This window comes from Myxococcus sp. MxC21-1 (assembly GCF_032612255.1).
Lineage (GTDB): Bacteria > Myxococcota > Myxococcia > Myxococcales > Myxococcaceae > Myxococcus > Myxococcus virescens.
The window spans coordinates 4696959-4812301 of record NZ_CP123278.1 but is presented as its reverse complement, the minus strand read 5'-3'; the positions used below and the strand labels follow the sequence as shown (position 1 = coordinate 4812301).

Annotated in this window: 86 protein-coding genes and 15 pseudogenes (2 of these 101 cut by a window edge); 58 read left to right on the top strand and 43 right to left on the bottom strand. The window is 68.8% G+C overall.

Annotated features, from left to right (window positions below):
* Both QEG98_RS21535 and QEG98_RS21530 read right to left on the bottom strand, forming a co-directional pair.
* A protein-coding gene (locus QEG98_RS21535) for an acyltransferase domain-containing protein (protein ID WP_316562640.1) crosses the window boundary here: on the bottom strand, positions 1–1338 show its start. 2103 nt of this gene lie to the left of the window's left edge; 1338 of the gene's 3441 nt are visible here — the first part of the coding sequence; its start codon is at positions 1336–1338; the stop codon falls past the left edge of the window.
* A complete protein-coding gene (locus QEG98_RS21530) occupies positions 1221–2759 on the bottom strand; it encodes a polyketide synthase (RefSeq protein ID WP_316562639.1) in 1539 nt (512 codons plus the stop codon). Before QEG98_RS21530 ends, QEG98_RS21535 begins: the two co-directional genes overlap by 118 nt.
* A 299-nt stretch (positions 2760–3058) precedes the next feature.
* Between QEG98_RS21530 and QEG98_RS21525 the strand changes: the two genes are divergently transcribed.
* Positions 3059–3211 (top strand): hypothetical protein, encoded by a 153-nt coding sequence (locus tag QEG98_RS21525; protein ID WP_316562638.1) that lies wholly within the window; start codon positions 3059–3061, stop codon positions 3209–3211.
* Positions 3212–3391: 180 nt separating this feature from the next.
* Positions 3392–3928, top strand: coding sequence for a DUF2378 family protein (locus tag QEG98_RS21520; RefSeq protein ID WP_316562637.1), 537 nt, complete (start codon positions 3392–3394; stop codon positions 3926–3928).
* 4 nt (positions 3929–3932) lie between these two features.
* Here the strand turns inward: QEG98_RS21520 and QEG98_RS21515 are convergent, their stop codons facing one another.
* The gene (locus tag QEG98_RS21515; protein ID WP_316562636.1) at positions 3933–7535 is read right to left on the bottom strand and encodes an ABC transporter permease/M1 family aminopeptidase; all 3603 of its coding nucleotides are present in this window, start codon (positions 7533–7535) and stop codon (positions 3933–3935) included.
* Between the two features lie 9 nt (positions 7536–7544).
* A complete protein-coding gene (locus QEG98_RS21510) occupies positions 7545–8426 on the bottom strand; it encodes an ABC transporter ATP-binding protein (protein WP_011554081.1) in 882 nt (293 codons plus the stop codon).
* Positions 8427–8716: 290 nt separating this feature from the next.
* Between QEG98_RS21510 and QEG98_RS21505 the strand changes: the two genes are divergently transcribed.
* Entirely contained in the window at positions 8717–9763 is a 1047-nt protein-coding gene (locus QEG98_RS21505) for a glycoside hydrolase 5 family protein (RefSeq protein ID WP_316562635.1), read from the top strand.
* A gap of 16 nt (positions 9764–9779) precedes the next feature.
* On the opposite strand, the gene QEG98_RS21500 is transcribed toward QEG98_RS21505, so the two are convergent.
* The 3 genes from QEG98_RS21500 to QEG98_RS21490 form a co-directional block, all read right to left on the bottom strand.
* Positions 9780–10520, bottom strand: coding sequence for a response regulator (locus QEG98_RS21500; RefSeq protein ID WP_090490528.1), 741 nt, complete (start codon positions 10518–10520; stop codon positions 9780–9782).
* Positions 10517–11800, bottom strand: coding sequence for a sensor histidine kinase (locus QEG98_RS21495; RefSeq protein WP_090490527.1), 1284 nt, complete (start codon positions 11798–11800; stop codon positions 10517–10519). Before QEG98_RS21495 ends, QEG98_RS21500 begins: the two co-directional genes overlap by 4 nt.
* A gap of 109 nt (positions 11801–11909) precedes the next feature.
* Positions 11910–12092 (bottom strand): hypothetical protein, encoded by a 183-nt coding sequence (locus QEG98_RS21490; protein WP_316562634.1) that lies wholly within the window; start codon positions 12090–12092, stop codon positions 11910–11912.
* On the opposite strand from QEG98_RS21490, the pseudogene QEG98_RS42035 reads away from it, so the two are divergent.
* From QEG98_RS42035 to larE, 7 genes and pseudogenes are all read left to right on the top strand, one after another.
* Positions 12034–13184, top strand: a pseudogene (locus QEG98_RS42035) (HesA/MoeB/ThiF family protein). The gene QEG98_RS21490 and the pseudogene QEG98_RS42035 sit on opposite strands and share 59 nt — an antisense overlap.
* Complete coding sequence (locus QEG98_RS21475; RefSeq protein ID WP_090490525.1) at positions 13172–13411, top strand: sulfurtransferase TusA family protein; 240 nt, start codon at positions 13172–13174, stop codon at positions 13409–13411. Before QEG98_RS42035 ends, QEG98_RS21475 begins: the two are co-directional and overlap by 13 nt.
* Before the next feature lie 7 nt (positions 13412–13418).
* Positions 13419–13691 carry a ubiquitin-like small modifier protein 1 gene (locus QEG98_RS21470; protein WP_141619364.1) on the top strand — a complete coding sequence of 91 codons (273 nt, stop codon included), beginning with the start codon at positions 13419–13421 and terminating at the stop codon, positions 13689–13691.
* 5 nt (positions 13692–13696) lie between these two features.
* A pseudogene (locus QEG98_RS21465) lies at positions 13697–14336 on the top strand (ThiF family adenylyltransferase).
* Positions 14333–14746: a M67 family metallopeptidase gene (locus QEG98_RS21460; RefSeq protein WP_316562631.1), complete on the top strand. Its 414-nt coding sequence runs from the start codon at positions 14333–14335 to the stop codon at positions 14744–14746. Before QEG98_RS21465 ends, QEG98_RS21460 begins: the two are co-directional and overlap by 4 nt.
* A 192-nt stretch (positions 14747–14938) precedes the next feature.
* A complete protein-coding gene (gene cysC / locus QEG98_RS21455; RefSeq protein ID WP_316562630.1) occupies positions 14939–15712 on the top strand; it encodes an adenylyl-sulfate kinase in 774 nt (257 codons plus the stop codon).
* A 97-nt stretch (positions 15713–15809) separates the two neighbouring features.
* The gene (gene larE / locus QEG98_RS21450) at positions 15810–16706 is read left to right on the top strand and encodes an ATP-dependent sacrificial sulfur transferase LarE (protein WP_316562629.1); all 897 of its coding nucleotides are present in this window, start codon (positions 15810–15812) and stop codon (positions 16704–16706) included.
* Positions 16707–16747: 41 nt separating this feature from the next.
* Here larE and QEG98_RS21445 read toward each other — a convergent pair whose 3' ends face one another.
* Both QEG98_RS21445 and QEG98_RS21440 read right to left on the bottom strand, forming a co-directional pair.
* The gene (locus QEG98_RS21445; RefSeq protein ID WP_316562628.1) at positions 16748–18475 is read right to left on the bottom strand and encodes a hypothetical protein; all 1728 of its coding nucleotides are present in this window, start codon (positions 18473–18475) and stop codon (positions 16748–16750) included.
* A 209-nt stretch (positions 18476–18684) separates the two neighbouring features.
* A complete protein-coding gene (locus QEG98_RS21440) occupies positions 18685–19473 on the bottom strand; it encodes an AraC family transcriptional regulator (protein WP_316562627.1) in 789 nt (262 codons plus the stop codon).
* Between the two features lie 77 nt (positions 19474–19550).
* Between QEG98_RS21440 and QEG98_RS21435 the strand changes: the two genes are divergently transcribed.
* The 3 genes from QEG98_RS21435 to QEG98_RS21425 all read left to right on the top strand — a co-directional run bounded on the left by QEG98_RS21435 (position 19551) and on the right by QEG98_RS21425 (position 20955).
* A complete protein-coding gene (locus tag QEG98_RS21435) occupies positions 19551–20042 on the top strand; it encodes a DUF1772 domain-containing protein (protein ID WP_316562626.1) in 492 nt (163 codons plus the stop codon).
* Between the two features lie 113 nt (positions 20043–20155).
* Positions 20156–20731, top strand: coding sequence for a hypothetical protein (locus tag QEG98_RS21430; RefSeq protein ID WP_316562625.1), 576 nt, complete (start codon positions 20156–20158; stop codon positions 20729–20731).
* Positions 20732–20790: 59 nt separating this feature from the next.
* Positions 20791–20955, top strand: a complete 165-nt coding sequence (locus QEG98_RS21425; protein ID WP_011554065.1) for a ribbon-helix-helix domain-containing protein — start codon at positions 20791–20793, stop codon at positions 20953–20955.
* A gap of 27 nt (positions 20956–20982) precedes the next feature.
* On the opposite strand, the gene QEG98_RS21420 is transcribed toward QEG98_RS21425, so the two are convergent.
* The gene (locus tag QEG98_RS21420; RefSeq protein ID WP_316562624.1) at positions 20983–21828 is read right to left on the bottom strand and encodes a tRNA pseudouridine(38-40) synthase TruA; all 846 of its coding nucleotides are present in this window, start codon (positions 21826–21828) and stop codon (positions 20983–20985) included.
* Between the two features lie 74 nt (positions 21829–21902).
* On the opposite strand from QEG98_RS21420, the gene QEG98_RS21415 reads away from it, so the two are divergent.
* The 4 genes from QEG98_RS21415 to clpX all read left to right on the top strand — a co-directional run bounded on the left by QEG98_RS21415 (position 21903) and on the right by clpX (position 24987).
* On the top strand, positions 21903–22382 hold the full coding sequence (locus QEG98_RS21415; RefSeq protein ID WP_316562623.1) for a GYF domain-containing protein: 480 nt from the start codon (positions 21903–21905) through the stop codon (positions 22380–22382).
* Positions 22379–22801, top strand: coding sequence for an AgmX/PglI C-terminal domain-containing protein (locus tag QEG98_RS21410; protein WP_316562622.1), 423 nt, complete (start codon positions 22379–22381; stop codon positions 22799–22801). Before QEG98_RS21415 ends, QEG98_RS21410 begins: the two co-directional genes overlap by 4 nt.
* A gap of 27 nt (positions 22802–22828) precedes the next feature.
* On the top strand, positions 22829–23485 hold the full coding sequence (locus tag QEG98_RS21405; RefSeq protein ID WP_011554062.1) for a hypothetical protein: 657 nt from the start codon (positions 22829–22831) through the stop codon (positions 23483–23485).
* Positions 23486–23709: 224 nt separating this feature from the next.
* Entirely contained in the window at positions 23710–24987 is a 1278-nt protein-coding gene (gene clpX / locus QEG98_RS21400; RefSeq protein WP_090490877.1) for an ATP-dependent Clp protease ATP-binding subunit ClpX, read from the top strand.
* Positions 24988–25052: 65 nt separating this feature from the next.
* Here clpX and QEG98_RS21395 read toward each other — a convergent pair whose 3' ends face one another.
* The 3 genes and pseudogenes from QEG98_RS21395 to QEG98_RS21385 form a co-directional block, all read right to left on the bottom strand.
* Positions 25053–26381, bottom strand: coding sequence for an ATP-binding protein (locus tag QEG98_RS21395; RefSeq protein ID WP_316567934.1), 1329 nt, complete (start codon positions 26379–26381; stop codon positions 25053–25055).
* A complete protein-coding gene (locus tag QEG98_RS21390; RefSeq protein ID WP_316562621.1) occupies positions 26381–29791 on the bottom strand; it encodes an ATP-binding protein in 3411 nt (1136 codons plus the stop codon). The genes QEG98_RS21395 and QEG98_RS21390 overlap by 1 nt, the downstream gene beginning before the upstream one ends.
* An 83-nt stretch (positions 29792–29874) precedes the next feature.
* Positions 29875–30342, bottom strand: a pseudogene (locus QEG98_RS21385) (protein kinase domain-containing protein); the annotation flags it as partial.
* A 222-nt stretch (positions 30343–30564) separates the two neighbouring features.
* Here QEG98_RS21385 and crtI point away from each other — a divergent pair.
* From crtI to QEG98_RS21360, 5 genes are all read left to right on the top strand, one after another.
* On the top strand, positions 30565–32022 hold the full coding sequence (gene crtI, locus QEG98_RS21380) for a phytoene desaturase family protein (protein WP_316562620.1): 1458 nt from the start codon (positions 30565–30567) through the stop codon (positions 32020–32022).
* A gap of 226 nt (positions 32023–32248) precedes the next feature.
* Positions 32249–33313, top strand: coding sequence for a 4-hydroxyphenylpyruvate dioxygenase (gene hppD, locus QEG98_RS21375; RefSeq protein ID WP_316562619.1), 1065 nt, complete (start codon positions 32249–32251; stop codon positions 33311–33313).
* Between the two features lie 44 nt (positions 33314–33357).
* Positions 33358–34506: an alpha-hydroxy acid oxidase gene (locus QEG98_RS21370; protein WP_316562618.1), complete on the top strand. Its 1149-nt coding sequence runs from the start codon at positions 33358–33360 to the stop codon at positions 34504–34506.
* 74 nt (positions 34507–34580) lie between these two features.
* A complete protein-coding gene (locus QEG98_RS21365) occupies positions 34581–35459 on the top strand; it encodes a hypothetical protein (RefSeq protein ID WP_316562617.1) in 879 nt (292 codons plus the stop codon).
* A gap of 55 nt (positions 35460–35514) precedes the next feature.
* Positions 35515–36723, top strand: a complete 1209-nt coding sequence (locus QEG98_RS21360; RefSeq protein ID WP_090490509.1) for an aminotransferase class I/II-fold pyridoxal phosphate-dependent enzyme — start codon at positions 35515–35517, stop codon at positions 36721–36723.
* Between the two features lie 52 nt (positions 36724–36775).
* On the opposite strand, the gene QEG98_RS21355 is transcribed toward QEG98_RS21360, so the two are convergent.
* From QEG98_RS21355 to QEG98_RS21325, 7 genes are all read right to left on the bottom strand, one after another.
* A complete protein-coding gene (locus QEG98_RS21355; RefSeq protein WP_090490508.1) occupies positions 36776–37285 on the bottom strand; it encodes a MaoC family dehydratase in 510 nt (169 codons plus the stop codon).
* A gap of 25 nt (positions 37286–37310) precedes the next feature.
* Positions 37311–38204, bottom strand: coding sequence for an HpcH/HpaI aldolase/citrate lyase family protein (locus QEG98_RS21350; protein WP_316562616.1), 894 nt, complete (start codon positions 38202–38204; stop codon positions 37311–37313).
* Between the two features lie 17 nt (positions 38205–38221).
* Positions 38222–38989, bottom strand: coding sequence for an SDR family NAD(P)-dependent oxidoreductase (locus QEG98_RS21345; protein ID WP_316562615.1), 768 nt, complete (start codon positions 38987–38989; stop codon positions 38222–38224).
* Between the two features lie 61 nt (positions 38990–39050).
* The gene (locus tag QEG98_RS21340) at positions 39051–40313 is read right to left on the bottom strand and encodes a hypothetical protein (RefSeq protein WP_316562614.1); all 1263 of its coding nucleotides are present in this window, start codon (positions 40311–40313) and stop codon (positions 39051–39053) included.
* Positions 40314–40384: 71 nt separating this feature from the next.
* The gene (locus tag QEG98_RS21335) at positions 40385–41578 is read right to left on the bottom strand and encodes a hypothetical protein (protein WP_316562613.1); all 1194 of its coding nucleotides are present in this window, start codon (positions 41576–41578) and stop codon (positions 40385–40387) included.
* Positions 41579–41726: 148 nt separating this feature from the next.
* Positions 41727–42248, bottom strand: coding sequence for a 3-phenylpropionate/cinnamic acid dioxygenase subunit beta (locus QEG98_RS21330; protein ID WP_316562612.1), 522 nt, complete (start codon positions 42246–42248; stop codon positions 41727–41729).
* Positions 42248–43528: an aromatic ring-hydroxylating oxygenase subunit alpha gene (locus QEG98_RS21325; protein WP_316562611.1), complete on the bottom strand. Its 1281-nt coding sequence runs from the start codon at positions 43526–43528 to the stop codon at positions 42248–42250. The genes QEG98_RS21330 and QEG98_RS21325 overlap by 1 nt, the downstream gene beginning before the upstream one ends.
* A 434-nt stretch (positions 43529–43962) precedes the next feature.
* Between QEG98_RS21325 and leuS the strand changes: the two genes are divergently transcribed.
* From leuS to QEG98_RS21310, 3 genes are all read left to right on the top strand, one after another.
* The gene (gene leuS, locus QEG98_RS21320; protein WP_316562610.1) at positions 43963–46449 is read left to right on the top strand and encodes a leucine--tRNA ligase; all 2487 of its coding nucleotides are present in this window, start codon (positions 43963–43965) and stop codon (positions 46447–46449) included.
* Positions 46450–46585: 136 nt separating this feature from the next.
* Positions 46586–48604, top strand: coding sequence for an asparagine synthase (glutamine-hydrolyzing) (asnB, locus tag QEG98_RS21315; RefSeq protein WP_316562609.1), 2019 nt, complete (start codon positions 46586–46588; stop codon positions 48602–48604).
* Positions 48605–48676: 72 nt separating this feature from the next.
* Complete coding sequence (locus tag QEG98_RS21310; RefSeq protein ID WP_316562608.1) at positions 48677–49549, top strand: aspartate dehydrogenase domain-containing protein; 873 nt, start codon at positions 48677–48679, stop codon at positions 49547–49549.
* A gap of 68 nt (positions 49550–49617) precedes the next feature.
* Here QEG98_RS21310 and QEG98_RS21305 read toward each other — a convergent pair whose 3' ends face one another.
* Entirely contained in the window at positions 49618–51630 is a 2013-nt protein-coding gene (locus QEG98_RS21305) for a carotenoid oxygenase family protein (RefSeq protein WP_316562607.1), read from the bottom strand.
* A gap of 196 nt (positions 51631–51826) precedes the next feature.
* On the opposite strand from QEG98_RS21305, the pseudogene QEG98_RS21300 reads away from it, so the two are divergent.
* Positions 51827–52606 (top strand): annotated as a pseudogene (locus tag QEG98_RS21300) (serine/threonine-protein kinase); the annotation flags it as partial.
* 2 nt (positions 52607–52608) lie between these two features.
* Positions 52609–53898: a response regulator gene (locus QEG98_RS21295; protein ID WP_316562606.1), complete on the top strand. Its 1290-nt coding sequence runs from the start codon at positions 52609–52611 to the stop codon at positions 53896–53898.
* A 91-nt stretch (positions 53899–53989) separates the two neighbouring features.
* On the opposite strand, the gene QEG98_RS21290 is transcribed toward QEG98_RS21295, so the two are convergent.
* A complete protein-coding gene (locus QEG98_RS21290) occupies positions 53990–55510 on the bottom strand; it encodes an Hsp70 family protein (protein WP_090490497.1) in 1521 nt (506 codons plus the stop codon).
* Between the two features lie 273 nt (positions 55511–55783).
* Between QEG98_RS21290 and QEG98_RS21285 the strand changes: the two genes are divergently transcribed.
* The 6 genes and pseudogenes from QEG98_RS21285 to QEG98_RS21260 all read left to right on the top strand — a co-directional run bounded on the left by QEG98_RS21285 (position 55784) and on the right by QEG98_RS21260 (position 64256).
* Positions 55784–58030, top strand: coding sequence for a serine protein kinase PrkA (locus QEG98_RS21285; protein ID WP_316562605.1), 2247 nt, complete (start codon positions 55784–55786; stop codon positions 58028–58030).
* A 122-nt stretch (positions 58031–58152) separates the two neighbouring features.
* The gene (locus QEG98_RS21280; protein ID WP_316562604.1) at positions 58153–59031 is read left to right on the top strand and encodes a serine protease; all 879 of its coding nucleotides are present in this window, start codon (positions 58153–58155) and stop codon (positions 59029–59031) included.
* Between the two features lie 94 nt (positions 59032–59125).
* Positions 59126–59578, top strand: a complete 453-nt coding sequence (locus tag QEG98_RS21275; RefSeq protein WP_090490494.1) for a deoxycytidylate deaminase — start codon at positions 59126–59128, stop codon at positions 59576–59578.
* Between the two features lie 176 nt (positions 59579–59754).
* The gene (locus QEG98_RS21270; protein WP_141590089.1) at positions 59755–60492 is read left to right on the top strand and encodes a histidine kinase dimerization/phospho-acceptor domain-containing protein; all 738 of its coding nucleotides are present in this window, start codon (positions 59755–59757) and stop codon (positions 60490–60492) included.
* Between the two features lie 79 nt (positions 60493–60571).
* Positions 60572–62023, top strand: coding sequence for an enhancer binding protein Nla6 (nla6, locus tag QEG98_RS21265; RefSeq protein ID WP_090490492.1), 1452 nt, complete (start codon positions 60572–60574; stop codon positions 62021–62023).
* Between the two features lie 269 nt (positions 62024–62292).
* Positions 62293–64256 (top strand): annotated as a pseudogene (locus tag QEG98_RS21260) (ArsA family ATPase).
* 278 nt (positions 64257–64534) lie between these two features.
* On the opposite strand, the gene QEG98_RS21255 reads toward QEG98_RS21260, so the two are convergent.
* Positions 64535–65221: a hypothetical protein gene (locus QEG98_RS21255; protein WP_316562603.1), complete on the bottom strand. Its 687-nt coding sequence runs from the start codon at positions 65219–65221 to the stop codon at positions 64535–64537.
* Between the two features lie 72 nt (positions 65222–65293).
* Here QEG98_RS21255 and QEG98_RS21250 point away from each other — a divergent pair, with 72 nt between their 5' ends.
* The 3 genes from QEG98_RS21250 to cmk are packed head-to-tail and all read left to right on the top strand — an operon-like array spanning position 65294 to position 68069.
* Positions 65294–66262: an acetyl-CoA carboxylase carboxyltransferase subunit alpha gene (locus tag QEG98_RS21250; RefSeq protein ID WP_011554047.1), complete on the top strand. Its 969-nt coding sequence runs from the start codon at positions 65294–65296 to the stop codon at positions 66260–66262.
* 26 nt (positions 66263–66288) lie between these two features.
* On the top strand, positions 66289–67380 hold the full coding sequence (hisC, locus tag QEG98_RS21245; RefSeq protein WP_316562602.1) for a histidinol-phosphate transaminase: 1092 nt from the start codon (positions 66289–66291) through the stop codon (positions 67378–67380).
* Entirely contained in the window at positions 67377–68069 is a 693-nt protein-coding gene (gene cmk / locus QEG98_RS21240) for a (d)CMP kinase (RefSeq protein ID WP_140863311.1), read from the top strand. The genes hisC and cmk overlap by 4 nt, the downstream gene beginning before the upstream one ends.
* A 47-nt stretch (positions 68070–68116) precedes the next feature.
* Here the strand turns inward: cmk and QEG98_RS21235 are convergent, their stop codons facing one another.
* The gene (locus QEG98_RS21235) at positions 68117–68617 is read right to left on the bottom strand and encodes a helix-turn-helix domain-containing protein (protein ID WP_316562601.1); all 501 of its coding nucleotides are present in this window, start codon (positions 68615–68617) and stop codon (positions 68117–68119) included.
* Between the two features lie 92 nt (positions 68618–68709).
* Here QEG98_RS21235 and QEG98_RS21230 point away from each other — a divergent pair, with 92 nt between their 5' ends.
* Positions 68710–69372, top strand: coding sequence for a glutathione S-transferase family protein (locus QEG98_RS21230; RefSeq protein ID WP_316562600.1), 663 nt, complete (start codon positions 68710–68712; stop codon positions 69370–69372).
* Positions 69373–69423: 51 nt separating this feature from the next.
* Here QEG98_RS21230 and QEG98_RS21225 read toward each other — a convergent pair whose 3' ends face one another.
* Complete coding sequence (locus QEG98_RS21225) at positions 69424–71559, bottom strand: transglycosylase SLT domain-containing protein (protein ID WP_316562599.1); 2136 nt, start codon at positions 71557–71559, stop codon at positions 69424–69426.
* 359 nt (positions 71560–71918) lie between these two features.
* Between QEG98_RS21225 and QEG98_RS21220 the strand changes: the two genes are divergently transcribed.
* On the top strand, positions 71919–72152 hold the full coding sequence (locus QEG98_RS21220; protein WP_002636478.1) for a hypothetical protein: 234 nt from the start codon (positions 71919–71921) through the stop codon (positions 72150–72152).
* Between the two features lie 76 nt (positions 72153–72228).
* On the opposite strand, the pseudogene QEG98_RS21215 reads toward QEG98_RS21220, so the two are convergent.
* Positions 72229–73739 (bottom strand): annotated as a pseudogene (locus QEG98_RS21215) (CAP domain-containing protein).
* Positions 73740–73830: 91 nt separating this feature from the next.
* Positions 73831–74040, bottom strand: a pseudogene (locus QEG98_RS21210) (DUF721 domain-containing protein); the annotation flags it as partial.
* Between the two features lie 200 nt (positions 74041–74240).
* On the opposite strand from QEG98_RS21210, the gene QEG98_RS21205 reads away from it, so the two are divergent.
* Genes QEG98_RS21205 through QEG98_RS21195 form a run of 3 tightly spaced genes read left to right on the top strand, consistent with a single transcriptional unit; the run spans position 74241 to position 77795 of the window.
* Complete coding sequence (locus tag QEG98_RS21205) at positions 74241–75362, top strand: carboxypeptidase-like regulatory domain-containing protein (RefSeq protein WP_316562598.1); 1122 nt, start codon at positions 74241–74243, stop codon at positions 75360–75362.
* On the top strand, positions 75296–76882 hold the full coding sequence (locus QEG98_RS21200) for a hypothetical protein (RefSeq protein WP_316562597.1): 1587 nt from the start codon (positions 75296–75298) through the stop codon (positions 76880–76882). The genes QEG98_RS21205 and QEG98_RS21200 overlap by 67 nt, the downstream gene beginning before the upstream one ends.
* A 37-nt stretch (positions 76883–76919) precedes the next feature.
* The gene (locus QEG98_RS21195; protein WP_090490875.1) at positions 76920–77795 is read left to right on the top strand and encodes a GGDEF domain-containing protein; all 876 of its coding nucleotides are present in this window, start codon (positions 76920–76922) and stop codon (positions 77793–77795) included.
* Between the two features lie 368 nt (positions 77796–78163).
* Here the strand turns inward: QEG98_RS21195 and QEG98_RS21190 are convergent.
* The 3 genes and pseudogenes from QEG98_RS21190 to QEG98_RS21180 all read right to left on the bottom strand — a co-directional run.
* Positions 78164–78613, bottom strand: a pseudogene (locus QEG98_RS21190) (1-acyl-sn-glycerol-3-phosphate acyltransferase); the annotation flags it as partial.
* Between the two features lie 5 nt (positions 78614–78618).
* A complete protein-coding gene (locus QEG98_RS21185; protein WP_316562596.1) occupies positions 78619–79479 on the bottom strand; it encodes a hypothetical protein in 861 nt (286 codons plus the stop codon).
* Positions 79480–79876: 397 nt separating this feature from the next.
* Positions 79877–80837, bottom strand: a pseudogene (locus tag QEG98_RS21180) (SDR family oxidoreductase).
* Between the two features lie 102 nt (positions 80838–80939).
* Between QEG98_RS21180 and mutL the strand changes: the two are divergent.
* From mutL to QEG98_RS21155, 5 genes and pseudogenes are all read left to right on the top strand, one after another.
* Positions 80940–82796 (top strand): annotated as a pseudogene (gene mutL, locus QEG98_RS21175) (DNA mismatch repair endonuclease MutL).
* 95 nt (positions 82797–82891) lie between these two features.
* Positions 82892–83047, top strand: a complete 156-nt coding sequence (locus tag QEG98_RS21170; RefSeq protein ID WP_163884409.1) for a hypothetical protein — start codon at positions 82892–82894, stop codon at positions 83045–83047.
* A 98-nt stretch (positions 83048–83145) separates the two neighbouring features.
* Complete coding sequence (locus tag QEG98_RS21165) at positions 83146–83787, top strand: hypothetical protein (RefSeq protein ID WP_316562595.1); 642 nt, start codon at positions 83146–83148, stop codon at positions 83785–83787.
* 117 nt (positions 83788–83904) lie between these two features.
* Positions 83905–84891 (top strand): hypothetical protein, encoded by a 987-nt coding sequence (locus QEG98_RS21160; RefSeq protein ID WP_316562594.1) that lies wholly within the window; start codon positions 83905–83907, stop codon positions 84889–84891.
* A gap of 91 nt (positions 84892–84982) precedes the next feature.
* Positions 84983–85495: a hypothetical protein gene (locus QEG98_RS21155; RefSeq protein WP_186817793.1), complete on the top strand. Its 513-nt coding sequence runs from the start codon at positions 84983–84985 to the stop codon at positions 85493–85495.
* A 1-nt stretch (position 85496) separates the two neighbouring features.
* On the opposite strand, the gene QEG98_RS21150 is transcribed toward QEG98_RS21155, so the two are convergent.
* The 9 genes and pseudogenes from QEG98_RS21150 to QEG98_RS21110 all read right to left on the bottom strand — a co-directional run bounded on the left by QEG98_RS21150 (position 85497) and on the right by QEG98_RS21110 (position 95810).
* The gene (locus tag QEG98_RS21150; RefSeq protein ID WP_316562593.1) at positions 85497–86420 is read right to left on the bottom strand and encodes a hypothetical protein; all 924 of its coding nucleotides are present in this window, start codon (positions 86418–86420) and stop codon (positions 85497–85499) included.
* Complete coding sequence (locus QEG98_RS21145) at positions 86336–87091, bottom strand: hypothetical protein (protein WP_316562592.1); 756 nt, start codon at positions 87089–87091, stop codon at positions 86336–86338. The genes QEG98_RS21150 and QEG98_RS21145 overlap by 85 nt, the downstream gene beginning before the upstream one ends.
* A gap of 5 nt (positions 87092–87096) precedes the next feature.
* Positions 87097–87669 (bottom strand): hypothetical protein, encoded by a 573-nt coding sequence (locus QEG98_RS21140; RefSeq protein WP_090490476.1) that lies wholly within the window; start codon positions 87667–87669, stop codon positions 87097–87099.
* Positions 87670–87686: 17 nt separating this feature from the next.
* The gene (locus QEG98_RS21135; protein ID WP_316562591.1) at positions 87687–89579 is read right to left on the bottom strand and encodes a sigma 54-interacting transcriptional regulator; all 1893 of its coding nucleotides are present in this window, start codon (positions 89577–89579) and stop codon (positions 87687–87689) included.
* Positions 89580–89607: 28 nt separating this feature from the next.
* Complete coding sequence (locus QEG98_RS21130) at positions 89608–90615, bottom strand: hypothetical protein (RefSeq protein ID WP_316562590.1); 1008 nt, start codon at positions 90613–90615, stop codon at positions 89608–89610.
* Positions 90612–92542: pseudogene (locus tag QEG98_RS21125) on the bottom strand (protein kinase domain-containing protein). The gene QEG98_RS21130 and the pseudogene QEG98_RS21125 overlap by 4 nt, the downstream one beginning before the upstream one ends.
* A gap of 18 nt (positions 92543–92560) precedes the next feature.
* Positions 92561–93646 (bottom strand): 6-phosphofructokinase, encoded by a 1086-nt coding sequence (locus QEG98_RS21120; RefSeq protein WP_186817794.1) that lies wholly within the window; start codon positions 93644–93646, stop codon positions 92561–92563.
* Between the two features lie 152 nt (positions 93647–93798).
* Entirely contained in the window at positions 93799–94281 is a 483-nt protein-coding gene (locus QEG98_RS21115) for a tetratricopeptide repeat protein (RefSeq protein WP_316562589.1), read from the bottom strand.
* 230 nt (positions 94282–94511) lie between these two features.
* Positions 94512–95810, bottom strand: a complete 1299-nt coding sequence (locus tag QEG98_RS21110) for a sialidase family protein (RefSeq protein WP_316562588.1) — start codon at positions 95808–95810, stop codon at positions 94512–94514.
* 254 nt (positions 95811–96064) lie between these two features.
* On the opposite strand from QEG98_RS21110, the gene QEG98_RS21105 reads away from it, so the two are divergent.
* The 4 genes from QEG98_RS21105 to QEG98_RS21090 all read left to right on the top strand — a co-directional run bounded on the left by QEG98_RS21105 (position 96065) and on the right by QEG98_RS21090 (position 98767).
* Positions 96065–96448 carry a VOC family protein gene (locus QEG98_RS21105; RefSeq protein WP_316562587.1) on the top strand — a complete coding sequence of 128 codons (384 nt, stop codon included), beginning with the start codon at positions 96065–96067 and terminating at the stop codon, positions 96446–96448.
* A gap of 336 nt (positions 96449–96784) precedes the next feature.
* On the top strand, positions 96785–97741 hold the full coding sequence (locus tag QEG98_RS21100; RefSeq protein WP_316562586.1) for a M4 family metallopeptidase: 957 nt from the start codon (positions 96785–96787) through the stop codon (positions 97739–97741).
* Between the two features lie 19 nt (positions 97742–97760).
* Positions 97761–98102, top strand: coding sequence for a protealysin inhibitor emfourin (locus tag QEG98_RS21095; protein WP_141590116.1), 342 nt, complete (start codon positions 97761–97763; stop codon positions 98100–98102).
* A complete protein-coding gene (locus tag QEG98_RS21090) occupies positions 98099–98767 on the top strand; it encodes a hypothetical protein (protein WP_316562585.1) in 669 nt (222 codons plus the stop codon). The genes QEG98_RS21095 and QEG98_RS21090 overlap by 4 nt, the downstream gene beginning before the upstream one ends.
* 15 nt (positions 98768–98782) lie before the next feature.
* Here the strand turns inward: QEG98_RS21090 and QEG98_RS21085 are convergent, their stop codons facing one another.
* Positions 98783–99235 carry an SRPBCC family protein gene (locus tag QEG98_RS21085; RefSeq protein WP_090490466.1) on the bottom strand — a complete coding sequence of 151 codons (453 nt, stop codon included), beginning with the start codon at positions 99233–99235 and terminating at the stop codon, positions 98783–98785.
* Entirely contained in the window at positions 99232–99579 is a 348-nt protein-coding gene (locus QEG98_RS21080; RefSeq protein ID WP_316562584.1) for a metalloregulator ArsR/SmtB family transcription factor, read from the bottom strand. The genes QEG98_RS21085 and QEG98_RS21080 overlap by 4 nt, the downstream gene beginning before the upstream one ends.
* Before the next feature lie 837 nt (positions 99580–100416).
* Between QEG98_RS21080 and QEG98_RS21075 the strand changes: the two are divergent.
* Positions 100417–101093: pseudogene (locus QEG98_RS21075) on the top strand (hypothetical protein).
* A gap of 14 nt (positions 101094–101107) precedes the next feature.
* Here QEG98_RS21075 and QEG98_RS21070 read toward each other — a convergent pair.
* Positions 101108–102508: a DUF3943 domain-containing protein gene (locus QEG98_RS21070; protein ID WP_316562583.1), complete on the bottom strand. Its 1401-nt coding sequence runs from the start codon at positions 102506–102508 to the stop codon at positions 101108–101110.
* A 264-nt stretch (positions 102509–102772) separates the two neighbouring features.
* On the opposite strand from QEG98_RS21070, the gene QEG98_RS21065 reads away from it, so the two are divergent.
* The 4 genes and pseudogenes from QEG98_RS21065 (at position 102773) to QEG98_RS21050 (ending at position 106276) form a co-directional block, all read left to right on the top strand.
* Positions 102773–104002 carry a S1C family serine protease gene (locus tag QEG98_RS21065; RefSeq protein ID WP_410477823.1) on the top strand — a complete coding sequence of 410 codons (1230 nt, stop codon included), beginning with the start codon at positions 102773–102775 and terminating at the stop codon, positions 104000–104002.
* Positions 103990–104956: pseudogene (locus QEG98_RS21060) on the top strand (FHA domain-containing protein). Before QEG98_RS21065 ends, QEG98_RS21060 begins: the two are co-directional and overlap by 13 nt.
* A 70-nt stretch (positions 104957–105026) precedes the next feature.
* Positions 105027–106013, top strand: coding sequence for a DUF4130 domain-containing protein (locus QEG98_RS21055; RefSeq protein ID WP_316562582.1), 987 nt, complete (start codon positions 105027–105029; stop codon positions 106011–106013).
* Positions 105986–106276, top strand: coding sequence for a hypothetical protein (locus tag QEG98_RS21050; protein ID WP_316562581.1), 291 nt, complete (start codon positions 105986–105988; stop codon positions 106274–106276). The genes QEG98_RS21055 and QEG98_RS21050 overlap by 28 nt, the downstream gene beginning before the upstream one ends.
* A gap of 30 nt (positions 106277–106306) precedes the next feature.
* Here QEG98_RS21050 and QEG98_RS21045 read toward each other — a convergent pair whose 3' ends face one another.
* Positions 106307–107254 carry an aldo/keto reductase gene (locus tag QEG98_RS21045; RefSeq protein ID WP_316562580.1) on the bottom strand — a complete coding sequence of 316 codons (948 nt, stop codon included), beginning with the start codon at positions 107252–107254 and terminating at the stop codon, positions 106307–106309.
* Between the two features lie 316 nt (positions 107255–107570).
* On the opposite strand from QEG98_RS21045, the pseudogene QEG98_RS42030 reads away from it, so the two are divergent.
* The 3 genes and pseudogenes from QEG98_RS42030 to QEG98_RS42020 all read left to right on the top strand — a co-directional run.
* Positions 107571–112319, top strand: a pseudogene (locus QEG98_RS42030) (amino acid adenylation domain-containing protein); the annotation flags it as partial.
* An 8-nt stretch (positions 112320–112327) separates the two neighbouring features.
* A complete protein-coding gene (locus QEG98_RS42025; protein ID WP_410478078.1) occupies positions 112328–112906 on the top strand; it encodes a phosphopantetheine-binding protein in 579 nt (192 codons plus the stop codon).
* Positions 112907–112916: 10 nt separating this feature from the next.
* Positions 112917–115343, top strand: a pseudogene (locus tag QEG98_RS42020) (MupA/Atu3671 family FMN-dependent luciferase-like monooxygenase) (it continues 8909 nt past the right edge of the window).

The window sequence follows — 115343 nt, the reverse complement described above, 5'->3', positions numbered from 1 at the left end:
GCGCTCCCAGGTGGGCAGCGGCGCGGAGACGCGGGGGCCGAGCAGCGAATGCTCGTCCGAACCCCGACGGTCCGTGAGGGCCTCCTCCGACTCGTGCCAGTGCTTCTCTCGCTGCCAGGGGTAGGTGGGGAGCGGGGTGTAGCGCGAGCCCTGCGGATAGAGGCCGCTCCAGTCGATGGGAATGCCCGCGACGTAGAGCTCGGCCACGGCCTTGGTGAACGTCTTGTGCTCGGGCTCCTGTCGCCGGAGGGAGGTGAGGACCCGGCCCTCGACGCGGGCCTCCGCGCAGCACTCCTTGATGGACGCCAGCAGCACGGGGTGGGGCCCCAGCTCGATGAAGAGCCGGTAGCCGTCCTTCAGCATCTGCCCCGCGGCCTTCGCGAAGAGCGTGGGCTCGCGGATGTTGTCGCACCAGTATTCCGCGTCGTAGGCAATGCCTTCGATGCGCCCGCCCGTGACGGTGGAGTAGGTGGGCAGGTGCCCGGCGGAGGGCTTCAGCGCGGCCAGGCAGCGGCGCAGCTCTGGCTTCAGGCCCTCCATGGCGGGGCTGTGGTACGGCACCTCGACCTTCAGGATGCGCTGGAACACGCCGCGCGCCTCCAGCTCCGCGGCGATCTCCTCGATGGCCTTCGCGTCACCCGACAGCGTCACCGCGTTGGGGCCGTTGATGGCGGCGATGGACACCCGGTCCTCACGCCCCCGGATGGCGGCGCGCGCGCCTTCCTCGGAGAGGCCCACGGCGGCCATCTTTCCCTGGCCCGCGGCCTTGGCCTGGATGCGGCTGCGCTCGTAGATGACGAGCATGGCCTGCTCCAGCGTGAAGCGGCCGGCGGCATAGGCCGACGCGACCTCGCCCGCGCTGTGGCCAATCACCGCCGCGGGCGTGATGCCCGCGCGCCGCCACATCTCCAGCAAGCCAATCTGGAGGAACGTGTTCGCGGGCTGCGCGATGTCCGTCCGCGCCATGTTGGAGGACTTCTCGTCCGCGAGCATCTGCTCCAGCAGCGACCAGCCCGCCAGCCGCTGGAAGAGGGCGTCGCAGCGGTCCAGGGTGGCGCGGAACAGCGCGTCCTGCGCGTAGAGCTCCCGGCCCATGGCCCACCACTGGGGCCCCATGCCGGTGAACACGAAGACGGGCCGGGCATCCGCGGCCTGGAGCGTCCGGCCAGAAGCGCCCAGCTCGGCGGGGTTGCCCGACGCGAAGGACTCCAGCCGCGCCGTCAGGTCGGCCACGTCCTCCGTCGCCAGCAGCGCCAGCCGGTGCTCATGGTGGGCGCGCCGCGTGGCCGCGGAGAAGCAGATGTCCGGCAGCGAGGCCGACGCCGGCGCGGCGAGCATCTCCGCGTAGGACCGAGCCAGGGCGCGCAGCGCCTCGGGGCTGCGGGCGGAGAGGGGAGGAGCAGCGGCGCCGGGGGCGCGTCGGCGCGGGCCTGCGATACGGCGGACGGGGCCTGCTCGATGACGCAGTGGGCGTTGGTGCCGCCGTAGCCGAAGGAGTTGACGCCCATCCGCAGCGGCTCGTCCTTCCGGGGCGCGAGCGCTTCGAGCGCGCGCGGGATGCGGATGCCCAGCGTGTCGAAGGGGATGGCGGGGTTGAGGTTGCGCAGGTTGGCCTGCGGGGGCAACTGCCGGTGCTGCAGGCACAGGCTCGCCTTGATGAGGCCGGCCACACCGGCCGCGGCCTCCAGGTGCCCGATGTTGGCCTTGAGCGAGCCGACCCACGGTCCCTGACCGTCCTCGCGCTTGGAGACGGCGCCCAGGCCTCCCAGCTCCGCCGGGTCACCGACGGCGGTGCCCGTGCCATGGGCCTCGAAGGCATGGATTTCGGTGGGGTCCAACGCGGCGCTGGCGCAGACGCGGCGAATCAGCGCTTCCTGCGCGCGAGAGCTCGGCGCCGTCATGGACTCGCTGTGGCCGTCCTGGTTGACTCCCGTTCCTCGAATGACGGCGTAGACGCGGTCCTGGTCTCGGACCGCGTCGGAGAGCCGCTTGAGCACCACGATGCCGGCGCCCTCGCCACGGCCGTAGCCGTCCGCGCGGGTATCAAAGCTCTTGGAGTACCCGTCCGCCGACAGGAACTTGCCCTTGCTCATGGCCACGAAGATCTCGGGCCGGAACATGACGTTGACGCCACCCGCCAGCGCCAGGGAGGTGGTGCCGCTGCGCAGGTCCTGGCACGCCAGGTGGACGGCGACCATCGACGAGGAGCACGCCGTGTCCAGGGAGATGCTCGGCCCCTGGAAGTCGAACATGTACGACAGGCGGTTGGAGAGCACCGTCATCGTGGAGCCCACCGCCGTGTGCGGTCCGATGAGCTCGCGGTTCATCGGCCCCATGTGCGTGAGCATGCTGTCGAGCATGAACCCGCCGACGTAGACCCCCGTGGGGCTGCCCGCGAGCTTGTCCGCCGGAAGGCCCGCGTCCTCCAGGCTCTCCCATGCCACCTCTGCGAGCAGGCGCTGCTGCGGATCGAGCGTCGCCGCCTCCCGGGGCGAAATGGAGAAGAAGGCCGCGTCGAACGTGTCGATGGCCTCCTGCAGGAAGCCTCCCGCCCGCACGTACGTCTTGCCTGGCTTGTCTGGGTCCGGGTCGTAGTACCGGCGGTGGTCCCATCGCTCCTTCGGGACTTCTACGATGGCGCAGCGGCCCTGGGTGAGCAGCTCCCAGAGGTGGCGTGGTGACTTCGCGCCCCCTGGAAAGCGGCAGCCGATGCCAATGATTGCAATGGGGTCGTGCTCAATATTGGACACTGCGCTCATGTCTAAAACCTACGCCAATAGCGGATTGCTCGTAAAGCCAAGGTTGTATTCTTAACTCTCGAGATTGGTTGTGTATGAATGGGTTACAACATGTGTCACAGCCGTGTGCCCTCTGGGACACGACGTCTCAAGTTGGTGAGAAACGGCCGAGGCCAGATTTCTTCACTCAATTCCTGTTACGGATGTCGCGCGGGGCTCCCCCTCTGGCATTGGCGCCTGGGGACATCCTCTCAGGACTGTCTGACACTTGTGAGGCTCCGCCGTGTCCCTTGCTCCTGGGCCAGTGCGCGTCTTTCGTCATGAATCGGAAGACGGCCGCTGGGAGCGACTTCGGGCTGTTGTTCTGGATTCTCGACGCGCGAGACGTTTGTGTCGCCGCATGTCACAAGGACCGCTTCGTCGCCGGATTGGATGATTCATTCTCACTCACTGAGACGCCGGGAGTGATGTGAGGCATCCATGTCTACTTCATGCCCGTGGAGCTGGGGATGCCGCCCACGTTGCTGGCCCGGCCCCAACCGCCTGACCCCGGTGGCCTTCGCGGCGACTGAGCGCGGACGTTGACGAGTCAAACACCGCCGGTGCATCCGCTTTCCCGCACCGCTTGACTCCCCTAGGGTGCCGCGCCACCGATGCCAGCCGAAGTCACTGTTCAATCAACGTTGTTCGAATCCCTGGTCCGCCTGGCGCAACCCGACGCGAAGCTCCAGGCCGAGTTCCTGGCCGCGGGCTTCGACATGGACAAGCCCCGCGCCACCTATCCGGCGGCCGTGTTCGTGGGTTGTCAGGAAGCGACGGTGCGCTACCGCTACCAGGGCATGGACCGTCAGCTGGCCTACCGGACCCTGGGGCGGGAGCTGGTGCGCAGCTACTTCGACACCCTGGTGGGCAAGGTGGTGGGCATTGCCCTCAAGGTGGCCGGGCCCGAGCGTGCCATGAAGCGCGTGTCGCTGAGCTTCAGCTCCGTCTTCTCCCCGGTGGACATCCAGGTGGAATCCTTGGGGCCGGCGGATTGGCGTGTCCGCTTCCGGGGCTACCCGTTCCCGGCGGAGGCCGCCGCGGGCACCTGTGAAGGTGCGCTGCGGCAGGCCGGTGCCACCGAGCCCCAGGCGAACGTGGAGCGCTACGAGCCGCCCGACGGCTTCGACCTGCGCATTCGCTGGCGCTGACTCGTCAGGGCGTGGACGGGCGCCCCAGCGCTACCGCGGACGCGACGGAGGGCTCCGTCACGTTGTCGGTGGACGTGCGGTCGATGAGCACGTTGAGCGGGTCGATACCCACCTGGACGGGCTTCACGGGAACGGTGAAGGTGAACTCCGATTCGCCCTTTGTCACCCGGCGCTTCTCCAGGAAGATGGCCTCGCCGCGCTCGTCGAGCGCGCCTACGTCCATCCAGTCGTTGAAGTCCACCTCCGTCTGTTCGCCCTTCTCATCGGCGCGGTACTTCTTCGACGTCACCTTGAGGGTGACGTCCCAGGTGCCCTGGTCGTTCTGCCGCACCTGCGCGGAGACGGCGCGGTTGTCGTAGAGGGTGATGTTCTCGAACAGGTCCTCGATGAGGTACTGGTACTCCGGCGGCGTCTCTTCCCGGAGGAAGCCCAGCAGCTCGGAGGAGCCGGTGTACGGCGGGCCCTGGAAGCGGACCTTCTCCACGTAGCGGCGCAGGGCGCGGTTCACCCGATCCTCGCCGATGAAGTCCTGCAGCGCGTACATGACGAGGCTGCCCTTCTGGTAGTGGATGTACATCTGCTGTTCCACCCGTGCCAGCGGCACCTCCTTCTTCGATTCGAACGCGCGGCCAGCGAGGTAGCGGTCCAGCTCGAACTTGAGGAAGCGCTTCATCTTCTTCGGCCCGAAGCGGTGCTTCATCACCATCAGCGCGGCGTACTGCGACATCGTCTCCGACGTCATCGTGGCGCCCTGCGCGCGCGCGCCCACCACCTGGTGCGCCCACCACTGGTGGGCAATCTCGTGCGCGGTGACGTAGTACGGGTAGTCCACGTCGTCGGCGCGTCCGTCCTCCACGCGGGCGATGAAGCCCAGCGCCTCCGAATACGGAATCGTATTGGGGAAGGACTGGGCGAAGCTCGCGTAGCGGGGGAACTCCAGGATGCGGGCCTGCCGGTGCTGATATGGCCCGAAGTTCTCGCTGCAGTACTCCAGCGTGTCCTTCATGCCGCGCATCATCCGGTCCAGCGCGAAGGTGTGCGTGGGGTGGTGGTAGATCTCCAGCTTCACGTCGCGCCACGTGTCGCGCATCACCTCGTAGCGCGCGGACAGGACGGAGAAGAAGTTGAGGATGGGTTTGTCCATCCGGTAGTGGAAGAAGCGGCGGTTGCCCTCGGTCCACTCCTTCTCCAGGTAGCCCGGGGCAATGGCAATCTGGTCCTTCGCCGTGCTCACCGTGGCCTCGAAGGTGATGAAGTCCGAGTCCTGGCGGATGTAGTTGTCCTGCTTCGCCTTCGGGTCGTCGCGGTCCGGCAGGCGCTCGCGAGGCGGCAGGCCGTAGTCCTTGCGGTCCCGGTCGTCCTCCAGCTCCGCGTCCTTCAGGTAGCCCAGCACCGGCAGGCTCATGTTGTTGAAGAAGGTGCCGTTGCCCACGATGTCCGTGCGCGCCCCGCCGTGTTTGAAGCCCTTCGTCCCGAACTCCAGGTCGAACACGATGGCGGAGTCGGCGCCGGGCGCCAGCGGCGTGGGCAGCTCGTAGATGAAGATGCCGAGCTCGGCGTCATGCCTCGCGGGCTTCGTCACCCCGGCCAGGGACAGGCCGCGCACCCGGGCGTCGTCCGGCAGGCTGAGCATCACCTTGGAGATGGGCGCGTCGGTCTTGTTGCGGATGCGGTAGCTGCCCAGGGCCTCCAGGCGCAGCGCTTCCGGGTGGATGTGGAAGGTGACCTTCGCGGCGGTGATGCGTGGGTGAGGCAGGGCGGCGTAGGACGCGTACTCTTTTTCGTAGCGTGCCTGCTGCCGCTCCCGGTCCTTCCGTGTGATGTACGGGTTGAGGATGTGGGTGTTGTAATAGATGAACGCGCCCGCCCCGATGAAGACGCAGAGCGACAGCGCCGCGGCTGCCGTCCACGCGCGCGTGCGCCGAGCCTTGGCGGCCGCCCAGCGCTGCTTCCAGCGCGCCTCCAGGCCTCGGACCGTGAGCAGATAGCCCACCGCCACGAGCAGCGCCGCCAGCCCGTACCAGTAGACGCGGTGCCACACGAGCGCGGGGATGATGCTGCCGAAGCGGTTCAGGTCAGAGTAGCGGAGCGTGGGCTCGGAGCCGTAGCGGACCAGCAGGTCTTCCACGCCCATCAGGCCCAGCGCGGCCTGGAGGACGAAGTAGAGCACCATCACCAGGTACGCCAGGTACTTCTGATGGATGAGCACCTGCGCGAAGAAGGCCAGCACGCACAACAGCGCGTCATGCGGGAAGTCCAGCAGGAAGAGCTGTGTGGCGTAGAGGTTCCACTCGATGTCGACGTAGCCGCGAAGCACCTGGGAGAGCAGCGCGGACAGCAGCGCCACGACTTTCAGCGAGAAGGCCACGAGCAGCAGCGCCCCCAGCTTCGCGCCATAGGTGACCCAGGACGGCACGCGCGTGGCATCCACGATGTCGGCCAGCCCCGCGTCGCGCTCCTTCCACACCAGCTCACCCGCGTAGAAGGTGATGGTGATGAGCAGGAAGGGCTGGAACGTTCGCGTGGCCGTCTCCAGCACCTGCCACGTCACCGGCCAGGTGGCGGTGCCGTATATCTGCTTCGAGATGGAGATGCCCATGGTGCCCATGGCCAGCCCCGCCACGACGAAGGACCAGAACACCGGGGAGCGGAGGATGTCGCGGTATGCCAGCCAGGAGGTGGCGAAGGCCGTGCGCAGCCAACTGCCCGTCGTGGGCGCCGCCAGGGTGGTGGGGATGGCGACCGGGGCGGGGGCCTCCTTCTCCTGGCGCGTGCCGCGTCCCCGCTGCTCCTCCACGGTGGTGCGGAAGCGCAGGACGGCCAGCCCCAGGAGCGCGGCGCCCACGACGCTCCACAGCAACCGGTTGGCGAGCAGCAGCCCGGCGAAGGGGACGTGGTCCTGGTTGCGCTCGGCCGCCGTCCAGTAGCGGGTCGCGTTCTCGAAGGTGAGGAAGCCGAACGGGTCCAGCAGGGACGCCAGGTCCTGGTGCTGCACGTCGGACATGGCGGCGCTGAGCGTCAGGTACCCCATCACCAGCACCACGACGCCCACGTACACGGGGGCCATGCGCCGCGTCAGGGCGGCCAGCGCGAAGAAGACGGCGCCGGCGAAGAAGAGCGTGGGCCAGACGCCGATGACGTAGGGCCAGAGGTAGGACGTGAGCTGGAACGGAGCGAGCCGCTCGGCATCCACCAGCCACACGCCCGCGGCGCCCACCATCAGCCCGGGGATGATGGCCAGCATCAGCACCGCGCTGAAGAGGTACGCGCCCAGGAACCGGCCGAGCAGGTACGGGCCCTTCTTCACGTTCTTTGTGAAGATGAGCATCCACGTGTTGTGGCCGAAGTCCTGGTAGGCGGCCTGGCCGAAGACGGCGGCCACCATGAAGAGGCCGAAGTAGGCCAGGCTGATGGTGAAGCTGAAGACGGTGTGCGGGCTGTTGACGCGGACCAGCTCCGGGCCCGACGCCACCGAGAACCCCTTGAACACGGCGCCAATCGCCAGCGTCATCAGCGCGGCGGCGGCGGCCAGCACCAGGGCGTAGACCCAGGTGGAGATCATCTTCACCCGGCGCCGCAATTCGAAGGTCAGGAGGGCGGTGAACATGGCGGGCCCTCAGGGCTGCTTGGATGCCCGGGCGAGCGCGTGGAAGTACACGTCCTCCAGGTCGGGGCTGGCGGGCTCGAAGCCCTCTGGCGGGGACTCCGCGTAGACGTGGACCAGTCGCTGCCCGGCCACGCGCCGCACGGCGATGACCTCCAACTGCTTCATGAGCGCGTCCAGCTCCTCCTGGTGGGTGACGAAGCGCTTCCACACGCGCTGGTGCAGGGACTCCACCAGCTTCAGCGGGTGGCCGCTGGCCACGACGTTCCCCTGGGCGAGGATGGCCATGTTCTGACAGAGGTCCGCCACGTCGGAGACGATGTGCGTGGACAGCAGCACCACCACGTCGGTGCTGATCTCCGCCAGCAGGTTGTGGAAGCGGAAGCGCTCGGCAGGGTCGAGCCCGGCGGTGGGCTCGTCCACGATGAGCAGCTTGGGATTGCCGAGCAGGGCCTGGGCGATGCCGAAGCGCTGCTTCATGCCGCCGGAGAATCCACCGAGCCGCCGGTCGCGATGCTCCCAGAGGTTCGTCTTCTGGAGGAGCGCCTTCACCGTGTCATGGCGCGGGCCGCGCTGGGCCAGGCCCTTGAGCTGGGCCAGATGGTCCAGCATGTCCCAGGCCGTCACCTTGGGGTACACGCCGAAGTCCTGTGGGAGGTAACCCAGCACCTCGCGCAGCCGGTCCTTGTCCCGGCGCAGGTCGATGCCGTCGAAGGTCATGGTGCCCGCGTCCACGTCCTGCAGCGTGGCGATGCTGCGCATCAGCGTGGACTTGCCGGCGCCGTTGGGCCCGAGCAGCCCGAACATCCCGCGTGGAATCGTGAGGTTGACACCCTGCAACGCACGGGTGCCGTTGGGGTACGTCTTCGACACGCCTTCCAGTCTGAGCTCCATGGCGGCGAACCTAGCCCAGTCCTCGGGACCGATGCGTGGAGCGCGTGGCGTCGTTACCATGTCGGCATGCCCCTTTCTCGCCGGACCTCCACCGCCTCCGCGGCCGTCGCCTTCCTCCTGGGGGCCTGCGGAGAGGGGGACCCGGTCATGCTGGAGGCGGTGGCCGCAAGCTGCTCGGGCGGTCCGGCGCAACACCTGGACCGGTTGCCGTCCGGCGCCATGGTGCTCAATGCCTACTTCCTGCAGGAAGAGGCCACCCGGGACGCGCGGCGGGGGCGGCGGAGTCCCCGGTGCTGGAAGAGGTGCTCGCCAAGGCCTCCGCGCTGGGCGTGCGCGCGCTGCGCACCAACGGACACAACGACGCGCTGTCGAAGGTGGGGGACACCGCCATCCAGGTGGCGCCGCTGGAGTACGACGAGGTGGCCCTGGTCGGCCTGGATCGGGTGCTCACCCGCGCCCGCTTCCATGGCGTTCGCCTGGTGCTGACGCTGGGGAACTACTGGGATGCATACGGGGGCGCGCGCCAGTACGTGGCGTGGGCGGGGCTCCCCCAGCCCGTGGAAGGGGATGCTCGGTTCTTCACCGACCCGGTGGTGGTGGCGCACTTCAAGGCGCACGTGGCGCGGTTGCTCAACCGGGTGAACACGGTGGACGGCATCCGCTATGGCGACCACCCGGCCGTCCTGGCCTGGGAGCTGCTCAACGAGCCGCGGGGACGGGGGCTGGACAAGGAAGGGGCGCGGCTGCGCGCGTGGATTGATGACGTGGCGCGCGAGGTGAAGACGCACGCGCCCGGTCACCTGGTGGGGACGGGGGAGGAGGGCTTCGAGCCGTCTCCCGACGGGTACGACCCTGGCTTCTGGTCCCGCTCCGGGTCGCCGGTGCTTCGCACGCCGGGGGCCAGCTTCACGCGCAACACGGCGTCCCCGTACATCGACTTCGCGTCGGTGCACTTCTATCCGGAGTCCTGGGGCCTGGGCGGCATCGACACGGCCGAGGCCGGCGCCCGGTGGATTCGGGAGCACGCCGCCATCGCCCGGAACCTGGGCAAGCCCTTGTTCGTGGGCGAACTGGGACTGCGCAACGAAGGCACGTTCGACGTGTCGCAGCGGCGCGCGCTCTATCGAGGCTGGCTGGAGTGCATGCGGAAGGCAGGCGTCGGCGCGGGGGCGCTGTGGATGTTCTCCAACGACGCCCGGCCGGAGGCCTGGGACGACTACACCTTCTATTACCGGGACGGCACGCAGCCGGGGGATCCGGTCAACCGGTACGCGGACCTGGTCATGGAGGCCGCCGCCGCGGAGCGTCCGGGGGCGGCGGTCTCCAGGGGGCGCTGAGCGCGGGCGCTCCGGCTCAAACGGAGATGAGGCCCTTGCGGATGCCTTCGGTGACGGCCTCCACGCGGTTGGTGACCTCCAGCTTCCGGTAGATGTGCTCCAGGTGCGTGCGGATGGTGGCCTTGCTGAGGTCGAGCAGGCGCGCCGCCTCGCTGTTGGACACGCCCTTGGCGATGAGCTGGAGGATTTCGCGCTCGCGGTCCGACAGCGGCTTGAGCAGGGGCTCCTGGGGCAGGTCGCTGGCCGACGGCTCCGGCGCGGTGGGCGGGGAGATCAGGGGGCTGGCGTCGGGCTCCACGCGGAAGTGACGGAGCAGCCGGCGGGCAAGGTTGGGCTGGATGACGGTGCCGCCCGCGCGGACCTCCTTGATGGCCTCGATGATCTTGTCCACCGGGGCGCCCTTGAGCAGGTAGCCGGAGGCGCCCGCCTTCACGGCCTCCAGCACTTTGTCCTCCTCGTCGAAGATGGTGAAGATGAGGATTTCAATCTTCGGGAAGCGCGCCTTCACCTCGCGCGTCACGTCGATGCCGCTCATGCGGGGCAGGCCCAGGTCGAGCAGCAGCACGTCCGGCATCAGCTTGGGCACTTCCTCCAGCGCGGCTTCACCGGAGAGCGCGGTGCCGATGATGTCCATCTCCGGGTGGTTCTCGAAGAGGCGGAGCTGGTTCTTGAGGATCTTCGTTTGATCCTCGACCACGAAGACGCGAATGGGCGGCGAATCAGGAGGCTGCGGGGCGTCCACGGGAGCTCCGGTCATGATGGGCGACAGGGAAGGGAGAATGCCACCTGGGCGCCAGCGCCGGGTGACGAGTCCACGATGAGCTGGCCACCGAGCTTCATGGCGCGCTCACGCATGTTCAAGAGGCCGTAGTGGCCGCGCGGCGTCCGGGAAGGGTCGAAGCCCTTGCCGTCGTCGCGTACGACGAGGTTGACGCGGTCCTCGCTGAAGTCGAGCCGCACCTGGACGCCCTTGGCCTCCGCGTGCTTCACCGCGTTGGACAGCGACTCCTGGAGGATGCGGAACAGCGCCAGTTGCGCGTCCGGGTCCAGCTTGCGCTGGAGCCCGGTGCGCTCGAAGCGGATGTCCAGGCCCGTGCGCTCGCGGAACGTCTTCGCGTAGTCCTCCAGGCCCTGCGCCAGCTCGAAGTCCTCGCGCATCATCCGCAGGCTGCGCCGCAGCTCCTCGATGGACTCCTCCGCGGTGAGCTTCAGCTCGCGGATCTCCTCGCGCAGGGCCTCCTCGCGCGCGAGGTTCAGGATGTATTCGGATTGGATGATCATCGACGACAGGGACGCGCCCAGGCCGTCGTGGATCTCCCGGGCCATCCGGTTGCGCTCCTCCACCACCGCCAGTTCCTTGAGGTCTCCCTGGAGCGACACGACCTCGCGGTGCGCGGCGGCCTCGCGCTCGTTCAGGTACACGAGCACGTAGACGATGATGAAGTTGAGCGCCAGGTACCAGAGCAGGGTCAGCAGCTCCACCGCCGTCACGGAGCGGTTGAGGAGCAGGTCCAGCCGGGTGGTGATGGGCAGCGCCAGCAGCGGCGGCAGGATCGCCAGCGGCTTGGGGAAGAGGATGGCGAAGAGCGTGGTGAAGAGCAGCTGCGTGGCCAGCAGCGGGCTCTGGAGACCGCCGCCGACGTGCGGCTTGGCGATGAGCACCACGCTGATGGTCACGTCCAGGCAGAGGGTGATGTACGTCACCCAGCGGCCGGCCTTGGGGTGGTCGATGACCAGGAGGTTGGCGACGCTGTAGAGCAGCATCGCGAAGTAGCCCACGAAGGAGAAGGGCCCGGTGAGGCCGAAGTAGCCGCTCCAGGCCGGAACCGCGAGGATGAGCAGGCCCAGCGTGAGGAACATCATCCGCGCGTAGAAGAGCGCGCGGGCCCTGGCCACGAAGCGGTCCTGCTCCCACGAGGCGGCGGCCTGCTCCGCCGACACGCTGTCCGTCAGCTTGCGGCGCTCCAGGACCTTCCGCACCCGGGCGCGGAGGTCGTTGGCAGGCGTTTCCTCGCTCAATGCGAGTTGGGAATCCATTCGTCCGGCAGTCTACGGGAGCAACCGGGGGGCCGGGAATCCCGGAGGTGGCCCGCCCCGCTTTCTGGGGGGCGAGGGGGCAGGCCCCACGCCGGGCGGAAGCACCGCGTTACTCCGCGGAAGCATCACTCGCGCACGCCTGGCGGACCTCGGGCTTGTTCTTGAAGATGAAGTCCAGCCGGTCGATCTGCTCGCCCGTGCGCTCGTTGAAGAGCGGCGTGCCGCCCGCGTACATGCTGCCCTCCGGGTTTCCGTACGCGTCCAGCCCCTGCTTCTGGAGCCACGAGTCCACGCAGGCCTCCTGGGCCGCGCGCGCCGTGCTGCCGGAGCCCGCGTCCTCGGCGCGCAGGGCCCCTTGCTGGCGCCGGTTCGCGCGGCTTCGTCGGTGGCGGCGGAGGCATCGGTGGGCCCCGGGGCCTCGCCCGACTTGCGGGTGCAGCCAGGCGCCAGGAAGAGGACAGCGGAAAAGACGAGCACGCCGGTCAGGTTTTTCATATGTCCTGGCAGGTGGGGGCCGCGCGGACGCGGGACGGTGGAGAGACACCTGCGCCCTTCTGCATGGTGGTACGCAGGCGGCCCCACCATATTCGTTTCCGACCGCGTGGAGCAGTCATCCGATGCATGGCCACGGTACAGACCATCACCCCCGAATCCCCCATGCGTCCCGGCTGGAGCGCGCGCGCGTACTGCTGGTGGGGGCTGGCGGGCTCGGATGCCCGGCGTCGTTGGCGCTGGCCCAGGCCGGTGTCGGGCACCTGACGCTGGCGGATCCGGACTGCGTGGACGTGACGAACCTGCCGCGCCAGCTCTGGCACCGGGGCGAAGACGTGGGCCGGAACAAGGCGGAGTCCGCGACGGCGGGCCTGGCGCGGGCCTTTCCCGGCCTGAGCACGGAGGCCATCCCCGAGCGCGTGGACGCGAGCAACGCGGAGGGGCTCTTCCGCGCGCACGACGCCGTCATCGACGCCACGGACGGCGTGGCCACCAAGTTCTTCCTGTCGGACGTGGCGGTGCTGACGGGCGTGCCGCTCATCTATGGCGGTGTGCTGCGCATGCAGGGCCAGGCGATGCGCGTGGACCCGGGGGGCCGTGTCTGCGCTGCCTCTATGAAGCGCCGCCTCCGCCGGACGCCGTACCCACGTGTGCCCAGGCGGGGGTGCTCGGCTCGCTGGCGGGGCTGGTGGGCGCGGTGCAGGCCCTGCTGGCGCTGGAGCTGCTGTCGGGCGCCGCGCGAGGTGGGCAGGGCGAGGCCACGCTGCACGTGCTGGATGCGGTGTCGATCCTGGGCCGGCGGACACGCGTGGCGCGGGCCCCGGACTGCGAGGGCTGTCGCGTCACGGCCATCCCCGCGTACCCTGAGTCTCCGGAGGCGTGCGCGACATGACGGCGAGGCTGGACATCACCCGCGAGGTCTGTCCGATGACCTACGTGCGGACGAAGCTGAAGTTGGAATCACTGGAGCCGGGCACGTTGCTGGAGGTGCTCCTTCGGGGCGCCGAGCCGCTGAAGAACGTGCCTCGCAACGCGCGCGACGAGGGCCACGAGGTCGTGTCCCTGGACGCGCTCCCGGACGGGACGCACCGGCTGGTGCTCCGCAAGCAAGGCAGGTGAGTGAGTCATGGCGACCCTTCGTATTCCCACTCCGATGCGGGGCTTCACCGGCAACCAGGCGGAAGTCGCAGCCCCCGGCGCCACCGTGCGTGAGGTGCTGAAGAACCTGGACGCGCGCCACCCGGGCATTGGCGGTCGGGTGTTCGACGAACGCGGCGCGGTGCGGCGCTACGTCAACGTGTTCCTCAACGACGAGGACATCCGCGCGCTGAACGGGCTGGACACGCCGGTGAAGGACGCTGACCGCATCACCCTCATCCCCGCCATGGCGGGGGGCTGACGGCCATGGCGCTGCGCGAAGATCAGATCCTGCGCTACTCCCGGCAGATCCTCCTGCGCGAGGTGGGCGGACGTGGCCAGGAATCCCTGCTCGCGGGCACGGCGCGGCTGGATGGCATTGGCGCGTCAGGGCTGACGGCGGCGGCGTACCTGGCGGGAGGTGGCACGCCGGTGACGGGCGCGGGCTCGCTGACGCTGGGGCCCTGGGCGCCGGGCTTCCTGATGGGGCCTGCCGACGTGGGCCTGCCCGTGACGGAGGCGCTGGCCCGCGAGGTGCCCGCGCTGAACCCGGACGCGGGCGCGGTGGGGCAGGGGGCGGGCTGGTGGCGGAGCTGCCCGCGGCGTGGAGTGGCGAGGCGCCCTGGGTGGCGCTGGGGGCGATGGCATGCGGGCCGCCGTTGTCTTCCGAAGCGCGGAGGGGTGCCTCTGGTGCTTCGGTGAGACGGTGCGGCACCTGGGCTCGCCCCCGGATGGGGCGCTGGGCGTGGCCGTGGGGACGCTGGGAGCGCTCGTGTTTCAGCGGCTGCGGCTGGGCCTGGGCCCCGCGCTGGGCGGCAGGTGGTTGGTGGCACCTGGAACCGTGGAGGAGATGGAATTGCGCAGGTGCTCGCGCTGCGCGGGCCGTGAGCCGCCCGCCGAGCCGTGAGCCACTGGCCCGAGCACATCCTCGACGAGGTGGGGCGTCACCTGGAGGCCGCGTATCCGTTCGAGGGCTGTGGGGTGATCCTCCGCGCGGAGGGGTCGGGCGCCCTGCGGATCCGCCCCCTGCGCAACGCCGCCGACAACCCACGCGTGGCGTACGCCTTCGCGCCCGAGGAGTGGCTGGCCGTCTGCATCGACGCGGATGTACGGTCAGAGCGAGTGGTGTGCGTGTTCCACTCGCATGTAGATGCACCGGCCACCTTCTCCCAGGAGGACCTGCTGCGGGCGGCTCCGGAGGGGCATCCGTTGCTCTCGGATGTTTCCTATCTCATCGGATCCGTACATCGCGGCTGTGTTCACTACGTGTCGGAGTATGAGTGGCTTGAGGGAAACTTCGTGTTACGAACGGGCTGAAAGTGCATTGCAGAAACGAAAAAGCCTTGTCTGAGCAGGCACTTGAATGCCCGTCACCCCCACCTGCGGAAAGGTGGGCGCGAATTGTCAAGTGGCCGGGTTTTCGTCTATAACCGCGTCCATCTTCTGGATCTGCGGCGTCCATACGCAGCTTGCAAGAAGTGCTCCGGACGCAGGGAGTAGACGACCCATATGGCCTCCAACACTGGTTTCACCCTCTGGCTGACCGGCATGTCCGGTACCGGGAAGAGCACCACCGCCGCCTACATCGCCGCGCGCTTGCGGCAGGTGGGTCGCAACGTCGAGATCCTCGACGAGGGTGAACTTGGCGAGGCGCTGTGGGCGGGGCTGGGGGATGGCAAGGAGGACCGTATCACCGTCGTGAAGCGGCTGGGCTTCGTGGCGAACCTGCTGACGCGAAACGGCGTGGCGGCGCTGGTACCCTGCGTGAGCCCGTACAAGCCGGGCCGTGAGGAGAACCGCCGGTCGATTGGTCGCTACGTGGAAGTCTACGTCGACTGCCCGACGGAGAAGCTCATCGAGCGCGACACCACGGGCCGCTACAAGAAGGCGCTCAACGGGGAGATCCCCAACTTCATCGGCATCACCGAGCCGTATGAGCCGCCCAACTCGCCGGAGGTCACCATCCACTCCAACGTGGAGTCGGTGGAGGACGGCGCGGCGAAGATCTTCCAGTCGCTTCTGGACCTCGGCTACATGAGCACCGAGGAGCTGAAGGTCATCACCGGCAAGAAGATGAAGGCCAACCCGCTCCCCGCGAAGGGCGAGAAGGCGGAGAAGGCCGAGAAGGGTGGCGCCAAGGCCCGCCGCGCGGAGGAGTCCAAGCCCGCGGCGAAGGCGCCGAAGGCGGACAAGGGCGCCAAGGCCCGTCCGGCCACGCGCGCGGCCCGGGTGGCGAAGCCGGCCTCGGCGGCGAAGAAGGCCGCGAAGCGGAAGGCCCGCTAGGCGGCTGGGCTTCCGGGCCCGGTGTCATTTCCAAGGGGCTCCAGGTTGCCGCGCGGCGCGCGTGCAATCCGGGGCCCCTCCGTTTTAGGAGAGCCTCATGTTGAGCCCCGAGCGGATCAAGTCCCTGTGTGAGTCGTCGCGCCCCAAGCTGGAGTTGATGCGTGCCGCGCTGCGGGCCCATGGCAGCGCGTTGGTGGCGTTCTCCGGCGGTGTGGATTCGACCTTCGTGCTGAAGGTGGCGGTGGAGGAGCTGGGCGACCGGGCGCTCGCGCTCACCGCGCTGTCCGCGTCCGTGGCGCCGGAGGAGGCCGACGAGGCGCGCGAGCTGGCGAAGCGGCTGGGCGCCCGGCACGTGGTGCTGGGCAGCAACGAGCTGGCGAACCCGCAGTACGCGGCCAACCCGACGAACCGCTGCTACTTCTGCAAGACGGAGCTGTACGACATCTGCGAGGCGCAGCGGAAGTCGCTGGGGTTGGCGGTGGTGTTGGACGGCTTCAACGCGGACGACTTCAAGGACCACCGGCCCGGCCATAAGGCGGCGCAGGAGCACCAGGTGGTGTCGCCGCTGGCGCAGGCGGGGCTGACGAAGGAGGAGATCCGGGCGTGGAGCCAGTCGCTCGGGCTGCCGACGTGGGACAAGCCGCAGATGGCGTGCCTGGCGTCGCGGATTCCGTACGGGACGGCGGTGACGCGGGATCGGCTGCTGCAGGTCGCCGCCGCCGAGTCGGAGCTGCGCAAGCTGGGCTTCCGACAGTTCCGTGTGCGGTACCACCAGGACGTGGCGCGGCTGGAGGTGGCGGCGGAGGAGTACGAGCGCTTCCTCGCGGCGGACGTGCGGCAGAAGATCAACACCGCGTTCCTGGCGCTGGGGTTCAAGTTCGTGGCGCTGGACCTGGAGCCGTTCCGCTCGGGCCGCATGAATGACGCGGCGGGTGTGGCGCGGCCGGGGGACACAGGCAAGCCGGAGGGCTTTTCGCTGCCCGTGGTGAGCTGAGCCGCGTCTCCTTGGTGGTGGCCGCGAGGCTCGGGAGCGGCTCACATCCCGGTGATGAGGTGGATGCCGCGTTCCCGTGCCAGGGCGCTCCGGGCCTCTGTGGAAACCGCGGTTCCGCGCAGGTCGAGTTCCCGCAGGTGTGGCAGCTTGTGCAACGACGGGAGGCCCGCGTCGGTGACTTTCGTGCGCGTCAGGTAGAGGGTTCGGAGCGAACTGGGGAGGTGGCCGAGCATCTCGTCGCCGGTGCGGACTCCGGCGACGCTCAGCCAGACGAGGTTCGTGAAGCCCTGGAGCGCTTTCTGGCCCTCTGCGTCCAACCTCGTCGCGCCGAGGTCGAGCGTCGTGAGTCGGGCAAGGGTGTGCAGGCTCGTCAGGCCCGAACCATTGATGAGGGTCCCCGCGACATGGATTGCCTCCAGCTCTGTCCATTCGGCGAACTGGCCCAGCCCCACGTCCGTGAGGAGGGTGCGTTCGGCTTTCAATGAATGGAGGCCGGGAAAGGCCTGCCGTATGGAGGGCACCCATTCGTCGGTGAACCCGGTCTTGCTCAAGTCCAGGTGTCGCAGGAGTGGGCGGGAACCCAGGTTGTTCAGCCCCTCCGGGCCAATCGGCGTGTGGCTGAGCGCGAGCCGCGTCAGTTGGCTGAGGGGAGCGAGTGCCGCGAGGGAATCGTCCGTCAACGCGAGCCCCGAGAGCCAGAGTGATTCGAGCGCCACCAAGGTGCTCAGTTCTTGAAGTCCCGTGCCCGTGATGGCGGTGCGCGAGAGGTCGAGCTCCCTCAACTCGTTGAGTCCTCGAAGATGGCGCAGCGCTGAGTCGCCCACTCGTGTGTCGTCGAGGTGAAGCGCTTCCAGTCGAGAGAGGCCCGCGAGGTGGCGAAGCCCTGCGCCTCGGATTCGTGCCTTGCTGAGAACCAGCGCGCGAAGCGCGGGCAGTTTCGCGAGGTGGAGCAACCCGGCGTCCGTCACCTGCGTGCTGCCCAGGTGGAGGGCTTCCAGTTCACGGAGTCCCGCGACGTGCGCGAGGCTGGCGTCTGAGGCAGCGGTACGCGCAAGGCCCAGCCGCCGAAGGGTGGGCATGGCGCTGAGGCCGCGGAGGCCGGCATCCGTGACTTTCGTTCCACTGAGGTTGAGCGTGTGCAACGGAGCGCCCGGCAGCACTGCGAGGAGGGTGTCGTCCACCGCGGTATCCGACAGGTCGAGTTCCTCCAGCCCCGGTTGCCTCGCGAGGAATCCAAGCCCCTGGGATGTTACGGCAGTTCCGGCGAGGGTTACTCGACGCAGGGTGGTGTGCTCTGACAGCGGCGCAAGGCCTGCGTCGGAGACCGGCGTTTCGTCCAGCCGCAGCACTGCCAGTTGTTGCATGCGTTTGAGAGGAGCCAGCCCCGCGTCGGTGACCCGGGTGGCATTGAGGTGCAGGGCCTCGAGTTGGGTCGCGTTTTCCAGCGAGGCGAGGTGCGCGTTGCCGAAGTCCGTGCCAGACAACTGAAGCGCGACGACACCGGACTCCTGGAGCAGGGCTGCGAGGAGCCCAGGGGCTGGGACACTGGCAACGCCAAACGACAATTCGCGCACGCGATGCTCGCGCAACACGGCAGCGACCTCGCGAGCCTCCGCTTCGGTACGCACGGGGCGCAAGGGTTCTGCGTACCAGTTGCCCGTGTCAGGAGGAGTGAAGCCTTCGGGCCCTGGTGGCAGATGCCCGAGCTCTGCGCTTGTCCCATCCGGTTCGAGGCGGAACACCGTGAGGAGCGGCTTGGGCTCCGTCACTACGACGGGGATCGAGGACGGAGCGGGAATGACGGGCGTGGGACGGGTGGCGCAAGCCGTCACGACGAGCATCAGTCCCGCGAGCCATGGAGTTCCCGTGTGCATGGTGGGAGATCAACCCCTCCAAGGACTCAGGTCAATGCGTAACCTGTATGTGTTGCGATGCCATGTGGGCGGGCGAATGGGGGCCCACCTTGCACCTGGTTCCTTCAGCGCTGTTCGCGGCGGATGACGGCGGGAGTCAGTCCGGTGAGCCGGCGGAACACCGTGGTGAAATGGCTCTGTGAGCTGAAGCCCACCGCGAGCGCGATGTCTCCCAGCGGCAGCGACGCGTTGCTCAGCAATTCGCGCGCCCGTTCCACGCGTCGTTGCTGCACCCAGGCGTGCGGTGTCATGCCGGTGGACTGACGGAAGGCACGGGTGAAATGAAAGACGCTCAAGCCGGAGCGCGTGGCCAGCTCACCCACGCGGATTGGCTCGGCAAGGTGCGCCTCCACGTAAAGCTGCACGCGGCGAAGTGCGGCGGGGGAGAGCCTGCCTCGATGGCGCGCCGCCCGTGAGGTACTCGGTTCCTGAAGCAGTTTGGCCACCCGGGCCACGTGTCGGTCCTGGATGGCTCTCGCCGCCTTCAGGAACCCCGCGACGATTCGCAGGTGTTCCTCCGGCAGCCCCGCCATGAGCTGGTGGCCGTCCGCCTGGAGGGGACCCCAGAGGGTGTCGATCCACTCCCGTGCATGCGAGGTGAGTACCAGCCGCTGGCCACCACCGGCCGCTTCCCGCTGGACGTAGCCCGCAAGCTCCAGCCGCGCCACATCGGCTTCGCGGGCGACGGCGCCCAGGGGCGTCGGGCCACCGAAGTGAATCTGCGTCAGGCACGCGAGGTCCGCGCGCCCGAGCGCGAGGACCTTCCCGACGGTGGCATCGAACTCCGCGGACGCGTCCTGGAACTGCACGACGTCCGAGCCAATCTGTTCGAGCAGGGCGGGCCGGGGGCTCATCGGGAACTCCGCAGGAAGGCGAAAAACGGCGCAAGGGCACGAAAGACGCTCGCGTGCCGGGAACGCATCCTGGCGCCATGATCAACCTGAAGCATTCCGTCGGGGCAATCGTCCTGTGGCTTTTCGTCGTCGTCCTGGGCATCGCCTTCGGCGCGGGACTCTACGAGCACCGCGTCACGTTGCCCCGATGGCTCGACACCCTGGGCGGACACTGGTCCGCGGAGGCCGCGCGGGAGGACAACGTGGGACTCCGCTTCTGGGCCTTCGTCACCACGGGGCCGCTGACGCTGCTCACCCTGGCGAGCCTCTACTTCGCATCCCAGGCCACCGGCGCGCTGCGCGTCTGGTGGCTCGGGGCCGCGTTGGCGGCGTTGGCCGACCGGCTCCTGACCTTCTCGTACTTCATCCCGACGATGCTGAGGCTGCTGGAGGCGCCCGACAACGCCGCCGCCGTGGAGACCGCGGTGACGTGGGCGCGGATGAACCACCTGCGTCATGTGCTCAGCGCGGGGGCCTGGTTCTCGGCGCTCCAGGCCCTGTCCTGGCTCCGATGGAAGGGCGGTTCGTGATCAGAACGTCCGATTCCGTGCGCGCATCGTGCCCCTGGCCGCCTCGCCAGGGGAGGGGCGCACGGACTGGCACATCCTCGGGCGCGGACCCTGATAGAAACGTGATCCGCGCCATGGCCCGCGATCACTCCACGTCTCCCAGGGCGGGTTCCCGCCTGACACACCGCGTCCACACCCTGATCAGCGCCTGTTCCGTGCTCCTGCCCGCGGCAGCCGGAGCGGCGGAGTACGTGGACGCGCCGTACGCGGAACGACGGGCCTTCTCGCTGATCCTCGGCCCCGGCGCCTCCTACACCGAGTCCATTGATCGCTCGGAGTCCGACGCGAAGCATGGCGGGGACGCGCACCTGGACCTCGGGGGCAGCCGGACCGTGGGCTACGACGGGGACGAGGTCTTCGTGGTGATCCGCGGCAGCCTGCGCGGCCCGGATCTATCGGTGGCCGGCGGCTTCCGGAACTTCTACGGAGATGGGTCCTGGCAGACCTTCTATGATCTGGGCCTGCTGATCAGGCCGTTTTCTGGGCCGTGGCTGGGGCCTCGCGTAGCGTTGGGCATGCGACACACCTTCTCCGAGCGGCTCGCGGTGTTCGGGGGACTCGGGCTTTCGCTCGGGTTCGGCGCGGGTCTGCGCGGAGACGCGGAAGCCTTCACCGGGGTTCAGTGGATCTTCCCGGTCGGATCGAAGTGAATTTCTTGCGATCAGACCGACTTGTGAGAATGTGTGCGCATCTGTAGGAGGTCGCGCACATGGACATGAATCCCCGCCTTACCTCAGTGGTCTTCCGGCTCAACCGCGAGAAGCTCGACGCCCTCAAGGACCTGTCGCGCACCACGCGCATCCGTCAGAGCGAGTACCTCCGCGAGGCCATCTCCGATCTGCTCGCGAAGTACGAAGAGCGGCTCGTCGACTGAAGATGGCCGTCCGGGCCCCACCGCGCGTCACCCGATGTGGAAGGGTGGCTCCAGCGGAAGCCCCGGGGGATGGAGACGCTCCCCGGCGGTGAAGGGGTCCACTTGGGGAGGGTAGCGAACCTCCCAGAGCACGAGGCCGTGAGCGGGCGCCTTGAAGCCCTCCATGGCCTGACCCGTCTCGAGCGCCGCGAGCCACGCCTCTTCTGGCAGCAGCCCCGCGGCCACCTTCAACGCGCTCCCCATCAAATAGCGGATCTGGTAGCGCGCGAAGCCGTCCCCGCGCAGCCGAGCCTCGTAGAGCCCACCGCCCAGCGCGTGCAGGGTGGCGGACTCCAGCGTGCGCGGCTTGCGTGGACTGGACTTCTCATGGAACGCGATGAAGTCCCGCGTCCCTTCCGCTGAACGCAGCAGCGCCGCCAGCCGCTCCGGCGTCACCGCCGTGGCCTGGAGCAGCGGCTCCGCGGACACGTCCAGCGCATAGGGCGCCCATTCGGGCGTCACGGCCCCGCCCAACTGGAACCGGTAGCGGTACTCCTTGCCGCATGCGCTCCACTGCGCATGAAAGGACGTGGGGCGGCGTACCCCGCACAGGCCCAGGCCCGGTGGCAATCGGGGTGGGAGCCGCTTCTCCAGGGACTCCGCCGAGTCGCCCGCTTCCAGCCGGACGCTCACCACCTGCATCCGGGCGTGGACGCCCCGGTCTGTGCGCCCCGAAGGCATCAAGGTCGCCGGCACCCCCACGGACCGCAGCGCCTCTTCCAGGGCTGACTGGACGGTGGGGCCCTCGGGTTGGCGCTGGAAGCCGCGGAAGATTCCGCCGCAGTACCAGATCCACAGTGCGACGGGAATCCGCTTGGAGGTGGAGGGGAGCACGCCGTTGCTTGGGTGTGGGGAACCACGGGATACTCGCGCGCAAAATGGCAGCTGGACAAGACCTTGCGGCGGACGTGGACGGACTCTGGCTCTTCAAGCACGGGGACCTCGTCCTGGGGCCCGTCAGTGGTGCCCAACTCGTGGAGAAGCTCACCTCGGGTGAGCTGACGCTGGACACCCTGGTGGCGCCCGCAGGAGAGCGGGACTTCCACCGCATGTCCGAGGTGGACGCCTTCCGCGTGCATGTGGCCCGGGCGGAGGCGCGCGCCCGCGTGGACGCCGCGGTCGTCGTGGAGCGGGCGAAGTCCGCGAAGCGCTTGAAGATTCTCGGCGGAGCCGCGGTGGTGGGCGTGGTGGTGCTGGGCATCGTCGGCATCCAGTTGGCGCGCAACGCCGCCGTCCACGGGTGGTTCGGCGGCGGCGAGGTCCAGACGGACGACTTCGAGATGGGCGAAATCACCATCCGCGTGGCCCAGGCCCGGGTGGATGACGAGGAGCTCTTCGAGTACCCCGGACATGGCGCGCGCCGTCCGGGCTCGGGCGAGCCGGGGTGAAGCCCGCCACTGGCAGCAGTGGTCCGGGCAAGGTGGCCATGGCCTCCACCACCCGAGCGCCGGCGGACCGGAGGCCCCGCCCCGGGGGCAGCGTGACCACCGACCCGGAAGGCATGGAGATGACGCAGCAGTTCGACCAGTCCGCCATCAACCAGGTGGTGGCCAGCAACAAGTCCACGCTCTTCCGCTGCTTCAAGGAAGAGGCGGAGCGCACCCCCGGCCTCTACGCCAAGGTCCCCATGGAGTTCGTCATCGGGAACGATGGCCGGGTCAGCAAGCTGTGGGTGGACAACCATCAGTTCAAGAAGGGTCCACTCTACGAGTGCCTGCTGTCGGAGATGCGGAAGTGGCCGTTCCGCGCCTACGAAGGCGAGCAGGCGACGGTGGGCCTGTCGTTCACCATCGGCAAGCGGGGGTAGGGTCACTTTCTTGCCGGCACCCCGGGCATGCCCGATACCGTGGGCATGTCCGCCGCATCTGTTGCTGAGACCGAAATTGCGAAGAAGGCGCTGAGCGTCCCGCCGGGAACCTTCCGTCACACCGTGCTGACGGCCGCCAAGCGCTTCAAGTCCACCTGGGCCGAGCTGGGGAAGCTCCTGGTCCAGGTCCGGGACGAGGCCAAGTTCGAGGAGTGGGGCTACCCCTCCTTCGAGACCTATTGCCTCAAGGAACTGCACATCAAGAAGCAGACCGCCTTGAAGCTCACCCGCTCGTTCAGCTTCCTGACCAAGCACGAGCCCGAGGAGGAGCTCACCGCACAGGAGTTCCCCCAGCGCGCACCCGCGTTCGAGGTCATCGAAGTCCTCGCGGACGCGGAGGAGCGGGGCCAGCTGTCGCCCACTGAATACAAGTCCCTGCGCGACAGCATCTGGAGCCCGGAGAAGAACCCGGCCGAGCTGAAGAAGGAGTTCGCCGAGCGCTTCCCCCGTCCCCCGCCGGAGCCGCCCCCGGAGAGCGCCCAGGTGCGGAAACTGGCGCAGATGGCCCGCAAGCTCGCGAGCGAGCTGTCGGGGAGCCGTCGGATTCCGAACGCCGTCGCCGAGCGGGCAGCCGCCCTGGCGGAAGACCTCGAGGACATCGCCTCGGGCGTGACGGACGCCTGAGCCGCTGTTACTGAACGCTGACCCGTTGGCGGGGGCTGTACGCTCGGCAACGGGCCTGTACCGCCGGGCTTCCTGCCCGAAGGGGAGGGCCCTATAGTGGTTCAGGGCCGCGTGGAAGGTGGGCCTGACGGCTGTTCGAGACGTGGGCAGGCCGTGCGGGTAGGGGAGCGGTGGACGGCGAAGGAGGCTCCGGGTGTCCGGAGCCGGCGAACTCGGAGGCGGCAGTGAAGAAGGAGCACCACGTCAACCTGTCTTGTTCGTTCTGCGGCAAGTCGCAGCGCGAGGTCCGCAAGCTCATCGCGGGCCCGACGGTCTACATCTGCGACGAATGCATCAAGCTGTGTAACGACATCATCGCGGACGAGAACGAGCGCGAGGAGGGCAAGCCCCAGGTCAGCTTGCCGACGCCGGCGGAGATCAAGGCGTTCCTCGACGACTACGTCATCGGACAGGACCAGGCGAAGAAGGTCCTCGCGGTGGCGGTGTACAACCACTACAAGCGCATCTATCAAAAGAAGCCGAACTCCCGGCCGCGTCCTGGCGTGAAGGGCCCCACCGGCGAGGAAGTGGAGCTGAGCAAGAGCAACATCCTGCTCATCGGTCCCACGGGAAGTGGCAAGACGCTGCTGGCCCAGTCGCTGGCGCGCTTCCTCAACGTGCCCTTCACCATCGCTGACGCCACCAGCCTCACCGAGGCCGGCTACGTGGGCGAGGACGTGGAGAACATCATCCAGAACCTCCTCCACAACGCCGACTACGACGTGGAGAAGGCCTCGCGCGGCATCGTCTACATCGACGAGATCGACAAGATCGCCCGCAAGGGTGACATGCCCAGCGCCACCCGCGACGTGGGCGGCGAGGGTGTGCAGCAGGCCTTGCTGAAGATCATCGAAGGCACCCGGGCCAACGTCACGCCGCGCGGCGGGAAGAAGTACAACCAGCAGGAGTACGTCCAGGTCGACACGACGAACATCCTGTTCATCTGCGGCGGCGCCTTCCACGGCATCGACGGCGTCATCAAGCGCCGCGTGGGCGAGAAGGGCCTCGGCTTCGGCGCGAAGATCACCCACCGCGAGGAGCGCAGCGTGGGTGAGCTGCTGGCGCTGACCGAGCCGGAAGACCTCATGCGCTTCGGCATGATTCCGGAGTTCATCGGCCGCCTGCCGATGATCGCCACGCTGAACGACCTGAAGGAAGAGGACCTGGTCATCATCCTCTCGCAGCCGAAGAACGCCCTGGTGAAGCAGTACCAGAAGCTCTTCGAGATGGAGAAGGTGAAGCTGACCTTCACGAGGGAGGCGCTGCGCGCCATCGCCCGTGAGGCGATGCGCCGTCACTCCGGAGCGCGCGGCCTTCGCGCCATCCTGGAGGATGCCATGCTGGAGATCATGTACGACGTGCCGTTCCGCGAGGGTGTCAAGGAGTGCAAGATCACCGAGCAGGTCATCACCAAGCACGAGGCGCCCCAGCTCGTCATGGAGAAGGAGAAGAAGACGGCCTAGCGGCGTCTTGCTTCTCCCGGTGTCCCAAGGCCCTGCTTCCCTCACGGGAGGCGGGGCCTTCGCTTTCAGGGCGCGGGCAGGGTGACGATGAACTCGGCCCCGGCGCCGGGCGCGCTCTCCACGCGGAGGTCACCCTGGTGCTCCTGGACGATGTCGTGGCACAGGGAGAGCCCCAGCCCCGTGCCCACGCCCGCGGGCTTGGTGGTGAAGAAGGGGTGGAAGAGCTTCTCGCGGAGGTCCTCGGGGATGCCCGGCCCGTTGTCGCGGATGCGCAGCTCCACCTTGCTTCCGACGCGGCGGGTGCTCAGGTGCACCTGGGGCGTGAAGCCCGCGCCGGCCTGCTGTTGATGTTGCGCCGCGGCGTAGAACGCGTTGTCGAGGATGTTGGTGAGCATCCGGCTGATGTCGCTGGCCACCAGCTCCACGATGCCCACGGTGGGGTCCAACGTGGTCTCCATCTTCACGCTGGCCCCGCCGGGACGGCTGCGCAGGCCCTGCACCGCCAGGTTCACACTTTCGCGCACCAGCAGGTTGAGGTCCGACTTGGAGCGGGTGCCCTCCGACTTGCGCGAGTGCCGGAGCATCGTCTTGATGATGTCCGAGGCACGCGTGCCGTGGCTGTGGATGCGCTGGGCGTTCTGCTTCAAGTCCTGGAGCGTCTCCAGCACGTCCTCGCGGGCCTCGCTGTCGAGCCGGTCCGCCATGCCCTTCAGCGTCTCCTCCAGCTCGCCGGCCAGCCGTGAGGACAGGTTCGAGAAGTTGTTCACGAAGTTGAGCGGATTCTGGAGCTCATGGGCGATGCCCGCGGTGAGCGCGCCCAGGGACGCGAGCTTCTCCTGCGCCACGAGCTGGCGCTGCATCTCCTGAAGCCGGGTGAGCGTCTCCGCCAGCTCGGCGTTCTTGTGCTGGATTTCGGCGGTGCGCTCCTCCACGCGGCGCTCCAGCGTCCGGCTGTACTCCTCCAGGCTGGCGTAGAGGTCGGCGTTCTCCAGGGAGATGGCCGCCTGGAACGACAGCAGGCGCAGCACCTCCAGCCGCTCCGGGGTGAAGGCGCCCCGCGTGGCGTCGTTCTCCAGGTAGAGCACGCCCGTGAGCGAGCCCTGCTTCAAGAGTGGGCTGCACAGCAGGGACTTGGGCTGGGCGCTGCGGACGTAGGGGTCCTCGGAGAACGGCTCTTCCGCTGAGGCGTCGTGGAGGAGCACCGTCTCTCCGGTGCGCACCACGTAGTGGATGATGGAGGTCGGCAGCGACGCGGAGGACTCCATGGGGATGGGCGCCTCGAGCACCACGCCATCGCCGTCCACGGAGCCTTCCGCCGCGATGACCAGGCCCTCGGTCCGTTTCAGCAGCAGCAGGCCCCGGCGCGCGCCCGCGTTCTCGATGACCAGCGTCATCAGCTTGCGCAGCAGCTTGCCCAGGACGATTTCGCCGGACAGCGCGCGCGCCGTCTTGATGACGGACGCCAGGTCCAACGCGGCCAGGGACGCTTCGGTGGGGGCATCCGTGCGCGTGGGCGCGGGGGCGGACGGCAAGAGCCGGGGATGCTCCCGCTCCAGCCGAGCCGCGACGGCGCGGGCCCCCAGCGCAGGTAGGCGGCGCGGGCTTCCTCCAGGTAGGTGCGGGCCACGCGCTCGCGGGCTTGCGTCAGGTGGAACCGTGCCGCGGCCTCGCAGGCCACGCCCTCGTCGAGCGACAGGCCGTACTGGCGCGCCAGCCGGATGGCCCGGTCATACGCATCCGCGGCCGAGTCCCCCTGGCCGTCCAGGCGGGCCCGCTCCGCGTCCAGCAGCTCCGCGCGGGCGCCATAGTTCATGGGGGCGATGCGGGCCCAGCCGCGCATGGACTTGCGGATGGCGTCGATGGCTCGTGACGAGCGAATCCGGTCCAGCGGCCCCAACGTCGGGTGGACCGCCATGAGCGCCAGGCCTTGGAAGAACTTGTACCAGGGCAGGTAGATCTGCCCGGCGATGAGCTCCACCTGGGCGTCCACCGCCGCGGCGCTCTCCAGCGCTCCGCGCGCATCGCCCCACAGCCAGCGGCGCAGGGTGCGTAGCACGTCGCAGGTGGCAATGCCGTTGCCGTAGTCGAGCTGCCGGTACGGCGCGACCAGCTCCTCCTCGCGGGCCTCCACGTCGCCGGTGAAGGCACCCGTGAGGGAGTCGAGCGTGTGCCGCATGTACTCGGTGAAGAGCACGTTCTTGTGGCGGTGGGTGGCCAGGATGTCCCGGTACCGGTCCATGCGCGGGCCACCGTCGGCCAGGCCGTCCCGGGCGATGAGGGCGGTGGCGCAGCCCGCGCTGGACGCATAGCCGAAATACTCGATGTCGCCCGTCTCCTGGCCCTTCTGCGCGGCGGCGAGGAAGTCGCCGACGCAGGCGGACAGCGGCTCCTTCCAGTGCCGGATGAAGAGGTTGAAGACGAAGGTCACCATGGCTCGCAGGCTCTCCGCCTGGAAGCGGTCCAGCGTCTTCAGCGCCAGCCGGCCGTAGCGGAAGCCTTCCTCGGGGTTGCCCAGGTGCACGCTCAACATCAGCCCGTAGCCCACGTAGCCGAACGCGGCCACGCCCGTGGCGCCGTGGCGGATGGTGAGCTGGAGCACGCGGAGCACCACCAGCGGAAAGAGCAGCGGGCGGGCCATGAAGGCCAGCGAGGACAGCTTCACCAGCAGCCGCAGCGTGGCGAGCAGGAGCGGGTCGGTGCACTCGGGGAGGGCCGCCAGGTCCTCGGGCTTGCGCAGGCCCAGGCGCAGCTTCGTCTTCGCCACCGCGGCCAGCACGTGGGGTTGCTTCGGATTCGCGGGCAGGGGCTGGCCCAGCTTGCGCAACACCTCCAGGCCCAGGTCCACGCCGCGCGAGTGCTCGCCCCGGTGTGCGAGGCATTGGAGCCGGACCTCCTGCACGCGGACTTCCTCCGCGCTGTCCACCGCATGGGCCAACGCCGCCGCTGCCAACCGTTCCATCAGCTCGAAGTCCGCGTCGAGGTACGCCGCTTCGGCCGCGTCGACGTGAAGGTCGAAGGCGAGCCGCCGGTCCTTCCGCCAGCCGTCGTCGCCGAGCAGGGACAGGCCCGTGTTCAACAGGCGCAGGGCCGCGGACCAGGCGCCTCGGGACTTGGCGCTGCGGCCGGCGCGCAGGTCCAGCTCCGCCACGCGGTGGCGCTCCTGCTCGTCGTGGAGCACGGGCAACGCCAGGTGGAAGTGGCTGACGAGCTCCGGGAGTCCTTCGTCGAGCCGCTCCGGGGGCGTGTGCCGCAGGAGCAGCCGGCCGATGCGGGCATGGAGCTCCGGATGCACGTCCGCGGGAATCAGCTCCAGCGCGGCCTGCTGCACGCGGTCATGGGTGAACTGATACGTGCCCCCGCTGTCGAGGTCGGCGTCGTCAATGGGCGCGACCAGGCCCGCCTGGAGCACTTCGACGAGCCCCTTCTCGGCCTCCTCGTTCGTACACTCCAGGACGATGGCCAGACTGCGCAGGTCGAACGTATGGCCCAGTGCCGCGGCGATGGGCAGCAGGGCCTGCGCGGCGGAGCTCAGCTCGCGGATGCGAGAGGTGAGCAGCGCCACCACGCCGTCACTGAAATCCTGTCCACGCAGCGCGCTGGCATCCCACCGGAAGCCACCGCCGTCCGCGTCGAAGCGCACCAGCCCGCGCTCGTAGAAGGTGCGCAGCAGCTGCACCGCGTGGAACGGGTTGCCTTCCGTCAGCGACAGCACCAGGTCGTCGAGCTGCGCGTCGGGTTGGCCCTCGGCGGGAGGGAACACGTCCGCGACCAGCCTCGTCACGTCCTCGGGAGACAGCGGCGCCAGGTCGATGCGGTGGACCGGCGTGCCGTGGTCCTGGAGTGCGTGGGCAAGGGACTCCACGGGATGGTCGGAGCTCAGCTCTTCGGAGCGGCACCCCGCGACCACGAGCAGGTGTTCGATGTCCCGGTCCGTCAGGAGCAGCCGCAACAGCTGGAGGCTGGTGCTGTCCGCCCAGTGCAGGTCGTCCAGGACGAGCACCAGGGGATGTTCCCGCGTGGCGAGCGCGGCCACCAGTTTGCGCAGGACCAGTTGGAAGCGCAGCTCCGACTCCGCGGGCCCCAGCTCCGGGACGGGAGGCTGGTCGCCAAGCACCAGCGCCATGCGAGGCACCGCGTCCACCACCAGCCGGCCCATGCCGCCCACGGCTTCGAGGAGGTGCTGACGCCAGGTCTCCAGCTCCTGCTCCTGCCCTCCGAGGAGCGCGCGAGCCACCTCGCGGAAGGCCTCGAAGATGCCGCTGTAGGGCGTGTCGCGGAGGAGCTGGTCGTACTTTCCTCGGGCGAAGTGGCCCTGGCGCTCCGCGACGGGCCGCTTGAGCATCCCAGTGAGGGCCGATTTGCCCATGCCCGCCGCGCCAGAGACGAGCACGAAGGCGGAGCGGCCTGAGGCGGCGCGCTCGAAGGCGTCGCGCAGGGCCGCCTGTTGGGGCTCGCGGCCGTAGAGCTTCTCGGGGACGGCGAAGCGCTCGGGGACGTCCTTGGCGCCCAGCACGAAGGCGGCGACGGGGCCGGGGCCCTCCAGGGCACCCAGGCAGCGCTGGAGGTCCGCCACGAGCCCGTAGGCGCTCTGGTAGCGGTCCTCGGGGGACTTGGCGAGCAGCTTGAGCGCGATGTCGGACAGGGGCTGGGGCAGCTCGGGGTCGACACTGACGGGCGGAGGCGGGGGCAGGGCGACGTGTGCGTGGATGAGGCCCAGCGCATCCGTGTCCGCGAAGGGGCGGCGCCCGGTGAGCAGCTCGTAGAGCACCACGCCCATGGAATAGAAATCTGCCCGCGAGTCCACGCTGCGGTGGGTGCGCCCGGTGCCCTCGGGGAGAGGTATTCGAGGCTGCCCTCCAACCGCTCGGGCGCGAGCGGCGCGACCTCGGCGCGGGGTCTGCGCGTGGCGAGGGTGAAGCCGGTGAGCTTCACGGACTCGCCATCCGTGCCCACGAGGATGCTGCTGGGGTTCAGGTCCCGGTGGAGGATGCCTTGCTCGTGGATGGCACCCAGGGCGCGCGCCAACGACAGCGCGATACGGCATGCGGCGCGCGGCTCCACGCGCCCGTGTGACAGGCGTTGGGTCAGCGTCGCATCACCGAAGCCTTCCAGGATGAGCACGGGCGCGCCGTCCCGCGCTTCGGCCCACGCCAGGGGCCGCAGGACGCCGTCGAGACTCAGGGCGTTCGTCAGCTCCCACTCATGGCGAAGCCGCGTGGTGGCGGCGGGGAGCCGCGCCGCGTCGGGAATCTTGAGGATGACCGAGGCGCCGTCCTCCTCGCGTGTGGCGCGCAAGAGCTGGAAGGCCCCTGCGGTGGTGACCTCTCTGCCGATGCGGTAGCCGGGAACATCCATCATTGCTTCCACCCGTGCGCGAAGGAGCGCACTCCCCGTTGAGGCGGGGAGGGTAGCCCTGGCACTGGGGGCTCGCAACAGAGCGCGGGCGATGTGAGGACGGATGCCTGCCCGCGGGTGAAGTGGAGTGGGCCTCGCGGGTGTGCGATGGATCGAGTCACCGTGCTGAGACCCCCTGGGATGGCTGGCCTGGCCGCACGAAGCGGTGGACGACACGCAATCGTGATTGGCAGTGGTTTCGGTGGATTGGCCGCGGCCATCCGGCTGGCGGCGCGTGGGTGGCGCGTCACGGTGCTCGAGCGGATGGACAGCCCGGGCGGGCGCGCGAACGCCTTCCAGCAGGACGGCTTCACGTTCGACGCGGGCCCCACGGTGATCACGTGTCCGCACCTGCTGGAAGAGCTGTGGGCGCTGGCGGGGCAACGCATGGCGGACCACGTGGAGCTCCGGCCCGTGGCGCCGCTGTACCGGATGCGGTTCCCGGATGGCTCCACGTTCGATTACCACACGGACCGCGAGGCGATGCGCCAGTCCGTGCGGCGACTGTCTCCGCGGGATGAGGCGGGATTCCTGTCGCTGTGCGCCCGCGTGGAGCGGATGTACGAGGCGGGCATTGGGCCCCTGATGAGCACGCCGGTGCCGGACGTGCTGAGCCTGGCGCCCTTCACCCCCGCGCTGGTGCGTGACGAGGCGTTCCGGTCCATGTTCGGCCTGGTGTCGAAGCACATCCGGGACGAGCGATTGCAGCAGGCGTTGAGCTTCCATCCGCTGCTGATTGGCGGCAGTCCCTTCGCGACAGCGAGCGCGGTGTACACCTCGATTCAATTCGTGGAGCGGCGCTGGGGGGCGTTCTTTCCGGTGGGCGGAACTGGCGCGCTGGTGCGCGGCCTGGTGGCGCTATTGGAGTCCCTGGGCGGCGAGGTCCGTTACGGCAGCGAGGTGACTGAGATTGCATTGGAGGGGCGGAAGGCGACGGGCGTGAGGCTCGGGGACGGTACGGGGCTGGCGGCGGACGTGGTGGTGTCGAACGCGGACGCGGCGTGGACGTACCGGTACCTGGTGCCGGGGCATGTCCGGAAGCACTGGACGGACGAGCGCATCAACCGGGCTCGGTACTCGATGAGCGCGTTCCTCTGGTACTTCGGGACGCGGCGCAAGTACCCGGAGGTCGCGCACCACACGCTGCTGTTCGGCAAGGACTTCCGGGGGATGTTCTCTGGACTGGAAGGCCCTGGACAGCCGTCAGCGGACCCCTTGCTCTATCTACACAGGCCCACAGCGACAGACGCGGCGCTGGCTCCGTCAGGCCATGATGCTTTCTATGTCCTGGCGCCGGTGCCGCACCTGGGGAGCGGGGCGGAATGGAAGCAGCGGGCCGAGGCTTTCCGACGAGAGTTGGAGGATCGGCTGTCGCGGACCGTCTTGCCAGGGCTGGGTTCGGAATTGATGACGTCTCGGATGGCGACGCCGGAGTATTTCCGAGACGAACTGCGATCCTTTAAAGGGGCCGCGTTCAGCTTCGCGCCGACGCTTTGGCAGACCACGTTCCTTCGGGCACAGGCCCGGAGCGAGGACGTTGACCGCCTCTACATGGTTGGCGCAGGAACGCACCCTGGAGCGGGGCTCCCCGCCGTGCTGTGCTCTGCCAAGATCGTGGACACAGTCATTCCGCTGGCGTAGCGCCTTTTGCAAGGATCGCGGAACCCAGAGGTGATGTCAGAATTGCCTCAAGAGGTTCAGCCAATAGCGGCTCAATCCGCCGCCACTGTGCGGCTTTCCATCTGCTTTTGATGAGTGCTATGGACGAACAAAACTGCGAATGCTAGAAGCTCGCGAATTCAGGGGGACGGGTGTCAACCCAGTCGTCGTTTGAGCACAGGACGAACTTTCCGAGGCCATACATCTTATGCGATCACTGCTTCACGACATCGCTCATATCGAATTCTGGGTAGAGGACGCGCGGGTGGTCGCTGAATGCTATCAGCGAGTTTTCGGGTTTGATGCCATCGCGGAGGCGGGACCGGAAACGGGCCTTGCCGGGCATCGCTCCATCGTGCTGGCGCAAGGCGATGCCACGTTCGTTGTCACCTCGTCTGTGGATGGCAGCGGCCCCGTCGCGGAGTTCACGCGGCAGCATGGCGATGGCGTCCGCGATGTCGCATTCGCTGTCGATGATGCAACGCAGGCGTTCAACGAAGCGGTTGCGCTGGGGGCCACGCCCGTCGAAGCGTCCGCCGTAGCGGGACTCACCAAGGCTGGACGTACGATTCGTGGCTTCGGGGACGTCGTTCACTCCTTTGTCGAGAGCCGGTCGCTCCCCAGTTTCTTCCGGCCGCTTTCGGCGACCTCGCGTGCCACGTCAGACGTCGGTATTCGATCGCTGGATCACGTCGCCGTGTGCCTGCCCACCGGAGAGCTCGATACCGTTGCTGAGTTCTACAAGCGCGTGCTTGGCTTCGAAGATGGACACGCGGAGTACGTCGAGACCGAGCTGAGCGGGATGAACGCCCGGGTTGTTCAGCGAGGCCCTATCAGGTTCCCGCTGCAGGAGCCGCTGGCGCAGAACCCGACTGGACCCATCGCTGAGTTCCTCACGCTCAACCGCGGGGCCGGTGTCTATCATCTCGGCCTCCTCACTGACGATATCTGCCGCACCCTCCATGGCTTGAGAGGCAAGGTGAAGGCGCTCGACGTGCCAGACACGTATTATGAGCAGCTGCCCACCCGCGTCGCTGCCCTCGACGTGCCCATGGCGGACCTGCGCGAGTTCAAGGTTCTCGTCGATCCAGGGCCGGGTGGAATCCTGCTGCAGACGTTTACGCGCTCGCTGCATCCGCGGCAGACGTTCTTCATCGAGATCATCCAGCGCAAGGGCGCCGTGACCGGCTTCGGCAGTGGCAACATCCGCGCGCTCTTCGACGCCGTGGAGGCAGACCGTATCGCGCTCGCCGCGAACACCGCGAGAGGGTAGGGGGCGCCGCGCTTCCAGCGGGCGCGTCAAGGGAGGGACGAGGCATGTTCGAGCACAACGCGGGTGCTGAATCCAATCCGGTCAATCTGGCGGAATACGCCCGTCTCGCCAGGAAACGCGCTGAACCCTCCGCCTGGGACTTCATCGCCGGTGGCAGTGACGACGAGCGCACCCTGGCAGCGAATCGCGCTGCCTTCGAGCGTTGGACGCTTCGACCGCGAATCCTCTCTGGGCGCGATACGGTAGACGTCTCCGTGCCTCTCTTCGGCAGGACGCTCGCGTCTCCGCTCCTCGTGGCGCCCATTGGCTATCAGGGCCTCGCTCATCCCGCGGCCGAGGTCGCTACTGTGCAAGGGGCTGGCGCGGCACACACCGCGATGGTCGTCAGCACCATGTCCAACCGCACCCTCGAGGACCTCGCGAGGGCGGCGAGCGCGCCCCTCTGGTTTCAGCTCTACTGTCTGAAGGATCCGGAGCTGACCTTGTCACTGGTTCGCCGTGCGGAGTCCGCTGGATACGAGGCGCTGGTGATTACCGTTGACATGCCGCGCATGGGCCGCCGCGAGCGCGACCTGCGCAACGGCTTCGCGCTGCCCGCGCATCTGCGGCCCAGCAACCTGCTCATGGAGGCCTCGCCAGAGCTGCACCGCTCCCAGCAGGGCACCTCCGGCGTCGCGCTGCACGTCGGCCAGCTCTTCGACGCTGCATTGAGCTGGAGCACCGTGGCGCGCCTGAAGCAGCAGACGGCATTGCCCGTTCTGCTGAAAGGCGTCCTCACGCGAGAGGATGCTCAACGAGCCGCCTCCGTGGGAATCGATGGGATCATCGTTTCGAACCACGGTGGCCGGCAGCTCGACGGTGCACCCGCCAGCCTGGATGTCCTTCCAGAGGTCGTCGAAGGTGCGGGGGGCCGTTGCCGCATCCTGCTGGATGGTGGCATCCGCCGCGGTACGGATGTGCTGAAGGCTCGCGCGCTCGGCGCCGATGCCGTCCTCATCGGTCGGCCCATCATGTGGGGTTTGATCGCGCGCGGTGCCGAAGGGGTAACCGACGTGCTGCGCCTGCTCCGCGCCGAGCTTGAACAGGCGTTGGCACTCTGTGGTCAGTCGCGCTGGACAGAGATTGACCGCTCGCTGGTCGCCTTGGCACCGCCTTGCGGCGGCGGGTGGAGCGCGCCCGAGGAGGGCTTGTGACCGGGCTCCAAGAGGCGGGCTTGCGGTATGTGACGCAGCAGGAGGTCGCGCGAGTCTCCGACCTGCGGACCTTCGTGGCCGAGCTCCGCGCCGCCTACGCCGAACCCCAGGACCTCGAGACCCCCCCGCGCTCGCTCATCCTGCGCGAGGACCCGTTCCGTGCGTTCGTCGCGATGCCGATCTACAGCGGAAAGCACCAGCTGTTCATCACCAAGGTCGGGGCCGTGGTGCCGCAGGCGCTCTCGCAGCATCCGAGCGTTCATGCGCTCGTGGTGGTGTTCTCGGCACACACCGGGGCGCCGCTGGCCATTCTGGACGGCATGGCCATTACGAATCTCAAGTGCGCCGCGGTGTCGGCCCTGGTGACGGACATCTGCGCCCACGAGCAGGCGGAGGTGCTCGCCATCATCGGCAGCGGCGTGCAGGCACGTGAGCAACTCCGCGGTGTTGGCGCCGTGCGGAAGCTCGGTGAGGTTCGCGTGTACTCACGCAACCCGAACAATGTCCGTGAGTTCATCCGCCGCAACGAAGCGCTCGCGGGCGGTGCCCGGTGGGTCGCCTGCAATTCAGCGGACGAGGCGGTGGCGCCGGCGGACATCGTGAGCACCACGACGACCTCGACCGCTCCGGTGGTTTCGAGCGCAGCGCTGCGGCGAGAGCGCCTCCACATCAATTGCATGGGAGCGCATACCCCTCGCTCGCGTGAGCTCCCGGTGGATGTCCTGGAGACATCCAGGCTCATCGTGGAGGACGTGGAGATGGCGGTGGCTGAGGCAGGAGAGGTCCACCGCCACGCGACGCCGCTCGCCAGGCTGGTGCACCTCGACGCCAGCGAATTGCGCGAGGTTCGAACCGCGTTCTGCTCCACTGGACATGCATTTCTGGATCTTCTCGCCTCAATGCATGTGCTCGAACGCTCAGGCTTGCGAGCCGAATTGACGCGCACCGAGTGACGGGCCTGCCTCCATTCACAGCACGCGTATCGAGGTCGAAAGGGACGAAGCCGCCATGGGGAAGTACCACAACATCAGCAAGATGATCACCGCGAGCGAGAGCAGTTGGCGCGAAGGCGCCGAGCGCGGGCTCATGCACATCCGTACCGGCAAGACGGACACCAGCAAGCTGCAGACCGCTGACGGCCACCAGTTCGTCAACATGGTCTCATGTTCGTACCTCGGGCTGAACAGGCACCCCAAGATCCTCGAAGGGGCGAAGCAGGCCATCGAGCGGGAGGGCGTGCTGAATCATGCCGTTTCGAGGGTGCGGATTGCGCCTGCGTTGCTCGGCGAGGCCGAAGAGGCGCTGGCCACGCTCTTCGAGAGCAAGGCCTACCTCACGCCGTCATGTTTCTACGCTTCAGCGACGGCGTTGCCGTTGCTGTCGTCCGGTCACCTGACGGGCGGCGTCAAGCCCGTCATGGTATTCGACAAGAACTGTCACTTCTCGATGAATATCATGAAGGCCGTTTGTGGGGACGAGACGGAGGTTGTCACCATCCCCCACAATGACATGAACGCGCTCGAGGATGCGTGCAAGACGCACCCCGCCGTGGTCTATGTCTGTGACGGCGCGTACAGTACCGGCGGAGCCGCTCCCGTCCGCGACCTCCTCCAGTTGCAGGACCGGTACGGGCTGTTCCTCTACGTGGATGATTCGCACTCCGTCTCGGTATGCGGTAGGCGCGGTCAGGGAATGTTCCGCCCCCAGATCGGCGATCTGGGCGAGCGCACCATGATTGCAGCTTCACTTGCCAAGTCGTTCGGCACTGTGGGGGGCGTGCTCCTGTTCGGGACCCAGCGGCAGCGCGAGCTCATCGACTACTCCGCGGGGCCTCTCGGGTGGAGCCAGCAGGTGAACGTTCCCGCCATGGGGGCGGCCAAGGCGACCGCGGAGCTTCACATGACGGAGGAGGTTGCCGCGCTCCAGGAGAAGATGCGCTCGAACATGGCCTACCTGGATTCGCTGATCCCCACGCCCTACGCGAACGACGGGTTGCCCATCCGGGTCATCGAGATCGGCGAGTCGGAGCATGCGCTCGAGGTCTCTCAGCGCGTGTATCGCCGGGGCTTCTATACCTCCGCCGTCTTCTTCCCGATCGTCGCGCGCGGCCGCGCTGGACTGCGCATCATGGGGCGGGCGGACATGGAGAAGGCGGACCTGCTCGCCTTCTGTGACGCGGTGAAGGAAAGCGTCGCCGAGGTGAAGGCGGCCGCGTAGGGTGTCGCAGCGGAAGGCGCTCGCTCGTGGTGAGCGCCTTCCTGACGACGGGTTACTTCTTGGCGACGTAGTCCCGGCTCGGAATCAGAATCGACCGCTCGAAGGTGACGACAGTCACATCCTTCTGATTCTTTCCGCGCGTCTCCACCACGACGATGCCCTGGCCAGGCCTCGAGTTGGAGTTGCGCCGCGACAGCACCTCCGATTCGGCGTAGAGGGTATCTCCGACGAACACCGGTTCGGGGAACCGGACCTTGTCCCAGCCCAGGTGGCAAATCGCCTTCTGGCTGACGGTGCTGACCGTCATCCCGTTCACGATGTTGAACGTCACGAGCCCTCCCACCAGGAGGCGGCCGAATTCGGTCTCCGCTGCGTAGTGCTCGTTGATGTGGATGGGGTGCTGATTCATGTTGATCAGCGACTGCCAGATGTTGTCAGTGGCCGTGATGGTCCGGCCAGGCCGATGCTCGAAGATGAGCCCCGGCTCGAGGTCCTCCAGATAGAGTCCCTTGTCCTCGCGGTACCGTCGCTCGCCAACCTGGATGTATGCTGATTTCTGCATGTGTTCGCTTCTCCCGTGTGGGCTATCAGCCAATTCGAGCGGATGGGTCCCGCCCGCGCTCTTCCGTTCCGCCGGGTGACCCGGATGCTTGCTGAGACGTGTAATAGTCCAACATCAGCCGCGCCTTGGCGACGAAGGGCGGGGCGATGACCGAGCCATCGACGATGGCGAAGCCGTTGGCCGCGGCTTCGTAGCTGCTGATCGTCCTCTGGTATGTCTCGAGCTCGGCGGAGGGCACCGAATAGACCTTCTTCACGATCGGCACCTGGTTGGGGTGAATGATGGCTTTTGCCATGAAGCCTTCATTCTTCGATTCGCGACACGCGGCTTCGAAGCGGGCCATGTCCTCCACCTCTTCGAAGAGCTTCGTGTCGACGGGTGGGATCCCATATCGCGCACAGGCGACGCAGAACCGCCCCCGGGCCTGCGCGAGGTACGCCTCGTTGGGGCGGTACATGGTGGCGGTGATGTCCGCCTGCCCGAACAGGAGCAGATCGCTCACGGAGGCGATACGCTCGATGTCGTCCATGCCTTCGGGCGTTTCGACGATGGGGAAGAGCTTGACGCCTTTCAGCTTCTCCATCACCGACCTGCAGAGCACCACTTCGTGGTGAGAGCGGACCTTCGGGATCTGCAGGTACTCGATGGGAAGGCGGCCCTCCTCATGACCTCGACAAACGGCATCGAGGTCCCGGATGCCATCCAGGGATGCGAGGTGGTTGATCCGGACTCCGAAGCGGCGACCCCGCTGGGTCAGCGCCCTCAAGTCGAGCTCGGCCAGCCTTTGCCTGGCCTTGGCCTTTGAGGCCGCATGGACGGCGTCCTCGAGATCGATCATCACGACGTCACTGCCAAAGCCTGGATCGTCCCGGGTGGGGTCGAACCGGAGTACGGAGGTATACAGAAAGCAGATGGTCACGCTGGGCTCCTGCTCAATCAACTCGCGATGAGCCCGCCGTCCACCGGCAGGGCCACGCCTGTCACAAACGAAGACTCGGGGGTGCTCAACCAGGCAACGGTGTCGGCGACTTCACGGGGCTCACAGAGCCGGCCCAGAGGGTTCTTCTCACCGACCGCGGCGAGTTTCTCATCGCCAAGGACATCGATTGCCATCTGGGTCCTCACCAGCCCAGGGCAAACCGCGTTGATGCGGATCCGATGCGGCGCATACTCGATGGCCGCGCTCTTGGTGAGCCCGATGAGGCCATGCTTGCTCGCGGTGTACGCACCGCCACCGCTGTAGCTCGCCTTCAGTCCCGCGAGCGAAGCCACGTTGATGATCGCGCAGTTCGGATGGCCCATCATCAACGCAAGCTCCGCCTTCATGCACAGGTAGACGCTGGTGAGATTGAGGTTGATGACCTCATCCCAGATGTCATCTGGATACTGGAGGAGGGGAGTGAAGGAGGCACCATCGGTTCCCGCGTTGTTCACGGCGACCGTGAGGCGACCATAGCGCTCGGTGACCCGGGCGAACAACGCCTGTATCCCCTCCCGTTTGGACACATCCGCGCTGATGAAGTCGCACGCCCAGCTCCGCGCCGCGAAACTCTCGCGAACCCGCTCGCCTTTTTCGGCGTCACGACCGACGACGACGACCTGTGCACCTCCTCGCGCGAAGACTTCGGCACATGCCAATCCGATGCCCGCCGTGCCGCCCGTGACGAGCACGATGGCCCCCTGGAACCTGGTTGATGCATTCATTCGCGTTGAGGGAATCACCTGGTGTGGGATTGACGGAACCGTCCGCTGTATTGGCCGCTGTCTACGCGCGCCCCCGGCGGTCGATGACGCGCTGAAGCTTCCCCAGGCCTCCGCTGACCTCGATCATCGGCGACGCCAACTCAATCTTGAACCGCGAGACTGCTCCAGAGCGTTCCATGGCGGTGAAGGCGGGCACGCGCATCCGAACCCTCTCTTCCACGGCGCGAACATCGGCGCTGGCTCCCGCTGTGCGCGGCGCGTGAGAGATGCGCATCGTGACGACTTCCGCCCCCTCGCGGGTTTCCTGGACCAACTGAACCGACAAGACCAGGATCTCTGGAATGGAGCCGCTCAGCGTCAAACCGAGGTCGTCCACGTCGATGGTCTGGCCGCCGATGTCGTAGAGGCGAGGCTGGGCTCGTCCCAGCAGACGGAACTTGCGCCCTGGCCCTGGAGGTCCAGCCCAGACCCCCCGATCCCCCGTGGGGTAGCGAATGGCCGGCATGAGGGACTTGGTCAGGCTGGTCGCGATGACCGTCCCCGGTTGGCCCTCCTCTTCGATGGGGTTGCCCGATGCGTCGACGATCTCGAGCAGCGCGCACTCATCGTAAACGCGCATCTCCTGCGGACCGCAGGACTCATCCCAGAGCCCCAGGATTCCGGCTTCGTGCGTGGCGTAGACGCTGCCACAGATCCTGGCGTTCGGGTACACCCGGCCGAAGTATGCGAGCTGGTCGTCGGAGATGATCTCGCCTCCGCAGAGCAGCCGGCTGACGTAATCCGGGGTCTTCGAGCGCCCGGCGATCTCCGTGCCGATGTTCAGCAGCGGCACCACCATGCCGATCGCGGCTTCCGGCCGGAACATGTCGAATGCATCTGCGATGAAATCAACCGTCGTGTTGCTGGACATTGCCAGCTCCAAGCAACGGATGGGCGAAACCTGGAGTGCATCGTGGACGAAGAGGTGCGAGGTGTACAAACGCACCGCGGTCGCCAGGTTCGCCACGCGCTGACCCGGTTTGATGACCCCGCTCATCCAGAACATGCGGCCGACCAGCTCAATCGTCGTCCGCCACTCCTCCCGGGTATAGGGAATGACCTTGGGGCTCCCTGTCGTACCCGTGGTCGAGCCGATGAGTCCGTCGAAGACGGTGTCGGTATAGACCTGGCTTCCGTTGAAGTCATTGACAGCCCAGAAGTCCTCCAGGTCGATGATGGGAAGATCCCGCAGCCTCCAGCCACTCCTGGGAAGGTCACGGTAGAGCTTCCGGTAGTAGGGTGACCGCTCTCGTGCCAGGGCGACGAGTGTCTCCAGTGTAAACACTTGCATGGCTGATACCGTTCCGCGGAGTAGAGGTGGATGCCCCTGACGACAGCAAGAGCCGCTCTGCGATGTCAGGGCGCTTCAAACGGATGCTTGACCGAGGTGTGAAATGTCATCTCGCTGGAGGATTCTGACTGCCCCGGGAGCCTCGAAGTGAGCTCAACGAGAAGCTCGGCGCCCGAATCCTTCTTGAGCAGCGCCTCGAGACGCTTGTCCACTGTGTGCCCCGCCTCAATGAGCCTCTGCACGGCCGACGTGAGGTCCCTCCAGATCGCGGGCAGGTAGAGGGCGCCTGCCAGATTGGACCCGAAGATGCTGTGCATCGTAACGACCTGCTCGAACGCAGGGTGACTCGCGACCGTCTTCTCTCCAGAGAGATAGACGGCGCAGCTGTGCGCAAGCATCGCCACCGTCAGCAACAGGTTGCCGTGGAACAACCCGGGATCAGTGATGTCGGACATGCGCTTGATGGAGTCGATGTCCACGAAGCCGCCATCCACGCAGACATTCTGATCGGAGAGGCAGCACCCCTGGCGCTGGTTGTCGAGCGTGCACGGGAAGTAGCCCGCGACCATCAGCCTGGCGGCGAGCTCCACCCAGCTTCGCACCCGTTCCGCTCTGCCCGCCGCGTCGGGATACGCGCTTGTCTTCTCGTGGCGGAGATGCCTGACACGGATGGGTGACCGCGGAAAGTAGTACACGAGCACGCCCAGCGAGTCCTGGAGCTGCTCAGCGACCTCTGCGCCCGTGTCGGAGAGGACCTTCTGAAGCTCGTCCTCATATGCGCGCTGGTGCTCCACGGGCCACCTGAAAACGCCCAGGGGCACCGGGATGGGGGCCTGCTCTTCAAAGGTGGTCCAGAGCGCTTGATTCAGGGCGAGCGCCTTCCTTGCATCGAGGAGGGCTTCACGGAGACGGACCGCGATCGGAAGCTTGTACTCCTGGTACATGAAGAGCTCGATGCGGTTCACATAGGGTCGCCCCGCGGTCATCGTTTGCAGGGCAAGCCGCATGTCCCGTGCGGCCGTCTCGGTACCCTTGAGCGCGATGACACCCTGGTCGAATCCATGGCCATCGACGCAGCGGTACATCGCGCGAACGTGGAACCGCGGCTTGACGAATGGAGGGGCGTGAAAAGGTGCGACGATGTCAGCGGTCGGGATGCGGCCCGTGCTCATCCATTCGCCTGCGATCGCCTGGACCTGGCTGGGCAGTCGACTCCACAGGGCTGGAGCGGCCTCCGCGAGCGAGAACTCCAGAGGCATGTTCTGAAAGGTCACGGTCATTCGTCTATCCGATTCCCAGGCTGGGCAATGCGGCGCTCGCGATGCTTCCGCGGGTGGTGAGCACCACCTGTCGGTTCGCGTTGCGCCGTTCAGGGCAATTGCAGCAATGGCGAGAGACGGCGCGTCTTCAGAAGAAGATGCTGAGATTCTGGGAGTCGAGACTGACCTGGTCCAAATAGATATGCCGACGGCTCACTTGCCAGGAGTCATCGAGCTTCCTGAGGCAGTCCTCCCGACGGCCGAACCACGAATCCTCATCGTTCGCCAGGCGCGAGCGGTAGACGTGGAAGTTGCTCGAGACCTCGAGCTCTCCCTCGCAGCTTCTCCCGGTGATGCGGACGTTGCTCACCAGATGGCGAGTTCGAGACGGCGGGTCCTCGGCCCAGGAGAACCCGGTGTCGAGCTTCTTCACGCGCGCGGTCATCGTCTGCTTGTCATCGTCGAAGTAGGCGGCCTCGCCGGGCTTGGAGAATTCCAGGTGCATGTCGGCGCGGGTCCGGGTCGAACGAACCGGCATCCAGTACTCCAGGTCCTTCGTGAGGAGCGCCAGCCACTCGTTGAACCGGCGCTCATCCAGCAGCGCCGCCTCCATGTAGTAGAACTGCTCGATTTCATGCTGGAGCAGCATCGCCTCGAGGTGGGGCGACATCAGAGGACTCCCTCCGGCCGTGAATGCTCCTGCCTCAGGTGTTTCCAACTGGGGGCGTCCATGAATTCTGCCCAGGCGCGATACATCCACAGCTGCGCATGCTCGTTCATGACGCTGTCGATGCGCGGAGGTGAATTCCCGTCGTTCACGACCTGTCCGTGCCCGAGGCCCATTCCGTAATGGAGCGGGTACGCCTGCGAGAACGCGCCGCTGGCGGCAGAGGTGCACTGCTCGAAGTTCTCGCCGTCGTCCTGCTCGAACATTCCTCCCGGCCCGAAATGGCGGTTGGAGGCTCGGATCTGCATCCGTTGGATCTCGGGATCGGCGTTCTTGTCGACGAGAATCGTCCTCCAGGTCTCTGTTTTCGTCGGACTGATGGGATTGCGAACCATCAGGTCACGCGACCCTGTGTTGACGAACAGGTTCGGGAAGACGTTTTGATTGGCGCGATGGACGTTCTGGCGGAAGGGCCCCAGCTTCCGTTGGACGTCAGGATCGCGGCGCCAGGCTGCCAGGGGCGAGCCCATGTCGACATTCTCGGCGAGCCAATCCGCGTTGTAGCCATGGCCGTATCCAGTCACCATGGTGAAACCCCGGTGCTTGCCAATCGCGAGCTCATCGTTTGTCACCCCGTCACCTTCGGGGTGGCCCGCGAGAACCGCTGAACGGTGCGTCCACAAGGCGTGGTACGTGTCTCCCGCTCCATTGTCCGCGGCCAGCTTCCAATTACAGGCCATTGACCATCGGATCGTGCCTGGTACTGCAACGAGATCGCCCTGGTCGAGTAGCAAATCCAGGCCCCAGCGCATGTCGCCCAGATACTCCTCGAGGGGAGGGGCTTCGGGATCGAAGGTCCCGAAGATGAGCCCCTTATAGCTTGCGACCTGCGCAACGGGGGCCAGACCCCATTGGGAACGGTCGAGATCGCCGTGATAGAGCTCCTTCGCGCCAGGCACGCCCACCAGCTTCCCCGCCAGGTCGTAGGACCACCCGTGATAGGGGCAGACGAACGTGTTGGTATTGCCGCGATCGGCGCGACAGACGCGGTTGCCCCGGTGACGGCATGAGTTCAGGAAGGCCCGGATCTTCCCGTCCCGCCCCATGCACACGAGCACCGATTCGGTGCCCATGAAAACATTCACATAATCGCCTTTGGCGGGGACCTGGCTCTCATGCGCGAGGTAGAGCCAGCAACGGCCAAATATCTGGCGCAATTCATCGCGGAACACCTCTTCGTCTACGAAGATTTCGCGACGAACGAGGCCCTTCTGGGTGTCCACGAGCTGCGAGTATCGGCCGGGCACGGATGCATGCATGGGGCCCCCCTCAGACGCACGACTCTTCATTGTCAGTCCTGATGTGTGCCACGCCAGTCGCACCGTCCATGCGGTGATGGCCACCTGAAGAAGGCTGCTGAACGTCGAAGCCTTGCAGGCCCCCCATCAATCGCTACCTGAGGAGAACGCATCAGGCCTGAAGAGCCCCTCCCGGAAGGTCTCCCATTGCTAGCATCGCCTTCGGTGTCATGTCACGCGGGAATTACGATTGAACCTGTGATGGAGGGAATCCAGGCCTACGAGAGAGTTACGTCATTTGTCGTTCGGAACGGAGCGGGTCCGGGGAGCTCGAGCACCGGCTCGTTCGTGGAGCGGGCCACCTGAAGCGCCGCTCCTCCGCCTGCTGACTGGGCATGCCCGTTGTGGTAACTGGCGCCATGTCCACAGAACGGCCGAAGTACGACCCGGCGAACATCGAACCCCTCTGGCAGGCCCGTTGGGAAGAGCAGCGCCTCTTCGAGGCGCGCAGGCACCCCGGCAAACCGAAGGCATACATCCTCGACATGTTCCCTTACCCCTCGGGGGCCGGGCTGCACGTCGGGCACCCGGAGGGCTACACGGCCACGGACATCATCTCGCGATACTTGCGGATGCGGGGATATGACGTCCTTCATCCCATGGGATGGGACGCGTTCGGCCTGCCCGCGGAGCAGCACGCGCTCGAAACGGGAACCCGCCCGGCGGATACCACCGCGAAGAACATCGCGACGTTCAAGCGGCAGCTCAAGTCTCTCGGGTTCTCGTACGACTGGTCTCGCGAGCTCTCCACGACAGACACGGAGTACGTGCGTTGGACCCAGTGGCTCTTCCTCAAGCTCTTCGAGCGCGGGCTGGCCTATCAGGCCGAGCTCCCGGTGAACTGGTGCGCGGCGCTCGGCACGGTGCTCGCCAACGAGGAGGTCATTGACGGGAAAAGCGAGCGGGGCAGTCACCCGGTGGTGCGGCTGCCGCTGCGGCAGTGGACGCTTCGCATCACGGCGTATGCCGATCGGCTCGCCGAGGACCTCTCGGGGCTGGATTGGCCCGAGACGCGGGAGAAGCAGCTCCACTGGATCGGGCGCAGCGAGGGCGCCGAAGTCGATTTCCTCATCGAGGGCAGCGCGGACCGCCTCCGCATCTTCACCACCCGTCCGGACACGCTCTTCGGCGCGACGTACATGGTCGTTGCACCCGAGCACCCGCTGCTGGAGCGGTTCGCCACGGCGGAGCGGCGCGCCGAGGTTCTGGCCTACCGAGAGGCGACTGCGAGCCGAAGCGAGTTGGACCGCACCGCGCTCACGAAAGCCAAGACCGGCGTGTTCACCGGCTCCTACGCGCTGCACCCGCTCACGGGAGCGCGCCTCCCCATCTGGGTCGCGGACTTCGTGCTCGGCTCTTATGGGACGGGCGCCATCATGGGCGTGCCCGGCCATGACGCGCGTGACTTCGAGTTCGCACGTGCCCTCGGCTTGCCCGTCGTCGAGGTGGTTTCGGCCGACGGCGCCCTGAACGAGACCGGCACGTGGACGGAGGCATTCGTGGGGGACGGCGTCGCGGTGCGCTCGCGCTTCCTCGATGGACTGCGGACGTCCGAGGCCAAGGCGGCCATGCTCGCTCACCTCGAGCGCGAGGGACTGGGCGCACGGCGCGTCCAGTATCGCTTGAGGGATTGGGTGTTCTCGCGCCAGCGCTATTGGGGAGAGCCAATCCCCATCTATTTCCCGGTCGAGCTCGCGGAGGGCTCATCGGACCCGCGGGTTCATCCCCACACCATTCGCTACGATCAGCCTCTGCCCGTGTCCGAGGACGAGCTGCCGGTGCGGCTCCCCGAGCTCGAGGACTTCAAACCGAGCGAGGACCCGGCGGGCCCGCTGGCCCGCGCCTTGGATTGGCGATTCTTCCAGCGCGATGGAAAGTGGTACGCGCGAGAGACCAACACCATGCCTCAATGGGCGGGCTCGTGCTGGTACTACCTGCGCTTCACTGACCCGAAGAACACCCAGGCCATCTTCTCGCAGGAGGCGTACGACGCCTGGATGCCGGTGGACCTGTATGTCGGCGGTTCGGAGCACGCGGTGCTGCACCTGCTCTACGCCCGGTTCTGGCACAAGGTGCTGTTCGACTGCGGCCTCGTCACGCACGCCGAGCCGTTCAAGAAGCTCGTCCACCAGGGAATGATCCTCGGTGAGAACAACGAGAAGATGTCCAAGTCGCGCGGCAACGTGGTGAACCCGGACGACATTGTCCGGCAGTTCGGTGCGGATGCCCTGCGCATGTACGAGATGTTCATGGGGCCGCTGGAGGCGGTGAAGCCGTGGCAGACCAACGGCGTCATCGGCGTGCGGCGTTTCCTTGACCGCGTGTGGAACATGCTCGCGTTCGTGACGGAGGACGCGGGGGGGGCGCCGGCGGAGCTGACCGAGGACGTGCGGCGGCTGCTGCACAAGACGGTGAAGAAGGTGGGGGAGGACATCGAAGCGCTGCGCTTCAACACGGCCGTGAGCGCGATGATGATCCTCGCCAACGCGCTGGTCGAACTCCCGCGCGTGCCGCTCGAGGCGGCCAGGGTCTTTGCGCGGATTCTCTCCCCATTCGCGCCTCACCTCTCGGAGGAGCTCTGGCACCGCTGGGGCGCAAGCGAGTCCATTTCCCTCCAGCCGTGGCCTGAATACGACCCCGCGTTGACCGTGGACGAGCTCGTCGAAATGGCCATCCAGGTCAACGGCAAGGTCCGAGGGAAGCTGCGCCTGAAGCGAGACGCCACGGAGGCGGAGGCGCGTGAGGCCGTCCACCGAGAGCCGGAGCTCATCCCGCATCTCGCCGGGAAGACCGAGCGCCGGTTCGTCTACGTGCCAGGGCGAATCATCAACATCGTCGTTGGCTGATGAGGCCCTACGGGGGGGCGGGATGAGCGGCGAACGGAGGGGAGCGCCCCGAACAGGGGCCCCTTCCGGGCGCCGCGAAGTGCGCCGCTATCAGTCTCACGCTGCTCCAGAATGACTTACGCAGTGCCGCGGCCTGATGGCCGAGGGGAACACAGGCGCCCGGGACTTCCGCGGGCCCTGTTCCTTCGGAATCGACTTTCATCAGGTCCCTGGGGAGGGGTTCATGTGTGGAGTTTTCGGTGCTGTAGACGCACGGGTTGATCGGCTGGCGCTCGGCCGCGCATGCAAGGTGTTGGAGCACCGTGGGCCGGACGGTCAGGGTGCTTTTCTAGACGATGAGACCGGCGTGGGCCTGGCCCACAGCCGTCTGTCCATCATCGACCTGGAGAACGGCGTTCAGCCCTTGTTCGACTCGGCCGGCGAATGCGTCCTCGTCTGTAATGGCGAGGTCTATGACTTTGAAAGGCAACGGCAAGAGCTCGAGGCGGAGGGCTTCCAGTTCAAGACCCGCAGCGACTCCGAAGTCATCCTGGGGCTCTACCAAAAGCACGGCCTGGAGCTGTTCCAGCACCTGCGGGGAGAGTTTGCCTTTCTTCTCTTCGACAAGAAGCGAAAGCGGCTGATTGCTTGCAGGGACCGGTTTGGCATCAAGCCGCTTTTCGTTGCGAACACCGACAACGGTGGCTGGGTCTTCGCCTCTGAAATCAAAGCGATCCTGGCCTCTGGTCTCAAAGAGGCCAGGATGCAGTTCGTCCTGCCGTTTGGCGAACGGAACGAGAACGAGACCCTGTTCCGGGGCATTTACGATCTGCCGCCTGGCACGGCGCTCGTCGTGGACCTGGCTGAGCCCGCGCCTCGTTTGCTGACCTACTGGAGGCCGGACTTCCCCAAGGGAGATGGTGGCGGGGCAGCCAAGGACTTTTCGCAATGGAAGGCAGAGACCGACGCGGCTCTGACGGAAGCCATCCGGTTGCGTCTCCGGGCTGACGTGCCAGTGGGGGTCTACCTGAGCGGGGGAATCGACTCGGCGCTCGTCGCGGCCAAGGTCCGTCGTCTCGGGAATCAGCCACCGCTCGCTTTCACCGTGTCCTTCGCGGACATGCCCAGATTCAACGAGCGCTCGAACGCCGAGCGCATTGCCGAGCACATCGGCGTGGAACATCATGTGCTCGACGTCGAGACCAACGACCTCTGGGAGAATCTCGAGGCCTGTCTCTGGCACAGCGAGGACATCATCTTCGACTTCGCACCGGTTGCGAAGTTCCTGCTCTCCGACTTCGCGAAGAAGCACGTCAGCGTCGTCTTGACCGGGGAGGGGGCGGACGAGGTGTTCCTCGGCTACAAGATGTTCCGGGACAAGCTCCATGGCTACCAGAGGCCGGTGTTCCTCCGCGCTGCGAGCCGCGTTCGCGAATGGTTCGTTCTCCGGTACTGGAAGTTCCTCTACGCGATCGTCAGGGTGCTGACCTTCCGCAAGGAGTTTCGTGCGCCATCGCGCCGTGAGCCGCTGGCGACGCTCTTGCCCAGGCAACCCTTGGAGCAGTCACAGCTCGAGGGGCGCCACCCGCTCCTGAAGGACCAGTATCGGCGCATGAAAGACCATCTCCGGAAGGCGATCCTGGTCTGCTTCGGCGATCGCATGGAGATGGCCCATTCCATCGAAGGGCGGGTTCCGTTCCTGGATCACCACCTGTTCGAGCTCGCGCGCGACATCCCCATCGATTTCAAGATCCATCAAGGGAAGGAGAAGTACATCCTTCGGGAGATTGCCGCGGACCTCGTTCCCGAAGAGGTTCAGGCGCGGGAGAAATGGCCGTTCAGCACCACGGTTCCAACCTTCAATCGTGAGGCGTATCCAGCCTGTGATCGGCTGTGCGACAGCTATCTGACGCCGAGCGCCGTGCGAGAGGCTGGCATTCTGAAGTGGCCCATGATTGCCTTCGCCAGGTTTCTCCGTCGATTTGAAAGGTTTCGCGTCATCGCGGACAGGTTTCTGCTTGTCGCCTGTAGCCTGCAGATCCTTCATCACCTCTTCATCTCACGTGGCGCTGAGTCCTTGGGGGGACACCTCCCAGGCAAGATGTCTTCGAAGTCTGCGGGCCTGCAGATGCGTGAGGACAGGCCGGCGACCGGCGACGTGGCGACAGGGACGTAACCCACCCTTCATCGGTCATTCCTTCGCCGTCTTCTCGCGAACTCGCCGTCCACTCACCAGAAGCAGGGAAATGTGACTCGCATACGCACCGCAATCATTGGATATGGCAACCTGGGTCAATACCTGGTCGACGCGATCCAGGGGGACCCTGCCGTTTCGGCGCAGTTCGAGCTGATTGCCGTCTGGAACAGGACGACTGACAAGCTTGCATCCCTGCAGCCCGAGTCGCTGCGGTACAGCGGGGATCTGCTGCATCTTTTCGAAAAGTATGACGGCAGGATCGACCTCGTCATCGAAGTGTGCCATCCGGAGATCGTCGCGCGGTTTGGTGCCTTTTTCCTACGGCACTGCGACCTGATCGTCGGCAGCCCGACGGCATTCGCGGATGCTTCCGTCGAGCAACGTATCCGCAGCGCACTGGCAGAAGCGCCCGCGAAAGGCACGCGTCATGAGTGCTACCTGCCGGCGGGAGCGCTGTGGGGGGTCGAAGACATCGCCAAGCTGGGCCAACAGGGCGACAGCATCCGCGCGCTGAGCGTCACCATGAAGAAGCACCCAAGCGCGTTCAAGCTGAAGGAGCCTCTTCGCAGCAGACTCATCGAATACGAACAGAGTGACTCTCAGGATGAGTTCGTCATTTTCGATGGCAGCGTTCGCGAGCTGGCGCCGCTCGCGCCGAGCAATGTCAACACGATGGCCTGCGCGGCGCTCGCTTCGGGTCCGTCCTTTGGTTTCGACAAGACCCGGGGGAAGATCATCGCAGACAAGCGTTTGGAGTCTCACGTGGTGGAGGTTGAGCTGGAAGGGAGGGGCGGATTCACGCTGAAGACCACACGAACGAATCCGGCCAGACCCGGAGCGGTGACGGGCAGCGCGACGTTTGCCTCGTTCCTGGCTTCGCTCCAGCGCAGCACTGGCCACGGGGGCGGCTTCTTCTTCGTGTGAAGGTCGCGTCGTCAGAATGGCTCGGCGGACGTCAGGGGCGCTGACGAAGAAGCTGCGCCTTGACGCAGTCACCTGCGCGGGAAGTGCGGATACACGTCCTCCTGGAGCACCTGCCGCAGCTTCGGGAAGTTCAATGCCCACTTCACGCCCAGGCGCCACGGGGCGAACAGCACCCCGGGCACCCGTGGGAGCAGCGTCTGGGGCCACTCCAGGTACGTCCGTTCGATGGCGTCCATGTCGAGGTCCTGCCGCACGTCCACGCAGTACGGGGCCACGTTGCCCGGGGGCTGGCCTTCCAGGAGCTCCTCCAGGCCCGGTGGCAGGAACGTGGTGTGCAGCGTCATGCCCACGTCGAAGTTGCGGCTGCCCAGCCGGCAGATGGGGCCCTTGGCCAGGTCCTCGGAGTCGAAGATCCAGACCTCGTCGCCCGTGGAGTTCTCAGGCAGGTCCGGCGTCGGGTCCGACACGACGAGCGCCACCACGTAGCCCTTCCAGTGTGGCACCTGGGGGAACCGGGCGCTGGGGACGAACTGCGGCGCGAAGCCGAACCAGCCGGTGGGCAGCACGTAGCCCTCGAAGCGGCCGGAGTCGACGAAGAACTTGCAGAAGCTCGCCGCGCGGCCATCGCGGATGGGCAGCGCGGACTTGTCCCCGACGACGGGCTTGTAGAGCTGGTAGAGCGCCTCGGGGACCATGTCCGCCGTGAAGCCGTCCGAGTTGAGGTAGAGCGCCAGTTCCTTCGTCGGCAACTTGGCGTTCATCACGTGGCCCAGCAGCCGGAAGTGGGCCTCCAACTCGCCATTCACCAGGCCGGCGTTGGAGAAGACCGTCAGGCCCCAGGTGAAGTCGTCATGCGAATACAGATTGGACTGGATGCGCAGCCGCTTCATGTCGATGCGGTGCACCCCCATGGAGCTGCGGGTGACGGGCACCGCCGTGGGCATTCCCGCCTGCCAGTCCTGCACGCGGTTGCCATTGATGAGCAGCTCGCCCGGCTCCAGCGTATGAGACAGGTCCTCGGTGGGAGAGTGCGCCGCGACCAGGGTGATGACGTCGTTGGGGTTCTCGTAGATGGCTGCGAAGTGCAGCCCGCCGCCTCCCGCCTGGAAGCGGTGCGCGGACACGAGCGGCGGATTCTCCGGGTCCAGCGTCCCGGGTGACGTCTGGAGGTCCGCTCGCCGCACCACCCAGAACACCGCTTGCGGGGCGGCGGGGGACGCAGTCAGCCACTCCACCGCGCGCTGCACCCGCGGCAGGAAGGGCACCGCCGCCTGCGCGGCGATCTGCCAGAAGTTGATGGGGAAGTTGGCGTCCAGCAGCACCACGTAGTCCCGCGTGGCGGCGATCTGGTGCAGCGAAGACGCCACCACCGGCTCGCCCGTGGCCGCGTCCATCAGCTTCCAGTGGTTCAGCCGGTTCTCCTCCGTGTCCCAGCTCACCAGTTGCGTGTAACCGGCGCCCAGGGGCCACTTGGGCGCATGGTTGGTGAAGAAGAGGCGGGGCCGGTCCTTGTTGATGCGTGGGCCCAGGCGCTCGGCGGGGTCGAAGGCCGGGTGGGCCGTGCTCTGCAGCAGGGGGAAGGCCCACGGCGTGGGGAGGGCGCGGTTCCACTCGCGCAGGTAGCCCAGCGGTGTGTACGCCTTCAACGTCTTGGGGTGGATGGCCCACGGGCGGCCCGCGTCCGTCGTCACCAGCAGCATCCGCTCGCCCTCGACCAGGAAGGGCGCCGTGTTGGGCGTCTCCTGCGGGCCCAGCGTGAGTGACACGTCCGCCAGCGTCGTCTTGCGGAAGCGGTTGAGCAGCCGCGTCAGGGGGCCTCGCGCCGTCGCGCCCGCGTCCACCTGCTGGCGCGCGTAGTACGAGGGGGTGCGCATGGTGGCGGAGGTGAACCGGGCGCCGCCCACCTGGAAGTCCAGGCGCAGCACGAGCCCGTCCGAGGCCAGGGCCGGGGAGCCCGCGTGCACGCTGGGCCCCGCGACATAGACGTGACCCTGCAGGTCCTCGGGCAGCGTGCCGGCGAGCACCTGCAGCGGCTCGTTGACGTACTCCACCGGGCTGGTGGTCATCGCGTTGCGTGGCATGCCGGGCCTGAGCCCCGGTGGGACGTGCAGACCGGGGAGCGCATGGCCGTCCGAATCGCGCGAGAGGGACGGGGGCGCTTCGGTCGCCGCGGGGGCGGGGGCTTCAGGACGGATTCAGTCTCGGGCATGACGCCTCCGGAGGTTGGGTGAGTGAGCGCCGCATCGGGATGGGGGCGGGGACCGTAGCACGCGCGTTGTGACAGGCCGGTCGACGCCGCGCGGCTGGCTGCCGCGGGAGAGGGCGGCCCGCAGTACCTTGCGAGGGGCCGGTGTGAGACACTTCCCGCTTCCCATGGTCGAAGACTCCCACTCCGAGCGACAAGTCATTGGCGACCGCTACGTTCTGGAGCGGCGGCTGGCGGGCGGTGGCATGGGCACCATCTGGGTGGCGTTGGATCCCAAGCTCCAGCGCCGCGTGGCCCTCAAGCTGATGGCGGCCCACTGCGCGCCCGCGCCCCTGGCTCGCCGGCAGTTCGAATGGGAAGCGCAGGCGATTGCCCGCCTCCAGAATCCCCACGTCATCCAGGTCCACGACTGCGACCTCTCCGGCGAGACGCCCTACATCGTCATGGAGTGGCTGGTGGGCGAGGACCTGGAGGCCCTGTTGAACCGCCGCGGCCGGCTGTCCCTGGCCATGGTGGAGCGGCTGGTGACGCAGACGGCCCGCGCGCTCACCGCCGCGCACGCCGCGGGCGTCATCCACCGCGACCTCAAGCCGGCCAACCTGTTCCTCGCGCGCACGGAGCATGGCGAGCAGGTGAAGGTGTTGGACTTCGGTTTGGCGCTGCTGATGTCGGGCGGCGCGGCCCGGCCGCATCCCGAGGAGGAGATGGCCGGCACGCCCCGGTACATGAGCCCCGAGCAGCTCCGAGGGCTGGAGCCGCGGCTGGACCACCGCTGTGACCTCTGGTCGCTGGCCGTGGTGGCGTACCGCGCGTTGACGGGCCAGCACCCGTTCCCCTGGAGTCGCTGCGGCAGATGCGCCTGGGCAACGTGCCGCCGCCGCCCGCGACGCCGTCCAGCCTGTCCCCGGAGCTGGGCACGGAGGTGGATGCCTTCTTCGCGCGCGCCCTGGACGTGGACCCCGCGCGCCGCTTCCAGTCCGCCCACGAGCTGGCCTCCGCCCTCACCAGCGCGGTGGACGAGGGCCGGCCGTCGCGCCCGGCGAAAATCCTGGTCGTCGATGACGAGCCGGACATCGTCGTGCTGATGGAGCAGAGCTTCCGCAAGCAGATCCGCCGCTCCGTCTACCAGTTCCTCTTCGCCGCGGACGGCGAGGAGGCGCTGGAGGAGATGCGCCAGCATCCGGACATTGAAGTCGTCCTCTGCGACATCAACATGCCGCGCATGGATGGGCTGACGTTCCTGTCGCGCGTGGGGGAGATCAGCTCGCTGACCCGGGTGGTCATCGTCTCCGCGTATGGCGACATGAACAACATCCGCACGGCGATGAATCGCGGCGCCTTCGACTTCATCACCAAGCCCATCGACTTTCCGGACCTGGAGGCCACGCTCGTCAAGACGCTGAAGCACGTGCGCGAGCTGCGCCGCACCGTGCGCTACACCGAGGAGAACGGCCTGCTGCGCATGTTCGTCCCGGGCGCGGTGCTGGAGCGTCTGCCGCCGTTGCTCCAGGGCTCGGACGCCATGGCGGGCGAGTGGGTGGACGGCACGGTGGTGTTCATCGACGTGGATGCCTTCACGCCGGTGCTGCACCAGGAAGCGCCGCCGGAGTCCCTGCGCCGTCTCAACGCCAACTTCGAGGCCATTGTCCCGGAGTTGCTCGCGCGCGGCGGCATCGTGGACAAGTTCATGGGGGACGCGGTGATGGCCGTCTTCCGAGGCCCCGGGCACGTGGACCTCGCGCTGGAGGCCTGCCACGCCATCCACCGGCAACTGGGTACGCTGGCGTCGCGTGGCGGCGAGGGCGCACCGTATGCGCACGGCGTCTGCATGGGGCTGGATTCGGGCGACCTGGTGGCCGGCAGCGTGGGGGCGAAGGCCTCCGGCCGGCTGGACTTCACGGTGCTGGGGGACGTGGTGAACACCGCGGCTCGGCTGGCGGCGAGGGCCGGGCGTTGGCAGGTGCTGGTCAGCGGCCGGGCCCAGGCGCGCGCGGCGTCACGCTTCCGCCTGTCGCCCGTGGAGACGGGCCTCTTCGAGCTGGCCCGAGACGAGGGCCATGGCGCACCGGGCCCCGACGATGCGACCGCCTTCCTGGCGCCGGATGCGGCGCCAGAAGGCCGGGGAACCACGCAGGGCGGCTGAGGGGCCGCGCCCGCTGTTCCGTGATGCGGAAGGCCGGGGCGGCCGAGGGCGCCCCGCTCCTGGCGCACGGGAGCGGGGCAGGGGACTTCCATCAGGCATTGGTGACGCGCACCGTGGTCTTCATCTCGCGGCCGGACGCCGGGTCGCGGGCGCGCATGGTGAGGATGCCTTCCACGTTCACGTCGAAGGTGATCTCCACCTGCGCGGCGCCGGCGCGGCCGGGCTGGATGCCGGAGAAGGTGAACTCGCCCAGCATGTCGTTGCGGGCCACCAGCTCGTTGTCGCCCTGGAAGATGCGCACGGCGAGCTCGGTCTGGTTGTCCATGCTGGTGGTGGCCAGCAATTGCTTGGCGTTGGGGATGGACGCGTTGCGCGGGAAGACGGTGTGGAAGGCGCCGCCCGCCTTCTCCAGGCCAATGGCCATGGGAATCACGTCCAGGAGCTGGATGCGCAGGTTGGTGTCGTCCTGGAGCGAGTGCGCGTAGAGCGCGGCGCCAATGGCCACGGCCTCGTCCGGGTGCACGCCCTTGCTGGGCGGCTTGCCGAAGAACTTGGTGAGCCGGTCCTGGACGATGGGCATGCGCGTCTGACCGCCCACGAGCATGACCTCGTCGACGTCCTTGGTGGACAGTCCCGAGTCCACCAGCACGCGCGCCACCATCTGCAGGGTCCGGTCCACGAGCTGGTTGGTGAGCTGCTCCAGCATCTTCCGGCTGAACTTCATCTCGATGTTCAGGGGCTGGCCCTGGGACGTCATCGTGATGAAGGGGATGTTGAAGGGGACCTCCTCGCGGGCGGAGAGGTCGATCTTCGTGCGTTCGGCCAGGTCCTTGATGCGCTGCATCGCCACCGGGTCCGTGGCGAGGTCGAGGCCCGTCTTCGCCGCGAAGTCCTTGAGGACGTGGTGGATGATGGCGTTGTCGAAGTCGATGCCGCCCAGGAAGACGTCACCGCCGGTGGCCTTCACCTCGAAGACGCGGTCGCGGATCTCGATGATGGAGACGTCGAAGGTGCCGCCGCCCAGGTCGTAGATGACGACCTTCTCCTTCAGCCCCTTGCCCACGCCGTAGGCCAGCGCCGCCGCCGTGGGTTCGTTGATGATGCGCACCACTTCCAGGTCGATGAGCTTGCCCGCGTCCTTCACCGACTGGCGCTGCCGGTCGTTGAAGTAGGCCGGCACCGTCACCACCGCCCGCTTGATGGGCATCTTCAGGTAGTTGGAGGCGACCTCGCGGATCTTCCCCAGGATCTTGGCGCTGATCTCCTGGAGGGCGAACTCCTTCTTCCCCACGTCCAGGATGACGTCGCTCTGCTTGCCGGGGCGCATGTTGTACGCCACGACCTGCTTCATCGTGTCGACGACTTCGCTGCCGAAGCCTCGGCCCACCAGCCGCTTGGAACCGTAGACGGTGTTGCGCGGGTTGAGCTGCCACTGGCGCTTGGCCTCGTAGCCGATGAGTTCGTTCCCCTTGTCGTCGATCGCGAAGATCGAGGGGATGGTGTACTCGCCGCCCTTGTAGGGGATGAGCTTGACGTTCCCGCTGTCCTCGACGATCGCCGCGCACGAGTTGGTCGTGCCGAGGTCGATGCCGATGATGGGCTCCTTGTGCATCTTGCTTGGACTCCGGGTGGGTAGGCCGCAGAGGAAGGAAAAGACCGTAGCGCACCCTCGCGCCGCGCGCGAGTTCACACACCGCGGCGTTTGCCGCTCCCCGGGAATGCGGACCCGGGCTCCCTGCTTCCCCTGGAGGGCGCCGTAGCGCTCCCTGTGGCCGCCCGGTGGCCAGCAGCGCGTGCCCCAGCCGACAATGGCGTCTGGGGTGCTGGACATTGGTGGCCCGGGCGGAAAACTTGGTGGTGGACGACGGACCAGAGGAGAGTCAACTTGGACGCGAAGGGTTATCTGCAGGAAGTGGGCGCGCAGGTGAACGCCGACTTCGTCAAGAACCGGTCGATTCTCTCCTTCGAGGAGTATCTCTCCCTCTTTTTCAGCGACCCGAAGGGCCAGGCCCGCAACGCGGCGCAGTACCTGCGGGACGTGATGGACCACTTCGGCACCACCACGGTGCCGCACCCCACGGGCACCATCCGGCGCTTCCAGGTCTTCGACGTGCCCGGCGGCGACCGGGATGACCGGGTGGCGGGCCAGGAGGAGGTGCAGAACGCCATCTACCGGTTGCTCGGCAACTTCGTGCGGGCCGGCCGTATCAACAAGCTCATTCTCCTGCACGGGCCCAATGGCAGCGCCAAGTCCACGCTCGTCAATGCCCTGAAGGAGGGCATGGAGGCGTACTCGCGGCTGCCCCAGGGCGCGCTCTACCGGCTCGCCTGGGTGTTCCCGTCGGAGAAGCTCATCAAGGGCTCCATTGGCTTCGGTGAGCGGGACTCCGCCAGCGGGGAGATGACCACCTTCGCGCACCTGGACGCGGAGTCCATCGACCTGCGCATGCCGTGCGAGCTGCGGGACCACCCGCTCTTCGCCGTCCCGCCCGGCGAGCGCCGCAAGCTGCTGGAGACGGCGCTCAAGAAGAAGGGCCTGGGCAACGGGGATGGGGAGAGTGGCGACTTCATCCTGTCCGACTACGTGCGGGACGGCGAGCTGTGCTCCAAGTGCCGCCGCATCTACACCGCGCTGCTCAACTCCTACGGTGGGGACTGGCTGAAGGTGATGCGCCACGTCCAGGTGGAGCGCTTCTACGTGTCGCGCCGCTACCAGGTGGGCACGGTGACGGTGGAGCCGCAGATGAGCGTGGACGCCGTCGTCCAGCAGCTCACCGCGGACCGCACCCAGCTCAACGTGCCCGCGCCGCTGCACAGCACGGTGCTCTTCGAGCCGCACGGCCCCCTGGTCCACGCCAACCGCGGCCTCATCGAGTACGCGGACCTGCTCAAGCGGCCCCTGGAGGCCTTCAAGTACCTGCTGGGCTTCAGCGAGACGGGCGAGGTGCCGCTGGAGCCCTTCGTCCTCCAGCTCGACGAGGTGCTCATCGCGTCGGCGAACGAGAAGCACCTCAACGCCTTCAAGGAACTGCCGGACTTCGCGTCCTTCAAGGGCCGCATCGAGCTGGTGCGCGTGCCCTACCTGCGCCGCTACCGCACCGAGCAGCAGATCTACGACGCGCAAATCACCTCCACCACCGTGGGCAAGCACGTGGCGCCCCATGCCACGGAGCTGGCGGCCATGTGGGCGGTGCTCACCCGGCTGAAGAAGCCCATTCCGGACCGCTATCCGCAGGACGTGAAGGATCTCATCGACCAGGTGACGCCGGTGGAGAAGCTGCACCTCTACGAGGAGGGCGCGCCGCCGGACCGGCTGAGCCTGGCCAACACGAAGGAGCTGCGCAAGCTGCGCGAGGACCTGTTCACGGAGTCGGACGCGTACCCCAACTACGAGGGGCGCTCCGGCGCCAGCGCGCGCGAAATCAAGACGGCGCTCTTCAATGCCGCGCAGAACACCGACTACAAGTGCCTCAACGCGCTGGCGGTGCTGGAGGAGCTGTCCGCCATCTGCAAGGACAAGAGCGTCTACGAGTTCCTCTTGCAGGAGGTGGTGGACGGCTACCACGACCATGACGCCTTCGTGCGGCTGGCGGAGGCGGAGTACCTGGACCGGGTGGACTCGGAGGTGCGCGAGTCCATGGGCCTGGTGTCGGAAGGGCAGTACCGCGAGCTGGTGGAGCGCTACATTCAGACCATCAGCCACTGGGTGCGCGGGGAGAAGATGCGCAACCGCGTCACCGGGGTGATGGAGGCACCGGACGAGCAGCGCATGGTGGAGGTGGAGGCCATCATCATGCCGCGCGGCGAGGACGCCGCTGACTTCCGCCGGGGACTCATCGCCTCCATCGGCGCGCACCGGCTGGACAACCCGGACGCGGTCATGGACTACGGCCGCATCTTCCCGGACATGTTCAAGCGCCTGCGAGATCACTACTTCGAGGAGCGCAAGCGCGTGCTGCGCAAGAACAAGGAGAACGTCCTCAAGTACCTGTCCGAGGACCGCAACCAGCTCACCGCGCGCGAGCAGACGCAGGTGCAGAGCACGCTGAAGACGATGGCGGAGCGCTACGGCTACTGCGAGGCGTGCGCGAAGGACGCCATCCTCTTCCTGATGAAGAAGCGCTACGCGTGACCGGGCAGGCGTCCGGGGCCCGCCTGGACGCCTGCTTTCAAAGCCGGAAAGGGCTCGGGATGATGGGGGCTGCCAGGGAGTTGTACTGGCTGCATCCGTTTTCCCCCCAGACCGGAGAGTCGATGACCCGCTTCCTCCTGGGCGCCCCCGCCCTGCTCGCCCTCGTGTCGTGCGCCGGTGCTCCGCCTCAGCCGGCCGCCGCCACCCCCGCATCCCAGGTGGCGCCCGTCGTCGAGCGTGTCATCGCGGTGCCGGACGCGCCGCGCATGACGCGCAAGGAGCAGGTGCGGCGCATCCTCCCGCACAACGTGCGGCTGCAACTGGCCTCGCAGGGCAGGGTGCGCAGCACGGCGTCGGGCGTGGTGGTGGGCGCCGAGCGGGACGCGAACGGCGCCACGGTCGCCTGGGTGGTCACCAACGCACACGCGGTGGCCATGGACGGGATGGAGGCTCCGGAGCTGCGCGTGCTGGTGGACCGCCGCGCGGAGTCGCTGGAGCACCGGGGCGAGGTGGTGGCAATGGGCGAGGTGCCTGACCTGGACCTCGCGCTGGTGCGCGTGCCGGGGCTGGACCTGCCCGCGGTGGAGCTGGCGGAGGACGCGGAGCTGGAGCTGGGCGAGGACGTGGTGGTGGCCGCCTCGCCGTTCGGCCGCGCGCTCTCGCTGTCCGGCGGCATGCTGTCCCAGGTCGAGTGGGACAAGGCCTCCCAGCGCCCGAAGATGGTGAAGACGGACGCCCCCATCGGCTACGGCGCGTCGGGCGGCGGCATCTTCAGCCTGACGACGGGCCGGCTGCTGGCCATCGTCGAGGGCTACCGCACCGCGAAGGTGGACTTCGAGGTGCAGGAGGAGAACTACAGCTTCGACGTGCCCATGCCCGGAGAGACGTTCGCCGCACCCAGCGCGAAGGTGCGCCACTTCCTCCAGGCCAAGGGCTTTGGCCGGCTGCTGGCGCGCAAGCCCATGACGGAAGGTGGCGTCGCACACGCCGCCGGGCGTTAGCCACTTCGCGCGGCGTCCCAGTCCTCCGGGCGGGCTGGCAGGAATCTCGACACCGCGCGCGAGCGGGGTACATCCGCCGGATTGGAGGCGTGGGATGGCCGGACGTGTCTCGTGGGATCAGTACTTCATGGACATCGCGACGCAGGTGGCCTCGCGCGCCACGTGTGATCGCAAGCACGTGGGCGCCGTCATCGTCCGGGGCAGGACCATCCTGTCCACCGGCTACAACGGCGCCATCCGCGGGCTGCCGCACTGCGATGACGTGGGCCACATGATGGAGAACGGACACTGCGTGGCCACCGTCCACGCGGAGGCCAACGCCATCATCCAGGCCGCCACCAACGGCGTCAGCATCGACGGGGCGACCATCTACACCACCGCCTCGCCTTGCTGGCCGTGCTTCAAGCTGATCGCCAACGCGGGCCTGGTGCGCATCGTGTTCGGCGAGTTCTACCGGGACCCTCGCATCTTCGAGTACGCGGCCCGGCTGAAGCTGGACCTGGTGGGTCTGGGCGATGCCGCCCGGCCTCCCGCCTCGGGTGCCTGATCACCCCGCACCGCGGGGCAGTCCGGGCATTTCCGCGCGGATCGCGCGGGCTCCTCAATCGTCACCTGAAAAACACTCGCGGGTGGACGTAAGTCCGCGCCGTGCATGGGGAATTTGCCACTTCCGGCAAGAATTACCGACCCAGGGTTGACGATGTGGGAACGGCTCCCTAACTCTTGGCTCCGGTTGGGCGGCGGCGGGGGTGGATCAGGGAAAATCCCGAGGAGTTCCAGTTGGTTACCTCGACAGCAATGTCAAATAGTGCATCCTCTGTTGAGGACGCGCCGCAGCCCGTGGTGGGCGCGGCCCGGTATCTGGCCGTCCCCACGCTGATGGACAGCCTGCTGCACGACGTCCGCAATCCGCTGAACGCGCTGGCCATCCACCTGGAGGTCCTGTCGGAGAAGCTGAAGGCGGAGACGGGGAGCGTGCCGCCGTCGCAGGAGAAGAACCTCAAGGCCATGCGCGATCAGATCCAGCGCGTGGACGGCATCCTGAAGCTGTTCAGCGACTTCGTCGTCTTCCGAGGCGGCGCGCCGGGCGTGGCGGACCTGTCGGAGGCCACCACGCGGGCGCTGGGCGTGCTGGGGCACGAGGGCCGCAAGCGCCGCGTCCAGGTCCAGGCGGCGGTGGAAGCGGGCGTCCAGGTCCGCCTGCAGGACACGTCGGAGCTGGGCTTCTTCCTCATCCAGGCGCTGCTGCGCGCCTTCCGCCGGGCGGAGAACGGCGGATCCATCCGGGTCACGGTGCGCGGGGACGAGTCGAGCGCGGTGCTGGAGGTCGAGGATTCGGCCGGCGCCTGCCCCGAGCCCCTGCCCGAAGCCGTGGCCGCGCTGCAACTGCGCTGTTCACAGTTGGGCGTCGACCTGTACGTCCGGGCGGGGCTGTGCCGCCTGAGTTTCTCCCGCGCCTGAGTGTCTCATCTGGACGGGCCGGCTTCTGATTTCGAGTCACGACAACTTCGCGTCACGACGCAGTACGGGAGGTCTTCACTTGGGCAGCGCACGAATCCTGGCCGTGGATGACGAACGCGACACGTGTGAGGCGCTGGCGGACATGCTCAGCGCCTGGGGACACAAGGTCGAGATCGCATTCGACGGGCATGACGCCCTTCGCAAGGCGAACGAGTTCCGGCCGGACGTGGTCCTGTCGGATCTGGCCATGCCGGAGACGGATGGGCTCTGGTTGCTGCGCAACCTGAAGGAGGAGCTGCCGGACTGCCCGGTGGTCTTCCTGACGGGGCGAGGCACCATCGACGCCGCGGTGGAGTCCATCCGCGAGGGCGCCTACGACTTCATCGTCAAGCCGCTGGATACCGCGCGGCTCAAGGTCTGTATCGACCGGGCGCTGGAGAAGAAGGAGACGATGCGCGAGGTGCAGACGCTGCGGCGGCGTCTGAAGCAGCTCGGCTCGTCGGACCTGATTGCGCAGTCTGTGGGCATGCGCAAGGTCATCGAGCTGGTGGAGAAGGTGGCGCCCTCCAAGGCCAGCGTGTCCATCAGCGGCGAGTCCGGCACGGGCAAGGAAGTGGTGTCCCGCGCGGTGCACAACCTGTCCCTGCGCCGCGACAAGCCCTTCATCGCCATCAACTGCGCGTCCATCCCGGCCACGCTCATCGAGTCCGAGCTGTTCGGCCACGAGCGCGGCGCCTTCACCGGCGCGGATCAGCGGCGGCCCGGCGTGTTCGAGATGGCCCACGGCGGCACGCTCTTCCTGGACGAATTGGGTGAGATTCCCATCGAGCTGCAGGCCAAGCTCCTGCGCGTGCTGGAAGAGGGCAAGCTGCGCCGGCTGGGCGGCAAGGTGGAGATCGAGGTGGACGTGCGCGTGCTCTGCGCCACCAACCGCGACCTCAAGCAGGAGATCAAGAACGGGCGCTTCCGCGAGGATCTCTACTTCCGCCTCAACGTCTTCCAGATCCACCTGCCGCCCCTGCGCGAGCGCCGCGACGACGTCCCCATCCTGGTGCAGCACTTCGTGGACAAGTTCCGCGGCGACTCCGGCAAGCGCGTCAGCGGCGTGCACCCGGAGGCCATGGAGGTCCTGAAGAACTACGACTGGCCGGGCAACATCCGCGAGCTGCGCAACGCGGTGGAGCGCGCCGTCATCCTGTGCGACGGGGAGCTGATCACCCGCGAGCACCTGCCGCCCGACATGGCCGGCAAGAGCCCGGAGCGCCACACCTTCCGGCTGCCCTTCGGGCTGAGCCTGGACGCGGTGGAGCGCGAGTACATCCTGGGCAGCCTCCAGCGGAACGGGAACAACAAGGCCCGCACCGCCGAGGTGCTGGGGGTGAGCGAGAAGACGCTTTACAACAAGCTCAACCGCTACGCGGCCGAGGCCCGCGCGCAGCAGGCGCCCGGCGGCGGTGGCGGCCCCCTGGGCGGGCAGGGAAGTGACGGCGCGATGGGGGCCGTGGGCACCAACTCGTTCGTCATCCGCTGACCTCACAGGTAGGAAATCCCCTTCGGATTCCGGGCTCTTGGCCTGGCTCGGAGGGGATGCCCGCCCAGGCGGCGACCCCGCCGCGAAACCCCCGTCAATTCTTGACTTTTGACCTCCGGACGGGGGATTCTTGGGGGGTCTCCCACCCACAGGGAGTGCCCGGCCGTACATGTTCCACGCCTCGGGCAACTCCAGCGGCGCCAATCTATTCGGGCGCCCCGGAGTGTGCATCGGGTGCCGCGGGGGGGCACAAGGAAGGCCACAACGCAATGAGCGACGCGCGAGTACTTCACTTCTTCGGCGGCAAAGGCGGGGTAGGTAAGACCACGCTCGCGGCGGCATATGCGTTGAGGCTTTCGGAGGAGGCGCCCAAGGAGCGGGTGCTGCTCGTGTCGTTGGACCCGGTCCGCTCCCTGTCGGACCTGGTGAAGAAGAAGCTCCCTGCCAAGGCGACCAAGCTGGTTCCGGGCAAGGGAGACGGCGGCGTGTACGGCCTGGAAGTGGAGCCGGCGGCGCTGATGAAGCCCTTCCTGGCCTCCTACCTGCCAGCGCTGTCGAAGGCCGCGGCGAAGGGCACGCACGTGTCGGAAGACGACATGGGCAAGCTGTACCAGCAGGCCGTGCCGGGGCTGGAGGAGCTGGTGGCGCTCTTCCACGTGGTGGACCTGCTGGAGGGCGAGGAGTTCGACCGCATCGTGGTGGACGCCGCGCCCACCAGCCACACCCTGCGGCTGTTCGACCTGCCGGCGAGCCTGCGCAAGTTTCTGGGCCTGGTGAAGGCCGGTGGGGACAAGACGGAGGCGCCAGCGAAGAAGGGCAAGAAGGCGGCCGCCGCGGCCGATGCGCCCGGCTTCCTGGATCAGGTGGGGCAGAAGGCGGAGAAGCTGCTGGCGCTGCTGAAGGACGCCACGCGCACGGCCTTCCACCTGGTGGCGCTGGCGGAGCCGGTGCCCGAGGCGCAGACGCGCATGCTCTTCACCCAGCTTCGCGAGCGCGGGCTGCCGGTGACGGAGATCGTCGTCAATCAGATCGAGGACAAGGACGGCTGTCCCGCGTGTCAGGGGCGCCGCGGCCTACAGGCCCCCACGTCCGCAAGTTCCAGGCGCTGGACAAGACGGTGCCGGTGCACCTGTTGGGCCGGCGTGAAGTGGCGCCGCGCGGGCTGGATGGCCTGCTGCTTGCCAAGGCGTGGGCCGCTGGCAAGGAGACCAAGGCGCTGGAGTTCGCCGCGGCCGAAGGGCCTCCGGCGCTAGTGCGCGCGCCGTCCATGCCGCCCATCGCCGCGCCGCCGCTGCCGCCCACGCGGCTCATCTTCTTCGTGGGGCAGGGCGGGGTGGGCAAGAGCTCCTGCGCCGCCGCCGCCGCGGTGACGCTGACGGAGAAGGAGGGGCCGGTGCTCCTCATCTCCACGGATCCGGCGCACTCGCTGTCGGACGTGCTGCAGAGCCGTCTGACGGACACGGAGACGCAGGTAAAGGGCACCAAGGGCCTGTACGCGCGCGAGCTGGACATCGCCGGCTGGTTCAATGCCCTGCGCAAGCGGGTGAAGGAGAAGGCGGAGAAGGCCTTCGAGGGCGCGCCCCGGTCGGGCAGCGAGGTGCCCTCGGATCTGCTCTACCTGCGCAACCTGCTGGAGTGCGCGCCGCCGGGCATCGACGAGCTGGCCGCGCTGTCCTGCCTGACGGACGCGCTGGTGCAGGAGCGCTTCAAGCGCATCGTGGTGGACTCGGCGCCGGTGGTGACGTCCGTGCGCGTGGTGGAAATGGCGGAGACGGCCAAGACGTGGCTGGGCGCGCTGCACGCGGTGCTGACCAAGCACCGCGCCAAGGGCCTGGGCGAGCTGGCGGACGACATCGCCGGGATGATCAAGCACGTGAAGCGCTTCGAGGACGCGCTGGCCTCCCCGAGCGAGGCGCGCTTCGTGGTCGTCACGCGTGGCGAGGAGCTGGCCGCGGCCCGCACCGAGCGGCTTGTGGAGTACCTGAGGGAGAAGAAGCTCCCCGTGGAGCGGGTGCTCGTCAACCGCGTGGGCCCCAAGTCCACCTGCGACAAGTGCGAGAACCGGCGCAAGCTGGAGCTCAACGCGGCGAAGGCCATCGAGAAGAAGCTGGGCCTGCCGGTGACCATGGCGCCGGCCCTGGGCCGTCACCCGGCGGGTCTGCGCGAGCTGAAGGCCTTCCGCACGGCGTGGTACGCGCTGTCGCCGCCGGCCGCGAAGACCAAGGCGGCCTGAGGCCCAGGCTCGCCGTGGCGCGAGCCAAGGGGCGCCCTGCCGGGCTTCGTTTCACCCGGCGGGAGTGTCCTGGCCGTTGTGCAGAAGTAGAGGGGGCCGCCGCCACATCCGCCTCACGCCCTGATTCCACCCCGAAGAATCATCCCTTCCCACCTGCCCCCGTGCGCACCATGACGACGCGCGGCATGGGTGCCAAGGGGGTTGCGCGGGCCGTATCTGAAAGCGAGCGTGGCTCACGTCGCGACTGATGGCTGGAAGGCACGGAGGCCCGCGGGGGCTCACGCCTCGCATTCCGAAGGTGAGTCGGTGAACGTCTCCAGGCCGGGGAAGGTGAGCGCGCCCGTCTCCGTCAGCGTGCCTTCCAGCGGCGCGCGGCCATTCAACCGGAGCGTTACCTTCCTGCCGCGCACCGTGTAGCGGCCCCGCGTCTCCTTCTGGCGGGGCGTCCCGTCGTCGCCCACCTCCTTCGTCCACAGGGTGACCTTGCCGGAGGGGCCGAAGCGCAGCCCCTGGGTGGTGCCGTAGACGCCCACACCCGGGCCGAACCAGGACACCTCGCGCAGCAGCACGGGGACATCCGCCTCCCTCGCCGGGCTGCGGCCCAGCAGCTTCTGCCAGCCCAGGGTGTCCCGGATGGGGGTGAAGTCCGCGTCTTCCTTCGCGCGGGTGAGCCGCCGGGCATCCAGCTTCACCGCCTGGGTGAGGTGCTCGACGATGACGTCCCGGTGGGCGCTGTACTCGCAGACCTTCCCCTGCTTGCGGAGCAGCCCCAGGGTGGCGGCCAGGTTGTAGTGGGCCAGCGCATAGCCCGGGGACTCCCGGGCGGACGCCTGGAAGCGCTCCAGGGCCTCTGGGTAGCGCCCCGCCTGGTACAGCCGGAAGCCCTGGGTGTTCAGTCCCCGAGCATTGGGGGTGGGCGCGGCGCCCGTGAGGGCCATGAGCAACAGGGGCAGGGCGGGGTGCATGTGCCTCCAGACAGGGGGTGCGTAAACGCTTGCGCGTTGAAAGCCGCCTTACCCTGGTGCTAGTTCCGCGCCATGGCAACCGGTACCAGCTATGTGCTCGAGTTCGAGCGCCCCCTGATTGAGCTGGAAAAGAAGATCGACGAGCTCAAGGTCCTCTCCACCAGCGGCACGGTGGACTTCTCCTCGGAGATCTCCAAGCTCGAGAAGAAGGCGAAGAAGCTCCAGACGGAGATCTTCAGCGACCTGACTCGGTGGCAGGTGGTGCAGATGTCCCGGCACCCGAACCGCCCCTACTTCCTCGACTACGTCCACTACCTCTTCACCGACTTCGTCGAGCTGTGCGGTGACCGGGCCTTTGGCGAGGACCCGTCCATCGTCGGCGGCTTCGCGCGCTTCGACGGCAAGCCGGTGATGGTGATGGGCCACCAGAAGGGCCGCAACACCAAGGAGAACATGGCGCGCAACTTCGGCATGCCGCGCCCGGAGGGCTACCGCAAGGCCCGCCGCCTCATGGAGCTGGCCGAGCGCTTCGAGAAGCCCATCCTCACCTTCGTCGACACGCCGGGCGCGTACCCGGGCATCGGCGCCGAGGAGCGCGGGCAGGCCGAGGCCATCGCCGTCAACCTGGAGGTCATGAGCCGGCTGCGCGTGCCCATCATCTCCACGGTGGTGGGGGAGGGTGGCTCCGGCGGCGCGCTGGCCATTGGCGTGGGCAACCGCGTGCTGATGCTCCAGAACAGCGTCTACTCCGTCATCTCCCCGGAGGGCTGCGCCTCCATCCTGTTCCGCGACGCCGCCAAGGCGGACAAGGCCGCGGACGCGATGCGGCTCACCGCGAAGGACCTGCTGGAGATGAAGATCATCGACGAGGCCATCGCCGAGCCCGCTGGCGGGGCCCACCGCGACCCCGCGAAGATGGCGGAGGCGCTGGGCAAGACGCTGCGCAAGCACCTGGGACAGCTCGCTGAGCTGTCGCCCGATGAACTGGTCCAGGACCGGTACGCGAAGTTTCGCGCGCTCGGTGTGTTCTCCGGACGCTGAATCCACCGTATCAGGGCCCTTACACCATGCGACCGCTCGTCCCCACCCACGTTGAGACGCTCAAGCCGTACGTGCCCGGCAAGCCCATTGAAGAGACCGAGCGCGAGTTCGGCCTCAAGGGCGTCATCAAGCTGGCCTCGAACGAAAACCCACTGGGGCCCTCCCCGCGCGCCGTGGAGGCCATGCGGAACGTCTCTGGCGCGACGCACCTGTACCCCGACGCCACGTCCTTCCACCTGGTGCGCAAGCTGGCCGCGCACGTGGACGTGAAGCCGGAGCAGGTGGTGCTGGGCAGCGGCTCCAACGAGCTCATCGAGCTGCTCATCCGCACCTTCACCACGCCGGAGGACGAAATCCTCCTGTGCCAGGGCTCCTTCTCCGCGTACCGCATCTCCGCGCAGGCCCACGGGCGGCCCTTCGTGGAGGTGCCCATGCGCGAGGGCTTCCAGTACGACCTGGAGGCCATGGCGAAGGCCATCACCCCGCGCACGCGGATGGTGTTCCTGGCCAACCCGGACAACCCCACGGGCACCGCGTTCAGCCGCGACGCCCTGACGCGCTTCCTGGCCGCGGTGCCGCCGGAGGTGCTGGTGGTGCACGACGAGGCCTACTTCGAGTTCGTCGAGTGGCCCGAGTACACCAGCGCCGTGCCGCTGGTCGGCCGGCACCCGAACCTGGTGGCGCTGCGCACCTTCAGCAAGATTCACGGGCTGGCGGGCGTGCGCCTGGGCTACGGCATCATGGATGCCCGGCTGGCGGCGTACCTGCACCGCACGCGCATGCCCTTCAACCTGACGGTGCTGGCCCAGGCCGCGGGTCTGGCGGCCCTGGAAGACACCGAGCACGTGCGCCGCACGCGTGAGGTGAACCGCGCGGGCCTGGACTACTTCGCCGCGGAGTTGCCGAAGCTGGGCGGCACGCTCACGCACAGCCACGCCAACTTCGTGTTCGTGGACTTCGGGCGTCCCGCGGTGGCGCTGTACGAGCAGCTGCTGCGCAAGGGCGTCATCGTCCGGCCCTTCGCGGGGCAGGGCTTCCCGAACCACGTGCGCATCTCCGTGGGCACGCCCGCGGAGAACGCGCGTTGCGTCCAGGTGTTGAAAGAGCTCCTGTCATGAGCGCCCGGCCTTTCATCGTCGCCATCGACGGCCCCGCGGGCGCCGGCAAGTCCTCGGTGTCCAAGCTGCTGGCGCGCCGGCTGGGCTTCTCGCTGGTGGACACGGGCGCCATCTACCGCTGCGTGGCCGTGATGGCCCAGCGTGAGGGCATCGCCTTCGACGACGACGCGGGCCTGGGGGCGCTGCTGGGCCGCGTGCACATCCACTTCCAGGTGGTGGGCGAGGAGAACCACGTCTTCCTGGGCGGCCAGGACGTGTCCGGGGAGATTCGCACGCCAGACATCTCCATGGCGGCGTCCCAGGTGTCCGGACGGCCGGTCGTGCGCGCGGGCCTGCTGCAGCTCCAGCGGCGGCTGGCGCTGGAGGCGGAGAAGGGCGCCATCCTGGAGGGCCGTGACATCGGCACGGTGGTGTTCCCGGACGCGGACGCGAAGTTCTTCCTGGCGGCCAGCCCCGAGGTGCGCGCCCGGCGCCGCTACGAGGAGCTGTTCCAGAAGGGCGTGGAGAGCAGCCTGGACGCCGTGCTCGCGGACCAGACGAAGCGGGACCGCGACGACTCCGCCCGCGCCGTGGCGCCCCTGAAGGCCGCCGAGGACGCGGTGCACGTGGACTCCAGCAGCATCCCCCTGTCGGAGGTGGTGCACGGGATGGAGTCTGAAATCCTGCGCCGGATGGCCCAGCGCGCCTAGCGCGGGTGGCTGAACCTTGGCCCGGCGCAGAGGACGACGCGCCGGGCTCAGCGGGAGCGCTTCGCCAGCGCCTTCTCGTAGGCGGCCTGCAACTCGCCAAATACCGAGCGCGCCGGCCGCGGCGCCCCGAGATGCAGGTGGCGCAGCTCCTCCATGAAGGCGTTCCAGAGCGGAGCGCCGCCCTGTTCCAGCAGCTCCGCGCGTACGGACAGCTCCTTGCTCGGGTGCGTATGCCGGCGACCCCAGGCGCCCATGTGCGCGAGGAGTGGCACGAGCTGGATGGCCGCTTCCGTCAGGCTGTAGATGAATTTCTGCCGGTGGGTGGGATCCGGGCGTCGCGTCAGCAGGCCGGCCGCCGTCAGGCGCTTCAGCCGGTCCGCGAGGATGTTCGAGGCGATGCGTTCCTCGCTCTGCGCGAGCAGCTCTCCGTAGCTGCGTCTGTTTCCGAACATGACGTCGCGGATGACGACCAGGCTCCAACGGTCGCCGAGCTGTTCGAGCGTCAGGTTGATCGGGCAGCCGGATCGCCCTGTCTGCGCCATGGCCATTCTCTCCAGGCTACTCCTTGCGATGTGCAAGTGGTAGGGATAGGGTTTTGACTGCTTGCAATCTGCAAGCGGTCTGCGACAGGAGTCCGCCGATGTCACTCGTGCTCTACGGTCATCCCTTTTCTTCGTACACGCAGAAGGTCCTCATCGCGTTGTACGAGAACGGCACGCCCTTCGAGTTCCGCTGTATCGGGCCGGAAACACCTCAGCACTCGGCCGAGTGGTCGCGGCGCTGGCCGCTGCGCAAGTTCCCGCTGCTGGTGGATGGCGAGCGCGACATCGCCGAGACCAGCATCATCATCGAGTACCTGCAGCTCGTACATCCGGGGCCCGTGCGTCTGTTGCCCGCGGACCCGTTGGCCGCGCTCGACGTGCGCTTTCTCGATCGCTTCTTCGACCTGCACGTCATGAACGCGGCGCAGCACGCGGTCGATGGCGCGCTGACGGGGGATTCGGTGAAGCGCCAGGAAGGCCTGGCCCTGGCCGTGAAGAAGCTGGAGGTCGCCTACGCCTGGCTCGAAGGGCAGCTCGCCGGCAGGACCTGGGCCGCCCCTGGCGAGGACTTCACGCTGGCGGACTGCGCCGCCGCGCCCTCGCTGTTCTACGCGGACTGGACGCACCGGATCTCCGATGCGTTTCCCGTGCTCCGCGCCTACCGCTCGCGGCTGCTTGCGCGCCCGTCCTTCGCCCGCGCGGTGAATGAGGCGCGGCGATTCCGGCCGCTCTTTCCCCTGGGCGCGCCAGACCGGGATTGACGCTCGGCGCCCGCCCGCGCGTCGTCTCGCGGGCCGGCGCCCCAGCGGGGCCTAGAAGCTGACCCCTTCCTTCGACGGCGCGGGCACCTGCAGCGGCAGCTTCAGCGCCCCCGTGCCGTCGCCGTAGAAGGAGTGGTAGAGGAACAGGTCCGCCACCACCTGCTTCACGTAGCCGCGCGTCTCCTTGAAGGGGATGGTCTCCACGAAGAGGTCCAGTGGCAGCGAGCTCCGCTCCTGGACCCACTTCGCCGCCGAGCCTGGGCCCGCGTTGTACGCGGCCGCCGCGAGCACCGGGTGTCCAAAGCGCTCCATCAGCCGGGACAGATACCAGGCGCCATAGCGGATGTTCCGCTCGGGGGAGAAGAGGTCCGCGGGCGCGGGGACGGGCTCCTTCAGCTTCTCCGCGATGGCGTTCGCCGTCTTGGGGATGATCTGCATCAGCCCTCGCGCATCGGCGAAGCTCATCACCTCCGGCCGGAAGGCGCTCTCCCGCCGCATGATGGCCCACACCAGGTAGGGGTCCACCTGGTGCTGCGTCGCCGCGCCCTCCACCGCGGTGGCGAAGGCGCGAGGATAGAAGGGCGCCAGGGCCTCCGGAGCGCGCGCGCCGAAGGCCCGTCCCCACAGGTGGCGCGCCGCCACCGCGTGGGCGTGGCCGTACTCGCCCAGTCCCAGCAGCGCGTGCGCGAAGGGCAGGGCCTGGTCCGCCGAGCGCAGCCGCGCCGCATGGGCTTCCACCTCCACCGCCGCGTCACGGAACAAGCCCGCACGGGTCAGCTCCACCGCCAGCTCCAACTCGGGAGGGCGGGGCAGCTTCAGCACCTGCGGAGGCTGTGGGAAGTGCGCGGGCGTCTTCAGGCTCAGCGCTTTGAGCCGCTCGTTGGCCATCAGCGCGTAGAAGGACGCGGGCGCCGAGGTGATGACGGCCTCGTACGCGGGGCCCAGCGTGTCTGCCTTCGCGCCGTCCAGCTCGCGGCTGCGCGCCATCCAGTAGCGCGCCTGCGGCCCCATGTTGCTCTTGGGGTAGGCGGTCAGGAACGCGTCCAACGCGGCGCGGGCCTTCGCGTACTCCTCCTGACGCAGGTGGGCCAGCGCGCGGAACCACATGCCCTCGTCGCGCCGGCGTGAGCGCGGATAACGCGTTTCGAACGCCGTGAAGGCCTGCACCGCGTCCGCGAAGCGCCCGGCCTGCAAATCCAACCAGCCCGCGAAGAAGGCGCCTTCATCTCCCGCGGGCTGCGAGGGGTACTTCTTGTCCAGGGCCGCCATCAGCGTTCGGGCCTTGGCGTTGTCGTCGGACTTGAGCGCGCGCCGAGCCACCAGCAGGTCCGCCTGAGCGGCGACGGCGGCGGGGCCCTTGCGCGCCAGCGCGAGCGCCTTCTCCGCATCCTCCGTCCGCCCCAGCGCGAACCAGGCCTTCGCGCGCAGCAGCGCCACGCGGGCCGCCTGCGCCTTGTCGAGCTTCACCTTGTCCAGCGTCGCCAGCTCGTCGAGCCCGCGCTGCGTCGCGCCCGCGTCCAGGAAGCGGTCCGCGCGGGTGGTGCGCTCGGTGTAGCCCAGCTTCACCGGGGGCGTGCTGCCCTCCGTCAGCCACGCCATGGCCTCGTCGCCGTAGGGGTGGGTGGGGAAGCGCAGCGCCACCGTCAGCATGTCGGCGCGCTGTCCGGCGCGGTTGCCGGAGCCGCCTCGCGCCAGGGCACGCTGATAGAGCAGCTCCACGGTGGGCGACGCCTTCGCGGCCGCCTCCAGCACCTGGGCCGCGTCCTGGGGCTTGCCTGCCTTGAGCAGTGACTCACCCAGCCGCGCTCGGGCACGGGCCGCGAGTTCCGCGGGTGCCTTGGATTCCAGCACTCGCGCGAAGTCCTCGGCCGCGCCCGCGGCGTCCCCGGCGTAGAAGCGGGCCTGGCCCAGGTAGAAGGCGTGGTACGGCGCCAGCAGTGGAGGGGCGGGCCAGGCGGCCAGCAGCTCCCTTGCCTCGGCGGCCTGTCCGTCAGAGAGGGCGAGCGTCCCCGCGAGCAGCGCCAGCCGCCCCACGTCGTCGCACTTCTTCGCGGCGCAGGCCGTCAGCTCCGCGCGCGCCAGGGCGGCCGCATCCGGCTTGTGGAGGCGGACGGCCTCCAGCGCCGTGGGGGACTGTCCCAGCGACATCCCCGCAACCACCCCCGCAACCCACCCACTCCAACTCATGTGGTCTTCCTTTCACGACGCGGCTTTGCGGCCTGCCAACGAGACGCACACACCGATCATTCCCCTTGCCCCGCAGGGAGGGTGGTTTGACAGCGGGCGCGACAAGTCCTAGATCCGCGCGGCGTCGGGTCAGTCCAGACTGTTCAGCACCCGATGTCATTCGCTGAAAGCGTCCTGGCGATTACGTGCACTTGGGTAGGAACTGCCGACCCATTGCGTCACCCGGAGTGAATCACTACCTTGCGCCGCCGCTCAGCGCCACTCCGGTCCGTCGTTGGATGGCGGGTCCAGTCGTTGTCGTCAGGTAGCACTGCTCGTTCACAGCGCTCGGGGGGGAAACAGTTCAGAGGGAGGGCTTCATGAAGCCGTGTCCAGCCGATCTGCCACAAACCATCAACCCCGAAGCCGGGCCCAAGCGAGCCGGCGTCGAGACCCACCGCAACCTCAACTGTCATCAGTATGACAACTGCCTGGATGAAGCCGTCCGGCGAGGTTGGCAGTCGTTCACCTGCATGAAGTGTCCGATGTATCAGCAGGTGGCGCCGCCGCAGATGGGGCTCGAGGCCTACGCCACGCAGCGCCGGCCTGTCTGAACGGGGTTCATGGCGTTGACGCCCCTGGCCACACACACCGGGGGCACCACCACGCACGGCGTCTCCGTGCGGGACGTCAGGGGACGGCCGCGTAGATGACGGCCACCCAGTATTGATTCGTGCCGAAGCGGCGGGAGTCTCCCCGCACCACGCCTACGCCCACGCGGTTGTTCGTGGCGTCGGCCATGCTGCGGGACTCCGGAATCGCCGTGGGGTCCGACACCACGAAGAAGTCCACGGACGCCGTTCCCGCGTCGGGCAGCAGCTCGAAGACGCGGTCGTGCACCGGGGCTTCACCCGGCTGGGCCGAGGGCTGGTCCAGCTCCAGCGCGCGCTTGGCGTGGGCGCGTGCCAGTGACTCGAGCGCGGCGTTGCGCGTCAGGGGCGGGAGCTTGCGGGACGCGCGCCGCCGGCTCAGGGCGTCGTAGGCCTCCTGCCGCGGGTCCGCCAGCTCCGGCGAAGCGGGCGGGGCGACGGTGAAGACCTCGGTGAGGACGGCCTCCTGGCGCCCGTTCACCGTGTGGAACGCCACGCCCACGCCCATGAAGCGGAAGCCCGGGTCCAGCACGTTGCGCCGGTGTCCAGGGCTGTGCTCGATGCCGAAGTGGGCCGCCAGCGGCCCCGGTGCCGGCCCAGGTTCTCTCCCGCGCGCACGTAGCGTGCGCCCGCCGGCAGGCGCTTCGTCAGCGTGGAGCCGTCCGGGGCGATGTGGGCGAAGAAGCCCTCCTTCGACATGCGCGCGCTGTAGTCCTGGGCCACCTGTTCCAGCACGGCGTCGGGGGACAGTTCGGGCAACGCGTGGGCGCGGCGGAGGGCGTTGATGCGCTCGTAGACGGCCCGGCGGGCGTCCTCCAGCGTGGTGGGCTCGGCGGTGTCCTCGCTGGCGGCGTGCTTGCGGGGCTCACCCTGGTCCACCAGGAAGAGCGCCGCCACCTCCGGCCCGCCGTCCGCGCGTCCCACCACCTCCACGGTGTACGTACCCGGCGTGGCGAAGGCGAGCCGGCTGCAAAGCCGCCCCCGCCCCCGGTTCCGGACGGGCATGAGGCTCACCCCGCCGTTCGGCTGGGTGACGTACACCTCTGCCCGCCGCAGGGGTGGGACCAGGGCGCCGCAGAGCGTCATGGCCGAGTGCTCGTCCTTGGCGATGAGGCGCGGGAAGTCCTGGAGCTCCGCCTTGCGGTCCACCAGCAGCAGGACGAGCGCCGCGCGCTTGCCGAGGACGGACACTCCCACGCCGAAGTGTGAGGCGCGCTCGCTGTTGAAGTCGTCGCGCTCGAGGAAGGTCTCGATGGCGTGCCGTGGCACCCACGCCCGGATGACCAGCGCGCGCGGCGAGGGGTCCGCCGCGCCCGCGTCACTCACGGCGGAGGTGAGGGTGAAGAGGCCCGGCGCGCCGGTGGTGTATTCGGTGAGGGCCTCGTGTGCCAGCCGCCGCGCGGCGGTGGTCAGCTTCGGGTCTTCCACCGGGGCGCGCCGTCCCACGCGCTCGAATTCGCGGCTGACGTGCTGAGCGGCGCTGCGTTCCATTCCGGCCGACGCCGGCGGTGCGGCAGCCATGACGGTGATGAGCGCCAACAAGGCCATCATCGGCGCGCCACCTGGAACGTGAAGGAGAGGACTTCACCGTGTCCGGGCCGAGCCGCGCGTTGAGCTGCTCGCAGAGCGAGGCCGCTTCGGACTCCAGCGACTGGGCCCACTGGGCGCCCGTCACCGCCACCACCAGGGTGGTTCCGTGCAGGGCCTGGGGGGTGGTGTGGCGCGCGAGGTGTGGACCGACCACCGCCTCCCACACGGGGGCCAGCGCATGGCCCTTTCCCGACTCTCCCGCCAGCCGTGCCAGGACGCGGGGAAGGAGACTTTCCAGGGACTTGGGTTCACTACGAGCCATCAGGAGGCGATCATCGATCTGTTGACCCATAAAGCCAACCATCCCGTGCGGAGGAGGGGCGCACGGCGGGCGGACCGGCTATGATGGGGCGCGAAGTGCGGCGGCCGGCGCCGCGTACCGTCGCGCAGCGCGCGTCCTGCCTGTAAGGTCGCGGACGGTCCCCCCGGAGCCGCATCCGTATGAGTCACCCCCGTCCCCTCGTGCTGGCTTGCACGGCCTGTGTCCTGCTGTACCTGAACGGCTGCGGCGGCATGGACATGGGGCCTGACAGCCCCGTGGGTCCGTTCCCACAGGGGACTTACTGCTCCGTCGATCAGGATTGCCCCGACCCCTCGCTCTTCTTCTGTGACTCGGCCACCTCGCGCTGCGAACCCGCCTGCCTGACGCGCGAGGATTGCGGCGTGGCGCGGCGGGGCCCTCATGCACTGGCCGCGTGTGACGAGGTAGGCGGCGCCGGCTGCCAATGCGACATGAACCGGTGCGTGCCCGTTGTCTGTGCCGCCGACACGGACTGTGACTCAGGCACGGTGTGCCGAGACGGCGCGTGTGGCTCGCCGCCGTCCGAAACCCGCGCGGTCGCGTGCGAGGTGACGCCGGACGTCGTCGTGGGCACCCCGGGCATGTCGGTGGACTTCCGCGTGTGGGTGCGCGAATCGACGGGCGCTCCGTTGGTGTTGCGTGACGGCGTGGCGTGGGAGGTGTTGTCTCCCTCCGTGGTCGGAGGCGGCGGGGACGGCCACCAGGCCTCTGTCGTGCTGGGCGAGCCCGCCTCGGAGCATCCGGCGCTGGCGGTCCGAGTGGGCAACGTTTCATGCCATGCGCGCGTCACCGTGCTGCCCGCCGAAGTGGCCCCGGGTGGGGTGCGCGTGCTGGTGGTGGATGCGCTGACCGGGCGCCCGGTGCCGCTGGCCGTCGTCGCGGTGTCCGCCGATGACGGCGGCCTGGGAGCGGCCATGGTGACGAACGCCGACGGAGCCGTCTGGGTGCCCGCGGAAGGTGAGGTGGCGCTCTCCGCCTTCCACTCCGACTACGGCTACCTGACGCTGGCGCGCCACGACGCGAGCCAGTTCCGCGACGTGCGGATGGCCCTGCGCCGCAACCCCTTGGACCGCTTCGGTGGCGTGAAGGGCCCATTCCCCACGTTGACGGAGCCCTTCTCGACGGCGGTGTCGCTGCGCGTGGGGCTGATGGGGCTGTCCGTGCCGGGGCTCCCCTCCGACCGGCTCCCGAGTCCTTCCTGGGCCCGGAGCACGAGGTGGCGCTCCCCTTGGGCACGGGCCAGGACCGCCTGTCGCTGCCGTCGGGCAGCGCACTGTGGTTGACGGGCAGCACGGCTCCAGACGTCGCGGCCCCGGGCGTGGCGGGTGTGTGTGACGGCTCGCTACCGGGTGTGCTGGATGCGGAGCTGGCCATTCGCACGGGCGCCTGTGGGACGCGGACGGCCTGGGCGCTGACGGGCGCGCTCCCCCTGAAGGAACTCCCCCTCAACCTCCTGGCGCCGGGAACGGATCCGCTGCTGCAACTGGGGCAGCTGTTGCCCGGCTCGACGCGCTTCTTCTCGGTGCTGTCACGTGACGCCCGCTTCACCCTGGCGCCCACGCCCGGCATTCTCACCGGCGAGCCGGACACCCGCGCGGCGGAGTACGCGCAGGCGCTGCCTTTCGAGCGGGAAACGCCGGGCGTGCGGCTGTCGTTCCCCTTCGCCGTGCGCGTGCCGCCGCTGCCTCAGTACCGGGGCGCCCACCTGGACCGCACCTACGTGCTGGCCACCGTGGCGGTCCCCGGCCGGGGCATGGTTCCGCTGGGGCTGGGCGCCGCGGCCAACGTGGCGCCGGCCGATCCGAACACGGACGCGGATGCGCGGCTGGGCAGGCCCGGGCTCGTGCCCGTGCGCATGGCGCCCACGCACCGGGGCCTGGAGGGCCTGCCGTACCGGCTGGTGGTGTCCGCCACGTCAGGTCATCAGGCCGAGGACGGCACGGTGGCGACCAGCACGCTCATGGCGAACCTGCCCAGGCCGGAGTTCGACCCGGACGGCGTGCAGCCCGTGGACGCGGGGCTGAGCTTCCTCTCCCTTCCGGAGTCCGTTCGCTACAACTTCGACGGGAGCCCCCGCGGCGAGCTCGCCGGCCGCGAGTTCCAGGCCCAGGTGGACGGGCGGGCCAGCGTGGTGCGCGCCGAGTTCACCAACCGCGCCGGCCGCCGCTGGACGGTGTTGATGGATCCGGACGATGCGGACGACGGCGTCGTCGTTCCCCAGCCGCCGCCAGGGTTCGAGGACCGAACCTTCGACGGCTTGCTGCAGGACGCGCGGGCGAAGCTCCAGGTGGAGGCGCTGCGCGTGCGGGGCCTGGACCGGCGCGTGGGGCAGGGCCCGTCCCGCCTGGTGGCCCCGGAGGGCCTGGGCGCGGAGCGGCTCGCGGACCTGACGGATGCCGTCGCCACGCTGAGCCTGGGGCGGCCGGAGGTGTCGTGGCGCCATCCGGAGGCGGACGGGCAGCGGCTGGCCCGAGGCAGCGCGGTGCGGGTGAGCGTCTCCGGCTTCCGGCTGGGCACGGGGGCCGGCGGCGAAGGCCGGTGCGCGTCAGCATGCGGGGCGGCTCGGGTTGCAACGACCAGGCGCTGTTCGCCTCCGCCCCCATTGCACCGGGACGCGGCGAGGTGGAGCTGCAGCTCCCGGCGACGTGCTCGGGGCTGGGCGTGTTGCTGGTGGCCACCCTGGTGGACCTGGAGGGTGACCCCCTGCGTCCGCTCGTCAGCGCGACCCGGAAGGTCGACATTCCCTGAGGTCCGAGTACGGGAACACCCATCTGGGTTTTCGTGCGCTGGCTCGCTTTCTTGATTTGCCGGGTGGTAGCGTTGTCGTCCCGGGAGGCATGGTGCAGAAGGAGACGGTCGTCACGGTCATCTCGAAGATCTCCGACCGGCCGGTCAACCTCGACGCGGCGCTGGTGGTGATCTACGGCTTGGACCTGGGGCGTAAGTTCGACCTCGCGTCCGAGGAGACGCTCATCGGGCGTTCGTCCAAGGCGGACATCCAGATCGACCAGGAGTCGGTCAGCCGCAACCACGCGAGCATCACCAATTCGCGCGAGGGCGTGCGCATCCGCGACCTGGGCTCCACCAACGGCACGTTCGTCAACGACGAGCTGGCGGAGGGGGTGCGCGAGCTGCGCAACGGCGACCTCGTGAAGATTGGCCGCACCATCTTCAAGTACATCGCCGGCGGCAACATCGAGGCCGCGTACCACGACGAAATCTACCGGCTGACCACGATGGACGGCCTCACGCAGATCTACAACCGGCGCTACTTCGACGAGCAGCTGGACCGGGAGATTTCGCGGAGCCGCCGCTACGAGCGGATGCTGTCGCTGGTGCTGCTGGACATCGACCACTTCAAGGCTGTGAACGACAAGTACGGGCACCTGGCGGGGGACTCGGTGCTCAAGCAGCTCGCATCCACGGTGCGCACGAAGATCCGCCGTGAGGACGTGTTCGCGCGTTACGGCGGCGAGGAGTTCGCCATCCTGCTGCCGGAGGTGTCGCTGTCCGGCACGCGTCAGCTCGCGGAGAAGGTGCGCCGACTGGTGGAGAAGCAGCGCTTCGAGTTCGACCGGCAGGTGATTCCCGTCACGGTGTCCGTGGGCCTCGCGGTGCTGGAGCCGCACCACCGCGAGCCGGGGGAGCTGGTGCGCGACGCCGACGAGAAGCTCTTCGATGCGAAGACGTCCGGCCGCAACCGCGTGGTGGGCTGAGCCTCCAGCCCACCCCGTGCCTGTCCAGGCGCTTCCGCTTCAGCCCGCGAAGACGGAGCGGCGCTCGCGCAGCAGCGACTGGAGCATGCTCTGGATGGCCTCACGGGTGCGCTCGGTGAGGTGCTGGACCTCGCCCAGGTCGTCCGCCGCCTCGGGGGCGAGGTCCTCGACGCCAATGGGTTCTCCGAAACGGATGCTCCACTTGGCCGGCAGGGGCAGGGGCCCAGCGGCGTGAGGGGCACGTAGGGCAGTCCCAGGAAGGAGGCGGGGATGCGGCCCAGCAGCGGCGACGTCTCCTCCGCGCCGACGATGGCCACCGGGACGATGGGCGCGCCGGTGCGCAGCGCCAGCTTCACGAAGCCGCCGCGGCCGAAGCGCTTCAGCCGGTAACGCTCACCGAAGGGCTTGCTGAGGGCCTGGTAGCCTTCGGGGAAGACGACCAGCGGACGATGCTCGTCCAGGAGCCGCAGCGCGTTCTCCGGGCAGGCCCGCACGGCGCCGAGCCGGTTGAAGAGGGTGCCCACCATCGGTGCGTGGAAGATCTGGTCCTCCACGAGCCAGCGGGGCTCGCGCAGGTCCGGGCGCTCACGCGTGAGGGCCATGGACATGACGAGCCCGTCGTAGGGCAGGGCGCCCGAATGGTTGGCCACCAGGATGGCCGCGCCCGGCGGCACGTGGTCCACGCCCTGCACGGATACGCGCCAGTACTGCGAATAGAGGAACTCGAGCACGGGCTCCAGCCGCTCGACGAGCGATGGGTCCTTGCCGTACTCGTCCAGGTTCGCGCCACCGCCAGTGCCCAGGCCGGCGCGGAGCATGTCTTTCAGGCCGCCCATCGCGAGCATTGCCCGGGCCAGACTCTCGCTCGCCAGGGCCTGCCCGGCGATGTCACGCGCCAGGGACAGGGCCGCCACGGCGCGCTCCGCCAGGGGACGGATGCCGTCGGGCTCGCCCCGTCCGGACTCCGGAGAGAAGGACTCCCGATAGGACGACTCACCCGCGTTCGTGGCGGGCGGAGGCACCAGCGACAGCGGGCCCCTGCGGCTGGGAGGAGCTCGTCGCGTGTGGCATCCGGAAGCTCTACTTCCGGCTCCACCGCGGACGTGTCCGCTTCTTCCGTCACCATGACGCGGACCGGCGTCTCCCGCTCCCACCGGGTGACGGCCGGAGCATCCGGTGTGGCGTGGAGGGCGCGCACCTTGTCGATGGCGGCCCGTGCGGCGCTGTCCGCGACCTGCGCGGCCACGGCGGCGGCGAGCTCCTGCTCTTGTTCCGGAGACGGGGCAGGAGCGCCCCGCTCCAGTGCTTCCTCCACCGCGGCTTCGGCCAGCTCGGTCGCGAACTCCGTGGCCATGAGCCGCTCGACCTCGGCGTCGGGACCGGCTTCCGCGCCCAGCGCCGCGTCCACCGTGGCGGTGGCGGTGGCTTCGGCCACGTCGGCGGCCAGGGCTTCCGCCAAGGCAAGGTCCACGTCGCGCTGCTTCGGCGTCGGGGCACCGGCATCGTTCACCGGGCCAGGGGCTTGTGAATCCAGCGTGAGCGGCGTGGACACCGCGGGCTCGCGCAGGGGCAGCACGGCGTCGTCCGCGTCGTGGGCAGAAGCCTGGGGGGCCTGCGGCATCCGCTCCTGCTGGGACGGGGCGGGTTCGCGCGGCGACAGCGCGGCGTCCGCTGCCCCAGGCACGGGGGCCGCTGGGCTTGAGGCCCAGGGGCATGCGTCGGCTGTGCGAGGCCCTGCGGAGTCGCGGCGTCCGCTGCCTCGGTCCTTTCGGCCTGAGGCGCGGGGGCACGCGTCCCCGATGCCTGCGCCGGAGGCCGGGCATCCGTGACGGCGCCCTTCATGCCTCCGGCCGCCTTGCCTCCCTTGGCCTTCCCGGACGTCTTCTTGCCCTCGTGCTTGCGCGACTTCGCGGCAGCCGCCTTGCCACCGCCCTTCGCGGACGCCGTCCCGCCAGGCCCCGGCTTCTTCTTCGTCTCCGCGGCGGCGGCCTTTTCCTCGCCACCTGGCGTGGAGGACTCGGTGGGGCGCGACGCGGCGCCGCGCTTGAAGGGATCGTTCCCAAGGACACCCTTGGCCATGACTAGCTCCTCTTCAGCGCCGCAGCGGCGTCTTTGACATGGTGGAGGGGGATGAAACCGAGTGCGGACTCGGCGCGCTCGCCATCCGCGACCCATGAGTAATGGATGTAGTCGAGCAGGGCCACGGGCAACGTGCCCGCGCCCACGGCGTCCAACGTATGCAGACCGGCCCGGAACAAGGGCCCTGGCAGGGGGAGCGGCCGCGCGCCCGCCTGCTGAATGAGGCCGGAGATCGGCATCACCCCACGGCCCACGATGTTGAACTCGCCGGACGCGTCCGCGCGCAGGGCCAGTGCAAGGCACGCGCGGCGTCGTCTTCGTGGAGCCCCTGCCAGAGCGGATCGAAGCCCATCAGCGTGGGCACCACGGGATTCTTCAAGAAGCGCGTGGCCGGGTTGTCCACCGAGGGCCCGAGTACCGGCGCGAAGCGCAGCACCAGCACGCGCATGTCCGGATGCCGCTCCCGGAAGGCGCGAACCGGCCTTCCACCTCCACCTTGTCGGTGACGAAGCGACTGTGCGGGCAACCCTGGAGCGCCGAGTCCTCGCGCAGCATCGCGGGGTTGTTCCCGCGCGCGCCGTAGACGGCCGTCAGGGAGGGCACCACCAGCCGGGGCAGCCGCGAGCGGCCCGCCGCCGTCAGCACGTTCATCGTGCCGATGACTTCCAGCTCGTGCGCCAGGGAGCCGTTGCGGATGGGACCGAACAGGAACGCCAGGTGATAGAGCGCGTCCACGGGGCGCTCGGTGAGCGCGTCGGTGAGCTCGCTCTCGGCATCGTACCGGGTGAGGTCCACGCGGTGGAACTCCACCTTGTCGCCCTCCGGCCGGACGACGTCGAGCACGAGGATGCTCTCCACGTCGGGATCCTGGTCCAGCCGAGCCAGCAGGAGCCGCCCATAGTCGCCGCTCGCGCCCGTGACCGCGATGCGCAGCCGTCCCTTGCCTGGTCGTGACACGTCCATACGCGGTGTCGCGTGTTAGCCCAGCCGCCTGGGATTGTCAGCCGCCACCCATGTTGTGTTGCTGGACAACGTCGCCTGGGTGGCGGAGGGTGTCCGGCCGCCATGTCCCGGATTGCCCGTCTCAGCGACGTCCTCATCAACAAGATTGCCGCCGGCGAAGTCGTGGAGCGCCCCGCCTCCGTCGTGAAGGAGCTGGTGGAAAACGCCATCGACGCCGGTGCCGGCACGATCCGCGTCGAGCTGGACGGCGGAGGCGTGGACCGCATCATCGTGTCGGATGATGGGCACGGCATGGGGCGCACGGACGCCGTGGCCTGCCTGGAGCGCCACGCCACCAGCAAGCTGCGCGAGCTGGACGACCTGTTCCACATCGACTCCATGGGGTTCCGGGGCGAGGCCATTCCCGCCATCGCATCCGTTTCCCGGTTCACACTTCACTCCGCGGCCGCGAACTCCGAGGTGGGCACGCGGGTGTCAGTGGAGGGCGGTGGGCCACCGCTGGTGGAGGACGCGCCGCCGCGGACGGGCACGGTCATCACCGTGGAGGACCTGTTCTTCAACGTGCCCGCGCGCCGCAAGTTCCTGCGCCGGGGCGACACGGAGCTGAAGCACGCGGAGGAGGCCGTGGTGCGCCTGGCCCTGGCGTACCCGGAGGTGGGCTTCTTCGCCTCGCACGAGGGCGGCGCGCTCTTCTCCAGCGCGGCCTGCCCGGATGACCCGCGCGAGCGGATCGCCGCGGCGCTGGGCTCCACGTCGCATCCGCACCTGTTCCCCGTGGAGGAGCGCCGGCTGGGCGTGGCCGTCACGGGGTATGCCGCCTCGCCCGAGTTCACCTTCAACAACGCGCGCGGCCTCTACACCTTCGTCAACCGCCGCTACATCCGGGACCGCGGCCTCATTGGCACCATCCAGCGCGCGTACCAGGACTTCCTCGCCGCCGGGCGCCAGCCCGTGGTGGTGCTGCACATCGACGTGGACCCGCGCGCGGTGGACGTCAACGTGCACCCGCAGAAGCAGGAGGTCCGCTTCGCCGACGCCCGGGGTGTCCAGGAGGCGGTGACGGCCGCGCTCAGCCGCATGCTGCGCGCCGCGCCGTGGCTGGGCTCGGGCGTGGAGGGCGCCGCGCCCCAGGCCGGCCAGCCCATGGACGCCGCGCACTACGCGCACGCCGTGGAGCGCTTCCTCACCCGCGCCCAGGAAGCCGCGTGGGGCGGCCCGCTGCCCACCGCCATGGACGCGCCGGGCCCCGGTCCAGGGGCGCCGTCCCTGGGGCCGCTGGGGCAGGGGCTCGGCCGGGCGCGCTGCCCTTCGCCGCCGCGGTGGGGCAGGCCCCCGCCTTCGGTCAGGCGCAACCCCAGCTCAACGAGGCACCGCCGCCGGGCTACTTCGGCGCGCTGCGGCCCTGGGCATGCTGGGGGGCCGCTTCCATGTCTGCGAGGGACCGGGTGGCACGCTGGTGGTAATGGATCCGCACGCGGCGCTGGAGCGCGCGCGCCTGACGGGCTACCTGCGCGCGTTGGAGTCCGGCAAGCCGCCTCCGGCCCCCACGCTCTTCGGCACCACGCTGGAGTTGCCCGTCGCGGCGGCCAAGGCCCTGGTGGAGGGCAGGAAGCCCTGTCCCGCCTGGGCTTCGACGTGGAGCCGTTCGGCGGCACCACGGTGGCGTTGAAGACGGTGCCGCCGGGGCTGGAAGGGGCGGACGCGCGTTCGCTGCTGGAGGCCCTGGCGCGGGCGCTTCCGCCGAAGAGCGCGACGCTGGACACGGTGTCGCTGGCGGAGGCGGTGCGGGTGATGGCGTGCCACGCCGCGAAGCAGGCCGGCGCCGTGCCGCTCTCCGACGCGCAGTTCCGCGCGCTGCTCGGGGAGTTGGACCGGGCCGACTTCCACCCCACGTGCAGCCACGGCACGGTGGTGGTGCTGGAGATGCCCTTGCTGGAGCTGGAGCGGCGCGCCCGCTGAGTGCCCCGAAAATTGACGGGGGGGGACCCCCTGTTACCGTGCGCCACACCCTTGTAGCACCCAGGCCAACCTCCGCAGCGCACAGGAGCGGGCACATGCACGGTGTGATCACCCTGCGGGACGTGGTGGCGAATCTCGGCGTGGTGCTGCGCGAGTTCGGCGCCGGATGCGTGGTGCGCTGCTTCGTCGCATCACTTCGCCGCCGGCGGACCACCTTCCTGGAAATCGCGCTGAGCCCCAAGCGCCCCTGACGCCAAAGCCGCCATTGATGCTCCGTCGCCTTCTTCCGCTCGCACTGCTGCTTTCCGCTCCCGCCGCCGCTCAGGATGACGGATACGGTGATGAGGATGTGTCCACCTCGCTGGATGGGGTGGGCCGCATCACCATCCAGGGCGGCTGGCGCATCACCCCCAACAAGACGCTCTACGACGGCTGGTACTCGCGCTCCGCCAACCAGGGGCTGCCGCGTGCCCGGGAAGTGGCGGGCGGGCCCACGGTGGTGGCGTCCTTCGCCTACGCCATCTCCGACCTGCTGGAGGTGGGCATCGACCTGTTCGGCACGCAGAGTCGCCTGTACCTCAACGAGCCGGGCGTCGACGGCGGGCCGCCGCAGGCCCGGCAGGTGGACGTGCTGGGCTACGGGGCGCTCATCGGCCTGCGCTTCCAGACGGTGATTCCGCAGCTGGGCCCCCATGGGCTCGTGCCCTTCGCGGGCTTGCTGATGGGGCCCACGCTCGCCTCGTCGGAGCGCAAGGGGGAGGAGCTCCAGGAAACCACCACCCAGACGTGGATGGGCAACGTGGGCGCCACGTTGCGCCTGACGCCGCGTTGGGGCATCACTGCCGACTACCGGCTCGCGTTCCTCCGAGGTCCGGTGGGGCCGTCCACGGCGCGCGTCGGTTCGTTCAGCCTGGGCGGGAGCTGGCTCTCGCTGGGCGTGACGTACAGCTTTCCAGCAGAGCCATCACGGCCGCTCCCGGGGAGCCTGTAAGTCCGCAGGGGAAGCAGGCGAGCCGGGCGCTGTTGCCCTTCTTCGGGAAATGCATTGGCTAAGCAGCGCTGTTCCGCTGCGGAAATTATCGACGCATGACCGGGAGAACTCCTTACGATGCGTGAATCGGCCGAATTCATTTCCGGGCCTAGGAAGATGTCCATGCCAGACCAGCCGAAAACGGATGTGGAAAAGGAGCTCACGGATCTGCGCCGTGAGATTGTCGAGGCACGCAACCTCGTCATCAAGAGCGACAACCTGCTCAAGAACCTCCATGCGGAGGTGAAGGCGGTTGGCAAACGCCACGAAGATTTCCAGAAGCGCCAGTGGCTGTCGTCCGCGGTGGCCTACGTGCTGTTCGCGGTCATCTGCGTGGGCGCCGCGCTGATGATCACCAGCGCGCGCAGCACCAGCGCCGCCAACGAGAAGGAGCGCCTGGAGAAGACGGTCGCCGACCTCACCGGCCAACTGGAGAAGCAGCGCGCGGACACCGCGGCGCACCAGTCGGTCCAGCAGGAGGCGAACAAGGTCTACAAGATGATGACCAGCCTGCCCGGTGACGAGCGCCTCAAGGGCATCGACGCGCTGGTGAAGCTGGACACGTCGCGGTTGAGCAACCTGGAGCGCCAGGCCCTCAATGACCGCGCCGCCGTGCTGCGCCGGGAGACGGGCGACGCCGCGTTCGAGCAGGGCAAGATCGCCTTCCGCAAGAACGAGATGGCCAGCGTCATCTCCAACATGGAGCGGTTCCTGGCCATGAACCCGCCGCAGGACCAGGCGCTGGACGCGTCCTTCTTCCTGGGCACGGCCTACAACAACACCCGCAACCACGAGAAGGCGGTGCCGCTGCTCGCCCGCTTCGTGGACGGGGACCGCAAATCGAAGACGCGCGACTACGCCATGTTGATGCTGGCGCACTCCTACCAGGAGGTCGGCCAGTACGATAAGGCGCTGGAAGTCGCCCGTGACGCGGCTGGCGCCTACCTCAACAGCCCGTACCAGTCGCAGTTCCGGGGCCGCATCGCCGCGGTGAAGCGCCTGATGAACCCGGAGAACGCGGTGCCCGCGGCTCCGGCCCAGGCGACCAGCCAGCCCGGCCAGTAGCCGCCCGTGGGGTCCGGAACCCCACCCACCGGAAACGTTGCCACACGGAAGCGTTGCCACACGGGGTCCACGGTCATAAGACGTGGGCCCCGTGTCCGCTCCCGACCCCCGGAAAGATCCCCGCTACCGCCGCTTTCGTGGTGCCGCGTATGGGATTTACATCCTCGTCACCACGCTGTTCTCGCTGTGGCTCATCTGGAGTGTCGGCCGCTCTGTCTTGGCCATGACGCCGGAGAAGCTGCCTCCCGCCCCCGTGGCGCTCACGTTCCGCGAGTGCCTGGATGGCGCGCGCGCCTTGTGGACGGAGTTGGAGAGCGGGCGCGAGAAGCTGGTGAACGTGTCTCCCGCCAAGAGCGTCGACCAGGAATGGATGCGCTTCCGCACCGAGTGGCTGCAGAAGCTCCGCGTGCGTGAGTCCGAATGCGCGCTCGACTCGCGTGAGCGGGCCCCCCTGCGCGAGGTGTTCCGCCGCCTGATGCGCGTGCAGGACCTCTACGCCATCCACGCGGTGCAGTACGCGGGAGAGGTGGGCGGCGAGGTGGATGCGCTGCACGACGCCTTGAACACCGCGGGCCGCAACCCCGGCGCCGGCCGGCTGCCCTGAGTCAGCGCACCGGCAGCAGGGCGGTGTAGCGGCCCAGGTGGTCCGACACCGTCTGCGACAGCAGCACCGGAGACGGGCGCCCTCCCAGGTTCGCCACCCGGTAGAAGCGCACGGAGGCATAGGGCGAGGGCGCCCCTGCCTCGGTCACCATGCCCCGCACCGTGCGGCCGCGCTGGAGGGGGAAGGTGGCCAGCACCTGCTCGGAGGCGTCGTCGCCGGGGAGCACGGTGATGACGCGGCTGACGCGGGGCAGGTTCTCCGTGGGGATGAAGTCCACACGGTAGATGCCTGGATCCAACCCCAGGCGGAAGGCGCCCGTGTCGTCGGTGGTGCCCAGGGACTCACTGCCCGCCGGTGGACGCGGCCAGCCGGGCACCTGTCCCACCGGATCCGCCAGCACCCTCACGCCCAACGCCGGTGAGGTGTTGTCCGTCTGGAGAATCGTCCCCCGGATGATGCGCCGGTCCGGACACACGACGTCCGGCAGCACCGCGCCGGTGCGAGGCACCTCCACCGACTGCACCGTCAGGCCCGCGGTGGAGCCTGACGGCGGCACCACCACCAGCGACAGGTGGCCGCCCGGCCCCGACGGGAGCGTCTCCACCGTGAAGCGGCCCTCCGCGTCGGTGGTGCTCAGGGGCCCCTGGTACGTGCCGCCGCCTCCCACGGGTCCGCGCAGGGACACGGAGGCCTGGACCACGGGCCGGCCATCCCGTCCCAGGATGCGACCGGACACCTGGACCGGCTCGCCATAGTCACCCAGCTCCAGCGGCGCGATGAGCGGCTCGCGGGGATCCACGGTGAACGTCTTCTGCGGCACCCACACGTCGCCTGTCGCCGTCACGCGCACCAGGAGGCTGGTGCGCTGCGAGGCCTCCAGCGGCAGGGCCAGGGAGAAGGCGCCCGAGCCGCGTTCCACCGGCACGCGCTGGGACAGGGGGTCAGGTCCGCGTCCAGCGCCTGGACCTGCAGCGCGGCGTCCACGAGCTGCGCGCCCTGGCGCACCACCCGGCCCTCCAGCCGGGCCACCTGGTTGGGGGAGGGCAGCACCATTTGAAGGGGCACGGCGCCGCCGGGCGACACGGTGGCTTCGCCGCGCACCGGTGGCAGCCCCAGGTCCTCCGGCTCCAACGTCACCGTGTACGTCCCGGTCCCCACGGGCAGCACCCAGGCGCCGTTGAGAGGGACCAGGTCGGCGGTGAAGAGGCGCGCCACCCCCGGCAGCAGCGCGCTCTCCCCGCGGGCGGTGAGGTGGAGCGGCTCGTTGTAGGGACGCGGGGCGCTGCCGACGGGGCTCGTGGCGCGCACGGTGCTGCCCTGGACAGTGGCGGGCCCGAACAGCGCCAGGTTCAGCTCCGGCCGGATGGCGTCGACCTGGAAGTCTTGCGCGTGCAGGCCGTCATGGGGGTTGGGCGTCACCTCCACCACGATGTCCCGGCCCGGGTCGCCGCAGCCGTCCGGGAAGCACACCTCGTTGATGGCACAGTCGCTGTCCTCGCGGCACACCAGTTGGCTGGGGTCGGGCGCTTCCTCCAGCAGCACGCAGCCAGCGCTGGGCAGACCCGACAGCAGGACCGTCCACGCGAGTCGCCGCACCCGCCTCACCGGCAGTCTCCCTGGACGGTGTTGACCACCCACGAATAGGTGACGACGAAGCCCGGGTTGTTGATGGTGGTGCCGTCCGGCAGCTGCACCGGCCGGGGCCGCACCACACGGTCCACCAGCTCCGCGTCAGTCACCAGCGCCTCCACCAGGTGGGGCCCGGGCGTGCTCAGCGGGTTGTTGGCGGACGCGAGGCTGATGAGCAGCGTGCCCCGGTCCGAGCGCCGGGGTTCGCGGGTGCTGGCCAACTCATACTGGCGGTAGGGGCCGCGCGGGTCCTGCGGGTTGTAGTCCACGTACCAGTGCACGACGATGCGGTCGTCCACGTCGGGGTCCTCGACGGCCACCTCGAAGGCGAGGTCGCAGCCGTCCGCGCCGAAGTCCGAGATGAAGCGCTGCTGGGGGGCCACCAGGCTGTCGATGATGCGCGGCGGCCGGTTCATGAAATCCGGCACGGCGTCCAGCAGCGTGTCGTCCTGGGGGATGAGGCAGCCGGACGCGGCGCAGCCCGCGGCCATCAGCAGCCACAGTTCTCGTCTCCAGGAGTATCGCCGCGTCGTCGCTTCCATCATCCGGACGGGCTGCTCCCCTAGAGCAGCTCGTCACCCTCCTCGGGCGGCAGGGGCCGCCCTGACTTCTCCGCTTCCAGCTTCTCCAGATGCCGGAAGATGGTGCGCGGGTCCACTCCCAGGTCCTTGGCCGTCTTGGTGCGGTTCCCGTTGTTCCGGGCGAGCACCTCGTTGATGTAACGCTTCTGGAACTCTTCCTTGGCCTGGAGCAGCGGCATGATGGGCTCCAGGTTCTCCGGCTTCAGGTCCAGGTCATCCGGCCCCAGGAGCGGCTTGTCCGCGAGCACCACCGCCTTCTTGAGCCGGTTCTCCAGCTCGCGGATGTTGCCCGGCCAGCCGTACTTGCGCATGGACACGGTGGCGGAGGGGGTGAAGCCGCGGGCCTTGGAGCTGAACTCGCGGGCGTACTTCTGGAGGAAGAAGCGGCCCAGCACCACCACGTCCTCGCCGCGCTCGCGCAGGGGCGGCAGCTTCAGCGTGACGACGTTGAGGCGGTAGTAGAGGTCCTCGCGGAAGGTGTTCTTCTTCACCTCGTCCTCGAGCACCTTGTTGGTGGCCGCCACCACGCGGATGTCCACCGGCTCGCCGCGGTTGTCGCCGACCTTGTAGACGACCTTCTCCTGGAGCGCGCGCAAGAGCTTCACCTGGAGCTGGAGCGGCATCTCCCCGATTTCGTCCAGGAAGAGCGTGCCGCCAATGGCCGCCTGGAACTTGCCAGCCTTGGTGGCCACCGCGCCGGTGAAGGCGCCCTTCACGTGGCCGAACAGCTCGCTCTCCAGCAGGTTCTCCGGAATCGCGCCGCAGTTGATGGTGATGAAGGGGCCCTTCGCGCGCGGCGAGCGGCGGTGGATTTCCCGCGCGATGAGCTCCTTGCCGGTGCCCGTCTCACCGGTGATGAGCACGGAGATGTCCGTGGGTGCGATCTTGTCGATGCGCTTGTACACGTCCCGCATGCCCTGGCACGCGCCGACGATGTCGCCATAGCGCTGGTCCTCCAGCTTGCGGCGCAGCTCGGTGTTGTCGAGCTTGAGGTCGCTCACCAGCATCGCGTTCTGGAGGATGAGCGACGCCTGTGCCGCGAAGATGGTGAGCATGTCCGCGCTCTTGGGCTCGAACCGGTTCACCAGCCGGTCATTGCCCACGTAGAGGACACCGAAGAGGTCGCCCTTCTGCATCAGCGGCACGCACATGACGGAGTGGACGCGCAGGTTCACCACCGACTCGCTCTTGTTGAACTCCGGCGAGTCCAGCGCGTCCGCGACGATGAGCGCCTTCTGCTCCTTCACCACCTTGGCGATGATGGAGTCGGAGATCTTGTCCTTCTCCACCGCGTCCTCGATGTTCTCCCGGGACACGTTGCGCGCCACCTTCACGCGCGGGTCCCCGTTCTCCATCAGGATGAGGAAGCCCTTGTCGGCGCGCGTCACCTCGATGGCCTCGTCCATCAGGCCCTCCAGGAGGCGCTCCAAGTCGTAGAGCCCCAGCAGCCGCTCGCTGAACGCAGTGAGCCGGCGCAGCAGCAGCAGCTCGCGGCCGGGGACGCCGGGCAGCTCCGAGGTGTGCGAGTCGGGGTTGGACGTGTGAATCAGCTCGCGCGGAGGGGACGCGGGGAGCGGCGGTGCACGGGGCGCGTCGTCCCGGGCGAAGATCAGCTCGGTGTGGCCCACGCGGACCACGTCGCCGGTGGAGAGCGCATGGGCGTCGCGCTTCTTGCCGTTGACGTGGAAGGTGGCGCCCAGGCTGCCCACCTCGTAGCGCGTGCCGTCGAAGGTGACGTGCAGGGCGCTGGCGGGCACGGCGGTGTCCTCCAGCGGGATGTCGTTGTCCGGGCCCCGGCCAATGCTGGTGAGGCGCTTGTGCAGGGAGACTGCGCGGACCTTGCCATCGGGGGTGCGGACGGTGAGGCTGGCCATGGCTTCACGTACCTGGAGGGAGTCTCCGTCAGAAGGAGAGCGTGAGACCGGCGCCGAGTCCGCCGGAGGTCGGGTAGATGCCCACGCGCGTGTACGTCTTCGGTGCCGTCGCGCGGGCGGAGGTGGAGCGGGGGAGCGGCTCCGCGGGTTGTTCGGCGCGAGGCTCCACCGTGCTGCGGACCACCTGGTCCTCGTGGTGGAACAGCGCGTCCACCACGCCCACGGCGTAGATGGCGTAGAAGCCCGCGGCCGACGACAGCTTGAGCAGCTGCCACGCGTCACGCTGCCTGGCCCGGCTGGTGGGGATGTAGCGCACGGTGACGGAGGCCCGGCCATCCGGGTCCAGCACGTTGTCCAGATCGATGGTGCGCTCTTCGAAGAGCCCTTCGTAGGCGAAGAAGGAGATGATGCTCGTCACCGCCAGCACACCTTCGGTGGCGGCGAAGACGATGCCCAGACTGGTGCGGCCCTGCTGGAACTGGCCGGCGCCGAAGGGGACGAAGTTGACCAGGAAGTTGCGCTTCTCCACCGTGCGCACCGTCACCTGGGACGCCAGCTCCTCGGCGCGGCGGCGCTGCACCTCGGCTTCCAGGCGCTCGCGCTCGCGGCGCTCGGCCTCCGCCTTCTCGCGCTCCTGACGCAGCCGCCGCTCCTGGCGCAGGAAGTCCAGCTCCGTGTCCATGTCCTCCTTGAGCGTGTCGAAGAAGGCCACGGCGGGCGGCGGGACGACGAAGGGGTCCAGGCTGAAGTCCGGATCCAACCGGAGCAGCGCGCGCAGGTGACGGCGGGCGTCGTCGGTGCGGCCCAGGTTGAAGGCCGCCAGGCCCGCGAGCTTGTGCAGCTCCGCCAGGTCGTCCTCGTCCAGGCCGCCCCGGTCGATACGCGACGCCGCGCGGTCCATCACCTCCGCGTACTTGCCGTACTCGAAGCTGGCGCGCAGCGCGGCGACCTCCGGGTCACCGGCGTCCTGGGCGAACGTGGCGCCCGGAGCGAGCAGCATCATCGCCGTGAGCAAGAGCGGGAGGCAGCGGCTCATTCTGGGCGGAGGCTCCCGCGCAGGGTGGTGGGTTCGCCCGGCCGCAGATGCACCACCCGGCGCTCCGGCACGTAGCCCGGGTGGGAGACCTCCACCACCACGGTGTGCTGGAAGCCCGCGGGGCCTCGCGGGGAGCGGACCTCGAAGGGCGTCTTCACACTGTCCTCCGCGGAGCGGAACTCGTCGCCCACGCGCACCAGCGCGCCCGCGGGCTCGAAGTCGACCGACAGGCGGGACGCCTTGGGCTGGGCGCGCAGGTGGAAGACGTTGTCGCCGTCCGGCTGCACGTCGATGGTGTCCACCACGTCCTCGCAGTAGTCGCAGGAGATGGTGACGGTGTGCCGGCCCGGCGTCACCTCCACGTCATGCTTCTGGAGCGGCTGGGCGCTCGCCGCGCCGTCATCCACGCGGATGCTGCCATAGGGGCGCACCAGGATGGACACAGGCAGCTTGCGCACCAGCGGCTTGCGCGGTGCTTCCTCGTCCTCGCCCGTGGGGCGTGTGCCCATGCTGCGAACGGTGCCACCCACTGCCGGCGTGCCATCCGTCCGCGGCGACAGGCCTCCCGGTGCCGGCGTGCCCTTGACCGCGCGCGAAGCCGGGCGGGGCGGCTGCGACGTGCCAGGGCCGGGACGCCCGGCGCTCTCCTTCGGAGCCGGGGTGGTGTCGGGAGGCGCGACGGTGACGAGCGGCTCGGAAGGCGGGGCCGGAGGCAGCGTGGCCGCGACCTGTCCGGGCGTGGTGGCGTCGGGCGGGGTGGTGGCTTCGGCGTCGTTCGCGTGGCGGGCCTTCCAGCCGCCCAGTCCCAGCAGTCCGGCGGCGGCCACGCCCACGCCCAGACGCAGCCCCCGGCGGCGCCACGTCTTGATGCGCTGGGCGCGCTGGATGCCCTTGAGGAGCGCCAGCGCCCGCGCGTTGGTGGTGTCCAGCGCCAGCACCTGGTTGAGGCTGGCCAGGGCGCGCGGGGTGCGCTTCTCCGCGAGCTGCCGCTCGCTGCGCTCCAACAGGGTGGCGACGATGCGCTGACGGGCCAGCTTCCGGTACGACGCCGGGTCCGCGAAGTACGACACCAGCTCCTCGCCCACGCGGGCGAAGCCCAGGCCGGCCGGTAGTCCGCCAGGGCGTCCCGCAGCCGGGCCGCGTCGGGGTAGCGCCGCTCCGGGTCGCGTTGCAGGCAGATGGCGCAGATGTCCGCCAGCTCGTCCGACAGCGCGGGCACGCGCCGGCGTGCGTCCTCGTAGTCCCCGTCCAGGATGCGCTTGAGCGTGGCAGTGGTGTTGGGCGCGCTGAAGGGCAGCCGTCCCGTCATCGCCGCGTAGAACATGATGCCCACGCTGAAGACGTCCGCCGTAGGGCCCGCCTCCAGGCCTTCGATGATCTCCGGGGCCATGTGGGCCGGCGAGCCCACCAGCGTGCCGGTGACGGTCATCCGCTCCTCGATGTCCATCAGCCGCGCGATGCCGAAGTCCATGAGCTTGAGGACGCCGTCCTCGCGCACCATGACGTTCTCCGGCTTGAGGTCGCGGTGGATGACGCCGGACTCGTGCGCGTGCGCCAGCGCCGCGGCCAGCTCGTGGATGACCATGGCCGCCAGCTCCGGCGGGTCCATGGGCCCCTCGTCCAGGAACGTCTTCAGCGTCTGCCCGCGGATGTACTCGGTGACGATGAACGCGTCCTGGGCGTCTGCGGCGGAGAAGTCGAAGACCTCCAGGATGTTGGGGTGGTGCAGCTTGGCCACCGCGCGGGCCTCGCGGGCCAGTCGCCGGCGGGACTCGTCCTTGCCGGCCAGGTGCGGGTGCAGCACCTTCACCGCGACTTCACGGTCCAGGGCGGTGTCGAGCCCTTTGTACACGACGCTCATGCCCCCCGAGCCCAGTTGCTCGAGGATGCGGTAGCGACCGATATGGCGGCCGACGAGCGTCGTCATGGCGGTTTGGCGGTCCCCTCAGTCCCCGAAGCTGATGCCCATGCTCTTGGTGAAGCGCACCAGCTCACCCGCCGGATCCACCCGGCGCTCCTTGCGCGACTCGCTCAAGGGGACCGCGATGATTTCGCCCGCGCGCAGGGCCACCATGTGGTCCCACTGGCCCGCGCTCACCAGGTCCAGCACCTTGCACCCGTAGCGAGTGGCCAGTACCCGGTCCGCCGCGCTGGGGCTGCCCCCGCGCTGGAGGTGGCCCAACACCGTCACGCGAATCTCCGCCTCGATGTGCCGGGCCAGCAGGTCCGCCAGCACCTTCCCCGAGCCGCCGAGCCGCACCACGCCCCGGCCGGGGATGGCCTCCGCCGTGTCCAGCACGGCCAGCTCGCCGCCCTGGGGGAACGCGCCTTCGGAGATGGCGATGATGGAGAAGCTGCGACGGCGGGTGGAGCGGCGGCGGATCTTCTCCACCACGGACTCCACGCTGTACGGAATCTCCGGAATCAGGATGACGTCCGCGCCCCCGGCGATGCCGCTCTCCAGGGTGAGGAAGCCAGCGTGGCGGCCCATGATCTCCACGACCATCACCCGGTCATGGGCCTCGGCGGTGGAGTGCAGCCGATCGAGCGCCTCGGTGACGATGAGCCGCGCGGTGTCGAAGCCGAAGGTCTGATCCGTCCCGGACAGGTCGTTGTCGATGGTCTTCGGACAGCCGACCACCTTGAGCCCCTTCTCCACGAGCCGGTGGGCGATGGACAGCGTCCCGTCGCCGCCCACGGCGATGAGTCCGTCCAGGCCCAGCTCCTCGCAGCGGCGCAGGACCTGATCGGACACGTCCCGCTCCACCCAGTGCCCATCCTCACGGGTCGCGTAGCTGAAGGGGTTGGCCTTGTTGGACGTGCCCAGGATGGTGCCGCCCTTGGGGAGGATGCCGCGGGTGTCCTCCTCGGTGAGCGGGTGGGCGAGCCCTGGCTCCACCAGCCCCATGTAGCCGTTCTCGATGCCCACGAACTCGTAGCCGAATTCGTGCGTGCCCCGCTTCACGAGGCCGCGAATGAGTGCGTTGAGGCCGGGGCAGTCGCCACCGCCGGTCAGGACTCCAAGTCTCATGGGACGGGGCATACAGGTCGGACGCGGGTGTCAGAGGGAGGGTGCTTCACCATGACAGAAACGTCGGACCTGATTGTAGGGGGGGGCCCCCGGGGGTGCAACGCGTGAATCACCGGCCAGGGCTGATTCGCGAGTGGAAACAGGCGTTTTCCTCAGTCCCGCTTCAGGCGGCGGCGCGAGGCCACCCGGTCCAGCAGGGCCTGGAGCCGAGGCTCCGGCTTGTCGGGAAGGGCCCTATCTGTCGGGGATTGTAGGGGCATGGCCTTCGCGAGGCCATAGAGCTCGATCAGCCGCTCCTTGAGCAGCTCGCTGTCCGGGCGTTCCTGGATCGCGCGCCGGTAGCAAGCCGCGGCGCCCGCATAGTCGCCCAGCGCGAAGAGGCGCTCGCCTTCCTGGACGGGGGAGGAAGGGCCCACGGGGAGGGGGATGCTGGCCTCGGCCCGGGCGGCTTCGAGCACCTCCAACTCCGCGGGTTGGAGCAGCTCGCGCGCGTTGGCGAGCTTGAGGGCGAGCGCCTCGTCGTGCGGGAAGGCCCGCACCAGCGACTCGTACAGGCCGAGCGCTTCGGTGAGCTCGCCGCGGCGCAGGGCGCGATCGGCACGTGACTCCATGTCGGCCCTGGCGGCGGGGTTCATCTCCCGGGCAGGTTACCCGCGCCGCGCGGGGATGTCACAACGAACACGCAGGGAGACGCCGCGACAAGGCTCGGATTCCGGGAGGCCACACGCTGTGTCGGAGTGGCCGACACTCAGGCACAGATTCCAGGCGGCTGGATGTGCGGTGCATGTCGCGCGCGCAGACGCCCGAGGCCAGGGAGCCTTGCGAGGGCGGCCACCGCGACTGCGAGGAGACGGGGTGTCCCGGGCTATTTCGCCTCGGTGCGGCGGAAGAACACGTCAGTGTTTTCATTGGTCAGGTCGTCCAGCCAGGCCACGTAGCCATGCGCTCCGCCGCTGGAGGCGAAGACACGTGGCGCGGAAGAGCGCGTCGGCGTGTTGCTCAGGTTCGTCACGGGCGTGAACGACGCGCCCAGGTCACCGCTGGCCCGGTAGAAGATGTCGACCGAGCCGGCGGTGGTGTTCTCCCACGCGACGCGCAGATGCGACTGGGCCGCGGAGAGGCTGACGGAGCCGGAGTATCCGGGGGTGAGGCTCAGGTTGCGTGGCGCGGAGAACGTGGCTCCGTGGTCGTTGCTGGCGCGCAGGAGGATGTCGAAGTTGCCGGGGCTGTCGTCCTGCCACGCCACGAAGACGTGCTGACCCGAAATTTCGAGGTCCGGAGCGAGCGCGAAGCCTTGGCTCCCACTCATGGCTTGGGTGGGCCCAAAGCTCGCTCCCCGGTCGGTGCTGCGGCGGTAGAGGATGGTGCAGGTGTCCGGGAAGAGGTCGTTGCATTCCTCCCAGACCACGTGGACCTTCTGGTCCTTGACGGCGATGCGGGCGAGCAGTGACGGCTGCCCCGAGCCCTCGCCGGCACTGAGGTTGAGACGCGGTGCGAAGGCCGTTCCCTCGTCGGGGCTGGTCCTCACGTACACGTCGGGCCGGTCATCCGCGTCGATGTTGTCGCCCACCATGTAGACGCGATTGTTGGACGCGGTCATCTCCGTCACCCCGGTGCCATGACGGTCATCCAGCGCCAGTGTGGGGCCGAAGGTCATCCCCTTGTCGTGACTCGCGCGGAATTGCTGGGTCGCGGACCGCGGGCCCGTGAGCTCGGTCCATGTCACGTACACATCGCTGTTCTCGGCCGCGAGCCGGGGCGAAAAGCCGTGCGCGGCCAGGGTCACCGCGGGGTCGAAGTTCCTTCCGTTGTCGTGGCTCACGCGGAACTGGATGCCCTGTTCGCGCCAGGCGACGTAGACCTTCTTTCCCTCCGCGACCACGGTGGGGAGGTAGGCGGACCCGGTGTTGTTGCTCAGCCTCAGGGGCGGCTCGAAGCTCTTTCCCTGGTCCGAGCTCCTGCGCAGGTAGACGTGGGTGACGTCCAGGGACGATGTATCACTCCACACGATGTAGACGTTGCTGTCGGCGACGGCTGTCTGGAATTCGAAGTTGAAGGTGGGCGTCCCGCTCAAATTCAGCACCGGACCGAAGGTCTCCTGGAGTCGTGCCGGAACTTCCTGGGCCGCCGCACTCCTGGAGAACAGCACGGTTCCGAACAGCACGCCCCTGAGACATCGGCTCATCGTGCTCGCCATGTTCCCCGTCCCCCTCACCAAAGGCGAGGCGGAGGAATAGGCGCTGGCCGCGTGCGGTGTCACTGAACGGGGGCGCTGTTCGCATGGGAATGGCGAACGGGGAGGCGCCCTGGGAGACGAACGGGCGAGTTCGCCGTGGGATGCCGAGATGGCGCTTGCGGCGGTGCCGATGCGGGGCCAGTGTCGTCCTACTTCGCGGTGCTCACTTCCAGGATGGACCCATGACCTACAAGCCCGACGGCTACACCTCCGCGGCGCCTTATCTCGTAGTGGACGGCGCGAACCGGACCATCGACTTCCTCGTCGAGGTCTTCGGTGCCGAGCGGCTGCGCATGTTTCCCGGGGACGCCGGTAGACTGGCCCATGGTGAGGTACGCATCGGCGACACCGTCATCATGCTGAGCGACGCGGCCAACGGCTGGCCCGTGGTGCCGGCCCATGTCCACGTGTACGTCGCGGACGTGGACCGGATCTACCAGCGCGCGATCGACGCCGGCGCCGTGGCCGTGAAGGCTCCCGTCAACAGTGGGGATGGGGACAAGCGCGGTGGTTTCCGCGACGCCGGTGGCACCACGTGGTGGGTGTCGACTCAAGAGGCGCGTTGACGGGAGCCTGGAGGCCCGGGCTCGTCCGCGTGCTTGTGCTCCTTCATGACGGCGGAGCCTGTGCGCGGCCGAGTCGCCCGTAGGGACGTCCGGCGTTCCTACCCTCTTGGCTGAACCCATTCAGCAGAGGGATTCGTCATGCTCCACCCAGCACGACACCGGCACTCCATTCACTGCATCCTGCCGCCCTACCTGGCTCGCTCCATCGCGCAGAACGGCACCAGCGATCAACGTGAGCGGGCCTTGCGGACGCTTTCCACGGATTCGACGTTCCGTGCGCTCCGGCTCGCGGGAAGCAGAACGACCCCATCGACGCTCGTCACCCGTCCCAGGGCCATGATGGTGGAATCCGCGCTGCATCGGACCATCTTCGATTTGAGGAACAGTGAAGCGTTTCCTGGCACGCCCGTTCGCTTCGAGGGACAGGAGGCGACAGACGACATCGCTGTCACTGAGGCCTATGACGGCCTGGGAGACACCTACAACTTCTTCTGGGAGATTTTCGGGCGCAACTCCATCGACGGAGATGGGATGCCGCTGCAGGCCTTCGTCCATTACGGGAACGACTACGACAACGCCTTCTGGGATGGGCGGCGCATGGTGTTCGGCGATGGGGACGGCGACCTCTTCAACCGCTTCACCATCTGCCTGGACATCATCGCGCACGAACTCGCGCACGGTGTCACCGAGGACGAGGGACCGCTCTGGTACTTCCGCCAGGCGGGCGCGCTCAACGAGTCCATGTCCGACGTCTTCGGCTCCCTGGTGCGCCAGATGAAGCTCAATCAGAAGGCGGATGCGGCGGACTGGCTCATCGGCAAGGGCCTCTTCACCGGCAACGTGGAGGGGGTCGCGCTGCGCTCCATGAAGAATCCGGGGACGGCCTTCGATGATGACGTGCTGGGCAAGGACCCTCAGCCCGGGCACATGAAGGACTACGTCCGTACGTGGGAGGACAACGGGGGTGTGCACATCAACTCCGGAATCCCCAACCGGGCGTTCTACCTGGTTGCGTCGCACCTGGGCGGCTACGCCTGGGAGCGGGCGGGGCGCATCTGGTACGACGCCATTCGCGACTCACACATCAAGCCCGACATGGGCTTCCTCGACTTCGCGCGCATCACCGTGATGTCCGCGACGCGCTTGTTCGGCGCGGGAGAGGAGGAGGACGCGGTCCGGGAGGCCTGGGAGCAGGTGGGCATCCGCGTCGCACGGTCGGGTGTCCGCATGCCCGCGTTCGTCGGCGCCGTCACCCAGCCCTCGGCACAAGCGGGGCGCGCCCCCAGGGCGTAAGGGCTGCGTCGCGGCTGCCATGCGTATCGAACTCAAGCGCGAAGGTGGGCCGGCCTACTTCCCTGGGCTGGCTCGGCCAAGAGTGGTGGACCTGACGAGCCTGCCTCCAGAGCAGGCGGAGGCGCTGCGGCAAAGCGTCCAGGCCGCCCGCTTCTTCGAACTGCCTCCCGTTGTGGGCACCCTGCCTCCAGGCGCCGCGGATGCCCGCCGGTTCACCCTGACCGTGGAGGAGGAGGGACGGCGGCATACCGTCCAGTTCATCGAGCCCGTGGAGGAGCCACGGCTTCATGACCTGCTGGAGCAGGTGACGAAGGCGGAGAGGGCGCAGCGCCGCGGCGCTCGGCCAGGCACGCCTGGGTGAGGCACCGTGCCGGGTCGAAGACAGCGATTGGCCGGCGTGCCCGGGCAGGTATTCTCCCCGCGATGCGTATGAACCGTTCCCTGGTCTTCTGCCTCTTGCTGACCGCCTGTGCGACCACGCCGCGCGAACCCGCCTCCGTTGCGGAGGCGTATGCCCGCGCCCTCGAGGAAGGACGCGTCGGGGACGCGTTCGCGCTGACGGTGAGTGGGCCCGAGGAGGAGGCGGCGTTCCTGGAGCGCTACTCGGATCCCGGGGCTCGCAGCGCGCGGGCCGCGGACGTCCGCGCCGGCGCGCCGCTCCTCGAGGCGCGAGCGCCCTCCCTGACGGTCGCGCAGTCCACTCAGGGGTGGCGTGTCGTCGAGGCCCGGCCCGCGGATGTGCCTCGGGCCGCCCTTCGCCAATTCATCGACAGCGTGGAGGCCCGTGACTGGAAGGCCGCCTGGGGCCAGCTCGCCGGGCCCTTGCGAGCGCGTTACACACCGGAGCGCCTTCGCGAGGATTTCGAGCGCGAACCGCTTGCAAAGGAGCGTCTCCGCCGTGCCCGGCTCGCACTCAATACGCATGTCCGCGTCGGCGCGGGAGAGGCCGTGTTCCCGCTGGGCGACGAACGCGCCGTTCGGCTGGTGCTCGAAGAGGGGGAGTACCGGATCGCGGCGCTCGAGTGAGGCCAGCGCCCATGCTCAGCGCGTGAACTCCAGCGCCAGCTTCTCCAGCAGTTCCTTCGTGCCCGCTTCGCGGCCACGGATCGCGTCCTGTCCGCCCTCGAAGTACGCGCCCTGCTCGGTATAGGACATGCGCGTCTTGTCGCCCTCGGCGGTGAACTGCACTGTCACCAGCGACGAGGAGATGCGCTTGCCTGCGATGGTCATCGTGTAGGCGAAGACGATGCGCTCGTTGGGGATGATGTCCGTGTAGAGCGTGTCGTTGCCAATCTCCGGGCCTCCCTGGAACCGGAAGACACCGCCCTCGCGGCCTCCCGCCTGGAAGTTCAGCTCGTAGCGGCCAACCTCCCAGCCCTCGCCCTCGACGAACCAGCGGCGGCGGATTTCAGGGTTCTCAAACGCGTTGAACACGCGGGGAACGGGGGCGTTGAAGACGCGGTCGATGGTGAAGGTGCTGTGAACGACGGTCATGGCTTGTCTCCAGAGGGTGGGGTGGGTTCTTCGGACAGCAGGGCTTCGAGCCGATCGAACTTCCGCTCGATGAGGCTCTTTCGATCGGCAATCCACTGCTCGGCCACCTGGAAGCCCTTGGGCTCCAGCCGGCACGAGCGCACGCGGCCAACCTTCTCGGTCGTCACGAGGCCGCTCTCCTCGAGCACTTGAAGGTGCTGGACGACGGCCGCGAGCGAGATGCCAAGCGGCTTGGCGAGGGCACTCACCGAGGCGGGTCCATTGCCCAGGGTTTCGACCATCGCTCGGCGCGTGGGGTCCCCCAGGGCGTGGAAGACCCGGTCGATGTCCGATTGGTTAGGCACGGACTTAAGTATTGGGATGTGGGGTTTGATTGTCAAGTCGATGCTTAAGTATTGGCGGAAGTCGATGCGCCTGGCCGCCCGCTCGGGCCGGGTACGAGAGGCAGGGCGTTACGGCGGGGCGGGCACGTAGCGCCGGCTGGGTGTGCCCTCGTAGCCGTTGCAAGGACCCGGTGACCTGCCAGTAGCGGCGGTGTCAGCACCTCAAGGCATGACAGAGCCGCGAATGCGCCCCCCGCAGGTGTCGTAGCGGCCATCCGGCACGTTCACCGCGTGCCCCCTGCGTTTGATCGCGGCACCGGCGGCGCCGCCAATCGACGCACCGAGTCCACCACACGCTCCCGCGGGTTCTCCGGGCTGGCCAAAGCCCCCGCTGCATACACGCCGTTGTTCGTCGCGAGCACATGGCCGGAGCAGTTGTCCTGTGGCGGCGCCGCGGCACCCTCCGAGGGCGCTCCCAGGGGCGACGGACCTTCCGGAGGCGACGCGTTCCCCTCCAAGGCGCCACTGTCCGGTCCCGGCGCGCATGACATCAGCAATCCGGCCAGGACCCAGGTCATGCGACGCGTCCGACTTCCGCCAATGTCATTCATGCGCGGCCTCCCAGGGCTGGGTGCAGTCCTGTGTCTGGAACGGATAGGCTGATTATTCATGTCTTGCCCGAGATGCGACTCGCACGAATGTCCTTGCGAGCGAGCGCTTTCGGACAGCCGGATTCGGCACTCCGGGTCAGTCTCCATCGTCAGCCCAGCCCGCAGGGCCACACGCCGTGCGTTGTGGTCGCGAGGCCACCCGGCTTCCGGGCGGGCGCGGGCGTGGGGGGATGACTATGATGCCTCGGTGCACGCCACCTTCCTGGCCGTCGGACTGCTGACGCTGCCGGGCGCGCTCGGAACGGAGCTGCGCCGGGATGGCTATTCGTTTCGCCCACCGAAGGGCTTCCACATGGTGCGGTGGGAGCAGTACGCCGGCTCGCGCGTGGGCGCGGTGGCGCTGGACCCGGACGCGCCGCGCGCCTTGTCGGCGGCCCTCACCGACGGTGAGGGCCCGGACGCCGCCACGCTGCTCGTGTCCGTGGTGGGGCGCGGCTTCAGCGCGAGCCCCTCTGACCGGGAAGAGTTCGCGTCCGCGGTGATGCAGCACTACCAGCGCGAGCTGGGGCTCTCGCTCGCCGCGGAACGCGTGGAGCGCCTGGGCGGGGTGACACCGCGTGTGGAGGTGCTGGGGACGCTGCGCGAGGCAGGGCAGGTCCGCACGGTGCTCGTCGCGGGGCTGGCCTCGGAGGGGAGCACGCCGTGGTGATGGTCAGCGCGCCCGCGGTGCGGTGGCAGGCGCTGGAGCCGCAAGTGCGCGCCTCGCTGGAGACCTTCCGCCACGAGCCGTCAAGCGCGGGTGGCCCCGTCCCACGCCGGGTGCTGGGCGCGCTGGCGGGAAGCCTGGCCGGAGCGCTGGTCGTCTCGTACACGGCGTGGCGCCGGCGGCGGCTGCGTCACGCGGCGGGCAACCTCACGTCGTAGCCCCGCGTGGACGGTCAGTGCACGGAGAGGAACACCCGGGCCTGCGGGATTCCGCGTGAGACGGTATCGAAGTCGCGGAAGAAGCTGTTTCGCTCGAAGAAGGTGAAGCTGGCACCCAGGCCCAGGTTGGCGAACAACGGCACGTCCAGCAGCAAGGTGCCCTCATGCACCAGGTGGTTGCCGTCCGCGCCGTTGAGCGTGTGCAACCACGTGCTGCCCGCGTACAGCTTGAGGTACTCCCAGGGCCAGCGCCCGTAGGACGCCTCGAAGTGGAAGCCCAGGCCCGGGCCATAGTCGTAGTCGCGGCCCATCATGTCCGCGTACTCGGAGGTGATGCCCGCGAGCACCACGCCTCGCAGATGAAGCGCCAGGCGCAGCTCACGGCCCTCCTGCGTCAGGTACCGGTACACGAGCCCCGCGCCGATCGACTGACCGCCCAGCTCGTAGGCCTGCGTGTCGTTGTAGTCGAAGTGCTGGAAGGCGCCCAGCAGCACGCGCTCGTTCCCACCGTTCTCCAGCGGGAGCATCGCCAGCGCGCCATTCACCTCGGCGCGGCTGATGAGTCGGTTTTCGCCGGTGGTGAACTGCACGCCCATGTTGAAGGCGTCGAAGGGCGCGTCCACCGGGAAGCGCAGGGCATCGCCGTAGCGCAGGTCCAGCTCCGCGAAGAACTGGTTCAGCGTCGTGCCCGCGTCGATGTTCAGGTAGCCGGTGCGCGTCAGCACGGCGAACACGGGCGGCTGCCAGTCCTCCGGGGTGGGCGCGCTGCGCCAGGCATCCCCGCGCACCGCGCGGTTGAAGCCTCGGATGGGATTGAGCAACCCCGCGCTCACCTCGCGGGCGACGCGCTGGGTTCCCGTGGCGCGCTGGTCCAGCAGCATGGAGGACAGCCGGTAGATGACCTCTCCTTGGGCCCACCCACCCATCGTGGTGTTGATGAGGTCGTTGAAGGAGGGCAGATGGTTCTCGCCGAATAACTCCCACTGGAGGCTGCCCACCAGGGTGAAGCCCATGGCGCCCCAGTAGTTGAAGCCGTGGTCCCGGGCGGCGTTGAAGTACGTGCTGCCGTGGTAGGGGTGCGCGAACTGATTGGTACTGAAATCATCCCTGTCCCAGGCGAACCCCATTTCGAGGTTCGTTCGCCAGGCGTCCAGGCCGACCCGGGCAAAGTCCTTGTTCATGATGTATCGGTTGAAGCCCCACACCGTGAGGTTGATGGCCGTCACTTCGCCCAGGGCCCACCAGAACTGGCGGGGCCGGGGAGGTAGGGCGGCGGCCTCCTCGTCCTCGGCGCGTGGCGCATCCGCGGGCAACTCCGCCGCTTGGGCGAGCGAGGGCAGCAGGGACACCAGCAGTGCCACCTTCCGCCATCGCGCCGCGGGGCAGCGCCGGCCGCACCACTGGCTGTGACGCATGCCGGCTCCCCCACCCGAAGGGCGAAGATGGGGACCCCGCGCGCGGTGCGACCATGGACCGGCGGCGCGGGCCCGCGTCGGTGGGTGGACGGACCGCCCGGTCGCCTGCCGGCGCGGGACATGCGGCTGCACGTCCGTCGGAGAGCGCGGTGGGGTAGGGTGCGCCGCATCCATGTTCGCCTTCATCCTCGCAGCGGTGCTCACGCAGTCGCCGGTCGTGCCGGCGGAGCCGAGCCCGCCTCCCGCACCGGCACCCCCGAAGCCGTGCCCGCCGTGCCCTTGAGCGCGCTGCCACCCGCCACGCACGAGCTGTTCCAGCGCATCGAGGGGCAGGTCGCGCAGGTGCGCATCATCGAGCGGCGCTCCGGCACGCGCTCGTCCATCGGCTCGGCCTTCTTCGTGTCGGCCGCCGGGCACGCGGTGACGAACTACCACGTGATTTCCGACGTGGTCATCCACCCGGAGGACTACACGGCGGAGCTGGTCTTGAAGGGCGGCGCAGAGCCCGTGCCGGTGCGCCTGGTGGACGTGGACGTGGTGCACGACCTGGCCATCATCCAGACGGCCACCCCGGTGCAGAGCTTCTTCGACCTGGACGACCGCGAGCCGCCGCAGGGCGCGCGCCTGTTCGCCATGGGCAATCCGCGCGACCTGGGCACCACCATCGTGGAGGGGACGTACAACGGCTTCATCCACGACGCGCTCTATGAGCGGCTGCACTTCAGCGGGGCCATCAATCCGGGCATGAGCGGCGGCCCCACGCTCACGGGCGAGGGCCGCGTGGTGGGCGTCAACGTGGCGACCATGGGCAACCAGGTGGGCTTCCTGGTGCCGGTGAAGCACGCGCGCGCGCTGCTGGCCCGCGCGCTGGAAGCCAAGGACTCCGGCGCGCAGGCCCTGCTGGACACCGTGCGCGCGCAGCTCCTGGACAATCAGCAGCGCGTCACCGAAAGGCTGCTGGGCGCGCCCGTGCCGCAGCAGACGCTGGGCAGCTACCGCGTGCCGGGGCGCTGGGGCACGTTCCTCAAGTGCTGGGGGGATACGCCGCATGACCCCGAGGTGCCGTACACGGTGACGAACTACCAGTGCTCGTCGGAGGAGGACATCTTCGTGTCCTCGCGCCACCGGACGGGCGTGGTGGCCTTCCTGCATCAACACGCCACCAGCCAGAAGCTGGGGGCGCTGCGCTTCTCCGCGCTCTACAGCGCGCTCTTCTCACAGGACCCGGAAGCGGTGGAGGCCACGCGGCAGGACGTCACCAACTACCGCTGCCAGTCGGAGTTCGTGGACGTGGCGGGCCTGCCCGTCCGCGCCGCGCTGTGCATGCGTGCCTACCGGAAGTTCCCCGGCCTCTATGACCTGGTGCTGCGCGCGGCCACGCTCAATGCCAGCACCAGCGGCGTGGACACGTCGCTCACGCTGGCGGGCTTCACCGCGGACAATGGCCGCAAGCTGGCGCGCCGCTACCTGGAGGGGCTGTCGTGGATGAAGTAATCTTCCTGGAGGTGTTGGAAGGGGACTCCGTCCAGGCCCGTCATCGCCTGGAGCGCTTCCCCGTCAACGTCGGCCGGGGTTACGGCAACGACGTCATCCTGGATGACCCGAAGGTCTCCGCCGAGCACCTGCGCATCGAGCGCCGCGAGGACGGCACGCTGGTGCTGCGCGACGTGGGCAGCCAGAACGGCACCTACCGCGTGGAGCCCTGGGCGCAGCTGGCCGAGCTGGAGCTGGCCACGGATACCCGCGTGTCCGTGGGGGACACGGTGCTGCGCTTCCGCGCGCGCGGTCACCCGGTGGAGAAGACCGTCGTGGCGGCGGCGCCCACCGCGCCGAGGCCGCGCGTGTTCGAGCAGCCCCGCTACTTCTCCCTGGCCCTGCAGGCCCTGCTGGGCGCCAGCCTGCTGGAAGGCTACCGGCCAACTACGGGCGCACGGACTGGGGAGAGCTGACGGTGGCGCTGGTGGTGCCGCTGGGCATCACCTTCCTGTGGGCGGGGGCTGGTCGGTGGCGAGCCGCATCGCCCGGCGCCAGTTCCACTACCGCACGCATGCCACCGTGGCCGCGCTGGTGCTGCTGGGCTCCGTCGTCATCCAGCCGCTGCTCACGTTGGTGGGCTTCAGCCTGGGGGTGAGCGGCAACCTGGCCTGGGCCCACCACGTCGCCTTCTTGTCGCTGATGGCCTGGGGGCTCTACTGGCACCTGCGCTACGTGACGCGCTGGGAGCCGGAGCGGCTCATCCGGGTCATCGCCGTCGTCACGCTGTCGTTTGGCGCGCTGTCGCGGGCGGATGAATGGCTGGGCAACGAGTCCTTCAGCACGGAGCTGGGCTTCCGCCGGTCGCTCCTGCCGCCGGCCTTCCGGCTGGTGGGCTCCGAGCCCATGGATGACTTCTTCTCCGACGCCGTGAAGGTCCAGGAACAGGTGGACGCGCTGGCGCGCGACCCGTGAGCCGCCAGGGGCCGGAAGGACGTCACGGGCGGGACGGTGGATGTCAGACCGGGCAGGTAGGAATGCCCGGATGGACGTCCATCAGGAGTTGAGGCCTGTCATCGGTGCCCGGTGGTCGCAGGTCCGGGGCGCGCAAGGGGATCGGCTCGCGGCCAGACACCGGGACGGTGGGCTGACGCGGGTCTTCGTGGCGCCGGACCTGGCGTCCTTCCGGGTGGTGGCGCGGGGGCTGCTGGCGCGGGGCGAACCTCCAGCGCGGGTGCACTTCGAGGAGACGCGTGGACGCCAGGGCATGTGGCCGGAGGCCGCGCGCTGGGAGGCCTGGGGGCGCGCCGCGTCCGGGGTGCCTCGGGACTTCGTGGGGCTGGCGCAGAAGGTGGTGTGCCACCGTGAGCCGGCGCGCTGGGCGCTGTTGTACCGCGTGCTGTGGCGGCTGACCCATGGAGAGCCGTCGCTGCTGGAGTGGCACGACGACGCGGACGTGCGGCGGCTGCGGTGGCTGGAGCAGGCGGTGCGGCGGGACACGCAGGCGTTGATGGCGGCCTTGCGCTTCCGCCGGGTGTGGCGGGACGGGCGCGAACACCATGTCGCGTGGTACCGGCCCGAACACCTCATCGTCCGGGACGTGGCGCCGTTCCTCGTGCGCCGCTTCCCGCACTTCTCCTGGAGCCTGTTCACGCCAGACACCTGGGCGCATTGGGACCGGGAGCGGTTGACCTTCGAGGAAGGTGGGGCGCTGCCGGAGTGGGCGCGCGCTCGGGTAGAATTGGCGGCGTCCCATTCTCCCCCACGGGCGGACGTGGAGCGCGCGTCCTTGCTGCTGGTGGGGGCTTCCCCCGTGGACATCGCGGAGCCGCCTTTCGCGGGTTCCGCGGGAGCGCTCCTGGAGGTCGTGTTGGGCCGCGCGGGGCTCACGCGTTCCAGTCGCCGGGTGGTGCGGCCGTGCGGGGACGGATGCCGCTCGCGGCACGGGGTGTTCCCTCCGACGGCGCGGGGGAAGGGCGCACCTGCCGTCATGGGCTGGAGGGCGTGGTGGCGGAGGTCCGCCCGCGGATGATCATCGCGCTGGGGCCCGTGGCGGCGCAGGCCTTCCTGGGGGTGGGGTTCCGCATGCACCTGAGCCGGGGGCAGCTGTTGGACACGCGGTGGGCGGAGGGCTGGATGGCCACGTTCGACCCCGAAGCGGTGCTTCGGCTTCCAGAAGGCCGGGCACGGGCGGAGGCGCGCATCCACTTCGAAGCGGATCTCCGGTCGGCGGCGGCGTGGTTGCGGCAGCGGCTCACGGGTGAAGCGCGGGCCCGGCGCGTGGAGGGTCCATGACGCCGCGGGCCCGGGTGCATCTCGCCTGTGTCAGCGCCCCGCCGACTCGGCCCTGCGCTCAGAGTCCACGCACGGCGTGAGGCTGGTAGGGGCCTCCAAGGCCTTCACCTCGTCGGCGGTCAGCTTGAGGTCCACCGCGCGCACCGCGTCCTCCAGGTGCTCCAGCTTCGTGGCGCCGATGATGGGCGCCGTCACCGCGGGGCGCGAGAGGAGCCAGGCCAGGGCCGTCTGCGCGGGAGGCACGTTGCGCTTCTCCGCGACACTCCGGTTCGCTTCCGCCACGTCCCAGTCACTGGCCTGGTCATAGAGCATGGGTGACAGCGTGTCCGACTTCGCCCGCGTGGTGGCGTCCCGGTCCTTCAGCGACTTGCGAGAGCCCGCGAGCAGGCCGCGGGCCAGCGGCGACCAGGGGATGACGCCAATGCCCTCGGCTTCGCACAGGGGCAGCATCTCCCGCTCCTCCTCGCGGTAGACGAGGTTGTAGTGGCCCTGCATGGACACGAAGCGCGTCCAGCCGCGCAGGTCCGCGACCCCCAGCGCCCGCGCGAACTGCCACGCATACGCGGAGGACGCGCCCAGGTAGCGCACCTTGCCCTGGCGCACGAGCTGGTCCAGGGCGGCCAGCGTCTCCTCCAGCGGCGTGTTCGGGTCCATCCGGTGAATCTGGTAGAGGTCGATGGCCTCCACGCCCAGCCGCTTCAGGCTGGCCTCGCAGCCCTGGACGATGTGCTTGCGCGACAGGCCCCGCATGTTCTGCCCGTCCCCCATGGGGAAGTAGACCTTGGTGGCCAGCACCACCTCGTCCATGCGCGCGTAACGGCGAAGGGCCCGGCCCGTGATTTCCTCGCTCGCGCCCAGTGAATACATGTCCGCGGTGTCGAAGAAGTTGATGCCCAGCTCCACCGCCCGGCGGAAGAACGGCTGCGCGGCTTCTTCATCCAGCACCCAGGGGCGCCACTTGGGTGTGCCGTAGCTCATGCAGCCCAGGCCGAGACGAGACACACGAAGACCCGTGCGTCCGAGGTTGGTGTATTTCATTCCGTTGGTTCCTCATTCATTCAGCGTGGATGGCGGCACGCCTCGTTGTGTCACTGGGCGTGTCATGGCTCATACCGTGGAAGTCCGAGGCGCGCGCGTACCAGGCCTTTTCTGGTTACTTGGAATCCGGTAGAAAGATCCGGAATCCAAGGGGCGCTGTTCGGAGCGATGCGGAGCGTGCCCCTCGTGCTTCCAGCAGGGGATGTGACGCGGCGTTCCGGGCGGTGCCTTCAGGCAGTGCTTCGGGACTCTCGACATGCACCTTCCGACCCGCGCCGACCCCGCCTCCGAATTCGTCTGCCCAGAGGATGTCACCCTCATGGATATGTGTCGGGCTCGCGCCGCCGCGCAGCCAGACGACTGGATTTATACGTTTCTCGACGATGCGGGGGAGCAGGCCCTCTCCTATGCGGAGTTGGACGCGAGCGCTCGCGCGGTGGCGGCGCTGCTACAACGACACCTGGCGCCCGGTGAGCGCGCGTTGCTGCTGTACCCGCCGGGCCGTGACTACACGTTGGGCTTCCTGGCGTGTCTCTACGCGGGCGTGGTGGCGGTGCCCGCCTATCCACCGGACCCGATGCGGCTGGGCCGCACCTTGCCCAGGCTCCAGGCGCTGGTGGCGGACTGTGGCGCGCGGGTGGCGCTGACGACTTCCGGCATCGCGGACATGGTGGAGCCCCTCACGCAAGGGGCGCCCGACTTGCGGGCGTTGCGCTGGTTGGCCACGGACTCCGTGTCCCCGCACGAAGCAGCGGCCTGGCGCGCGCCAGTCCTGCGGGGCGACTCGGTGGCGTTCCTGCAATACACGTCGGGCTCGACGGGGACGCCACGAGGCGTGGTGCTGCGGCACCGTCATCTGCTGCACAACTCGTGGTTGATTGCCCGGGGCTTCGACACCCGCCCCCAGCCGGTGGCCGCCCTCTGGCTGCCGCCGTATCACGACATGGGGCTGATTGGAGGACTCATCCAGGCGCTGTACCGCGACATCCCGTCGGTGCTGCTGCCTCCCATGTCCTTCCTCCAGCGCCCGCTGCGGTGGCTGGAGGCGATGTCGCGTTTCGGTGCGACGGTCTGCGGCGCGCCCAACTTCGCGTTCGACTTGTGCGTGCGCAAGACGACGCCCGAACAGCGCGCGGCGCTGGACCTGAGCCGGCTGGAGGTGGCGTTCAGCGGCGCGGAGCCTGTACGCGCGGACACGTTGGAGCGGTTCGTGGAGGCGTTCGCCCCGGCGGGCTTCCGGCGCGAGGCCTTCTATCCCTGCTACGGGCTGGCGGAGGGGACGCTGATCGTCTCGGGAGGGACGCGCTCGGCCGTGCCGGTGGTGCGGCGTTTCGCTCGTGATGGCCTGCTGCGCGGCGAGGCGCGGGCACCCGATGTGGACGCTCCAGCGACGGCGTTGGTGGGATGCGGGCAGGCGCTGGGCGGCCAGGACGTGCGGGTGGTGGACCCGGAAACCGGCCGTCCATGTGCGCCGGGCCGCGTGGGTGAACTCTGGGTGCGCGGTCCGAGCGTGGCGGATGGGTACTGGCAGCGCGCCGACGAAACGGAGCGCACGTTCCATGGCCGGCTGGCGGGTTCGGGGGAGGGTCCGTACCTGCGTACCGGAGATCTGGCGGTCATCGACGGCGGCGAGGTCTTCATCACCGGCCGCTTGAAGGACGTGCTGGTGCTGCGCGGCCTCAACTACTACCCGCAGGACCTAGAGCACGCCGCGGATCGCTGCCATCCCGGCGTGCGTCCCGGGTGCGGTGCCGCGTTCGCGGTGGACGCTGGCGACGAAGAGCGGCTGGTCATCGTGCAGGAGGTCGCCGCGAAGGTCGCCACGCCGGAAGCGGCGGCCGAGGTCGTCGCGAGCATCCGCGCGGCGCTGGGCGAAGCGCATGGCCTGGCCGTCCATGCCGTGGTGCTCATCACCGCGGGGACATTGCCGAAGACGTCGAGCGGCAAGGTGCAGCGGCGCGCCACCCGTGAGGCTTTCCTGGCGGGGACGCTGGACGAGGTGCACGGATGGAAGGAGGACGCCGCGGCGGCGCCCTTGGACATCAAGCCTGACGCGGCACCCGAAGCGGCGGACGTGCTCGCGGTGCTCCGGTCCCGGCTGGCGTCACTGCTTGGCGCGAATGGGCCGGCGCTGAGTGTGGATGTGCCCCTGACGCACCAAGGGCTCGACTCGCTGAGAGCGCTGGAGGTGTTGCACGCCGTGGACGAGGCATGGGGCGTGTCGCCACCCATCACGGCGGTGCTCCAGGGGCAGAGCCTCCGCGAGCTGGCGCGCTGGGTCGAGCGGGCCCGGACCGAGGGCGCCGAGGCGCAACCCGAGGCTCCGGCTGTCATGCCCGGCGACCCCGCGGCCTTTGTTTCCGATGGCCAGCAGGCATTGTGGTTTCTCCAGCGCATGGCTCCGGGGAGCAAGGCCTACCACGTGTCCCAAGCGGTGCGCTTCATCACGCCAGTGGACGCCGGATCGCTTGCGCGCGCGTTCTCCGCGCTCGTTGCCCGTCACCCCGCGTTGTCGTCCGCGTTCCCCGAGGTGCAGGGGGCGCCAGCGAGGAGAACCTGCGTCGCGCCGCCCGAGCTGGCGCGAGTGGAGACGTCCACTTGGACGGATGAAGCGCTGCGTGAGCGGCTCGATGCGGATGCGCGGGAGTCCTTCGACCTGGAGCGGGGCCCACTGGTGCGCGCCCGGCTCTACACCGGTGCGCCACGGGGCGACGTGTTGTTGCTCGCCATGCACCACCTGGTCACGGACTTCTGGTCATTGGAGGTCATCGCGGGGGAGCTGGGCGCGCTCTACACGTCGGAGGTCCGAGGCTCGCCGTCCGGCCTGTCGCCACCGCCGCCACCCGTGGCGCCCATCCTCCTGTCGTTGGCGCGGCGAACCGCGGGCTCGCGGGGCGAAGCGCTCCTGGCCTGGTGGCGTGAGCGCCTGGGGGCGAGCTGCCCGTGTTGGAGCTGCCCACGTCGTTCCCACGACCCAGGCTCCAGTCATTCCGAGGGGCGCAGGTGGCCTTCCGTCTGCCGCGCGAGACGTCCACGCGGCTCAAGGCCCTGGCGCGGACGCACGGCGCCACGCCGTTCATGGTGCTGCTGGCCGGCTACCTGGCGTTCCTGCGGCGCTACTCGGGGCAGGAGGACCTCATCGTCGGTACGCCGACCACGGGCCGCCCGCGAGCGGACCTGTCGCGACAGGTGGGCTACTTCGTCAACCCCGTGGCCCTGCGCGCCCGGGTGCAGCGCACGCTGTCCTTCTCTGGTCTGGTGGCGCGGGTTCGGACCACGGTGTTGGAGGCGCTGGAGCACCAGGAGCTGCCCTTCACGCGGCTCGTCGAGCAGCTCCAGCCGCGGCGTGACCCGTCGCGCGCGCCCATCTTCCAGACGATGTTCGCCCTGCAGTCTCCCCGTCCCGAGAACGAGCTCCTGGGCGCGTTCGCCGTCGGGGCTTCGGGCGCGCGCGCCCGGCTGGGCGAGGACCTGACGGTCGAGTCCGTCCCGCTGAACCATCCCGGCGCCGCCTTCGATGTCGCGCTGATGATGGCGGAGTTGGAAGGGGCCTTCGTGGGGAGGTTGGAGTACTGCGCCGACCTCTTCGACGCCACGACCGCCGAACGGATGGCGCGTCACCTGGGGGCGCTGCTGGATGCCGCCGTGGCGCAGCCGGAGGTGCCGCTGGGGGACCTGCCCCTGTTGGCTCCCGACGAGCGCCGTACCCTGCTGGCGCTGGGGCGGAGGACACAGGACACGCGGGGCGCGCCCGTGCCCGGCATCGTTCACCGAATCGAAGACTGGGCCGCGAAGACGCCGCAGGCGCCTGCGCTCGTCGCGGGCGCGTCGAGCTGGTCCTATCGTGAGGTGGCGGCATGGGTGGCCCGGCTCGCCGCGCGCCTGCGGCGCCACGGTGTCGGGCCGGAGGTCCGTGTCGGCACGCTGCTGGAGCGCGGCAGCCCCGAGCAGGTCGTCGCCTTCCTCGCGATCTTGAAGGCCGGGGGCACGGTGGTGCCCCAGGAGCCTTCGTATCCCCCCGCGCGGGTTGCGTGGACGCTGGAGGACTGCGGCGCGCGCGTGCTGCTGGCCCAGGAACGCTACGCGCAGCGCCTGGCGTTGCCCGAAGGGGTGACGCTGCTGTCATGGGAGGCGCACGGCGAAGGCGACGACCTGCCGGACACGTCCCTGTGGGAAACCGGCGAGCCACCTCCGGACTGCGCGGCCTACATCACCTATACGTCCGGGAGCACGGGCAAGCCCAAGGGCGTGGTGGTGCCGTACCGCGGCGCCGCGCACCTATGCGAGTCGATGGTGTCGGACCTGCCTGTCGGGCCCGGCTCGCGGGTGTTGCAGTTCGCCTCGCCCGCGTTCGACATGTCGGCGTGGGACTACTTCCTGGCGCTGGCCTCGGGAGGCGCGCTGCACCTGTCGCCCGGTGGTCCCCCAGCGGGTGACGCGTTGTACCGGATGTTGCGCGAGCAGCGCATCACCTCGGCGACGTTGCCTCCCCCTGTCGCCGCGCTCCTTCCGGAGGGGCCGCTGCCGGACCTGTCGATGTTCATGGTGGCCGCGGAGGCGTGTCCGGCGAGCCTCGTGGCCCGCTTCGCCGAGGGCCGCGCTTTCTACAACGGCTATGGGCCGACCGAGGTGACGGTGGGCGCGACCTGGGGCGTCATCGCTCCGGATGAAGTGGGGCCGCCCAACATCGGGCGTTCCATGCCCCACGTGGACACCTATGTGCTCGACGAGGCGCTCCAGCCGGTTCCGGTGGGTGTCGCGGGCGAGCTGTACGTCGGCGGGCCGTCGGTGGCCCGTGGCTACCTGGACCGGCCGGACCTCACGGCCGAGCGCTTCATCCCCGACCCCCACGGCGGCGAGCCCGGGGCCCGGCTCTACCGCACGGGGGACATGGCCCGCCGCCGCGCGGATGGAAGGCTGGACTTCGAGGGGCGCGCGGACGCGCAGCTGAAGATCCGTGGCTTCCGCATCGAGCCGGGCGAGGTGGAGACGGCGCTGCGCGAGCTGACCGGCATGCGCCAGGCCCACGTCACCGCGTGGCGTCCTTCGGCGGAGGGCGAGCCGCGGCTGGTCGCGTACGTCGTGCCACCGCCCGGAGACATCCTTCCACCGGGAGAGCTCCGGGCGCGGCTGCGCGAGCAACTCCCTGATCACATGATTCCGGTCGACATCGTCCCGGTGGAGGCGCTCCCGCTGCTGGCCACGGGCAAGGTGGACGTGCGGGCGCTGCCGCGGCCGTCGCTCGTCGTGTCATCTGCGGGCAAGCCTCGCACGCCGCTGGAAGAGACCGTGGCGCGCGCCTGGGCGGAGGCCTTGGGGCTGCCCGCCGTGGACGTGCATGCCCACTTCTTCGACGACCTGGGCGGCAGCTCGCTGTCCGCGGTGCGCGCGTGCTCGCGGCTGGGCGAGGCGCTGGGGCAGGACGTCCCCATCACCCACTTCTTCGAACATCCCACCATCCACGAACTCGCCCGCAGGTTGCAGGTCGAGGCGCGCCCCGAGCCCGCCTCTGACGTGAAGCACCAGTCGCGCGCGGAGGCCCGCCGGCAGGCACTCCAACGGCGCGGAAGGAACCCCCGGGGCCAGGATTGAGCACGACACCATGAGCGAGAACAACGGCAGCGCGGGTAGCGACATCGCCATCATCGGCATCGCCAGCCGCTTCCCCGGGAGCGCGGACGCACGGGCCTTCTGGCGCAACCTCCGCGAAGGCGTGGAGTCCATTTCCCGCGTGCCCGTCGAGGCGCTGGAGCCTTCTCCGCTGATGTCCGAGGCGGTGCGTCATCATCCGGACTTCGTGCCGGTGGCGGCGGAGCTGGAAGGCGGCGACCGCTTCGACGCGGCCTTCTTCGGCATGGCCCCGCGCGAGGCGGAGTGGATGGATCCGCAGCAGCGCGTGTTCCTGGAGTGTGCCTGGACGGCGCTGGAGGACGCGGCGCTCGACCCGGAGCGCTTCGCGGGAAAAATCTCGCTCTACGCGGGCGCGAGCGCATCCCTGCACAGCCTGGCGATGTTGGGGCAGGGGAATCTGGACCCGGCCTCGTTCTACGAGCTGATGAGCACCTCCGCGGAGAACCTGGCGACGCGGGCGTCCTTCAAGCTGGGCCTGCGGGGCGAAAGCCTGTCGCTCTACACCGCCTGCTCCACGGGGCTGGTGGCCGTCCACATGGCCTGCCAGAGCCTGCTGATGCGCCAGTCGGACGTGGCGTTGGCGGGCGCGGTGCGCCTGGCGATGCCGCAGCGCTCGGGCTACCTGTTCCAGGAGGGGATGATCCTGTCGCCGGACGGGCACTGCCGCGCGTTCGACGCGCGCGCGGCGGGAACAGTGCCGGGCAACGGCGTGGCGGTGGTGGTGCTCAAGCCGTTGGAGGACGCGCGCAGGGACGGTGATCGCGTGTACGCGGTCATCCGCGGCTCCTCCATCAACAACGACGGCGGCCTCAAGGTCGGCTACACGGCGCCCAGCGTGGAGGGGCAGGCGGACGTCATCGGCGAGGCGCTGGCATTCGCGGGCCTGGACGCGGGCGACATCGGCTACGTGGAGGCGCACGGCACGGGCACTCCGTTGGGGGACCCCATCGAGGTCGCGGCGCTCACGCGGGCGTACCGTCGGCACACGGACCGGAAGGGGTACTGCGCGCTGGGGTCGGTGAAGCCGAACGTCGGCCACCTGGACACGGCCGCCGGTCTGGCGGGGCTCATCAAGGCCACGCTGGCCCTGGCGCATGAGGAGGTGCCGCCCACGCTCCATTTCGAGCGGCCGAATCCCGCCATCGACTTCGCGAACAGCCCGTTCTTCGTCGTCGACCGCCTGCGGCCCTGGCCCCGGGGCCCGGTGCCTCGCCGCGCGGGCGTCAGCTCGTTCGGAATTGGAGGGACGAACGCGCACGCGGTGCTGGAGGAGGCGCCGCTTCCGGAGCCTGCCTCACCGAGTGTCCGGCCCACCCAGGTGGTGACGCTGTCGGGCCGCTCGGCGGAGGCCCTGGACGCCGCGGTGCGGGACCGGCCGCCTGGCTGGAGGCCGCGCCGACCGACGTGGCGCTGGAGGACGTGGCCTTCACGCGCAACGTGGGCCGCCGTGCCTTCGAGCACCGGCGGGCCTTCGTGGCGAAGGACCGCGCGGAGCTGCTGGCGAAGCTGCGCGGCCCGGGAAGCCCCAGGTCGTGGAGAACGTCGTGGCGGCACGCGAGCAGGGCGTGGCCTTCCTGTTCCCGGGCCAGGGCGCGCAGACGGTGGGCATGGGACGCGCGCTTCACGCTGCGGAGCCCGTCTACCGTGAGGCCCTGGAGGCCTGCCTGGAGGGGCTGGGGGCCCGGTTGGGGGCGGCGGTGCGTGACGTGCTGTTTCCCTCGCCTGGAGCCGAGGCCGCCGCGGAGCAGACGTTGGCCGACCCGGGCATCGCGTTGCCCGCCCTGTTCGCCGTGGAGTATGCGCTGGCGCGTCAATGGGAAGCCTGGGGTGTGCGCCCGCGCGCGCTGCTGGGGCACAGCTTCGGCGAATACGTGGCGGCCTGCCTCGCGGAGGTGCTGCCGCTGGAGGATGCGCTGGCGCTGGTGTCGGCGCGAGGCCGTCTGATGGCGCGGATGCCGCCCGGAAGCATGACGGCGGTGGCTTGCGCGGAAGAGGAGGTGCGTCCGCTGCTGACGGGGGCATTGTCGCTGGCCGCCGTGAATGGGCCGGACCGGTGCGTGGTGTCCGGGCCCTCGGGGGACGTGGAGGCATTGGAGCGCGAGCTGAGCGCGCGGGGCGTGGGCGTGCTGCGGCTGCCCGCGCGGCATGCGTTCCACTCGGTGGCGGTGGAGCCGGTGATGGAGGAGCTGCGGCGCGTGGTCGCGGGCCTGCGCCTGTCCGCACCCCAGCGTCCGTACATCTCCAGTGTCACCGGGACGTGGATTCGCCCGGAGGAGGCGACGGACCCGGATTACTGGCTGCGCCAGATGCGGGCACCGGTGCGCTTCGGGGATGGGCTGGAGACGCTGAAGGCGGACGGGTGCGACGTCTTCCTCGAAGTCGGCCCGGACCAGGCGCT

Coding starts and splice junctions, on each gene's coding strand:
- QEG98_RS21170 (WP_163884409.1), top strand. CDS start 82,892: ATGCACGGTGTGATCACCCTGCGGGACGTGGTGGCGAATCTCGGCGTG.
- QEG98_RS21275 (WP_090490494.1), top strand. CDS start 59,126: ATGGCCGGACGTGTCTCGTGGGATCAGTACTTCATGGACATCGCGACG.
- hisC (WP_316562602.1), top strand. CDS start 66,289: ATGCGACCGCTCGTCCCCACCCACGTTGAGACGCTCAAGCCGTACGTG.
- QEG98_RS21470 (WP_141619364.1), top strand. CDS start 13,419: ATGGCGACCCTTCGTATTCCCACTCCGATGCGGGGCTTCACCGGCAAC.
- QEG98_RS21530 (WP_316562639.1), bottom strand. CDS start 2,759: ATGAGCGCAGTGTCCAATATTGAGCACGACCCCATTGCAATCATTGGC.
- QEG98_RS21225 (WP_316562599.1), bottom strand. CDS start 71,559: ATGAGTTGGAGTGGGTGGGTTGCGGGGGTGGTTGCGGGGATGTCGCTG.
- QEG98_RS21515 (WP_316562636.1), bottom strand. CDS start 7,535: ATGTTCACCGCCCTCCTGACCTTCGAATTGCGGCGCCGGGTGAAGATG.
- cmk (WP_140863311.1), top strand. CDS start 67,377: ATGAGCGCCCGGCCTTTCATCGTCGCCATCGACGGCCCCGCGGGCGCC.
- QEG98_RS21335 (WP_316562613.1), bottom strand. CDS start 41,578: ATGCCTCTGGAGTTCTCGCTCGCGGAGGCCGCTCCAGCCCTGTGGAGT.
- QEG98_RS21520 (WP_316562637.1), top strand. CDS start 3,392: ATGCCAGCCGAAGTCACTGTTCAATCAACGTTGTTCGAATCCCTGGTC.
- QEG98_RS21100 (WP_316562586.1), top strand. CDS start 96,785: ATGATGGTGGAATCCGCGCTGCATCGGACCATCTTCGATTTGAGGAAC.
- QEG98_RS21290 (WP_090490497.1), bottom strand. CDS start 55,510: ATGCACAAGGAGCCCATCATCGGCATCGACCTCGGCACGACCAACTCG.
- QEG98_RS21435 (WP_316562626.1), top strand. CDS start 19,551: ATGATCAACCTGAAGCATTCCGTCGGGGCAATCGTCCTGTGGCTTTTC.
- hppD (WP_316562619.1), top strand. CDS start 32,249: ATGCGATCACTGCTTCACGACATCGCTCATATCGAATTCTGGGTAGAG.
- leuS (WP_316562610.1), top strand. CDS start 43,963: ATGTCCACAGAACGGCCGAAGTACGACCCGGCGAACATCGAACCCCTC.
- QEG98_RS21140 (WP_090490476.1), bottom strand. CDS start 87,669: ATGATGGAAGCGACGACGCGGCGATACTCCTGGAGACGAGAACTGTGG.
- QEG98_RS21370 (WP_316562618.1), top strand. CDS start 33,358: ATGTTCGAGCACAACGCGGGTGCTGAATCCAATCCGGTCAATCTGGCG.
- QEG98_RS21095 (WP_141590116.1), top strand. CDS start 97,761: ATGCGTATCGAACTCAAGCGCGAAGGTGGGCCGGCCTACTTCCCTGGG.
- QEG98_RS21120 (WP_186817794.1), bottom strand. CDS start 93,646: ATGAGACTTGGAGTCCTGACCGGCGGTGGCGACTGCCCCGGCCTCAAC.
- QEG98_RS21305 (WP_316562607.1), bottom strand. CDS start 51,630: ATGCCACGCAACGCGATGACCACCAGCCCGGTGGAGTACGTCAACGAG.
- QEG98_RS21235 (WP_316562601.1), bottom strand. CDS start 68,617: ATGGCCATGGCGCAGACAGGGCGATCCGGCTGCCCGATCAACCTGACG.
- QEG98_RS21250 (WP_011554047.1), top strand. CDS start 65,294: ATGGCAACCGGTACCAGCTATGTGCTCGAGTTCGAGCGCCCCCTGATT.
- QEG98_RS21070 (WP_316562583.1), bottom strand. CDS start 102,508: ATGCGTCACAGCCAGTGGTGCGGCCGGCGCTGCCCCGCGGCGCGATGG.
- QEG98_RS21345 (WP_316562615.1), bottom strand. CDS start 38,989: ATGAATGCATCAACCAGGTTCCAGGGGGCCATCGTGCTCGTCACGGGC.
- QEG98_RS21295 (WP_316562606.1), top strand. CDS start 52,609: ATGCGCCTGGGCAACGTGCCGCCGCCGCCCGCGACGCCGTCCAGCCTG.
- QEG98_RS21430 (WP_316562625.1), top strand. CDS start 20,156: ATGGCCCGCGATCACTCCACGTCTCCCAGGGCGGGTTCCCGCCTGACA.
- QEG98_RS21500 (WP_090490528.1), bottom strand. CDS start 10,520: ATGACCGGAGCTCCCGTGGACGCCCCGCAGCCTCCTGATTCGCCGCCC.
- QEG98_RS21495 (WP_090490527.1), bottom strand. CDS start 11,800: ATGGATTCCCAACTCGCATTGAGCGAGGAAACGCCTGCCAACGACCTC.
- QEG98_RS21510 (WP_011554081.1), bottom strand. CDS start 8,426: ATGGAGCTCAGACTGGAAGGCGTGTCGAAGACGTACCCCAACGGCACC.
- QEG98_RS21105 (WP_316562587.1), top strand. CDS start 96,065: ATGACCTACAAGCCCGACGGCTACACCTCCGCGGCGCCTTATCTCGTA.
- QEG98_RS21255 (WP_316562603.1), bottom strand. CDS start 65,221: ATGCACCCCGCCCTGCCCCTGTTGCTCATGGCCCTCACGGGCGCCGCG.
- QEG98_RS42025 (WP_410478078.1), top strand. CDS start 112,328: ATGCGCCAGGCCCACGTCACCGCGTGGCGTCCTTCGGCGGAGGGCGAG.
- QEG98_RS21525 (WP_316562638.1), top strand. CDS start 3,059: ATGAATCGGAAGACGGCCGCTGGGAGCGACTTCGGGCTGTTGTTCTGG.
- QEG98_RS21425 (WP_011554065.1), top strand. CDS start 20,791: ATGGACATGAATCCCCGCCTTACCTCAGTGGTCTTCCGGCTCAACCGC.
- QEG98_RS21045 (WP_316562580.1), bottom strand. CDS start 107,254: ATGAGCTACGGCACACCCAAGTGGCGCCCCTGGGTGCTGGATGAAGAA.
- QEG98_RS21330 (WP_316562612.1), bottom strand. CDS start 42,248: ATGTCGCCCCACCTCGAGGCGATGCTGCTCCAGCATGAAATCGAGCAG.
- QEG98_RS21360 (WP_090490509.1), top strand. CDS start 35,515: ATGGGGAAGTACCACAACATCAGCAAGATGATCACCGCGAGCGAGAGC.
- QEG98_RS21115 (WP_316562589.1), bottom strand. CDS start 94,281: ATGAACCCCGCCGCCAGGGCCGACATGGAGTCACGTGCCGATCGCGCC.
- QEG98_RS21405 (WP_011554062.1), top strand. CDS start 22,829: ATGCCCGATACCGTGGGCATGTCCGCCGCATCTGTTGCTGAGACCGAA.
- QEG98_RS21280 (WP_316562604.1), top strand. CDS start 58,153: ATGACCCGCTTCCTCCTGGGCGCCCCCGCCCTGCTCGCCCTCGTGTCG.
- cysC (WP_316562630.1), top strand. CDS start 14,939: ATGGCCTCCAACACTGGTTTCACCCTCTGGCTGACCGGCATGTCCGGT.
- QEG98_RS21055 (WP_316562582.1), top strand. CDS start 105,027: ATGGACGTCCATCAGGAGTTGAGGCCTGTCATCGGTGCCCGGTGGTCG.
- QEG98_RS21085 (WP_090490466.1), bottom strand. CDS start 99,235: ATGACCGTCGTTCACAGCACCTTCACCATCGACCGCGTCTTCAACGCC.
- QEG98_RS21160 (WP_316562594.1), top strand. CDS start 83,905: ATGCGTGAATCGGCCGAATTCATTTCCGGGCCTAGGAAGATGTCCATG.
- QEG98_RS21135 (WP_316562591.1), bottom strand. CDS start 89,579: ATGGCCAGCCTCACCGTCCGCACCCCCGATGGCAAGGTCCGCGCAGTC.
- larE (WP_316562629.1), top strand. CDS start 15,810: ATGTTGAGCCCCGAGCGGATCAAGTCCCTGTGTGAGTCGTCGCGCCCC.
- QEG98_RS21395 (WP_316567934.1), bottom strand. CDS start 26,381: ATGACGCTGGTCATCGAGAACGCGGGCGCGCGCCGGGGCCTGCTGCTG.
- QEG98_RS21440 (WP_316562627.1), bottom strand. CDS start 19,473: ATGAGCCCCCGGCCCGCCCTGCTCGAACAGATTGGCTCGGACGTCGTG.
- QEG98_RS21355 (WP_090490508.1), bottom strand. CDS start 37,285: ATGCAGAAATCAGCATACATCCAGGTTGGCGAGCGACGGTACCGCGAG.
- QEG98_RS21220 (WP_002636478.1), top strand. CDS start 71,919: ATGAAGCCGTGTCCAGCCGATCTGCCACAAACCATCAACCCCGAAGCC.
- QEG98_RS21130 (WP_316562590.1), bottom strand. CDS start 90,615: ATGAGCCGCTGCCTCCCGCTCTTGCTCACGGCGATGATGCTGCTCGCT.
- asnB (WP_316562609.1), top strand. CDS start 46,586: ATGGCCGAGGGGAACACAGGCGCCCGGGACTTCCGCGGGCCCTGTTCC.
- QEG98_RS21230 (WP_316562600.1), top strand. CDS start 68,710: ATGTCACTCGTGCTCTACGGTCATCCCTTTTCTTCGTACACGCAGAAG.